Annotated in this window: 103 protein-coding genes and 12 pseudogenes (1 of these 115 only partly in view); 67 read left to right on the forward strand and 48 right to left on the reverse strand. The window is 61.4% G+C overall.

Annotated elements, in window-relative coordinates; all coding sequences use genetic code 11:
- Positions 1-83: 83 nt before the first annotated feature.
- Together RHE_RS22850 and RHE_RS22855 are read right to left on the reverse strand one after the other, a co-directional pair.
- Positions 84-407 (reverse strand): type II toxin-antitoxin system RelE/ParE family toxin, encoded by a 324-nt coding sequence (locus RHE_RS22850; protein WP_011427628.1) that lies wholly within the window; start codon positions 405-407, stop codon positions 84-86.
- Entirely contained in the window at positions 407-688 is a 282-nt protein-coding gene (locus tag RHE_RS22855; RefSeq protein ID WP_011427629.1) for a type II toxin-antitoxin system Phd/YefM family antitoxin, read from the reverse strand. Before RHE_RS22855 ends, RHE_RS22850 begins: the two co-directional genes overlap by 1 nt.
- Before the next feature lie 216 nt (positions 689-904).
- Between RHE_RS22855 and RHE_RS22860 the strand changes: the two genes are divergently transcribed.
- The 16 genes and pseudogenes from RHE_RS22860 (at position 905) to RHE_RS22930 (ending at position 13,522) form a co-directional block, all read left to right on the forward strand.
- On the forward strand, positions 905-1,897 hold the full coding sequence (locus RHE_RS22860) for an LLM class flavin-dependent oxidoreductase (protein WP_011427630.1): 993 nt from the start codon (positions 905-907) through the stop codon (positions 1,895-1,897).
- Positions 1,898-1,921: 24 nt separating this feature from the next.
- Positions 1,922-3,271 carry an LLM class flavin-dependent oxidoreductase gene (locus tag RHE_RS22865; RefSeq protein ID WP_011427631.1) on the forward strand — a complete coding sequence of 450 codons (1,350 nt, stop codon included), beginning with the start codon at positions 1,922-1,924 and terminating at the stop codon, positions 3,269-3,271.
- Between the two features lie 18 nt (positions 3,272-3,289).
- Positions 3,290-4,489 (forward strand): M20 aminoacylase family protein, encoded by a 1,200-nt coding sequence (locus RHE_RS22870; RefSeq protein ID WP_011427632.1) that lies wholly within the window; start codon positions 3,290-3,292, stop codon positions 4,487-4,489.
- Positions 4,486-5,049: a GNAT family N-acetyltransferase gene (locus RHE_RS22875; RefSeq protein WP_041678947.1), complete on the forward strand. Its 564-nt coding sequence runs from the start codon at positions 4,486-4,488 to the stop codon at positions 5,047-5,049. The genes RHE_RS22870 and RHE_RS22875 overlap by 4 nt, the downstream gene beginning before the upstream one ends.
- A 30-nt stretch (positions 5,050-5,079) precedes the next feature.
- Positions 5,080-6,855 (forward strand): amino acid ABC transporter permease/ATP-binding protein, encoded by a 1,776-nt coding sequence (locus RHE_RS34885; protein WP_011427634.1) that lies wholly within the window; start codon positions 5,080-5,082, stop codon positions 6,853-6,855.
- A gap of 90 nt (positions 6,856-6,945) precedes the next feature.
- Positions 6,946-7,890: an ABC transporter substrate-binding protein gene (locus RHE_RS22890; protein WP_011427635.1), complete on the forward strand. Its 945-nt coding sequence runs from the start codon at positions 6,946-6,948 to the stop codon at positions 7,888-7,890.
- Positions 7,891-7,961: 71 nt separating this feature from the next.
- A complete protein-coding gene (locus tag RHE_RS22895; protein ID WP_042119781.1) occupies positions 7,962-8,900 on the forward strand; it encodes an ABC transporter substrate-binding protein in 939 nt (312 codons plus the stop codon).
- A 17-nt stretch (positions 8,901-8,917) separates the two neighbouring features.
- Positions 8,918-9,952, forward strand: a complete 1,035-nt coding sequence (locus tag RHE_RS22900) for an LLM class flavin-dependent oxidoreductase (protein ID WP_011427637.1) — start codon at positions 8,918-8,920, stop codon at positions 9,950-9,952.
- A 67-nt stretch (positions 9,953-10,019) separates the two neighbouring features.
- The gene (locus RHE_RS22905; protein WP_011427638.1) at positions 10,020-10,616 is read left to right on the forward strand and encodes a 2-hydroxychromene-2-carboxylate isomerase; all 597 of its coding nucleotides are present in this window, start codon (positions 10,020-10,022) and stop codon (positions 10,614-10,616) included.
- A gap of 108 nt (positions 10,617-10,724) precedes the next feature.
- Positions 10,725-11,285, forward strand: coding sequence for an FMN reductase (gene msuE, locus RHE_RS22910; protein WP_011427639.1), 561 nt, complete (start codon positions 10,725-10,727; stop codon positions 11,283-11,285).
- Between the two features lie 34 nt (positions 11,286-11,319).
- Positions 11,320-11,508 (forward strand): hypothetical protein, encoded by a 189-nt coding sequence (locus RHE_RS22915; RefSeq protein WP_011427640.1) that lies wholly within the window; start codon positions 11,320-11,322, stop codon positions 11,506-11,508.
- 12 nt (positions 11,509-11,520) lie between these two features.
- On the forward strand, positions 11,521-11,685 hold the full coding sequence (locus RHE_RS33825) for a hypothetical protein (RefSeq protein ID WP_020922764.1): 165 nt from the start codon (positions 11,521-11,523) through the stop codon (positions 11,683-11,685).
- 13 nt (positions 11,686-11,698) lie between these two features.
- Positions 11,699-11,851, forward strand: a complete 153-nt coding sequence (locus RHE_RS33830; protein WP_016736942.1) for a hypothetical protein — start codon at positions 11,699-11,701, stop codon at positions 11,849-11,851.
- Complete coding sequence (locus RHE_RS22920) at positions 11,848-12,429, forward strand: RBBP9/YdeN family alpha/beta hydrolase (protein WP_011427641.1); 582 nt, start codon at positions 11,848-11,850, stop codon at positions 12,427-12,429. Before RHE_RS33830 ends, RHE_RS22920 begins: the two co-directional genes overlap by 4 nt.
- 11 nt (positions 12,430-12,440) lie before the next feature.
- Positions 12,441-12,748 (forward strand): annotated as a pseudogene (locus RHE_RS22925) (hypothetical protein).
- Positions 12,749-12,751: 3 nt separating this feature from the next.
- On the forward strand, positions 12,752-13,522 hold the full coding sequence (locus RHE_RS22930) for a gamma-glutamylcyclotransferase (RefSeq protein WP_041678948.1): 771 nt from the start codon (positions 12,752-12,754) through the stop codon (positions 13,520-13,522).
- 58 nt (positions 13,523-13,580) lie between these two features.
- Here RHE_RS22930 and RHE_RS22935 read toward each other — a convergent pair whose 3' ends face one another.
- The 3 genes from RHE_RS22935 to tauA are packed head-to-tail and all read right to left on the reverse strand — an operon-like array spanning position 13,581 to position 16,292.
- Positions 13,581-14,435, reverse strand: a complete 855-nt coding sequence (locus tag RHE_RS22935) for an ABC transporter permease subunit (protein ID WP_020922767.1) — start codon at positions 14,433-14,435, stop codon at positions 13,581-13,583.
- Positions 14,432-15,220 (reverse strand): taurine ABC transporter ATP-binding protein, encoded by a 789-nt coding sequence (locus tag RHE_RS22940; RefSeq protein WP_011427645.1) that lies wholly within the window; start codon positions 15,218-15,220, stop codon positions 14,432-14,434. Before RHE_RS22940 ends, RHE_RS22935 begins: the two co-directional genes overlap by 4 nt.
- Before the next feature lie 58 nt (positions 15,221-15,278).
- On the reverse strand, positions 15,279-16,292 hold the full coding sequence (gene tauA / locus RHE_RS22945) for a taurine ABC transporter substrate-binding protein (RefSeq protein WP_011427646.1): 1,014 nt from the start codon (positions 16,290-16,292) through the stop codon (positions 15,279-15,281).
- A 201-nt stretch (positions 16,293-16,493) separates the two neighbouring features.
- Between tauA and RHE_RS22950 the strand changes: the two genes are divergently transcribed.
- The 14 genes from RHE_RS22950 to RHE_RS23015 all read left to right on the forward strand — a co-directional run bounded on the left by RHE_RS22950 (position 16,494) and on the right by RHE_RS23015 (position 30,476).
- Positions 16,494-17,864 (forward strand): FAD/NAD(P)-binding protein, encoded by a 1,371-nt coding sequence (locus tag RHE_RS22950; protein ID WP_011427647.1) that lies wholly within the window; start codon positions 16,494-16,496, stop codon positions 17,862-17,864.
- Between the two features lie 145 nt (positions 17,865-18,009).
- Complete coding sequence (locus RHE_RS22955) at positions 18,010-18,705, forward strand: GntR family transcriptional regulator (RefSeq protein ID WP_011427648.1); 696 nt, start codon at positions 18,010-18,012, stop codon at positions 18,703-18,705.
- 272 nt (positions 18,706-18,977) lie between these two features.
- Positions 18,978-19,580 (forward strand): amino acid synthesis family protein, encoded by a 603-nt coding sequence (locus tag RHE_RS22960; RefSeq protein WP_011427649.1) that lies wholly within the window; start codon positions 18,978-18,980, stop codon positions 19,578-19,580.
- A gap of 16 nt (positions 19,581-19,596) precedes the next feature.
- Positions 19,597-20,439 (forward strand): alpha/beta fold hydrolase, encoded by an 843-nt coding sequence (locus tag RHE_RS22965; protein WP_011427650.1) that lies wholly within the window; start codon positions 19,597-19,599, stop codon positions 20,437-20,439.
- Positions 20,436-21,371, forward strand: a complete 936-nt coding sequence (locus RHE_RS22970; protein WP_011427651.1) for a flavin reductase family protein — start codon at positions 20,436-20,438, stop codon at positions 21,369-21,371. Before RHE_RS22965 ends, RHE_RS22970 begins: the two co-directional genes overlap by 4 nt.
- Positions 21,368-22,408 carry an LLM class flavin-dependent oxidoreductase gene (locus RHE_RS22975; RefSeq protein WP_011427652.1) on the forward strand — a complete coding sequence of 347 codons (1,041 nt, stop codon included), beginning with the start codon at positions 21,368-21,370 and terminating at the stop codon, positions 22,406-22,408. Before RHE_RS22970 ends, RHE_RS22975 begins: the two co-directional genes overlap by 4 nt.
- 4 nt (positions 22,409-22,412) lie before the next feature.
- On the forward strand, positions 22,413-23,876 hold the full coding sequence (locus tag RHE_RS22980) for an aldehyde dehydrogenase (protein ID WP_011427653.1): 1,464 nt from the start codon (positions 22,413-22,415) through the stop codon (positions 23,874-23,876).
- A 4-nt stretch (positions 23,877-23,880) separates the two neighbouring features.
- A complete protein-coding gene (locus tag RHE_RS22985; protein WP_011427654.1) occupies positions 23,881-24,204 on the forward strand; it encodes an NIPSNAP family protein in 324 nt (107 codons plus the stop codon).
- A gap of 49 nt (positions 24,205-24,253) precedes the next feature.
- On the forward strand, positions 24,254-25,264 hold the full coding sequence (locus RHE_RS22990; protein ID WP_011427655.1) for an ABC transporter substrate-binding protein: 1,011 nt from the start codon (positions 24,254-24,256) through the stop codon (positions 25,262-25,264).
- 114 nt (positions 25,265-25,378) lie between these two features.
- Positions 25,379-26,251, forward strand: coding sequence for an ABC transporter permease (locus RHE_RS22995; RefSeq protein WP_011427656.1), 873 nt, complete (start codon positions 25,379-25,381; stop codon positions 26,249-26,251).
- Between the two features lies 1 nt (position 26,252).
- Positions 26,253-27,053: an ABC transporter permease gene (locus RHE_RS23000; RefSeq protein WP_011427657.1), complete on the forward strand. Its 801-nt coding sequence runs from the start codon at positions 26,253-26,255 to the stop codon at positions 27,051-27,053.
- The gene (locus RHE_RS23005; RefSeq protein WP_011427658.1) at positions 27,050-28,129 is read left to right on the forward strand and encodes an ABC transporter ATP-binding protein; all 1,080 of its coding nucleotides are present in this window, start codon (positions 27,050-27,052) and stop codon (positions 28,127-28,129) included. The genes RHE_RS23000 and RHE_RS23005 overlap by 4 nt, the downstream gene beginning before the upstream one ends.
- A 10-nt stretch (positions 28,130-28,139) precedes the next feature.
- A complete protein-coding gene (locus tag RHE_RS23010) occupies positions 28,140-29,594 on the forward strand; it encodes an NAD-dependent succinate-semialdehyde dehydrogenase (RefSeq protein WP_011427659.1) in 1,455 nt (484 codons plus the stop codon).
- An 81-nt stretch (positions 29,595-29,675) separates the two neighbouring features.
- Positions 29,676-30,476, forward strand: a complete 801-nt coding sequence (locus RHE_RS23015; protein WP_042119783.1) for a phosphate/phosphite/phosphonate ABC transporter substrate-binding protein — start codon at positions 29,676-29,678, stop codon at positions 30,474-30,476.
- A 52-nt stretch (positions 30,477-30,528) separates the two neighbouring features.
- Here RHE_RS23015 and RHE_RS34500 read toward each other — a convergent pair.
- Positions 30,529-30,699, reverse strand: a pseudogene (locus RHE_RS34500) (Rid family hydrolase); the annotation flags it as partial.
- Between the two features lie 130 nt (positions 30,700-30,829).
- Between RHE_RS34500 and RHE_RS23020 the strand changes: the two are divergent.
- Together RHE_RS23020 and RHE_RS23025 are read left to right on the forward strand one after the other, a co-directional pair.
- Complete coding sequence (locus RHE_RS23020; protein ID WP_011427661.1) at positions 30,830-31,081, forward strand: ribbon-helix-helix domain-containing protein; 252 nt, start codon at positions 30,830-30,832, stop codon at positions 31,079-31,081.
- A 5-nt stretch (positions 31,082-31,086) separates the two neighbouring features.
- Positions 31,087-31,437, forward strand: coding sequence for a type II toxin-antitoxin system RelE/ParE family toxin (locus tag RHE_RS23025; protein ID WP_011427662.1), 351 nt, complete (start codon positions 31,087-31,089; stop codon positions 31,435-31,437).
- A gap of 55 nt (positions 31,438-31,492) precedes the next feature.
- Here RHE_RS23025 and RHE_RS23030 read toward each other — a convergent pair whose 3' ends face one another.
- From RHE_RS23030 to RHE_RS23050, 5 genes are all read right to left on the reverse strand, one after another.
- Entirely contained in the window at positions 31,493-32,470 is a 978-nt protein-coding gene (locus RHE_RS23030) for an ABC transporter ATP-binding protein (protein ID WP_011427663.1), read from the reverse strand.
- 4 nt (positions 32,471-32,474) lie between these two features.
- Entirely contained in the window at positions 32,475-33,302 is an 828-nt protein-coding gene (locus RHE_RS23035) for a carbohydrate ABC transporter permease (protein ID WP_011427664.1), read from the reverse strand.
- The gene (locus RHE_RS23040; RefSeq protein ID WP_011427665.1) at positions 33,299-34,177 is read right to left on the reverse strand and encodes a carbohydrate ABC transporter permease; all 879 of its coding nucleotides are present in this window, start codon (positions 34,175-34,177) and stop codon (positions 33,299-33,301) included. The genes RHE_RS23035 and RHE_RS23040 overlap by 4 nt, the downstream gene beginning before the upstream one ends.
- Before the next feature lie 62 nt (positions 34,178-34,239).
- Positions 34,240-35,520 (reverse strand): ABC transporter substrate-binding protein, encoded by a 1,281-nt coding sequence (locus RHE_RS23045; protein WP_011427666.1) that lies wholly within the window; start codon positions 35,518-35,520, stop codon positions 34,240-34,242.
- 37 nt (positions 35,521-35,557) lie between these two features.
- A complete protein-coding gene (locus tag RHE_RS23050; RefSeq protein WP_011427667.1) occupies positions 35,558-37,879 on the reverse strand; it encodes an alpha-L-rhamnosidase in 2,322 nt (773 codons plus the stop codon).
- Between the two features lie 142 nt (positions 37,880-38,021).
- Between RHE_RS23050 and RHE_RS23055 the strand changes: the two genes are divergently transcribed.
- The gene (locus RHE_RS23055; protein WP_011427668.1) at positions 38,022-39,080 is read left to right on the forward strand and encodes a LacI family DNA-binding transcriptional regulator; all 1,059 of its coding nucleotides are present in this window, start codon (positions 38,022-38,024) and stop codon (positions 39,078-39,080) included.
- Positions 39,081-39,132: 52 nt separating this feature from the next.
- Here RHE_RS23055 and RHE_RS23060 read toward each other — a convergent pair whose 3' ends face one another.
- Positions 39,133-40,044 carry a dihydrodipicolinate synthase family protein gene (locus RHE_RS23060; protein WP_011427669.1) on the reverse strand — a complete coding sequence of 304 codons (912 nt, stop codon included), beginning with the start codon at positions 40,042-40,044 and terminating at the stop codon, positions 39,133-39,135.
- A gap of 130 nt (positions 40,045-40,174) precedes the next feature.
- On the opposite strand from RHE_RS23060, the gene RHE_RS23065 reads away from it, so the two are divergent.
- On the forward strand, positions 40,175-40,879 hold the full coding sequence (locus RHE_RS23065) for a GntR family transcriptional regulator (protein ID WP_011427670.1): 705 nt from the start codon (positions 40,175-40,177) through the stop codon (positions 40,877-40,879).
- Positions 40,880-40,885: 6 nt separating this feature from the next.
- Positions 40,886-41,119: pseudogene (locus RHE_RS32130) on the forward strand (M24 family metallopeptidase); the annotation flags it as partial.
- Between the two features lie 19 nt (positions 41,120-41,138).
- Here RHE_RS32130 and RHE_RS34505 read toward each other — a convergent pair.
- Positions 41,139-41,369: pseudogene (locus RHE_RS34505) on the reverse strand (alpha-L-fucosidase); the annotation flags it as partial.
- 5 nt (positions 41,370-41,374) lie between these two features.
- Between RHE_RS34505 and RHE_RS32140 the strand changes: the two are divergent.
- From RHE_RS32140 to RHE_RS23075, 3 genes and pseudogenes are all read left to right on the forward strand, one after another.
- A pseudogene (locus RHE_RS32140) lies at positions 41,375-41,494 on the forward strand (SDR family oxidoreductase); the annotation flags it as partial.
- Complete coding sequence (araD, locus tag RHE_RS23070; protein WP_011427671.1) at positions 41,485-43,227, forward strand: L-arabinonate dehydratase; 1,743 nt, start codon at positions 41,485-41,487, stop codon at positions 43,225-43,227. The pseudogene RHE_RS32140 and the gene araD, both read left to right, overlap by 10 nt.
- A gap of 10 nt (positions 43,228-43,237) precedes the next feature.
- The gene (locus tag RHE_RS23075) at positions 43,238-43,957 is read left to right on the forward strand and encodes a ribonuclease activity regulator RraA (protein ID WP_011427672.1); all 720 of its coding nucleotides are present in this window, start codon (positions 43,238-43,240) and stop codon (positions 43,955-43,957) included.
- A gap of 94 nt (positions 43,958-44,051) precedes the next feature.
- Here the strand turns inward: RHE_RS23075 and RHE_RS34510 are convergent.
- Positions 44,052-44,358 (reverse strand): annotated as a pseudogene (locus RHE_RS34510) (phospholipid methyltransferase); the annotation flags it as partial.
- Positions 44,359-44,446: 88 nt separating this feature from the next.
- Entirely contained in the window at positions 44,447-44,824 is a 378-nt protein-coding gene (locus RHE_RS23080; RefSeq protein ID WP_042119708.1) for a winged helix-turn-helix transcriptional regulator, read from the reverse strand.
- A gap of 86 nt (positions 44,825-44,910) precedes the next feature.
- Here RHE_RS23080 and RHE_RS23085 point away from each other — a divergent pair, with 86 nt between their 5' ends.
- The 4 genes and pseudogenes from RHE_RS23085 to RHE_RS23100 form a co-directional block, all read left to right on the forward strand.
- Complete coding sequence (locus RHE_RS23085) at positions 44,911-45,531, forward strand: FMN-dependent NADH-azoreductase (protein WP_011427674.1); 621 nt, start codon at positions 44,911-44,913, stop codon at positions 45,529-45,531.
- 39 nt (positions 45,532-45,570) lie between these two features.
- On the forward strand, positions 45,571-46,215 hold the full coding sequence (locus tag RHE_RS23090) for an SDR family oxidoreductase (protein WP_011427675.1): 645 nt from the start codon (positions 45,571-45,573) through the stop codon (positions 46,213-46,215).
- 101 nt (positions 46,216-46,316) lie between these two features.
- Positions 46,317-47,241 (forward strand): annotated as a pseudogene (locus tag RHE_RS23095) (oxidoreductase).
- An 81-nt stretch (positions 47,242-47,322) separates the two neighbouring features.
- Positions 47,323-47,941 (forward strand): annotated as a pseudogene (locus RHE_RS23100) (DsbA family oxidoreductase); the annotation flags it as partial.
- A 69-nt stretch (positions 47,942-48,010) separates the two neighbouring features.
- Here RHE_RS23100 and RHE_RS23105 read toward each other — a convergent pair.
- Entirely contained in the window at positions 48,011-48,904 is an 894-nt protein-coding gene (locus RHE_RS23105) for an NAD(P)/FAD-dependent oxidoreductase (RefSeq protein WP_011427679.1), read from the reverse strand.
- Between the two features lie 208 nt (positions 48,905-49,112).
- On the opposite strand from RHE_RS23105, the gene RHE_RS23110 reads away from it, so the two are divergent.
- Both RHE_RS23110 and RHE_RS23115 read left to right on the forward strand, forming a co-directional pair.
- Positions 49,113-49,757: a TetR/AcrR family transcriptional regulator gene (locus tag RHE_RS23110; protein WP_041678950.1), complete on the forward strand. Its 645-nt coding sequence runs from the start codon at positions 49,113-49,115 to the stop codon at positions 49,755-49,757.
- A 34-nt stretch (positions 49,758-49,791) separates the two neighbouring features.
- Positions 49,792-50,655, forward strand: coding sequence for a class I SAM-dependent methyltransferase (locus tag RHE_RS23115; RefSeq protein WP_011427681.1), 864 nt, complete (start codon positions 49,792-49,794; stop codon positions 50,653-50,655).
- Between the two features lie 480 nt (positions 50,656-51,135).
- On the opposite strand, the gene RHE_RS23120 is transcribed toward RHE_RS23115, so the two are convergent.
- Both RHE_RS23120 and RHE_RS23125 read right to left on the reverse strand, forming a co-directional pair.
- Positions 51,136-54,288, reverse strand: coding sequence for an efflux RND transporter permease subunit (locus RHE_RS23120; protein ID WP_011427682.1), 3,153 nt, complete (start codon positions 54,286-54,288; stop codon positions 51,136-51,138).
- A complete protein-coding gene (locus tag RHE_RS23125) occupies positions 54,288-55,388 on the reverse strand; it encodes an efflux RND transporter periplasmic adaptor subunit (RefSeq protein WP_011427683.1) in 1,101 nt (366 codons plus the stop codon). The genes RHE_RS23120 and RHE_RS23125 overlap by 1 nt, the downstream gene beginning before the upstream one ends.
- A gap of 318 nt (positions 55,389-55,706) precedes the next feature.
- Here RHE_RS23125 and RHE_RS23130 point away from each other — a divergent pair, with 318 nt between their 5' ends.
- The 3 genes from RHE_RS23130 to RHE_RS23140 all read left to right on the forward strand — a co-directional run bounded on the left by RHE_RS23130 (position 55,707) and on the right by RHE_RS23140 (position 59,253).
- Positions 55,707-56,393: a response regulator gene (locus tag RHE_RS23130; protein ID WP_011427684.1), complete on the forward strand. Its 687-nt coding sequence runs from the start codon at positions 55,707-55,709 to the stop codon at positions 56,391-56,393.
- 2 nt (positions 56,394-56,395) lie between these two features.
- Positions 56,396-57,685, forward strand: a complete 1,290-nt coding sequence (locus RHE_RS23135) for a HAMP domain-containing sensor histidine kinase (RefSeq protein WP_020922790.1) — start codon at positions 56,396-56,398, stop codon at positions 57,683-57,685.
- 116 nt (positions 57,686-57,801) lie between these two features.
- Complete coding sequence (locus RHE_RS23140; RefSeq protein ID WP_011427686.1) at positions 57,802-59,253, forward strand: efflux transporter outer membrane subunit; 1,452 nt, start codon at positions 57,802-57,804, stop codon at positions 59,251-59,253.
- Between the two features lie 8 nt (positions 59,254-59,261).
- Here RHE_RS23140 and RHE_RS23145 read toward each other — a convergent pair whose 3' ends face one another.
- The 5 genes from RHE_RS23145 to RHE_RS23165 are packed head-to-tail and all read right to left on the reverse strand — an operon-like array spanning position 59,262 to position 65,171.
- Positions 59,262-60,098, reverse strand: a complete 837-nt coding sequence (locus RHE_RS23145) for an HpcH/HpaI aldolase/citrate lyase family protein (protein WP_011427687.1) — start codon at positions 60,096-60,098, stop codon at positions 59,262-59,264.
- On the reverse strand, positions 60,095-60,547 hold the full coding sequence (locus RHE_RS23150; RefSeq protein ID WP_011427688.1) for a MaoC family dehydratase: 453 nt from the start codon (positions 60,545-60,547) through the stop codon (positions 60,095-60,097). The genes RHE_RS23145 and RHE_RS23150 overlap by 4 nt, the downstream gene beginning before the upstream one ends.
- Entirely contained in the window at positions 60,547-62,412 is a 1,866-nt protein-coding gene (locus tag RHE_RS23155; protein WP_042119712.1) for an acetyl/propionyl/methylcrotonyl-CoA carboxylase subunit alpha, read from the reverse strand. Before RHE_RS23155 ends, RHE_RS23150 begins: the two co-directional genes overlap by 1 nt.
- A gap of 6 nt (positions 62,413-62,418) precedes the next feature.
- Complete coding sequence (locus RHE_RS23160; RefSeq protein ID WP_042119714.1) at positions 62,419-64,029, reverse strand: carboxyl transferase domain-containing protein; 1,611 nt, start codon at positions 64,027-64,029, stop codon at positions 62,419-62,421.
- Complete coding sequence (locus RHE_RS23165) at positions 64,026-65,171, reverse strand: isovaleryl-CoA dehydrogenase (protein ID WP_011427691.1); 1,146 nt, start codon at positions 65,169-65,171, stop codon at positions 64,026-64,028. Before RHE_RS23165 ends, RHE_RS23160 begins: the two co-directional genes overlap by 4 nt.
- A gap of 161 nt (positions 65,172-65,332) precedes the next feature.
- Between RHE_RS23165 and RHE_RS23170 the strand changes: the two genes are divergently transcribed.
- Positions 65,333-65,593 carry a type II toxin-antitoxin system prevent-host-death family antitoxin gene (locus RHE_RS23170; RefSeq protein ID WP_020922794.1) on the forward strand — a complete coding sequence of 87 codons (261 nt, stop codon included), beginning with the start codon at positions 65,333-65,335 and terminating at the stop codon, positions 65,591-65,593.
- Positions 65,583-66,002, forward strand: a complete 420-nt coding sequence (locus tag RHE_RS23175; RefSeq protein WP_042119716.1) for a hypothetical protein — start codon at positions 65,583-65,585, stop codon at positions 66,000-66,002. The genes RHE_RS23170 and RHE_RS23175 overlap by 11 nt, the downstream gene beginning before the upstream one ends.
- On the opposite strand, the gene RHE_RS23180 is transcribed toward RHE_RS23175, so the two are convergent.
- Positions 65,986-67,011, reverse strand: a complete 1,026-nt coding sequence (locus RHE_RS23180; RefSeq protein WP_244425808.1) for an AraC family transcriptional regulator — start codon at positions 67,009-67,011, stop codon at positions 65,986-65,988. The genes RHE_RS23175 and RHE_RS23180 overlap by 17 nt on opposite strands.
- 135 nt (positions 67,012-67,146) lie before the next feature.
- On the opposite strand from RHE_RS23180, the gene RHE_RS23185 reads away from it, so the two are divergent.
- The 7 genes from RHE_RS23185 (at position 67,147) to lpdA (ending at position 75,227) form a co-directional block, all read left to right on the forward strand.
- Positions 67,147-67,914 (forward strand): 3-hydroxyacyl-CoA dehydrogenase, encoded by a 768-nt coding sequence (locus RHE_RS23185; RefSeq protein ID WP_011427694.1) that lies wholly within the window; start codon positions 67,147-67,149, stop codon positions 67,912-67,914.
- Positions 67,915-67,936: 22 nt separating this feature from the next.
- Positions 67,937-69,124 (forward strand): acetyl-CoA C-acyltransferase, encoded by a 1,188-nt coding sequence (locus tag RHE_RS23190; protein WP_011427695.1) that lies wholly within the window; start codon positions 67,937-67,939, stop codon positions 69,122-69,124.
- A gap of 17 nt (positions 69,125-69,141) precedes the next feature.
- Positions 69,142-70,269: an acyl-CoA dehydrogenase family protein gene (locus RHE_RS23195; protein WP_011427696.1), complete on the forward strand. Its 1,128-nt coding sequence runs from the start codon at positions 69,142-69,144 to the stop codon at positions 70,267-70,269.
- Between the two features lie 64 nt (positions 70,270-70,333).
- Positions 70,334-71,566, forward strand: coding sequence for a 3-methyl-2-oxobutanoate dehydrogenase (2-methylpropanoyl-transferring) subunit alpha (locus RHE_RS23200; RefSeq protein WP_011427697.1), 1,233 nt, complete (start codon positions 70,334-70,336; stop codon positions 71,564-71,566).
- A 1-nt stretch (position 71,567) separates the two neighbouring features.
- The gene (locus RHE_RS23205) at positions 71,568-72,581 is read left to right on the forward strand and encodes an alpha-ketoacid dehydrogenase subunit beta (RefSeq protein ID WP_011427698.1); all 1,014 of its coding nucleotides are present in this window, start codon (positions 71,568-71,570) and stop codon (positions 72,579-72,581) included.
- 3 nt (positions 72,582-72,584) lie between these two features.
- Entirely contained in the window at positions 72,585-73,826 is a 1,242-nt protein-coding gene (locus RHE_RS23210) for a dihydrolipoamide acetyltransferase family protein (RefSeq protein WP_011427699.1), read from the forward strand.
- Between the two features lie 3 nt (positions 73,827-73,829).
- The gene (lpdA, locus tag RHE_RS23215) at positions 73,830-75,227 is read left to right on the forward strand and encodes a dihydrolipoyl dehydrogenase (protein WP_011427700.1); all 1,398 of its coding nucleotides are present in this window, start codon (positions 73,830-73,832) and stop codon (positions 75,225-75,227) included.
- An 868-nt stretch (positions 75,228-76,095) separates the two neighbouring features.
- Here lpdA and RHE_RS23220 read toward each other — a convergent pair.
- From RHE_RS23220 to RHE_RS23235, 4 genes are all read right to left on the reverse strand, one after another.
- Positions 76,096-76,857 (reverse strand): slipin family protein, encoded by a 762-nt coding sequence (locus tag RHE_RS23220; protein ID WP_011427702.1) that lies wholly within the window; start codon positions 76,855-76,857, stop codon positions 76,096-76,098.
- Positions 76,858-76,886: 29 nt separating this feature from the next.
- Complete coding sequence (locus RHE_RS23225; RefSeq protein ID WP_042119719.1) at positions 76,887-78,290, reverse strand: NfeD family protein; 1,404 nt, start codon at positions 78,288-78,290, stop codon at positions 76,887-76,889.
- A 177-nt stretch (positions 78,291-78,467) separates the two neighbouring features.
- On the reverse strand, positions 78,468-79,760 hold the full coding sequence (locus RHE_RS23230; protein ID WP_011427704.1) for a mechanosensitive ion channel family protein: 1,293 nt from the start codon (positions 79,758-79,760) through the stop codon (positions 78,468-78,470).
- 71 nt (positions 79,761-79,831) lie between these two features.
- The gene (locus RHE_RS23235; protein WP_042119721.1) at positions 79,832-80,014 is read right to left on the reverse strand and encodes a hypothetical protein; all 183 of its coding nucleotides are present in this window, start codon (positions 80,012-80,014) and stop codon (positions 79,832-79,834) included.
- Positions 80,015-80,220: 206 nt separating this feature from the next.
- On the opposite strand from RHE_RS23235, the gene ugpB reads away from it, so the two are divergent.
- From ugpB to RHE_RS23270, 7 genes are all read left to right on the forward strand, one after another.
- The gene (gene ugpB / locus RHE_RS23240) at positions 80,221-81,543 is read left to right on the forward strand and encodes a sn-glycerol-3-phosphate ABC transporter substrate-binding protein UgpB (protein WP_011427705.1); all 1,323 of its coding nucleotides are present in this window, start codon (positions 80,221-80,223) and stop codon (positions 81,541-81,543) included.
- Between the two features lie 59 nt (positions 81,544-81,602).
- On the forward strand, positions 81,603-82,487 hold the full coding sequence (gene ugpA / locus RHE_RS23245; protein ID WP_011427706.1) for a sn-glycerol-3-phosphate ABC transporter permease UgpA: 885 nt from the start codon (positions 81,603-81,605) through the stop codon (positions 82,485-82,487).
- Positions 82,488-82,499: 12 nt separating this feature from the next.
- Positions 82,500-83,348, forward strand: a complete 849-nt coding sequence (gene ugpE / locus RHE_RS23250; RefSeq protein WP_011427707.1) for a sn-glycerol-3-phosphate ABC transporter permease UgpE — start codon at positions 82,500-82,502, stop codon at positions 83,346-83,348.
- 1 nt (position 83,349) lies between these two features.
- On the forward strand, positions 83,350-84,396 hold the full coding sequence (locus RHE_RS23255) for a sn-glycerol-3-phosphate import ATP-binding protein UgpC (protein WP_011427708.1): 1,047 nt from the start codon (positions 83,350-83,352) through the stop codon (positions 84,394-84,396).
- Between the two features lie 68 nt (positions 84,397-84,464).
- The gene (locus RHE_RS23260) at positions 84,465-85,214 is read left to right on the forward strand and encodes a glycerophosphoryl diester phosphodiesterase (protein ID WP_011427709.1); all 750 of its coding nucleotides are present in this window, start codon (positions 84,465-84,467) and stop codon (positions 85,212-85,214) included.
- Between the two features lie 9 nt (positions 85,215-85,223).
- Complete coding sequence (locus RHE_RS23265) at positions 85,224-86,009, forward strand: DeoR/GlpR family DNA-binding transcription regulator (protein ID WP_011427710.1); 786 nt, start codon at positions 85,224-85,226, stop codon at positions 86,007-86,009.
- Complete coding sequence (locus tag RHE_RS23270) at positions 86,006-86,800, forward strand: HAD-IIB family hydrolase (protein ID WP_011427711.1); 795 nt, start codon at positions 86,006-86,008, stop codon at positions 86,798-86,800. The genes RHE_RS23265 and RHE_RS23270 overlap by 4 nt, the downstream gene beginning before the upstream one ends.
- 141 nt (positions 86,801-86,941) lie before the next feature.
- Here the strand turns inward: RHE_RS23270 and RHE_RS23275 are convergent, their stop codons facing one another.
- The 10 genes and pseudogenes from RHE_RS23275 to RHE_RS35210 all read right to left on the reverse strand — a co-directional run.
- Positions 86,942-87,853 carry an ABC transporter permease gene (locus tag RHE_RS23275; protein WP_042119723.1) on the reverse strand — a complete coding sequence of 304 codons (912 nt, stop codon included), beginning with the start codon at positions 87,851-87,853 and terminating at the stop codon, positions 86,942-86,944.
- Positions 87,850-88,947 (reverse strand): ABC transporter permease, encoded by a 1,098-nt coding sequence (locus tag RHE_RS23280; RefSeq protein WP_011427713.1) that lies wholly within the window; start codon positions 88,945-88,947, stop codon positions 87,850-87,852. Before RHE_RS23280 ends, RHE_RS23275 begins: the two co-directional genes overlap by 4 nt.
- Complete coding sequence (locus tag RHE_RS34890) at positions 88,944-90,464, reverse strand: ABC transporter ATP-binding protein (protein WP_011427714.1); 1,521 nt, start codon at positions 90,462-90,464, stop codon at positions 88,944-88,946. The genes RHE_RS23280 and RHE_RS34890 overlap by 4 nt, the downstream gene beginning before the upstream one ends.
- Positions 90,465-90,467: 3 nt before the next feature.
- Positions 90,468-91,568, reverse strand: coding sequence for a BMP family ABC transporter substrate-binding protein (locus RHE_RS23290; RefSeq protein WP_011427715.1), 1,101 nt, complete (start codon positions 91,566-91,568; stop codon positions 90,468-90,470).
- 20 nt (positions 91,569-91,588) lie between these two features.
- On the reverse strand, positions 91,589-92,968 hold the full coding sequence (locus tag RHE_RS23295; RefSeq protein WP_011427716.1) for an amidohydrolase: 1,380 nt from the start codon (positions 92,966-92,968) through the stop codon (positions 91,589-91,591).
- Between the two features lies 1 nt (position 92,969).
- A complete protein-coding gene (locus RHE_RS23300) occupies positions 92,970-93,629 on the reverse strand; it encodes a glutathione S-transferase family protein (protein ID WP_011427717.1) in 660 nt (219 codons plus the stop codon).
- Positions 93,626-94,474, reverse strand: coding sequence for an aromatic ring-hydroxylating oxygenase subunit alpha (locus RHE_RS23305; protein ID WP_042119725.1), 849 nt, complete (start codon positions 94,472-94,474; stop codon positions 93,626-93,628). Before RHE_RS23305 ends, RHE_RS23300 begins: the two co-directional genes overlap by 4 nt.
- Positions 94,471-95,112 (reverse strand): Rieske 2Fe-2S domain-containing protein, encoded by a 642-nt coding sequence (locus tag RHE_RS23310; protein ID WP_011427719.1) that lies wholly within the window; start codon positions 95,110-95,112, stop codon positions 94,471-94,473. Before RHE_RS23310 ends, RHE_RS23305 begins: the two co-directional genes overlap by 4 nt.
- 119 nt (positions 95,113-95,231) lie before the next feature.
- Positions 95,232-95,525, reverse strand: coding sequence for a hypothetical protein (locus RHE_RS23315; protein WP_011427720.1), 294 nt, complete (start codon positions 95,523-95,525; stop codon positions 95,232-95,234).
- A gap of 86 nt (positions 95,526-95,611) precedes the next feature.
- Positions 95,612-95,725 (reverse strand): annotated as a pseudogene (locus RHE_RS35210) (helix-turn-helix domain-containing protein); the annotation flags it as partial.
- A 514-nt stretch (positions 95,726-96,239) separates the two neighbouring features.
- Here RHE_RS35210 and RHE_RS23320 point away from each other — a divergent pair.
- The 3 genes from RHE_RS23320 to RHE_RS23330 all read left to right on the forward strand — a co-directional run bounded on the left by RHE_RS23320 (position 96,240) and on the right by RHE_RS23330 (position 103,353).
- On the forward strand, positions 96,240-102,188 hold the full coding sequence (locus RHE_RS23320) for an AAA family ATPase (protein WP_042119728.1): 5,949 nt from the start codon (positions 96,240-96,242) through the stop codon (positions 102,186-102,188).
- Between the two features lie 51 nt (positions 102,189-102,239).
- The gene (locus RHE_RS23325; RefSeq protein ID WP_011427722.1) at positions 102,240-102,866 is read left to right on the forward strand and encodes a response regulator transcription factor; all 627 of its coding nucleotides are present in this window, start codon (positions 102,240-102,242) and stop codon (positions 102,864-102,866) included.
- A 271-nt stretch (positions 102,867-103,137) separates the two neighbouring features.
- A complete protein-coding gene (locus RHE_RS23330) occupies positions 103,138-103,353 on the forward strand; it encodes a hypothetical protein (protein ID WP_011427723.1) in 216 nt (71 codons plus the stop codon).
- A 30-nt stretch (positions 103,354-103,383) separates the two neighbouring features.
- Here the strand turns inward: RHE_RS23330 and RHE_RS35215 are convergent.
- From RHE_RS35215 to RHE_RS23365, 9 genes and pseudogenes are all read right to left on the reverse strand, one after another.
- A pseudogene (locus tag RHE_RS35215) lies at positions 103,384-103,562 on the reverse strand (IS30 family transposase); the annotation flags it as partial.
- Between the two features lie 144 nt (positions 103,563-103,706).
- Positions 103,707-104,465, reverse strand: a pseudogene (locus RHE_RS23335) (IS30 family transposase); the annotation flags it as partial.
- Between the two features lie 205 nt (positions 104,466-104,670).
- Positions 104,671-104,738 (reverse strand): annotated as a pseudogene (locus RHE_RS34525) (cytochrome c maturation protein CcmE); the annotation flags it as partial.
- 49 nt (positions 104,739-104,787) lie between these two features.
- Complete coding sequence (locus tag RHE_RS23340; protein WP_011427725.1) at positions 104,788-105,714, reverse strand: ribokinase; 927 nt, start codon at positions 105,712-105,714, stop codon at positions 104,788-104,790.
- A complete protein-coding gene (locus RHE_RS23345; RefSeq protein WP_011427726.1) occupies positions 105,711-106,172 on the reverse strand; it encodes an RbsD/FucU family protein in 462 nt (153 codons plus the stop codon). The genes RHE_RS23340 and RHE_RS23345 overlap by 4 nt, the downstream gene beginning before the upstream one ends.
- 122 nt (positions 106,173-106,294) lie before the next feature.
- Positions 106,295-107,344, reverse strand: coding sequence for a LacI family DNA-binding transcriptional regulator (locus RHE_RS23350; protein WP_042119731.1), 1,050 nt, complete (start codon positions 107,342-107,344; stop codon positions 106,295-106,297).
- Between the two features lie 17 nt (positions 107,345-107,361).
- A complete protein-coding gene (locus tag RHE_RS23355; protein WP_011427728.1) occupies positions 107,362-108,273 on the reverse strand; it encodes a carbohydrate ABC transporter permease in 912 nt (303 codons plus the stop codon).
- A complete protein-coding gene (locus tag RHE_RS23360) occupies positions 108,273-109,391 on the reverse strand; it encodes a carbohydrate ABC transporter permease (protein WP_011427729.1) in 1,119 nt (372 codons plus the stop codon). The genes RHE_RS23355 and RHE_RS23360 overlap by 1 nt, the downstream gene beginning before the upstream one ends.
- A 71-nt stretch (positions 109,392-109,462) precedes the next feature.
- A complete protein-coding gene (locus RHE_RS23365) occupies positions 109,463-111,103 on the reverse strand; it encodes an extracellular solute-binding protein (RefSeq protein WP_011427730.1) in 1,641 nt (546 codons plus the stop codon).
- 337 nt (positions 111,104-111,440) lie between these two features.
- Between RHE_RS23365 and RHE_RS23370 the strand changes: the two genes are divergently transcribed.
- Complete coding sequence (locus tag RHE_RS23370; RefSeq protein ID WP_011427731.1) at positions 111,441-112,508, forward strand: ABC transporter ATP-binding protein; 1,068 nt, start codon at positions 111,441-111,443, stop codon at positions 112,506-112,508.
- An 81-nt stretch (positions 112,509-112,589) separates the two neighbouring features.
- On the opposite strand, the gene RHE_RS23375 is transcribed toward RHE_RS23370, so the two are convergent.
- Positions 112,590-112,995, reverse strand: partial view of a zinc-dependent alcohol dehydrogenase family protein gene (locus RHE_RS23375; protein WP_020922833.1) — the 3' portion only. 578 nt of this gene lie beyond the right edge of the window; 406 of the gene's 984 nt are visible here — the last part of the coding sequence; its start codon lies beyond the right edge, outside the window; the stop codon is at positions 112,590-112,592.

Here is a 112,995-nt window from a genome sequence, read left to right on the forward strand (position 1 = left end):
GTTTTCGACGCTCGTCCGGGCCGTCCGTGCTCGGATGATCGCCTGTGACGATGCCGAATTCGGAGAGGAGGATATGCCGGATGTTAGCGGATGAGCCTTCGTTCCAGGAACGCCTGCATGTCGCGACGCCCGTCCGCCACGCAGTAGACGACGACGTCGGTGCCCATAATACGGTAGATCATGCGCCAAGGCTTGTGGTGCAGTTCGCGGTATTCGGAGATACCGATACTGGCCAGTTCCTTCGGAATATTTCCGCGGGCCGGGAATTCTTCGAGATCGACGCAGGCGCTTTCGATTTCGGTCAGGATGCGCTCCGCCGTCTCGGCGCCGTCGCGGGCGGCAATGAAACGATAAAGATCCTCGACGTCGCGTTCCGCGTCCTCGGCGAGAAGAACACGGTAACGCATCAGGACTGGTTGTCGGCCAGATGTTTGCGGATGCGCGCGAAGGATTCCGATGCAGGGCGCAGCTTGCCTTCCTCGACCTGTCGATTGGTGAGCGCCAGCATCTTCAGGAGCGCCAGCGTCTCCTGCGTTTCTTCATATTGGCCGACATCCTGAAGGATCGCTTTGGCCTCGCCATGCAGGGTAATGACGACAGGCCGCGGATTATCCTTCAGCGTCCGGATGATCTCGGGCGCATGCGCCTTGAGATAGCTGATCGGCTTGACCTGTTCTGACAGCTTCATGCGGCTACTCCATTTTGACCAGAATATAGACCATTGAATGGTCGATTGAAAGATCCTCGCACATCGCGGCCCCATTTCCGGCATCTGAAGTCGCGTTTCAGCTGCGGCTGCTTTTTCTCTTCAATGCCCGCGAAAGAGAATGGCATTTCTTATAATCGCATTTGTCTACTGATTTTATAGATTACATATTGCAACCACCGGGCGGATTATGGCGTCATGACTTACCTCCTCAGCCTTCTCGACAAAAGCCCGATCGAAACCGGCCTATCCGCTGCCGACGCGCTCCGGGCGACCGTAAAGATTGCCACCCGGGCCGAGGAACTCGGTTATCACCGTTTTTGGGTCGCCGAACATCATAACATGTCCAACCTGGCGAGTTCCGCGCCGGAGGCGCTGATAGCCTATCTTCTCGCCAGGACATCGAGGATCCGGGTCGGCTCCGGCGGCGTCATGCTGCAGCACTACAGCGCCTACAAGGTTGCCGAGACCTTCAATCTCCTGGCATCGCTTGCGCCTGGCCGCGTTGATCTCGGCGTCGGTAAGGCGCCGGGCGGCTTTCCGCTGTCGACGCGCGCCTTGCAGCTTGCCGTCGATCCGTCCAGGAAGCCGGATTTTGCGAGCCAGCTTTCCGACCTCAATACCTACCTTGCGGCCGATCCTGGTTACGACGGTGCGCATGCGACGCCTTTCCCGCCGACGGCTCCGGAGCGTTTCTTGCTCGGCGCCAGCGTCGAGAGCGCCGAACTCGCGGCCGAGAAAGGGTGGGAGCTCGTCTTTGCCGGACACCTGAACGGCGATCCAGACAATCTGCGCAAGACCTTCGAAGTCTATGAGCGGGCATCGGGCGGCAAGCGTCCCATCCTGGCGCTCGCTGCCTTCGCTGCCGAAAGCGAGGAATATGCCCGCGAGCGTGTCGGTAAGCTCAGGATCGTCAAGCTGTTCCTGCCGAACGATCAGACCGTCAATGTCGGCAGCGAGGAGCAGGCAGCCGAATTTGCCCGGCAGGCCGGCGTCACCGATTACCGCATCGAGGAGAAGGTGCCGAGCGTGCTGCACGGCACGGCAAAGCAGATCCGCAACGAACTGGACGAGTTCCATCGCCGCTACGGCGTCAAGGAATTCGTGCTCGACACGCCGGCGCTTTCGACCGCTGACCGCCTTGCCTCCATCGAGCTGCTCGCCGCCGAGCGCCTTTCCCTCGTCGCCTGACCCTTTCCAAGGAGGATCGATCCCATGGCTCAGAAACACGTCACGTTCGGCATCATGCTGCAGGGTCCGGGCGGCCATATGAATGCCTGGAAACATCCGAGCGGACCGGCCGATGCCAGCGTCAATTTCGATTTCTTCGTAACGACGGCGCGCAAGGCGGAGGCGGCCGGCATTGCTTTCGCCTTTGTCGCCGACGGGCTTTATATCAACGAGCTATCGATCCCGCATTTCCTCAACCGGTTCGAACCGATCGCCATTCTCTCGGCGCTGGCCGCCTCCACTTCGAAGATCGGCCTCGTCGGCACGGTCTCGACGTCCTACAGCGATCCCTTCACCATTGCCCGCCAGTTTGCCACGATCGATCTCATCAGCGGCGGCAGGGCAGGGTGGAACGCTGTGACCTCGCCACTCGAGGGTTCGGGGCGAAATTACAGCCGTGAACATCCCGAGCACGAGCTGCGCTACGAGATCGCCGAGGACTATATCGACGCGATCAAAGGTCTCTGGGATTCCTGGGACGACGACGCATTCGTGCGCAATCGCGAGACCGGCGTCTTTGTCGACAAGGCGAAGATGCATCGCCTGAACCATAAGGGCCGGTTTTTCCGCATCGAAGGCCCGCTCAATATCGGCCGTTCAAAACAGGGCCAGCCCGTCGTCTTCCAGGCGGGTGCTTCAGATTCCGGCATCAGGCTTGCCGGCAAGCATGCCGACGCCGTCTTCACCAATGGCGGGCCGTTCGAAGAGGCGCGAGGCTTCTATCGTCAGCTCAAGGATAGCGTCATTGCTCACGGGCGGCCAGCGGCGGAAGTCGGCGTTTATCCGGGCATCGGCCCGATCGTCGGCAAAACGGCTGAGGAGGCGGAAGCCAAGTATCAGGCGATCCGCAATCTCGTCACGATCGAGGAGGCGCTCCTCTATCTCGGCCGCTTCTTCGATCATCATGATTTCGGCGTCTACCCGCTCGATGAGCCTTTCCCTGACATTGGCGATATCGGCAGGAACAATTTCCGCGCCACCACCGACCGCATCAAGAGGACGGCGCGCGAGAAGGGGCTGACACTTCGCCAGGTCGCGCTCGATTCCGCGACGCCGCGCACCGCCTTCATCGGCACGGCGGAGCATATTGCCGACGAGATCATCCGCTGGGTTGATCATGGCGCCGCCGATGGCTTCATTCTCGGCTTCCCCGTCATCGCCGAAGGCTTCGAGGACTTCGCCGCGCACGTCCTGCCGATCCTCACCGAGCGCGGCTATTTCGATCCGGTTCTCAAGGGCGAGACGCTGCGCGATCATCTGGGCCTGCCCTTCCGGGAAAGCCGCTACGCGGCCGGCGCCGATCAGGTCGAGCCGGGGAGGGCTGTCGGCGTCTGAGGCGCCGAGCAAACCGCCATGGACACCATCGCTCAGAACACCCGCAGCAACGATCCAATCGAGAAGGGCATCGCTGCCTATCTTGATGAGATCATCGCGCTTCGCCACGATCTGCACCAATATCCCGAGCTGGCCTTTCAGGAGTTGAGGACCAGCAAGCTCGTGGCATCCCGCCTTTCCTCCTGGGGCTATGAGGTGGCGACCGGCATTGCAGGCACCGGCATCGTCGCCACCCTCAGACGCGGCGAAGGCGGGAAACGGATCGGTATCCGCGCCGACATGGACGCGCTGCCGATCGAGGAGGCGAGCGACCTTGCCTATGCCAGCAGCAATCCCGGCGTCATGCATGCCTGCGGCCATGACGGGCACACGTCGATCCTGCTGGCCGCCGCCCGCTATCTCGCCGAAAGCGGCAATTTCAGCGGCACGCTCAGGCTGATCTTCCAGCCCGCCGAGGAAATCGGCGCCGGCGCCCGCAAGATGATCTCAGAAGGGCTGTTCGAACGCTTTCCTGTCGATGCTGTCTTCGGACTGCACAACTGGCCGGGCGTTCCGGCGGGCCAGTTCGGCATCGTCACCGGTCCGGCCATGGCGTCTGTCGACCAGGCGGTCATCAGGATCGTCGGTAAGGGCGGTCACGGCGCTGAACCGCACCGCGCCGTCGATCCGGTGCTGGCTTCGGCTTCCTTCATCACCGCATTGCAGAGCGTCGTCTCCCGCAATGTCGATCCCCAGGATATGGCGGTCGCCACCGTCGGCTCGATCCATGCCGGCTCCGCCTCGAATGTCATCCCCGAGAGCGTGGAGATGAAACTCACCATGCGGGCCTTCAGCGAGGAGGTTCGCCAGTTGCTGCAAGAGCGCATTCCGGCCCTTGCCCGCGCTCAGGCCGAAAGCTTCGGCGCCGAGGCGGATGTGAATTATCGCCTCGGTTTTCCGGCGCTGATCAATCACGCCAAGGAAACGGCATTTGCCCGCGATGTCGCTTACGAAGCACTCGGTCTCGCGGCGATCGAGAAGGACTTCCGTCCACGAACCGCAAGCGAGGATTTCGCTTTCATGCTGCAGGCCAATCCCGGCAGCTACCTCTTCGTCGGAAACGGCGACAGCGCGCCTCTCCACAGCGCCCATTACGATTTCAACGACGCGATCATCGGGCCGGCGGCCCGCTACTGGGTCCGGCTCGCCGAAACCTTCCTCACTGACGACAACGGGTGATGAACGATATGAGCGATACGTTTCTCTACACGACCCCTCTCGATCCCCGCGCCAAGCCGTTGATCGATGAGCTGATCCACGAATATGACAGCCGCTACGGCACCTATTTCAATGCCGAAGGCGCTGCAGCCGAATTGAACCGCTATCCTCCCGAAGCTTTCGCGCCGCCTCACGGCAATTTTCTGCTGCTGATCCGCAATGGCGAAACCATCGGCGGCGGCGCTTTCAAGCATTACGACGATCGCACGGCCGAGTTCAAACGCATCTGGACACGCTCGGACCTGCGCCGCCAGGGCCTTGCCCGCAAGGTGCTGGTGGAGCTGGAAGCTCAGGCGGCCCGCCAAGGTTATACGAGGATTTATCTGACGACCGGTTTCCGCCAGCCCGAGGCCGTCGGCCTCTATCTGAACTATGGTTACACTGCTCTCTTCGACACGTCAGCTGATCCTGAGATCTACAAGAGCCTGCCCTTCGAGAAGGACATCACCCACCTCGTTCCGCCGGCCTTCGGAGCCGAGGCGGCCGAACCGCGCCTGCGCGTGGCCGGCGCAAATCTCTGACAAGACGATAATCATAAAAGGGAAGCAAGAATGGCACTGACGACGGATTTCGCGGGCATTGAGCCTGCCAGCAGAACGGCAGAACCGAAGCAGGACTATTCCCGTTACCGGATCGTGCCGGCGCGCCATCCCGAGCGGCTGGCGGGCACGATATTTGCGGCCGTCGTCATCATCGCCGTGCTCTATTCCACCTTCACCAATCCGCGCTGGGGTTGGGGCGTCTTCGCCGAATGGTTCTTCGCCGAGCCGGTGCTCGTCGGCCTCGGCAGGACGTTGCTTCTGACCGCGCTTGCCGCCATATCCGGTTCCATTCTCGGAACGGCGCTGGCGCTTGCCCGCGTCTCCAAGTCGCCGCTGCTATCGGGGCTTTCCTGGGGCTATATCTGGCTGCTGCGGTCGATCCCGGTGATCGTGCTGCTGTTGATATTGAACAATCTCGGCTATCTCTACGAAACAATCGAGATCGGCATACCCTTCACCGATACGGTCTTTATCGACTATCCCACTGTGCAACTGCTGACGCCTTTTGCCGCCGCTTTCCTTGGCCTCACGCTCAACCAATCGGCTTTCTTCGCCGAGATCGTCCGCGGCGGCATTCTTTCGGTGGATCATGGGCAGCTGGAAGCCGCCGCTGCACTCGGCCTGCCGCGCCGCCGTCAGGCTTTCCGTATTGTGTTGCCGCAGGCCATGCGCTCGATCCTGCCGACTGGCTTCAACGAACTCATCGGCTTGGCGAAGAGCACGTCCATGGTCTACGTGCTGGCGCTGCCGGAACTGTTCTACACTGTGCAGGTGATCTATCGCCGCAATCTCGAAGTCATTCCGCTGCTGATGGTCGCTACCGTCTGGTATCTGATCATCATGACCGTGCTGTCGGTCGCCCAGCACTATATCGAGCGCTATTTCTCCAGAGGCGCCGTACGAAATCCGACGCCGCTGCCTTTCCAGGCATTTTTTGAACGCTTCCGTCGTCCGCTGCCGGTGCTGGATAGCGCGGCCGACAAGGTGCGCAATCTCGGTTTCCATGATGCGACGGCTCTGCGGGCAGGCGGTGCGGTGCGCATCCACGGCATTTCGAAAAGCTTCGGCTCGCTGAAGGTGCTCGACGATGTCGAGCTCAACCTGCCCGCCGGCAGCGTGACCGCCATTCTCGGCCCGTCCGGCTCGGGTAAGTCGACGCTGCTGCGGTCGATCAATCACCTGGAGCGTGTCGACGAGGGCTTCATCTCCGTCGACGGCGATTTCGTCGGCTATAGCAGGAAGGGCGACACGCTCTATGAGCTCAAGGAAAAAGAGATCCTCAAACGCCGCGCCGATATCGGCATGGTCTTCCAGAGCTTCAATCTCTTCCCGCATCTGACCGTGCTCGAAAACCTCATCGAGGCGCCGATCGAGGTTCGTGGTGTCGATCGCGAGGAAGCTGTGCAGCTGGCGCAGGAGCTGCTGGCACGCGTCGGTCTCAGCGACAAGATCAATGCCTATCCGCGCCAGCTCTCCGGTGGCCAACAGCAGCGTGTGGCGATCGCCCGGGCGCTGGCGCTCCGCCCCAAGGTGCTGCTCTTCGACGAGCCGACCTCCGCACTCGATCCGGAACTCGTCGGCGAGGTGCTCGACGTCATCAAGGAGCTCGCCCGCACCGGAACGACGCTCGTCATCGTCACCCATGAAATCGGTTTTGCCCGCGAAGTCGCCGACACCGTCGTCTTCATGGAAAACGGCCGCATTCTGGAGGCCGGTCCGCCGGCCCGGATCTTCACGCAAGCGGAGCATCCGCGAACACGCGAATTCCTCGCCAAGGTTCTCTAGCGCCCGACTGCGCTGGTGAAATGCCGGGCCGCGACGGCTGCTCCGGTCAAGCGACAACAAACACAACCATAGGACGAAATGGAGAAGGGCATGGCATTTACAAATAGAGCAAGGCTTCTCGTAGCGGGAGCCATCGCCATTGGCGCGATCGGTTTCGGTTCCGCTCAGGCGCAGCAGAAGTTCGATCTCAGCCCCGAACAGCCGAACCGGCTGCGGGTGGAAAAGAACGAGAAGCGCATCGCAGAAATCAAGGACTTCAAGTTCGTCGAGAGCGGTGTTTTCACCGTCGGCATCAGTACCAGCGGTAATCTGCCGCTGCACGACTATGCGTCCGACTCCAAAACCGTCATCGGTTATGACGTCGATCTGGCGCAGGCGATCGCCGACAGCCTCGGCCTGAAGCTCAACCTCGTTTCTGTTGCCTGGGCCGATTGGCCGCTGGGGCTGACATCCGGCAAGTTCGATGCGGTGATCTCGAACGTCACGGTGACGGAGGAGCGCAAGGAAAAGTTCGATTTCTCGACCTACCGCAAGGATGAGCTCGGTTTCTACGTCAGTGCCGACAACCCGATCACATCGATCAAGGAGCCGAAGGATATTGCCGGCTTGAAGGTCATCACCGATGCCGGCACCAACCAGGAGAAGATCCTGCTCGAATGGGACCGGGAGAATGTCGCGGCCGGTCTGAAGCCGATCGAGGTGCAATATTACGACGATGATGCGGTGAAGGACCTCGCCGTCCAGTCCGGCAGAGCCGATGCCGTCTTCAGCGTCAACGCCACCCAGGCCTATGCGGCGGGGATCAACGGCAAGACCAAACTTGTCGGCACCGTCAGCGGCGGCTGGCCGATCACGGCCGAGATCGCAGTGACCACACGCAAGGGCAGCGGCCTGGCGGCGCCCGTCACCAATGTCGTCAACGATCTGATCGCCAGCGGCGCCTACAAGAAGATCCTCGACACCTGGAATCTCGGTCCGGAGGCGATCGACAAGGCCCAGACCAACCCGCCCGGCCTGCCGAAGAGCGGTTCGTAATGTTTACGGGACGGACGGCGGTTCAAGCCGGTCCGTTCCTGCCTTTCACTGCAAACGGAGACATATCGAACGTGGCGACTTTTCTTTATATCCGCAGCTTTTTCTTCGCGGCGCTGACGGCAGCCTTGGCTGGCCTCAGTGCAGCCCATGCGGCCGATGATTTCGACCTCAGCCCGCAGCAGCCGGGCAGGCTTCATGCAGCAAGAAACGATGCGGCGATCGCCGCGATTCCCAAGGATTTCAACTTCGTGACGCCAGGTAAGTTTACCATCGCTGTCAGTCCCGGCGGCCCGCCGCTTGCCACTTACGCCACCGATGCCAAGACCGTGGTCGGCGCGGATCCCGATTACGCCTATGCCATCGCCGACAACCTCGGCCTGACGCTGGAGATCGTCCCGGTCGCCTGGATCGACTGGCCGCTCGGCTTAACCTCAGGCAAATATGATGCCGTAATCTCCAATGTCGGGGTGACCGAGCAGCGCAAGGAGAAGTTCGATTTCTCCACCTACCGTCGGGGCCTGCACGGTTTCTTCGTGAAATCTGACAATCCCATCACCTCGATCAAGGAGCCGAAGGATGCGGCGGGCCTGAGGATCATCGTCGGCGCCGGCACCAACCAGGAGCGCATCCTGATCAAGTGGAGCGAAGAGGACGTCGCCGCGGGCCTGAAGCCGATCGAACTGCAATATTATGACGACGAGGCGGCGAGCCTTCTTGCGCTGCGTTCCGGTCGCGCCGATGTCATCGTTCAGCCGCACGCACAGCTCGTTTTCATCGCGGCGCGCGACAAGAACATCAAGCGCGTGGGCACGCTGAGCGCCGGCTGGCCGGATCGATCGGACGTCGCGATCGCCACCCGTAAGGGTAGCGGACTCGCCGATGCGCTGACCATCGCCACCAATGGCCTCATCAAGGACGGCACCTATGCGAGAATACTCGACCATTGGCATCTTTCCGAAGAAGCCTTGCCCGCATCCGAGACCAATCCACCCGGCCTGCCGAAATATTGATCAGCGGAAGACATGAGATGAGCGGCGGCGATATATCGATCAGCCATATCGGCTTCCTCACCCCTGGCAACTATTCCGAAGATGATCCTTTGTCGGGACTGGAGCAGACGCTCCAGCAGTTGCAATATGGCGAAGAGCTGGGTTTCGACAGCGCCTGGGTCCGCCAGCGGCACCTGGAGCCGGGGATCTCGTCCGCCAGCGGCTTTCTGGCGGCGGCCACCCAGCGCACCAGCCGGATCGAGCTCGGAACGGCGGTCATTCCGATCGGCTATGAAAGCCCGTATCGGTTGGCCGAGGACCTTGCCACGGTCGATGTTCTCTCACGCGGACGGCTGAATATTGGCGTCAGCGCCGGCCGGCCGCCGCATGCCGAGCTGATCGGTCCACTCGCCTTCGACGGTGACTCGACGAGCTACGATTTCTCGCATGACCGCGTGCTGCGCTTTGCCGACAATCTGCGCGGCGCCTATCTCGGCGACGACGAGACCTTCATCAAGACGCCCTTCGGCCCACGGCGGCCGCGCCTGCAGCCCTATGCCAACGGGCTGATCGACCGGGTCTGGTATGGCGGCGGGTCGCAGCGCTCGGCCGGCTGGGCCGGCCGCAACGGCTTCAACCTGTTGACGGGCAATGTGATAACCGGGGAGGGGACCGACGATTTCTTCGTCGCCCAATCCAGGCTGATTGAAACCTATCGCGACTCGGGCACGCAGCGCCGCGTCGCGCTCGGCCGCGTCATCGTGCCGTTCGACAGCGCCGATGCGCCAACGCGCCGGCGCTACCGCGATTATGCCGACGGCCGCCATCAGCGGACGCTTTCGCCGCAGGGCGAACGACGTACCTTGTTCGCCCGCGATATCGTCGGCAGATCGGAGGAAATATTGGAGCGGCTTTTCGCCGATCCGATCCTGCCCGAGGTCAGCGAGTTGCGGCTGGAGCTCCCTTACGAGTTCGAGCACGAGGAATATCGCCAAATCCTCCACGACTTCGCCTCCAGAATCGCCCCGGAGCTCGGATGGAAAGCGCAGCCGGGAATTCGGGCCGCTTCCTGATTGGCCGTCGGCAGACGACGGCACGCATTCCCCATCAATCCATCATCTTAGCAGGGAGCATTCGTCAGTGACCAAATCGGTGGAATATTTCTTTTCGATCGGCTCGCCCTGGTCGCACATCGGCTTCGATGCCTTTACCGAACTGGCGGCGAAGAATGACGTCGTCGTCACGCCCTATCTAACGACGGTGGTCGAGGAGAATGGCGGCATCTTCTCGCGCAACCGCCCGGAGATCCGCCGCGCCTACTGGACGCGGGACCTCAAACGCTGGGCGCGCGTGCGTGGCAAGGAATTGCGGCTGGAGCATCGGCCGGAGCTCAGCGATCCGACCCCGGCATCCCTCTTCGTGATCGCTGCCTATCTCGACGGGCAGGATTGGATTGGCGTCGCCCGCGCCTTGCAGCATGCTTTCTGGGGCGAGGCGCGGGATATCGGCAAGGCTGATATACGCGAGGCGATCGTGACAGCAGCAGGTTTCGATGGCGCAGCGCTTCTCCGGCGGCAAGCCGACGATGACGTCCAGAACAAGTGGTCGGCAGACCGCGTGCATGCGCGCGACAGCGGCGTCTTCGGTTTTCCCAGCTATGTCTACGACGGCGAGCTTTATTGGGGCCAGGACAATCTGCCTTTCCTGGAACGTCATCTCCGCGGCGACCGACCGTAAGCTTCAAGACGAATGTTTTTTCAATCGAGCGCCGAAGGAGAGATGCACATTCCTTTAATCCAGTAATTTTATAGACAATATTCGAGGCAACCAGAGAGAGGAAAAACCATGTCAGGTTTCAAACTCGTCGGCATTGCCGGCAGCTTCAACCGCCCATCGAAGACATTGGCGCTCGTCCGGCATGTCGCCGAACGCGCCAGCCTCAGATACGGCTTTTCGAGCAAAACCTATGATCTGCACGATGTCGGTCCGTCGCTGGGCGGCGCGCTGTGGCGCAAGGACCTCGACGAGCAGGCCAAGCGTGTCGTCGACGAGATCGTAAGGGCCGATGTGCTGATTATTGGTTCGCCGACTTACAAGGGATCATACCCCGGCCTTTTCAAGCACCTCATCGATCTGATCGATCCGCAGGAGCTTCGCGCGAAGCCGATCATCATTACAGCGACCGGCGGCGGCGACCGGCATGCCTTGATGGTCGAACATCAGCTTCGGCCGCTGTTCGGTTTCTTCATGGCCCATACGCTGCCGACGGCCGTCTATGCGTCCGACCGTGATTTTGCGGATTACGCGGTTTCATCCGATGCGCTTTCGAACCGCATCGGCGAAGTGGTCGGCGAATTGTCGGCCTTCTTTCCAGAGGCAAGACCGGCAGTAGCGGCGGCCGAATAAGGCGCGTCACGAAATTCGTTCTCAGGAGGCAGCGATGAATGATGCAGGCCCGCAGGGATCAAGCGAACAGATCTGGAGCGTCTTTGAATTTGCTCGTCGATATCGGCTGGCCAAGCGCGAGGAGAACCGCCTGCTTATGCTGTACGGGCCGACTGCATCGCTGCGCGATCTTCTCGCCAATGCGCAACGTCATTCGTTGATTCCCCAACCGACCAGTTCCTGACAGGAGGTTCGCATGAAGCTCGATTTCCGTTTCTGGCTGAAGGTTGCGATCGCCCGCTTCCGGCGCCAGCTGCGAAAGCCTGCAAACGCAGCGGTCACCCGCGACGAGGAGCAGGACCGGTCGGCGCGCGAATACGAACTTCACTATTGGGGCGCGATGCCGGGACTTTGGTATTGAGGAGGGCGGCGGGATGGCGATTGCTGTTGAGACCGGCGACCGTCGGCACGACACCAGAAGAGCAACGGGAAGCCTTATGTCGCAGTTCAGGCATGCGGCCGGGATCTGCACGGTCGCCGGTTCCTTCACCTTCCTCTTCGCCTTGGTGATCGGACTGATCAGATGAGCAAAGTCCTCATTCTCCCCGGATTGTTCGGCTCGGGAGAAGGGCATTGGCAACAGCACTGGCTACAGGATCAGCCGGGTAGCCGTTTTGTCGCTCAGGACGATTGGGATAATCCCAGCCTCGACAGCTGGTTGCCGCGACTGGAAGAAGCGCTTGAAGAGGCTGGCGAAGCCTATCTGGTCGCCCATAGTCTCGGATGCCTGCTCGCCGCTCGGCTGGCCGGGCGAAGCGCTGCCCGGCGCGTGAAGGGAGCATTGCTCGTTGCTCCCTGCGATCTGCCGGCCACGGAAATACTCCATCCCGGGCATATCGCGTTCGGCGGCATGCCGACGGCGCCTCTGCCATTTCCGAGCATCGTCATCGGCAGCATGAACGACGCCTACATGACGGTCGATCGGCTGACCTTGTTTGGCCGACTGTGGAAGGCGGAGACCAGGAATATCGGCCTTGCCGGCCACATCAACATCGCAAGTGGTTTTGGCCGCTGGCGAACCGGCTACCGGCTGCTGGATGCATTGAAGATGCGCACCGGCGATCGAAGGCGCAGCGTTTTCGCACGACCGGCTTTTGCCATGTGAATGGAAGCGGAATGTCCGATATCATCGACGATCTCCTGCGCCTCAGCGAAGATCCGAATGCCGACCCAGGAGCCGGCGCCGGCAAACCATGGAGCGCCTGGTGCAGACGTTGCTTGCCATGGCCGACGCCGAAATCGGGCCTGACGAGGCGCAACATCGCCATTCGATCATGCATTTGACGACGATCATCCGCGACATGACGGGCAGGATCGCCGAGGCCGATGATACGACATTTGCGGCGATCGTCAGGGAGGCCGCGATGCTGATCCGCAGCCTGCAGCGGCGCCAAGCCGATGCGGCCAGATTCACGGTGCATTGAAACGTGACCGATATCGCCGAGCATAGGCAGGTGATAATCCGGCGAAGCGAGGTTCGGATGCTCAGTGCAACTAGTATGGCTCTCACGGGCGAGCTCGTGTCGCTCAGCCTTCGCCCCGAGCTCGATCCCGGCCCCGAGCCGCACCGGACACCGCTGACCGAGTTGGAGGTGGAGATGTTCGCCAGGCGGCTGCTCCAGGAATCCGTCGGCGCGCCGCTCTGGGTCTTCGCCTATGGATCATTGATATGGAAGCCGGACTTCGATGCCGTCGAGTGGCAGCGCGGCGCAGCCAGGGGTTGGCATCGGTCCTTCTGTCTGAAGATGACACGTTGGCGGGGAAGCCGGGCGCAGCCTGGCCTCATGATGGCGCTTGATCGCGGCGGACGCTGCAATGGCATCCTCTTCAGGCTTGCCGATGACGATCGCCTCGGCCAGATTCGACGCTTGATCCGCCGTGAGGTCGGCACGATCGAAGATGCGGCGACAGTTCGCTGGATTCCTGTCGAGACCGCACATGGCTTCGTGCGCGCGCTGGTCTTTTGGGCCGGCCCGAAAGGCGAGCGCGTTTCCCGCAGATTGCCGTTGGAGACGGTGGCGCGCGTGCTTGCCAGGGCCTGCGGACATGTGGGCTCCTGCGCCGAATATCTCTATCTGACGGTGAAGCATCTGGAAGAACGCGGCATTCGCGATCGCAATTTATGGCGCCTCCAGGAGCTCGTCGCAGCCGAACTCCTGTCGATCCATGGCCTGAACGAGGTTGCGCCAAGCCGTTAAGCGCCGTGCGTCCTTTCAGACCCACGGCGCTTTGACGTTTTGAATTGCTTGCATTCCCTCAGAGCTTGCCTTTCCAGGGCACGAGGCAGGTCTCCAGGAAACGGATGGCGGCCGAGAAGGTGAAGGCGCAGGCCGCGATGATGGCGATGCCGACAAAGACAACGTCGGTTGCCAGGAATTGCGACGCCGACATGATCATGAAACCAATCCCGCGCGTCGAGGCGATCAATTCGGCCGCGACCAGCGTGCTCCAGCCGACGCCGAGCGCAATGCGGATGCCGGTAAGGATTTCGGGCAGGGCCGACGGCAGGACGATGTCGATGAAGAGCTGCAGCCGGTTGGCACCCAGCGAACGGGCGGCATTGACGCGCTCGATCGGCAGCGAACGAACGCCGGCCTGGGCTGAAAGGCAGATCGGCGCAAACATCGCCAGCACCAGCAGCGTGATCTTCGACGTCTCGCCAATGCCGAGCCAGATGATCATCAGCGGCAGGTAAGAAAGCGGCGGAAGCGGCCAGTAGAACTCGATCGGCGCATCGAGCACACCTTTGGCCCAGCGGTTCAGGCCCATCAGCAGTCCGAGCGGAATGCCGGCGGTGATGGCGATGAGAGCCGCGACGACGATGCGGAACAGACTTGCAGCGACGTGTTCAGAAAGCGATGCACCGGCGTAACCATCGCGATAGATGACGCCGATCTGCGTCAGCACCTCATCGGGACGCGGCAGGAAAAGGTGCGGGACGATGCCAAGGGCGGCGACGAGCCACCACAGCAGCAGGATTGCCAGGGCGGTGGCAACACTGATGGCCACCGTTGATCTCTCGCCGGCGCCGAAGCCGGCCATTTTCACCAGCTTGACCTGACGATCCTGGACATGGGCCGCAGCCGGCGAGGCCTGTATTACATCGCTCATGCGGCGCTCCTCAAATCTTCGCTGCTGTGGAGAATGGCGCGGATCTCCTCGCGCAGCTCGGCAAATTGCGGCGACGCCTTGATCGATCGTGCATCGCCCGTCTCCGCGAAGCGTCTGATGAAATCGAGATCGAAGCGGGCCACGACGCGCCCTGGCCGAGGCGACATAACCAGGACTTGTGTGCCGAGAAACAGCGCCTCTTCGATCGAATGGGTGATGAAGAAAACCTTCTTCGCCGTCTTGTCCCAGACCGAAACCAGCAGTTCCTGCATCTGCTCGCGGGTCAGACTGTCGAGCGCGCCGAAAGGCTCGTCCATCAGCAGGATATCGGGATTGGTCGCAAGCGCCCGGGCGATGCCGACCCGCTGGCGCATACCGCCCGACAGCTCGTAGGGAAAGGCATTGGCGAATTCGTCGAGACCGACCAGCCGCAGCAGTTCGAGCGCGCGCGTTTGCCGCTCCTTGCGGTTGACGCCGGCAAATTTCAAACCAAGGGCGACATTGTCGGCCACCGATTTCCAGGGCAGCAGCGCATCTTTCTGAAAGACGACGCCGCGATCGGCGCCCGGCCGTTCGACGGCGCGGCCGTCGAGCGTGATCCGGCCATCCGACAACGGAAGGAAACCGGCGATCGCGTTGAGAAGGGTTGATTTGCCGCATCCCGAGGCGCCGAGCGCGACGACGAAACCCCGTTCGGGGATATCGAAGGAAACGCGATCGAGCGCGTGGACGGTCCGCCCGTCCCGGGCTGCGAAGAAAACGCTGGCGTGATCGACTTTAAGCATGGTGCCACTCGCAAGTTTGATGCCGGCGCGACGATGGTCGCGCCGGCATCGGAGAGGATCAGTTGCTGACGCTGGTAAGCGCGTCGGCGGTGACGAAGGCGCCGTAATTCGCCAGCACGTCGGACACCTTGCCCTGTTCCTTCAGGAACGATGCCGTGTCCTTCAGGATCTTGCCGGCGCCCGCCTTTTCGCCGCCACCGAGCCAGGCGTCCGATGCCTGGACCTCAGGAGTGAGCAGCGTCAGGTTCTTCAGAGCCGAGGCCTGCTGCTCGGCCGTTCCGCCGAGAAGCTTGGCGAGCGCCTTGGCGTTGTCGCTGTCGGGACCCCAGGCGGCCTTGTCCGAGGCGAAGGACGCATAGTATTTGGTGACGACTGAGGCAAAACCCTTCAGGAATTCCGGATTGTCGCCGGCAAATTTCGAGGTGGCAACCCAGGCCGAGAATGTCGGCGCGCCCTTGTCCGCCACATCCTTGGAGGTCACCAGAACCTTGCCGTTCTTCTTGAGTTCGGTCAGCGCCGGATCCCAGACGAAACCGCCGTCAATATCGCCGCGGTTATAGCTCGCCACGATCTCAGGCTGGGGGATTGCGAAGACCTGGACGTCCTTCTCGGTCAGGCCAAGCGATTTGATCAGCGCCAAAAGCTGATAGTGGTCCGTGGAGACGGGCGCGGCGGCAAGCTTCTTGCCCTTCAGATCGTTGAGGCTTTCGATGCCCGAGCCGTTGCGGACGACGAGAGCCTCGTCGATGCCCGAGATGGAGGCGAGGTAGAAGGCCTTGACCTCGAGCCCGCGCGATACCGCAGCCGCAAACGGGCTGGAGCCGACATAGCCGACCTGAACGTCGCCCGAGGCGATGGCCGCGAATATCTCGGCGCCGGAATTGAACCTGCGGAAGTCGATGTCATACCCGGTCTTCTTGGCGAATTCGCCGTTGGCGATTGCCACGGAAGACGGCAGGGCGTCGGTTTGATAGCCGACTACGACCTTCTTGTCCGCCGCCTCAGCGGCGATCGCCGTTGCGAGAGTGCCGACGCCGACGGCGATTGCGGCAAGCAAATTTCTGAAATTCATCTTGAGCCCCTTTGTTCGAGGGCCACCCGGCCCATTGATCTCACCTGCAAAAGGGTAATGGTTGATATGGGGCTGGCGGGAGGAATAACAAACTATATTTATAGACTATGAAGATAATTGTTTTCGTGATTCTGCCGGTTGAGCCATCCGCGTGGCGGTGAGTGACAAGAAGCGGCTTTACCGAGGTTCAGGGAGAATGCCTTGACATACGATGTTATCGTCGTCGGTTCCGGTTTTTCAGCGATCGCTGTGACCTGTAATCTCGTCGAACTGCTTCCCGCGTCGGCCAAGATAGCGGTCGTCGGCGACGATGCCGGTTTCGGACGCGGGACGGCATATAGGACGGAGCTCTATCTCCATCGCCTCAACGTGCCGGCCGGCCGCATGAGCCTGCTGCCCCATCACCCTGACGATTTCGTCGACTGGCTGAAGGCCCATGGACGTCCTATGCAGGCCGGCGATTTCGCCTCGCGCAGCGATTACGGCCTTTATGTCAGGGATACGCTTGCGCGGCTGCTTCGAAAGCGGGATGGCCGTTGCCGGGTCGATTTCATCAAGGCCAAAGCAGCCGGGTGCGTGGAGCGTTACACCAGCACGCTCGCCTTTCACCTCGGCAATGGCGACGAGGTCGCCGGGAAGAATGTGGTGCTTTGCCTCGGCGTCGGAAACGCCGACCTTCCGGTCGAACCGACTGGCGTTCCGTCTTCGCTGCGATCGCGGATCGTTGAGAACCCGTGGCGGCTCTCCTGGCTGAGGCGCGTCGCGCCCTCCGATGCGGTCTGTATTCTCGGCTCCGGCCTGACGATGATCGATCAGGTTCTGGCACTTCGCGCCCATGGCCACAGAGGCAGGATCGACGTGCTTTCGCGACGCGGCCTGGCGCCGCTCGGCCATGCGAGGACGCCGCCCGCGCCGCTGCCGATCGACGTTCACACGCTTCCGGCTACGATCAGCGGCCTGTTGAAGATCTTGCGGGAAAAGAGCAGGTCGGTCGCCGACTGGCGGAGCGTGATGGACGGCCTGAGGCCGGCCACGCAGGCTCTCTGGCAGCGGCTTTCGTACGACGAGCGAGCACGGTTCCTGCGGCATGCGCTTCCCTGGTGGAACATCCACCGTCACCGGGTCGCGCCTGACGTGTTCGCAGGGTTCGAGAAACTGGTCTTAGACGGAACCGTTCGCTTCCATGCGGGCTTCCTGAAATCGCTCGAGGCCGAAGATGACAGGCTGGTCGCCGGATACAGGGTCAGAGCCAAGCGCGAGATCGCCGAGATCAGGGCGGACTGGCTGGTCAACTGCACGGGTATGGAGCGCGCCGGCATCAGCCATTCGCCGCTTCTGAAGGAAATGAGCCGGTTTCAGCTTATTGTTCCCGATCCGCTTGGCCTCGGCATCCAGGTGGATGCAGCTTCCGAAGTGACGGCTCCGTCCCGGATCTCGCCGGCGCGGCTGTTTGCCGTCGGCGCCTTGACGGCGGGACAATTCTGGGAGATCACCGCCGTCCCCGACATCCGGGTGCAGGCGAAGGCCGTGGCCGAAGAGATCGTCCGGCCGCGGCCCAATTCTGACGCGTAGGCTGACAAACTTGGATCGGCACGGTGCTGTTGAATTGCCGGTCGCCGACAGCTACAGTATTTGGTAGGCCATAATACGATTCCCGAGTTCGGCTGACGCTAGCAAAGCTTTAGCCTGCGAAGTCAATCCAACACTGAGGTACAGCATGAGCGGTGCTCTGAAGGACGCAGCAATCAGGGTCGAGCGTCCTGCGAAGACCTTGCGGGAACTGGCGCTCGACAAGGTCCGCGAGGCCATCGTCAACGGATACTTCCGGCCCGGAGACCGGCTTGTCGAGCGCGACCTCTGCGCCCAGCTCGGCGTCAGCCGGACGGTGGTGCGCGAGGTTCTGAGGCATCTGGAATCGGAAGGGCTAGTCGCCAATCTGCCGAACAAGGGACCGATCGTCGCCCAGCTGGATATCGAGGAAGCCAAACAGATCTATGAAATCCGCGGTGCGCTCGAAGGCATGGCGGCGCGGCTCTGCGCTGAACGCGGCAGCCCCGAGATCGTCGCCGCGCTCGAGGAATCCCTGAGCGCAATCCGCAACAGCTATCGCGATCAGGATATGGCGGGTGTGCTCGCCAATACTTCTTCCTTCTATCAAACACTGTTCACCATGGTCGACCGGCATGTCGCCTGGGGCGTCGTCAACCTGCTCACCGTTCGCATCAACCATCTGCGCTCGATGACAATCAAGACGGAGCGGCGCGGCATCGAGGGGCCGGCACAGATGTCGAAGATCGTCGACGCTATCCGCCGCGGCGACGGCGAGGGGGCCCAGCGGGCGGCGATGGATCATGTCGCCGCCGCCAGCGCAATTGCCGAAGCGGTGCTGTCCGCCCAGAAGCCTGCGGAATAATTCCTTAAAACTCGTCGTATCGCATTAAACGATCACTGCAGGCCGCCGACAAGGCGCTGTCGCATCGACAATTGTCGATGCCACTGCGCATAGGCAATTACATTCCCGGAACTCTACACTCCGAGCTTGACACCCGTCTTTGCTCGATGTGATGGTATGCCATAATGAATAACATATAAGGCGGTATCCCCAATCTGCGTCCTCACAGAAACCAACTTGACACCTGCATATTATGGTATACCATAATACCTAATAGAGAGATGAGGTGCTCCATGGCCATTCAAATTCGCAAGACGGGACTGCAGATCGAAACGACGCTGATCGAGGGCGGCAAGGCCGCGGCGGTGCCGCTAAAACTGTTTTCCGCTTTCGCGGTCGTGAAGAACCCCTGGGCGGGCCGCGGCTTTGTTGAAGACCTCAAGCCGGAAATCCATGCGGGCGCTCCGCTTCTCGGTGAGTTGCTGACCAAGATGATCATCGATGCGGTCGGTTCCGGCGATGCGGTCGAAGCCTATGGCAAGGCCGCCGTCGTGGGCCTGGATGGTGAGATCGAACATGCCTCCGCGCTCATCCACACGCTGCGTTTCGGCAATTTTTACCGCCATGCCGTCGGCGCCAAGTCCTATCTCGCCTTCTGCAACACCCGCGGTCCTGCCAATGCGCCGATCATGATCCCGCTGATGGATAAGGACGACGAAGGCCGCCGGTCGCACTATCTCACCATCCAGACCTCGATCCCCGACGCGCCTGCCGCTGACGAGATCGTCGTCGCCCTTGGCGCTTCAGTGGGCGGGCGTCCGCATCACCGCATTGGCGACCGCTATCAGGATCTGAAAGATCTTGGGCAGGACGTGGCCAACCCTGCGGGCGTTTGAAGGGGTGGGCGCTGAGATGCTGACAGCCGGATCGATCTCGGGCGCCGCTGCAGCGAAGGGCGCCGGTGACTTGCCGCGAAAGAAGACGCCAGGCGGAACGGCCTATCACGAGGCCGGCAGCGGCGAGCCGCTGGTTCTCATCCATGGCGTCGGCATGCGACTCGAGGCCTGGGCGCCGCAGATCGCGTTCCTGTCGGCCGGCCATCGCGTCATTGCCGTCGACATGCCGGGGCATGGCGAGAGCGCAAAGCTGCCTGCGGGCAGCCGCCTCGAGGAGTTTGTCGCCTGGTTCGGGCGCTTTCTCGACGAAATGGCGATCGACAGGTTGAATGTTGCCGGCCACTCGATGGGTGCGCTGGTATCCGGAGGAGCGGCTGCGACGCTCGGCGAACGGATCAGCCGTGTCGCGTACCTCAACGGTGTCTACAGGCGCGATCCGCAAGCAAAGGCTGCTGTGCTCGCGCGGGCTGCGGCCATTCCGCTGACGGGCGTCGACAAGGAAGGGCCGCTGGCGCGCTGGTTCGGCGATGATGCAGACAGCGTCGTTGCGCGGGAACTGACGCGAGAATGGCTCAGTCGCGTCGATCCGGACGGCTATGCGGTTGCTTATGCCGCTTTTGCCGGCGGAGACGAGACCTATGCCGATCGCTGGAAAGACGTGGCTGGTCCGGCCCTGTTCCTGACGGGGTCCGACGATCCCAACTCGACACCTTTGATGGCAGAGCAGATGGCGGCGCTCGCGCCGAAGGGCTGGGTCCGCATCGTCGAAGGCCATCGTCACATGGTGAACCTGACCGCGCCTGATATCGTCAATTCGCTGCTCGCCGAGTGGCTGTCGTTCGGGGAGGATGAACGATGACAATCCAGACTGTCGATCCAAGAGCATTGCGCGATGCATTCGGAGCTTTTCCGACCGGCGTGACTGTCGTCACCGCCTGCGACGGGGAGGGGCATCCGATCGGCTTCACCGCGAACTCCTTCACATCCGTCTCGCTCAACCCGCCATTGCTGCTCGTCTGCCTTGCCAAGACCTCGCGTAATTTCGCCATCATGACCGGAGCGCCGCATTTTGCCATCAATGTGCTCTCGGAAACGCAGAAGGATGTGTCGAACACTTTTGCGCGGCCGGTCGAAGACCGCTTTGCGGTGGTTGAATGGGCCAAGGGTTCTGCCGGCTGCCCGATCTTCTCGAATGTCGCCGCCTGGTTCGAATGTGCCATGGAAGAGGTCATCGAGGCCGGCGACCATGTCATTCTGATTGGGCGCATCGAGTCCTTCGACAATAGCGGGCGCAACGGTCTCGGCTATGCCCGTGGTGGTTATTTCACGCCGACGCTCGCAAGCAAGGCGGTTTCGGCGGCGGCCGAAGGTAATATCGAACTTGCGGCCGTCGTCGAACGACGCGGCGAGGTTCTGCTGCTGGGCGAGGATGTGCTCTCACTGCCAAGCATCGACGCCCATGACGGCAATCCGACCGAGGCGCTGGAACAATATCTGGAGACGCTCACCGGGCTGAAGATCAGCATCGGCTTCCTCTATTCGGTCTATGAGGGCAAGAGCGATGGCAAGCAGCACATCGTCTATCACGCCGTTGCCGGCGACGGCGAGCCAGCCGGCGGCAGGTTCGTAAAGCCCGACGCCTTGGCTGCGGCAAAATTCAAGACCAGTTCGACCGCCGATATCGTCAATCGCTTTGCGATGGAAAGCTCGATCGGCAATTTCGGTGTCTATTTCGGTGACGAGACCGGCGGCACCATTCATCCCATTCCAGCCAAGGGCGCAAAAGCATGAAGTTCTCCCTCTTCGTCCATATGGAACGCCTCGACGCCAGCCAGAGCCATAAAAGCCTCTACGACGAATTTGTTGCGCTCTGCGAGATCGCCGACAAGGGCGGCATGCATGCGATCTGGACGGGCGAGCATCATGGCATGGATTTCACCATCGCGCCCAACCCGTTCGTCACCATTGCCGATCTCGCGCGCCGCACTTCGCGAGCAAGGCTCGGGACGGGGACGGTGATCGCTCCCTTCTGGCATCCGATCAAGCTCGCCGGCGAAGCGGCCATGACCGACATTATCTGCGACGGAAGGCTCGATATCGGCATTGCCCGCGGCGCCTATTCCTTCGAATACGAGCGCCTGCTGCCGGGTCTCGATGCCTGGGGTGCCGGCCAGCGCATGCGCGAGCTCATCCCGGCGGTCAAGGGCATATGGGCTGGCGACTACGCCCATGACGGCGAGTTTTTCAAATTTCCCGCGACAACCTCGGCGCCGAAGCCGCTGCAGCAGCCGAACCCGCCGATCTGGGTTGCCGCGCGCGACCCGAACTCGCACGAATTTGCCGTCGCCAACGGCTGCAACGTTCAGGTCACGCCGCTCTGGCAGGGCGATGACGAGGTCCAGTCGCTGATGGACCGCTTCAACGATGCCTGCGCCAAGAACCCCGATGTTGAACGGCCGAAGATCATGCTGCTGCGCCACACCTATGTCGGCTCCTCCGAAGACGACGTCGCCCAGGCGGCCCATGAACTCAGCGTCTACTACAACTACTTCTTCGCCTGGTTCAAGAATGAGAAGCCGGTGACCCAGGGCCTGATCGAACGGATTCCGGACGAGCAGATCCGAGCCAACGCCATGCTGTCGGATCAGGTCATGCGCACCAACAATGTCGTGGGAGACGCCGAGACCGTCATCGACCGGCTCAAAGCCTATGAAGCCCTCGGCTATGACGAATATTCCTTCTGGATCGACACCGGCATGAGTTTCGAGCGCAAGAAGGCGTCGCTCGAACGCTTCATCGCCGAGGTCATGCCGGCATTTCAGGAGTAGGACCATGCGGCGTTTCCAGCATTACATCGATGGCGAATTCTCGGATGGCGAAGCTTCCTACCCGAGCATCGATCCGGCGACCGGCGCAGCCTGGGCGGAGATGCCGGAAGCGCGCGAAGGTGATGTCGACCGGGCCGTGAATGCTGCCGAGAAGGCGCTCTACGAGGGTCCCTGGGCGAAGATGACGGCCACGCAGCGAGGCAAGCTGCTCTATAAGCTCGCCGATCTCGTTGCCGCCAACGCGCAGGTGCTCGCCGAGCTCGAGACCCGCGACACCGGCAAGATTATCCGCGAGACATCGGCGCAGATCGCCTATGTCGCGGAATATTACCGCTATTATGCCGGCATATCAGATAAGATCGAAGGCTCCTACCTGCCAATCGACAAGCCTGACATGGATGTCTGGCTTCGCCGCGAGCCGATCGGCGTCGTCGCCATGGTCGTGCCATGGAACAGCCAGCTCTTTCTGTCAGCGGTCAAGATCGGCCCGGCGCTCGCCGCCGGCTGCACGATGGTGGTGAAGGCCTCGGAAGATGGGCCGGCGCCGCTTCTCGAATTTGCGCGTCTCGTGCATGAGGCAGGCTTTCCCGCCGGCGTCGTCAACATCATCACCGGGTTCGGCCCCTCCTGCGGGGCGGCCCTCGGCCGTCACCCGAAGGTCGCCCATGTCGCCTTCACCGGCGGCCCGGAAACCGCCCGGCACGTCGTGCGCAACTCGGCCGAAAACCTCGCTTCCACCTCGCTTGAACTCGGCGGCAAGTCGCCCTTCATCGTCTTTGCCGACGCCGATCTCGAAAGCGCCGCCAACGCCCAGGTCGCCGGCATCTTCGCCGCGACGGGACAGAGCTGCGTCGCCGGCTCGCGGCTGATCGTCGAGCGCAGCGTCAAGGACAGGTTCGTCGCGCTGCTGCGGCAGAAGGCGGCAGCAATCCGGATCGGCGCGCCGCTCGACATGGCGACCGAAGTCGGCCCGCTTGCCACCAAGCGCCAGCAGGACAATATCGGCGTTCTTATCGAGAGATCGATCGAAAGCGGCGCCCGCCTCGTCACCGGGGGACGCAAGATCGACGGCGAAGGCTATTATTTCCCGCCGACGATCCTCGATTGCGACGATGTCGCTTCGCCCTCGCTGATCGAGGAATTCTTCGGGCCGGTCCTCTCCGTCGTCTCCTTCGAGACCGAGGCCGAGGCGCTGAAGCTGGCCAACGATACCCGCTACGGCCTGGCTTCCGGCATTTTCACGCAGAACCTCACCCGTGCGCACCGGCTGATGAAGGCCATCCGCGCCGGGATCGTCTGGGTCAACACCTACCGCGCCGTATCGCCGATCGCGCCCTTCGGCGGCTTCGGCCTGTCGGGCCACGGCAGGGAAGGCGGCATGGCCGCGGCGCTCGATTATACCCGTACCAAGACGATCTGGCTGAGGACCTCCGACGATCCGATCCCCGATCCCTTCGTGATGAGGTGACGCGATGTTTTACGAAGTCCGCACCTATCGGCTGAAGAACGGCACGATCCCGCAATATCTCAAGGTCGTCGAGGAAGAAGGGATCGAAATCCAGAAGAGCCATCTCGGCACGCTGGTCGGCTACTTCTTCTCCGAGATCGGCACGATCAACGAGATCATCCACATCTGGGCCTTTACGAGCCTGGACGACCGCGACGCGAGACGCCAGCGGCTTCTGGCCGATCCGCGATGGCAGGCCTTCCTGCCCAAGATCCGCGACCTGATCGAGGTGGCGGAAAACAAGATTATGAAGCCGGCAAGCTTCTCTCCCCGGAGCGAGGCGCGCTGACGGCATAAGCCATAACCCGTAGGACAAACCAAAACAGGGATAAGGGAACATGAAAACGACATTTGCTTTCGCGGCGGTTGCCGCATTTATGGCGGTCTCCGCGCCGGCGCACGCTGACAGCATGGTCTTCTCGAGCTGGGGCGGAACGACCCAGGATGCGCAGAAGGCGGCGTGGGCGAGCCCCTTCACCGAAAAGACCGGCATCACCGTCGTGCAGGACGGCCCGACCGACTACGGCAAGCTCAAGGCCATGGTCGAGGCCGGCGAAGTCAACTGGGATGTCGTCGACGTCGAAGGCGACTATGCCGCCCAGGCCGGCAAGAACGGCCAGCTCGAGAAGCTCGACTTTTCCGTCATCGACAAGTCGAAGCTCGATCCGCGATTCGTCACCGATTATTCGGTCGGCAGCTTCTATTATTCCTTCGTCATCGGCTGCAATGCCGATGCCGTCAAAGCCTGCCCGAAGACGTGGGCCGACCTGTTCGACACCGCGAAATTCCCCGGCAAGCGCACCTTCTACAAGTGGTCGGCTCCCGGCGTGATCGAAGCGGCGCTGCTTGCCGACGGTGTGCCTGCCGACAAGCTTTATCCGCTCGATCTCGACCGCGCCTTCAAGAAGCTCGATACGATCAAATCCGATATTATCTGGTGGTCGGGCGGCGCCCAGTCGCAGCAGTTGCTGGCCTCCGCCGAAGCGCCTTTCGGCAGCGTCTGGAACGGCCGTATGACGGCGCTTGCGGCGACCGGCATCAAGGTGGAAACCTCCTGGGAGCAGAACATCACCGCCGCCGATGCGCTCGTCGTGCCGAAGGGCGCGCCGAATGCCGAGGCTGCCATGAAGTTCATCGCGCTGGCAACCTCGGCCGAACCGCAGGCTGCCCTTGCAAAGGCTACGGGATATGCGCCCATCAATATTGACTCGGCCAAGCTGATGGACCCGGAGACGGCCAAGACCCTGCCGGACCAGCAGACGGCAAGCCAGGTGAATGCCGATATGAATTATTGGGCAGAGAACCGCGATGCCATCGGCGAGAAGTGGTACGCCTGGCAGGCGAAATAAGTTGAAACTCGAGATGAACAGGCACGGCGAAGATCGCCGTGCCCCACGGCGCCGGTGCCAATCGGTTGCATTCGGCGCGTGCCCCGCGGAAATTGACGGGTGGGAAGGACTGTCATGTCGACGTATAGCGACGCCTCCGGCGCAATCATGCCTCTGCCAAAGATACGCAGGGCAACAGGTTTTGGCGGGGTCGTTCCGGCTCTTGCCTTTGTGGGCATCTTCTTTGTCGCGCCGGTGGCGATACTGCTGCTGCGCAGCGTCCTGGAGCCCGTTCCGGGCCTTGGAAATTATGCCCAGCTGATCGGCTCTGCCACCTATCTCAAGATTTTCGCCAATACTTTCATCGTCTCAGGCTTCGTCACCGCGATTTCGCTGGCGATCGGATTTCCCGTCGCCTGGGCGCTGGCGATCATGCCCGGTCGGCTGAGCTCGGTGATCTTTGCGATTCTGCTGCTGTCGATGTGGACCAACCTGCTGGCCCGCACCTATGCCTGGATGGTGCTGCTGCAACGGACCGGACTCATCAACAAGATGCTGATGGGAATGGGTCTGATCGATCAGCCGCTGGCGCTCGTCAACAATCTGACCGGTGTCACGATCGGCATGACCTACATCATGCTGCCCTTCATCATCCTGCCGCTCTACGGCGTGATCAAGAAGATCGATCCGTCGACGTTGCAGGCGGCCGCCCTTTGCGGCGCCAACCGCTGGCAGTGCCTGACGCGTGTTCTGCTGCCGCTGGCCATGCCCGGCATGGCGGCCGGCGCCCTGATGGTCTTCGTGATGTCGCTCGGCTATTTCGTCACGCCCTCGCTTCTTGGCGGCACCGCCAACATGATGCTGGCAGAACTGATCGCGCAGTTCGTGCAGTCGCTGGTCAACTGGGGAATGGGCGGCGCGGCGGCGCTGGTGCTCCTGGTGGTGACGCTCTCGCTTTATGCTGTGCAGCTGCGTTTCTTCGGCAACCAGAATCCGGGAAGGCGTTGATATGTTGCTCAATTTCGACCGTCTCGGCTGGTGGAAATATGTCCTGCTGGCGATCACGCTTCTGACCGCAGCCTTTCTGCTGCTGCCGATCGTCTTCATCGCGGCCCTGTCCTTCGGCTCCTCGCAATGGCTGATCTTTCCGCCGCCTGGCTGGACGCTTCAATGGTACAGCGAGCTTTTTGCCGATCCGCGTTGGGTGGAATCGGCTTTGACGAGCTTCAAGATCGCGGTCATCGTCACCATCCTGTCGGTGCTGCTCGGGCTGGTGACGTCCTTCGGGCTGGTGCGCGGTTCGTTCATGTTCCGCGATGCGCTGAAAGCGTTGTTCCTGACCCCGATGATCCTGCCGGTCGTGGTTCTCGCGGTTGCCCTCTACGCCTTCTTTCTCAGGATCGGCCTTGGCGGCACCCTGACGGGCTTCGTCATTTCGCACCTCGTGCTGGCGCTGCCCTTCTCGATCCTCTCCATATCCAGTGCGCTGGAGGGCTTCGACAAGTCGATCGAGGATGCGGCCGTGCTGTGCGGCGCCTCGCCTTTGGAAGCGAAGATCAGGGTCACGCTTCCGGCGATCAGCCATGGGCTGTTTTCGGCCGCTGTCTTTTCGTTCCTGACCTCCTGGGACGAGGTGGTGGTGGCGATCTTCATGTCCAGCCCGACCCTGCAGACGCTGCCGGTAAAGGTGTGGGCGACGCTGCGGCAGGACCTGACGCCCGTTGTCGCTGCAGCATCGACCCTTCTCATCCTGTTGACGATCATCTTGATGGCGCTGGTTGCCGTCGTGCGTAAGGTACTGAAACAATGAGCGAACCATTCCTTCAGATCCGCGGAATACGTAAGGAATACGGCCCTGTGGTTGCCGTGCACGACGTCAATCTCGATGTCCGGCGCGGTGAATTCCTGACTTTCCTCGGCCCTTCCGGATCCGGCAAGAGCACGACGCTCTACATCCTGGCCGGCTTTGAAAACCCGACCAAAGGCGACATCACCCTCGAGGGCAGGACGCTGCTCGTCACGCCGTCGCACAAGCGCAATATCGGCATGGTGTTCCAGCGCTACACCCTGTTTCCGCATCTGACGGTGGGTGAAAACATCGCCTTTCCGCTGAAGGTCCGACGCAAGGCGAAGGCCGAGATCGACAGCAAGGTGAAGGAGATGCTGCGCCTCGTCCGGCTCGAAGGCTTCGAGGATCGCAAGCCGGCGCAGATGTCAGGCGGTCAGCAGCAGCGTGTCGCTCTTGCCAGAGCCCTTGCCTATGATCCGCCGGTGCTTCTGATGGACGAGCCGCTGTCGGCGCTCGACAAGAAGCTGCGCGAGGAAATCCAGCATGAAATCCGCCGCATCCACCAGCAGACCGAAGTGACGATCCTTTACGTCACGCACGACCAGGAAGAGGCGCTGCGGCTCTCCGACCGCATTGCCGTCTTTTCCAAGGGCGTCATCGATCAGATCGGAACAGGTCCGGAGCTCTACGCCAATCCCAAGACCCGTTTCGTTGCCGAATTCATCGGCGACAGCGACTTCATTTCATGCGACTTGGTGTCGTCCTCCGATGGACAAGCCACCATTGCGCTCGGCGGCGGAACCATCTTCAATCAGATTCCGGTGCATGGAAAAGGGGCGTCCGGCGCAAGGGCGGCGCTGATGCTGAGGCCGGAGCGCATCCGGCTGTCGCGCGCGAGAGCCGCAGGCGCAGGTCTTGCCGCGACCGTCAGCGACATTACCTTTCTCGGCAACAACATCCACGTCTCCACAGAGACGGCGACAGGCGAGGCGCTTTCCGTTCGCTTGCCGTTCGGTCATGAGGCTATTGCCGGTCTCAACCGTGGAGATATAGTCCATCTCGATTTCGATCCCGGCGCCGCTCACGTATTCTGTTGAAAGTTGTCCCATGAAACTCAATGATCCCTCGTTGTTCCGTCAGGCATGCCCCATCGCTGATCGCTGGATCGAAGCGGAAGGTCGCGCGTCGGCCATGGTCCGCAATCCGGCGACAGGGGAGGTGCTGGGTTCGGTCCCTGATTTCGGTGCGGCGGAAACGGAAGAAGCCATCGCCGCCGCAGTCGTTGCTCAGAAGCTTTGGGCGAAGAAGACCGCCGGTGAGCGCGCAACCGTGCTCAAGACATGGCACCGCCTGATGATCGAAAACCGCGACGATTTGGCGATGATCCTGACGCTAGAACAGGGAAAACCGCTTGCTGAAGCCAAGGGGGAAATCACCTATGGTGCGAGCTTCATCGAATGGTTCGCCGAGGAGGCACGACGCATCAACGGCGAGATCGTACCGGGACATCAGCCGGACAAGCGGATCCTCGTGCTGCGCCAGCCGGCCGGCGTGGTGGCGGCGATCACGCCCTGGAATTTTCCGAATGCGATGATCACCCGCAAGATCGGCCCCGCGCTTGCCGCCGGCTGCGCCGTCGTTCTCAAGCCGGCGCTGCAGACGCCGTTCTCCGCCATCGCGATCGCCGTCCTCGCTGAGCGCGCCGGCCTGCCGGCGGGGCTCCTCAACATTGTCACAGGTGACGCAGCCGCAATCGGCGGGGCGCTGACCGCCAGCCGCGACGTCCGGGTCCTGACCTTCACCGGCTCCACCCGGACGGGCGAGCTGCTTTATCGGCAATGTGCGCCGACGATCAAGAAGCTCGGCCTCGAGCTCGGCGGCAATGCACCCTTCATCGTGTTCGACGACGCCGATCTCGACGCGGCTGTCGAAGGCGCCATCATCGCCAAGTTCCGCAACAACGGTCAGACCTGCGTCTGCGCCAACCGGCTTTATGTCCAGGACGGCGTCTACGAGGCATTTGCAGCCAAGCTCGCGGAGGCCGTTTCAAAGTTGAAGGTCGGCAACGGTCTGGAGCGTGACGTCGTGCTTGGCCCGCTCATCGACGACAATGCGGTTGCCAAGGTCGAAAGCCATATTCAGGATGCCGTGGCAAAGGGTGCCGGGATCGTAACGGGAGGCAAGCGCCACGCGCTTGGCGGCCATTTCTTCGAGCCGACCATTCTGCGTGACGTTGCCGCCGGCATGCAGGTGGCGCGTGAAGAAACGTTTGGACCTCTTGCGCCGCTTTTCCGGTTCCGCGACGAGCAGGACGTCATCGAGCAGGCAAATGACACCGAGTTCGGCCTTGCCTCCTATTTTTACGCGCGCGATCTATCGCGGGTCTTCCGCGTGGCCGAAGCGCTCGAATATGGAATGGTCGGGGTCAACACCGGTCTTGTCTCCACCGCGGAGGCGCCATTCGGCGGCGTCAAGATGTCGGGTCTCGGCCGCGAAGGCTCCAGGCACGGATTGGACGAATATACCGAGCTCAAATATGTATGCCTGGGCGGCATTGCCTGATCCTCAACATATGCGTTCCAGCGCCACCCGCCTTTCAGGCGAGACGCTGTAGCGCTTATGCAGGGGCAATCAAAGATCGGCATGCCTCTCGTCAGCATTGCCATGTACCTGACATCCCGGCCGCTCGCCGAGGCGACGGCCGAACTCTGGTCGTTTCTCCGGCGCTACCTCCTGCATGCCGGCCTCATGGGGTTGCCTGAAACGCTCGACCAGTCGGTTGCATATGACGAAGCCTGGCTGAGGCCGGATCTGCTTCTGTCGCAGACATGCGGCTATCCTTTTGCCACGAGCCTGCGCGGCCGGGTGCGGCTGGTGGCCACGCCCGTCTATAGCCATCCCGACTGCGATGGGCCGCTGATGCGCAGCTTCATCATCGTTCGGAAGAATTCGTCCCTTCGCGTGCTGGAGGATCTGCGCGGCACGACAGCTGCGATCAACAGCCATAACAGCAAATCCGGGCGCAATCTCTTTCGCGCCGCCGTCGCTCCGCTTGCGCGCAACGGCCGCTTGTTTGAGCGGATCATCGAAACAGGCAGCCACGGCGGCAGCATTGCCGCCGTTATCGAGGGCAGGGCGGAAAGCGCGGCCATCGATTGTATCACTCTCGAGAATATCCGCCGCTTCGATTCCGCCAAGGTCGAGGGCATCCGGATCATCGCCGAAACGCCCAAGGCGCCCGGTCTGCCGTTCATCTCATCAGGCGGCGCATCGAGCCAAACAATCCTCCTCCTCCGAGGAGCGTTGCATGCGGCCATCAGAGAGCCGTCCTTGGCGGCCACGCGCGCCACGCTCGGACTCGTTGATATCGCGCTGCTCTCCGAAGCGGATTACGAGCCGCTCATCTCATTTGCCGGCGATGCATTGTCGCAGCTGAGAGCTTGAGCCGTTCTGATGCGTAACAGTCCGGCGAATGGCCTCTGGTCTGGCGCGAGCCCCCGACCGCTGCGATAATGCTGATTTCCACGGCTAATTCCGGAGCCGCAAGTCTTGCTTCGACTGCGGGACGCGCTGGCGTACGGCCCGATGGCACCCAGGCGTCCCAGACCGCATTCATCTCTCCGAAGCGGGACATATCTGCAAGCCAAGTCGTCGCGCTGAGGATACGTGGTCTTGGTGCCAGGGCCGCCGCTGCGCCCCGACCCCATTCTGAGGATCGGGTGTTTGAGGGCAAGCGTGATCAATATTGACAATATGTGCTACGCCACCCATCATAAGACGAAACGAAAGGGTTGCCGGTGGCATCGGGTAGCATTCATGTGAAGGTCAGTGGGCAGTTGCAGGATCATATCCAGCAGCAGGTTGGCGATGACGGCCTTTATGAGAACGCCAGCGAGTATATTCGCGCGCTCATTCGCCGCGACTTGCAGACCCGTAATGAAGCCTGGGACATGCTGCAAAGAGAGATCGCGCCCGCGATGCGGGCCGAAGACAGCGAATTCGTCGCGGTTACGGCCGAAGACGTCATCCGCCGTAACAAGCGTCGATAAGCCTGATGGTGGCCTATCGATTTTATCCGCGCGCTGACGACGCGCAGGACAAGCTTTGGCGCGACACGGTTGAGGCGTGGGGTGAGAAGCAGGCGGATGCCTATATTCTCGGACTGCACGCCTATTTGCAGCGGCTGTGCGAGGATCGGTCGATCTGGCGACAGCTTCCGCAACGTCTGGCGGTTCCGGCAGACATCAAGCGTTCAGCCTATTTCGGTCGTTGCGAACATCATTATGTGTTCTTTCGCGAGCTTAAGAACGGCGATCTTGGTGTCATGAGCATGCTTCACGAGCGGATGAATCTGCCGGTCCGGCTCAAGGAGGATCTGGCGGCTCTCTCAAACGAACAACCGTGAGGAGCGGCATCTTCGGTCGGTGGGATTGCTCCTCGAGGAGGGGCTTTAACCGGACTCAGAACCGGTGTTCCGCTCCCTCCACCGGATCTGCCCAGACCGCCATGCCAGGCGCAAAAGGCGTTTCGCCTTCGGCGCGCACGACCATTTCGCCGAGGTCGGTGACATCGAGATAAAGGATCGCATCGGCGCCGAGCCGTTCCACATGGCGGATTCTGCCTTGCCACTGGCCCGGCCCTTCCGAAAGCCTGATATGTTCTGGACGGATGCCGTATGTCGTGCAGTTCATTCGCCGTGCCGTCTCGCCGCTATAGAGGTTCATCTTCGGGCTGCCAATGAAGCCGGCGACGAAGGGCGTGGCGGGATTGCGGTAGAGCTCCATCGGGCTGCCGATCTGCTCGACGGCGCCACCGTTCAAAACGACGATCTTGTCGGCCATCGTCATCGCCTCGACCTGGTCGTGGGTGACATAGATCATCGTCGAGTTCAGACGGGCATGGAGTTCCGAGATCTCCAGGCGCATCTGCGCCCTCAGCGAGGCATCGAGATTGGAGAGCGGCTCGTCGAACAGGAAGACCTTGGGATCGCGCACGATGGCGCGCCCGATGGCGACGCGCTGCCTCTGGCCGCCGGAAAGCGCTTTCGGTTTTCTCTGAAGCAGATGCGTGAGCTGCAGCGTTTCGGCCGCCGCCGCAACCTTTTCGGCGATCTCGGTCTTCGGGCGGCGGGCGAGCGAAAGCCCGAAGCCGATATTCTCGGCAACCGTCATATGCGGGTAGAGCGCGTAGCTCTGGAACACCATGGCGATGCCCCGCTCGGAAGGTTCGGCATAGGTCACGTCCTTGCCGCCGATGGTCAGCCTACCCGAGGTCGTCTCTTCCAGACCAGCGATGATGCGCAGCAGCGTCGACTTCCCGCATCCCGACGGGCCGACGAAGACGACGAATTCGCCGGAGGCAACCTCAAGATCGACTCCTTTGATGACTTCGAGTGCGCCGAAGCTCTTGCGAACCTGTTTGAGAGTGAGCTCAGCCATTCTGCTACCCTTTGACTCCGCCTGATGTCATGCCTGCGACGATCTGGCGATTGAAGAAGATGAAGACGATCAGCGGCGGGATCGTCACGAGGAGGATGTTCATGAAGAGCAGATTGTACTGGCTCGAATACATGCTCTGGAAATTGTAAAGCGTCAGCTGCACCGTCACGTTCTCCTTGCCCGGCAGGTAGTAGAGCGGATTGGTGAAGTCGTTGAAGATCGCGATCGACTGGACGACGATATTGGTCACGGTCACCGGCTTCAGCAGCGGCAGGACCACCCGGAAGAAGATCTGCCTGGGCTTGGCGCCGTCGATCAGCGCCGCCTCGTCGAGGTCGCGCGGGATGGTCGAGATAAACGACCGATAGAGCAGGACCGAAAAGGAGAGATTATAGGCGACCTGGATCAGGATCATTCCGGTCATGGTCTTGAAGAGGCCGATGTCCTGCAAAAGGCCGATGGTGGGAACAACGGCCGGCGGCATCATCAGGCCCATGAACAGCGCAGCGAAAGCCACGCGGTTCCACGCCGTCTTACGGCGCTGCATCACATATCCGACCATCGCCGACAGCAGGATCAGGATCGCGACGGAAACGACCGTGATCAGCGTCGAATTGAAATAGGCAAGCACGAGCTGATAGTCGCGCGCCTTGAAGACGGCGACGAGATTGTCCCAGAACAGCCAATGCTCAGGAAGTTCGAAATCGAGCCGGGAAGCCTCCGATTTGGATTTCACCGCCTGCAGGGCGACGAAAACGAAAGGCATGACGAAGACGACGGCCGCGACGGCAAGGGCTATCGCGCCCGTCAGATAGGGGCGGACGCTTCTCATTCCTCGACCTCGCGCCGGTTGAACCACAGGGTGAAGGGCAGGATGATTACGGCAATCAGCGCGAACAGAATGACGTTTCCGGCCGTCGACAGCCCATAAAAACCAGCCTGGTACTGTTTGTAGATGACCGAGGCGATCACATCGGAGGAGAAACCGGGTCCGCCCCGGGTCATGGCCCAGATCAGGTCGAAAGAACGGAGCCCGCCGATCAGCGACAAGGTCACCACGATGACGGTGGCGGGACGCACGAGCGGCAGGGTGATCCGAAAGAATTGCTGGAGCCGCGTGGCGCCGTCGATCCTCGCCGCCTCGTAATAATCGGGGCTGATCGCAGCAAGACCGGCGATGAAAATCAGGGTGGCGAGGCCGACACCCTTCCAGACATCGACCAGGGCCACCGAAAAAAGCGCGAGCGCCGGATTGGTCAGCCATCCCGGCCCAGGCATTCCAAGCGTCTCGAGCGTAACATTGATGATGCCCTTGGTCGGATGCATCATCACCGTGAAGGTGATGCCGATGCCGATGGTCGAGACCAGCACGGGAAAGAAGACCAGCGTGCGCAGGAAGCCCCGGGCGAAGATATTGCTGGTCAGCAGCACGGCGAGCAGCAGGCCGCAGACCGTCTTTAAGCCGGATGTCGTCACGGCATAGATCAGGGTGTTGACCAGCCCCTTGACCAAGAATGGCTCGGAAAAGAACTGCTGGAAATTTTCAAGCCCGATAAATTGCGCCGTCGAGAGATCCCAACGCGTCAGGCTGTACCAGAGAGACGATATGGTCGGAAAAAGGAACAGCACGCCATAAATGATGGCGGCGGGAATGAAAAACCACAGCGGGTAGGGCGATTTGCGCGGGTGCGGGCGTGTCTCGGTCATGACTACCTCTTCAGGGGAAACCTCGCCCCGTCAGGAGCGAGGTTAGCTGGCCCGAACGACCGCTACCAGTTGGGCAGGCCGAGCTGCTTGGCCTGTTTGCGCACATCCTCGTCATAGAGCTTCGCTGCCTCGGCGGGCTGGCGGATGCCGGAACCGACTTCGACGGTGATCTGCTCGAGAGCCGGGCCCTTCACCGGTGATACGAATTCCAATGCCGGGGTCGTCTTTCCCTTGGCCTCGAAATAGGGGAGCATGTCCTTTACGGCAGGCGGCACGTCGGCAGGCAGATCGCAGCCGTCGATCAGCGGAGGCCCCTGCACGGTGTTGGTTTCCACCATGATCTTGCAGCCTTCGACGCTTCCGGCGAAATCCACGAATTTCTTCGCTTCCTCAGCGTGCTGGCTGGTCAGCGGAATATAGAGGGCGGGCGGCATCCAGACGGTCAGGCCGTTCGTCTGCGCATCGTCGCTCGGCTGCGCGAAGAAACCGACATCTGCAAGGTTCTCGGGATAATTCTGCTTTATCGCGCCGATGGCGAAGCTCAGCATCGGATAATGCGCCGCTTCGCCGGTCGCCACCATTCTGAGGCCGTCGTCATAGCTTGCCGCGCCGAAATCCTCGTTCATCAGGCCGGCGTCGTGAACATCCTTCAGCCGTTCGAAGCCTTTTGTGGCGGCGGGCGTCTCCGCATATTTCGCCTTGTTGGCGGTATAGTCGGCGGCGAAGTTCGGCACGACGGCATGCAGATTGTAATAGTCGGCCAGAACGAACAGCTGCGATGTCCAGGTATCGCGATAGGTCTGCGCCACGGCGACCTTGCCCGAAGTCTTGACCTTGGCATTGTTGGCCATGAAATCCGCCCACGTCTTCGGAACGGTGAGGCCGAGGTCCTGATAGATCTTCCTGTTGTAGAGGATGCCACCCGCCATCGCCGTGCCGAAGGGAACGCCGTAGAGCTTGCCATCGGCACGGACGACCGACTTGAAGCCTTCATCCACCTTCACCTGCGACTCGAGACCGCTCAGATCGACAAGTGTCTGCGCCGGCTTCAGCGCCTGTAAGAGAGAGCCAGAATTATAGAGGAACACATCGGACATCTCCCCCGTCGCCAGGCGCGTCTTGATGATGTTGTCACCCTCGCCGCCGCCTGCCCGCGGCTCGATTTCGATCGTCACGTCGGGCACCTTGGCCTGGTAGGCCGCAACGAGTGCTTCGGCTGCCGCGACCGTGTCGGGGTTGTTGTCGATCAGGAAAGACAGCGTGCTTTCTGCATGCGACGGGCTGGCCTTGAAGGCCAGAAGCGCGGATGCGCCGGCAAGAATGAGCTTTATCCGATGTGTCATGACGTTCCTCCTCTGAACGGTGTGACCTATATGCTCCTCAGTAATCGGGTAGCGAAAAGACCAGCCGATGCGTGCCCGGGGGAAGAACCGCCTCCTCGATGACAGGCTCCCCGTTGAGTGACACATTCCGGTGCCGCCGGCCGGGCCGGAAGCGGCCGACGCAACCCTCCGGAAGCGTCAGCGCATAGGTGACTTCGCTGCCGGTGCAGTGCCAGCCGGCCTCGATGCGCCCCTGGCTGATATCGTGATAGGCCGAAACCGGTGAAAGCGACGGGATTGGCGCCGGGTCGATGATCACTTCGGCAAAGCCGGGTGCGGCCGGGCTCGGCGAAATGCCGGCGACACATTCGAACAGCCACTGGCAGACCGCCCCGTAGGCATAGTGGTTATAGCTGTTCATGTCGGGTTCGTAGATGGTGCCGTCGGGCGCCATGGAATCCCAGCGCTCCCAGATCGTCGTTGCCCCCTTCGAGACCTGGTAGAGCCAGCCCGGCACATCCTCCTGCAGGAAGACTTTTTCGGCGAGGTCGTCCATTCCGAGTTTCGTCAGGGCCGGCAAAAGGGCCGGCGTGCCGATGAAACCGGTGCCGATCTTGTAGTCGGCATCGATGACCACCTGCCTGAAATGTCGCCGGGCGGCCGCATGATGCTCACCCGGTATCAGGTCATACAGGAAGGCCAGCGCATAGGATGTCTGATCGTTATGGGCGAGCCGCCCGGCCGGCGTGATGAACTCGTTGGCGAAAGCCAACCTGATCTTGTCAGCGCGGCCTTTCATCTGTTCTTCCAGCGCTTGTTCGCCGAGTACGCCTGCGATCTTCGCGAGAAGATCCGTCGAGATGAAGTGGTAGAGGGTGGCTGCACAATCGTCGGCAATCGTCGGGCGCGGCTTTCTGTTATCACCGACGGGCTGCAGCCAGTCGCCGAAGGTGAAGCCGCGGGCGCCCCACTGCGAGGGTGGATGGACGATCGGCCCGTTTGAGATGGACCAGACGAAATCGACCCAGCGCACCATCGAGCCCAGGCACTCCGAAAGTACGGACCGGTCGCCGTAATGGGTGTAGAGGACCCAGGGGATCACGACAATCGCATCACCCCAACCGGTCGAGCCGGCATAGCCCGGGAAATTGCCGGGGTGCAGACGCGTCGGGTCGGGCGAGAAATGCGAGACGGCGCCGTCCTCGCGCTGGTCGGCCATCACATCGCGCAGATATTTCTTGAGGAAGGACTGGCTGTCGCTCAGCCAGCAGGCCGTCCCGGCAAACACTTGGGCATCACCCGTCCAGCCAAGCCGTTCGTCGCGTTGCGGGCAATCTGTAGGCACTTCGATGAAATTGGCGCGCTGCGACCAGATGGTATTCTCAACCAGGCGATTGACGAGAGGATTGCCCGAGGTGAAGCCGCCGGCCGGTTCCGGCACCGAGGAGATCGGGATCGAGGCGATTTCAAGAATCTCCGCATCGCCGTTGATCGTCACCCTGGCATAACGGAAGCCGTGAAAGGTGAAATGGGGCGCATAGGTCTCGTCGCCGTCTCCGCTGAGCGTATAGAGGGTATGCGCGGCAGCCGCGCGATAGTTGCGATTGTCGAAATGGCGATCGGGACCGAGCACTTCCGAATGCTCGACCCGCACTTCGGTGCCGGCGACGCCATGAACCGTATATCTGACGTAACCCCCGACATTCTGGCCGAAATCATAGATGGTCCTGCCTTCATGATCGGTCCAGCTTCCGATAGGGGCGAGCGGCTGCAGTTCCCGCACCGCTGCCGTCTCATGCGCGACGAGCAGTCCTTTGTCGAACGGCAATCGCTCCGTACCGTGCGTTTCCGCGGCAGTTTCCAGACGTGCGTCGTAAATCTCGCCGAAATAAATCCCCGACTTCAGGATCGGCAGAGGACCGCTTTGCCAAGTTGTATCGGTGGAAAGCAGGGGACCGCTGGTGCCCACCAAATCCGCAATGGCGCCGATCCTGTCGCCCCAGCAGTTAGGAATAGCCTTGGCGCCCCACATGATGGGCGAGCGGTACCATCCGTCGGCGAGCCAGATTTCTATCCGGTTGGGACCGGGTCTCAGCAGTTTCGAGATGTCGTAACGCTGATAGGCAATGCGGGCGTCGTAATTCGTCCAGCCGGGCGTCAGCACATCGTTCCCGACGCGGGTGCCGTTGATGAAGCAGCGATAGAGGCCGAGCGCCGAGATGAAGAGTTCGATCGGAAGGCCGGTGCCGTCATGATCGAAGGTCTTGGAGACGAAGCTTGCGGCCGTTCCCTGGCCGCGGTCCGACAGCGGTGCGATCATCTCTCCGGACCAGGCGCGCGAAACGAGATTGCCGTCGATGGCTGCCGGCTGAAAGTTCATCAAGTTCTCCCGACGAGTTGTAGAACGTTCTCCATATAACGTTCTACATTTTTTTCGGAAGCGCAATAGAAATTTCGTCGCCAGTCTGCCATGGTGGTTCTGCGAGCGATTGTGACGGCCCGCAGAGTAGCCCAGAGATTTCATGTCGATCGAAGAGAAGAAAAGACTAAAACGAAATGATCGCGTGACGATCCGGACAGTGGCAACGCATGCAGGCGTATCGGTTGCCGCGGTCTCGAAGGTGATGCGAAACGCCTACGGCGTCAGTGAAGCGTTACGGGCGAGAGTGACCGACGCTATTGAAGTGCTTGGATATCGTCCCTCACGCGCGGCGCGCGGATTGCGGGGCCGCAGTTTCACCATCGGCGTGCTTTTGATCGACATCCGCAATCCCTTCCTTCCGGAGGTGATTGCCGGCGTGAATGGCGTGCTGGCGCCTTCGCATTACCAAGCGATGATCGGCGTCAGCGATGCGCGCGTGCAATTGGAGACGTCGCTGATCGAGTCGATGATCGACTATAAGATGGACGGCCTGATCCTGGTTGCGCCGCGCCTGCCCTCTGACATCATCGCAAAATTCGCGGCTCAGATACCGATCGTCGCGGTCGGTTATCACGATGCGGGCGCCACGGCCTTCGATACGGTCAATGCCGACGACCAGCGCGGAGCCGAGCTTGCGGTGGAAGCGTTGCTTGCCTGCGGCTATCGCGACATCGAAATGCTGAGCCTCGGCGAGCGTGAGGGGCACCAGGTCTCCGTCGTCCGTCAGCGTGAGATCGGCTTCCGCCGGGCGATTCAGCGTGCCGGATTGGGGTCGTCTGCGCCGATCACGAAAATTCCGATTGCCCCGCCAAAGCGGGAGGAAACGATGCGAAAGTTCCTGTCGAGGAAGAACAGGCCGCGCGCCGTGTTCTGCTGGAGCGATCTCGACGCCATCACCCTTCTGAGCCTGGCGATGGAAATGGGTGTGCGTGTGCCCGAGGACCTTGCCGTCGTCGGATATGACAATTCGTCGACCGCCGCGCTCGGCCTCGTCAATCTCGCAAGCATCGATCAGTCGGGCAGGGAGCTCGGTCAGGTTGCCACCCGGACGCTGATTTCGAGAATAGAGGGCCGCACCGGTGCCGAGCATATTTTCCAAATGCCGTCGCTGGTCAGCCGCAACAGCCTGACCCGATCCGGCAAGGCTCCGGTTGCCTAGGGCGAGGGTTGGAAAGGCCGGCAGCCCATGTGCGCTTGCCGGCCTCGCAGTCTCAGGCGGCCTTGCCGAATTTCGAGGGACGCGTGGCGGCAGCCTTCTCGACCATGGCGGTGACTTCGGTGCGCCGTGCCCCCGAAAGCGGCAGGCGCGGCATGCGGACGCGTTCGGAGCCACGGCCCATGATCTGCTCGGCGAGCTTGATGGATTGCACGAGGTCATGCTCGGCATCGAGATGCAGAAGCGGCATGAACCAGCGGTAGATCCTGCGGGCCTCTTCCCAGTCGCCGCGTTCGGCCGCAGCAACGAGCTGCACGGATTCCTCAGGGAAGGCGCTGGTCAGGCCGGAGACCCAGCCCTTGGCGCCGAGCATGAGGCCCTCGAGCGCGACGTCGTCGAGGCCGGCAAAGATATCGAAACGGTCGCCGAAGGCGTTGATGAGATCGGTGAAGCGGCGCGGATCTGGCGCACTTTCCTTGACCGCCTTGATATTCGGCACGTCGGCAAGCACCTTCAGCACGTCGACGCCGATGTTGACGCGGTAGGCGGGCGGGTTGTTGTACAGCATGATCGGCAGCGAGGTCGCCTCAGCGACAGTGCGGAAATGCGCGATCAGTTCTTCCGGCTTCGGCACATAGACCATGGCCGGCAGCAGCATCAGGCCATCGGCGCCGAGTTTTTCGGCGTCGCGAGCATAGGCGACCGCACGGCGCGTGTCGAATTCGGAGACGCCCGTCACGACGGGAACGCGACCGTTGACGACCTCGACGGCGGCTTTGAGGATTGTGCGCTTCTCATCGGGGTCGAGCGAATTGTTTTCGCCGCATGTGCCCATGACGATTAGTCCGTTGACGCCGTCATTGACGAGCGCGTCCTGAACGCGCTGGGTCGAAGGCAGATCCACGGAAAGATCTTCGTTGAATTGCGTCGTTACGGCGGGAAATACGCCCTTCCATCCTGTCGTCATCGATTGCACCCCGTTGAAGTCAGCCGTGTTATATACAAACTGTCGACAAGACTCAACCGGCTTTGTGAGAGCCGTTGCGGAAACTGGCCGAAACACAATAGAAGGCTTTTCGAACGAAAGGGCGGGATACATGCAGAACGACGCGGAAAATGTGCGAGTGCGCGGCTCGGGCACGCAGAGTGTCTATGTGACGCTGCGCCGGGAAATCCTGTCTATGGCGCTGGAACCCGGCAGCCCGCTCGATGAGGTCCGGCTGTCGGAGCGTTTCGGGATGTCGAGGACGCCCATTCGCGAGGCGCTATTGCGGCTTGCCGCCGATGGCTTGGTCACAACCTTGCCGAACCGAAACACGATCGTTGCGCCGATCGATTTCGCAAGCCTGCCCACCTATTTCGAAGCGCTGACGCTGATGTACCGGGTGACGACGCGCGGGGCGGCCCAACGGCGAAACGACGCGATCATGGAGACCATCCGCCGGCACCAGAAGGACTTCGCCGGCGCGGTTGCCAAGCGCGACGCCTATGCGATGATCGAGGCGAACCGCGAATTCCACGTGGCGATCGCCGAGCTTGCCGGCAACTCCTATTATACGACCTTCTTTGCCAAGCTGCTCGACGAGGGCCGGCGCATCCTTCGCCTTTATTACTCTGCCTTCGATGACCGCCTGCCGCGCCAATATGTCGACGAACACGAGGAAATCATCGCCGCGATCGAGGCCGGTGACGCCGAGCAGGCCGACCGGCTGGCAATAGCCCACGCCGGCCAGATCGTCCGTCAGATCCAGGACTACCTCGCCCGCGACCTTGACCGGCCGGTGGCGATCGGCCTGTCCTGAGGGAGGCCGGGCTTGCCGCATGGCGCCGGCCACGGACTCGGGCTGGAAATCCATGAAAAGCCAATATTGTTCGCGGCACTGACACGCCGCTTGCCGCCGGCATGTGTTTTTCCAATGAACCGATGATCGTCTTCCCCCGATAAATTCGGGATCCGCCTGGAGAACCCTATCTACATGACCGCGGACGCTCCGCGCTGGTTCACCGACCCGGCGGCCGGACCGACCGAGCCGTTCTCCTGAGCGGGCGCCGTCCGCCCGCTCAGGCAGCTGCACCTCGTTTTTGAATGCCGACAGCGCTTCCGGACTTGAGCTTGACCTCGATGACCGGAACGGTGACCTTGGCGCGGCGCACCGGCAGGACGAAGGTCAGTTCATCCTCGGCGACGGGGAATTGAGTGTTCGCCCAAAGGTATTGGCCGAAGGGCACAGCCAGGGTGACCTCGCTGGCGTCATGCAGGAATTGCGCATATTCGATCTTGCCCGCCAGCGCAACCAGGCCGCCGGGGCAGGCTTGAGGAATTGACGGGCGCCTGTATCTTTCTGGCCTCAGACGCTTCGAGGTACATCAATGGTCAAAGACTTTATGAAGACGGAGGCGTATCGGCATGTCCTTGAAAATCAGTAAGACACCGGGGGAACTCCGCTCAGCCCGCTGGTTCGCATCCGAAGACCTGCGCGGCTTCGGCCATCGCTCGCGCCTGATGCAGATGGGTTATGACGCCGGCGACTGGGCCGGCAAGCCGTTGATCGGCATCCTGTCCACCTGGTCCGACCTCAACCCTTGCCACGCCCATTTCAAGCATCGCGTTGAAGACGTGAAGCGTGGAGTGCTGCAGGCGGGCGGCTTTCCGGTGGAAATGCCGGCGCTGGCGCTGTCGGAAAACTTCATGAAACCGACCACCATGCTCTACCGCAACCTCCTGGCGATGGAGACCGAAGAGCAGATCCGCGCCCATCCCGTCGATGGCGTGGTGCTGATGGGCGGATGCGACAAGACCACGCCAGGCCTCATCATGGGAGCGCTCAGCGCCGGCGTGCCGATGATCTACCTGCCGGCGGGGCCGATGCTGCGCGGCAATTATGCCGGCCAACATCTCGGTTCCGGTTCGGACGCCTGGAAATATTGGGACGAGCGGCGCGCGGGTACGATATCGGACAAGGAATGGATCGGCATCGAGGCCGGCATTGCGCGCTCCTACGGCCATTGCATGACGATGGGAACCGCCTCGACCATGACCGCAATCGCCGATGCGATGGGGCTGACACTGACGGGCGCCTCATCCATTCCCGCGCCTGACGCCAACCACATCCGTATGTCGGCGCAAACAGGTCGTCGGATCGTCGAGATGGTCTGGGAAGACCTGACGCCGGATCGTATCGTCACCCCGGCAGCCGTCCGCAATGCCGCGACGGTCGCGATGGCGACCGGCTGTTCGACGAATGCGGTCATTCATCTCCTGGCCATGGCGCGTAGGGCAGGGGTGGCGTTGACGCTCGACGATCTCGATGCGCTGGGCCGAACCACGCCCGTCATCGCCAATATCCGCCCTTCCGGAAAGATCTATCTGATGGAGGATTTCTACTATGCCGGCGGTCTTCTGGCGCTGATGTCGCAGATCCGCGAGCGGCTCGATCTGGACGCCTTGACGGTTTCGGGGGAAGCGCTGGGCGCGGCGCTGGCCGATGCAAAGATCTATAATGACGACGTGATCCGGCCGCTTTCCAACCCGATCTATCCGGAGGGCTCGCTTGCCGTGCTCAAGGGCAATCTGGCGCCCGACGGCGCGGTGATCAAGCCGGCGGCCTGCGACCCGCGCTTCCATGTGCATCAAGGGCCGGCGCTGGTCTTCGACAGCTATCCCGACATGAAGGCGGCCGTCGAGGACGAGACACTCGATGTGACGCCGGATCACGTAATGGTGCTTCGCAATGCCGGGCCGCTCGGCGGTCCCGGCATGCCGGAATGGGGCATGCTGCCGATGCCCAAGGCGCTGCTGAAGCAAGGGCATCGCGACATGCTGCGGCTGTCGGACGCGCGCATGAGCGGCACCAGCTATGGCGCCTGTGTTCTGCATGTGGCGCCCGAAGCCCATGTCGGCGGCCCCCTCGCCTTGCTGCGCAATGGCGATATCGTCAGGATCGACATTCCCAACCGCCGCCTTGACATGCTGGTCGACGAGGTCGAGCTGATCCAGCGCCGCGCCGCATGGATGAAGCCGGCGGATCGCTTCGGCCGCGGTTATGGCTGGATGTACGCTTCCCATGTCAGCCAGGCCGACAAGGGCTGCGATTTCGATTATCTGCTGCCGGAATTCGGTCCGGCAGCGGGAGAACCGGACATTTTCTAGGAGGACATGTATGACGACACTTTCGGACAGTACGCGCGACAAACTCATGCGGGTCAGCGTCGCCACGATCAGCACGGCGCTCTTCAAGCGCGGCCTGCGCAACCAGACCATCCAGGATGTGCAGCCGGTCGCTCACAAAGGCCGCAATATGGTCGGTCCGGCCTATACCCTCCGCTACATTCCGGCGCGCGAAGACCTGAACAAGCTCGAGGTTTTCCGCAATCCGGAACACCCGCAGCGCGCCTGTGTCGAAACCTGCCCCCCGGGCGCCGTGCTGGTGATGGACAGCCGCAAGAATCCGCGCGCCGCTTCCGCCGGCTCGATCCTCGTCACCCGGCTGATGGTGCGCGGCGTGGCGGGTGTCGTCACCGATGGCGGTTTCCGCGACAGCCCCGAAATAGCGGGGTTGGCCATCCCTGCCTATCACAACCGCCCCTCGGCGCCGACGAACCTGACGCTGCACCAGGCGCTCGACATCAATGTGCCGATCGGTTGCGGCGACGTGGCGGTCTGGCCCGGCGATATCATGGTCGGCGACGACGAAGCGGTGATCGTCATTCCGGCCGAACTCGCCGACGAGATCGCCGAGGAGGCCGTGGAAATGACCGCCTATGAGGATTTCGTCACCGAGCGCGTGCAGGCCGGCCAATCGATCATCGGTCTCTATCCGGCGACGCAGCCGCGCAATCTTGAGGAATTCGCCGCCTGGCGCGCCAAACACGGCCGTTGACCGGCGCTCGAGCTCGCGAATCTGGCCGCCATGCAGGGCGCGCCGCACACGGGGAAGGCGATCCCGATTTCCTCCAGCAAGGCGCCGGCGAGTTTTAGTAGCCTCGTCTCCTTATCTTGTAGACTGCGGCTGGAGGTAGATTGACAACGTGCGGCCGATACGCGGGCTTTCAGTCCCAATCGGTCAGGAATAGGACGTGGCACCGGGCACTCTCGACTGTAAGTGAATTGATAAAACGCGGCGCCATGTCGCAGATAAAAGAACGCGCCGCCGAGAATCTTGATCACCTTGCGGGGCGGCATAGAAAGAAGCGGCAGGCCACTGATGACAGCACCAATGGATCCGTGGTTGGCGATCTTTGCGGCGTCTGTCGGCCCATTTAGATGAGCGGAATCGATTTCGTTGAATTGAATGATATTTTTATCTGCAAGGTTCAGCGAATCTTTCACATTGACTGAAAATCACCGACTGCTGACATCGAAACGCACCTCAACAAGCATCATACCGACCGCGAGCGTGTTGAATGTTCTTCCGATTGCTATCCGCCCACATGACGAGAGCCATGACTGGCGCAAGAAGTGTTCGCCCCACGTCCGTCAACTCATAGTCCACGCGCGGCGGAATAGTGGGAAATAAGGTCCGCTTCACCAACCCGTCGCGTTCTAACCCGCGCAAGTTAATGGTCAGCATCCGTTGTGAAATCCCGTCGATCCGACGCCGCAATTCATTGAACCGAACAGGTCCGTCCTTGAGGGTTGCGATGATGTACAGGGTCCATTTGTCGCCGACGAGATCGAGGATTTCCCGAACCATCTTGCAGTCGTCACCCTGGCTGGGGGTAGGAAAATCGATGTCACTAAGTGTCATGAAAGTGCCTTCTTGCGGCATAGCGGTCGGTCACCTTAATAGTGTTGGTAACAAGAGTGTACCACCCTGTTCACATCGGAGCAATCATGACCAACATCCTCATCGTCACATCGAGCCCTCGTGGCCCGGAAGGTCTATCCACCCGGTTTGCGACCGAGATCGCCGAAGGCCTGAAGACTGCGCTGGGCGGCACCCTTTCAAGGCGTGATCTGGCAGCCAACCCACCGCCGCATATCGCGCAAGCCTATATTGGCGGCCGCGTCGTTGGGCCCGAGACCCGCACCCCCGAACAGGCCAAGGCGGTCGGCCTTGCCCAGGAGCTGGTCGACGAGGTGACGGCGGCTGACGTGATCGTCCTGGGTTCGGGCATGATCAATTTCGGCCCGTCGTCGCAGCTGAAGGCCTGGTTCGATCATATCACCTGGCCGGGCGTGACCTTCGGTTACAGCGCAGCCGGCAAGCCGCAGGGATTGCTGACCGGCAAGAAGGTGTATCTGGTCACTGCCTCAGGCGGGGTCTTCTCCGAAGGTGACTGGGCCGCCTTCGATTTCCAGACCGGCTATCTGCGCCACCTCCTCAGCTTCATTGGCCTGACAGACATCCAAATTATCCGCGTGGAAGGCACCGTCTTCGGTCCCGAGGCGGCCAAGGCTGCCATAGCAGCCACCGAAGCCCAGGTTCGCGCGGTGTTGGAAAAGGCCGCCTGAAAACGGCGCCCTCCAAGCCTTAAGACAAAGGAAAATGCTATGAAGATCGCTCTCTTTGGCGGGACCGGGCCAACCGGCAAGCACATTATCGAAGAGGCGCTGCGGCGAGGATACGCGCTGTCTGTCTACACGCGTGACGCCACAAAACTTTCGGCCGTCGATGGCAAGATCGACGTCATCGTCGGCGACCTGAGCAATCGCGAGGCGATCAGGGCATGCATCGCGGGCGCAGACGCGGTGATCAGCGCGCTTGGGCCAAACAGCCTGAAATCCCGCGACAAACGGCCGATCATGCCCGGCGTCGGCGCAATCATCTCGGCTATGGAAGAGCTGAACGTTCGCCGCCTCATCCAGATCTCGACGGCTGCCCATCGTGATCCGAAGGACGGATTCGACTTCAAGTCGCAGGCATTCGTTCTGTTGTTCAAGCTGATCGTTCATAACGCCTATGATGACATCAAGGCGACGGCCGAACTGGTGAGCAAATCGCACCTCGATTGGACACTGGTTCGGATTCCCAACCTGAAGGATGGTCCCGCGACAGGCCGGGTGGACGCAGGCTGGTACGGCAAGTCGAAGCTCGGAATGAAGCTGTCACGCGGGAACCTTGCGAAATTCCTGGTCGATCAGGTGACAGCCACAGAGTTCGTGCGCGCCGCACCGGGGATAGCCGACGGAAACTGATGGAACATTCGACCCGGCGTGACGCCCCGAAAGGTTGCATGCGGTTCGGCAGCATTCAGCAGCGCCAGACATAAACGCTCTTTACGAGGCAAGAGACATCCATGACACCCAAGGGATTTACGACGGCGGATGTGCCGGACCAGTCAGGCAAGTGCTTTATCGTCACCGGCGCCAATACGGGAATAGGCTTCGAAGTGGCGAGTGCGCTTGCGGCGCGGCGCGCAAGAGTGCTGCTCGCCTGCCGCGACGAGGCCAAGGCGAAAGCGGCGATGAACCTTATTCGTCAGAAGACCTCTGGTGCCGATCTCGCCTTCCTGCCGCTTGACCTGGCGGATCTGGAAAGTGTGCGGCGGGCGGCTGAACTGGCTGCCAGGGAGCCGCGTATCGACGTGCTGATCAACAATGCCGGCGTAGGGGCCGGCGCTGAAGCTTACGGCGCAGGATTTCGAACAGACATTCGGAGTTAATCACCTCGGTTGCTTTGCTTTCACCGCGCTCATGCTGCCCAAGCTCGCGGAGACGCCGGGATCGCGGATCGTCGTCACGAGCAGTGGACAACACAAGGGCGCGAAAATCGAATGGGACGATCTTAACGCTCAAAAGAGCTACAAATGGCTTCCGCGTTATGCCGCCAGCAAGCTCGCGAATCTTCTCTTCGTATTTGAACTGGATCGGCGGCTGAGGGCGGCTGGAGCGCCGGTAACGGCGGTCGCATGCCATCCAGGGCTCGTCGGATCGAACCTCGCCCGCGGCAGTTGGTGGGGCAACATGGCAATGACCATGATCGGCTTGCTGTTCGCCAACCCGGCTATGGGCGCCTGGGGTGCGCTGCACGCAGCGACCTGGAAAATAAAGCCTGGCGGCTACTACGGACCAACGGGATTGTCCGGGTTGCGAGGTCCGTCCGGTGAGAGTGTTATCTCCGAGGAGGCAAGGGATCCGCTGCTGGCCGAACGACTGTGGGATGTGTCTGTGACAATGACCGGGATTGATCCTGGCTTGCCTCCCGTCAATCGACGGGCCTGACGGACAGACGAAAGGTCCCGAACCCGCCTTCAAGCGGCTCACCCCCGGAATGTTCGGCTCAATGACCAGAAGGATCGCATCATGCTGCAAATCGAGCTTTATACCGAGATCACCTGCCCCTGGTGCATCATCGGACACCACCGTCTGGACAAAGTTCTGGCGGAACGCTTCCCTGAGCTGGAGGTGGATATCCGCCAGCATCCGGTCCTCCTGCTTCCCGATGGGCCGGCGGAGGGCCTGTACATTCCTGACCTGCTCCTCAAGCGCTACGGCGTGACGGATCCGAAGGCATCGTTCGCCCGGCCCGAGGCGGAAGCGCGCGCGTCCGGCCTCGATCTCGACCTGAGCCGGCAGCCCTGGACTTACAGGACGCAGGCAGCGCATGGTCTCATCCTTGCGGCGCAAGCACGTGGAACACAACATCAGCTCGCGGTCGCGATCACCCATACGCATTTCTTGGAAGCAAAGAACATCTCCGACCCCGACGTCCTCGCGGATGTCGCCGCGGCCTACGGCCTCGAGCGCGAAGAGGCCCGTGCAATCGCACTCGATCCAGAGCAGCACCGACGTGTGGAGCAGGAAGCTGTCCGATCGATGGCGGCCGGGGTACTCAGTTCCGTACTTCGTCTTCGGCCGACGCATCGCAATCAACGGCGGACGCAGCGAAGACGAGATTGCAGCCGCTATCCGTGAGGCCGCTGATGTCAATCTGTCTGCCCAACAAAGCTTACGCAATTTCCGCTCGATCGTTCGCCATCCCCATGCTTCATCAAACCAGCATCGACTGCTGGGCGGAGATACCCGCCGTCGCGCCCTGCGATATTGCCGTGGTGACGGAGGCCATCGCTGGGTTTGCAAGATCGCCGGCGGCGTAGATGCCGGGCATGCTGGTTTCGCGACGCTCATCGACCTTGAGCGCGATGCCGAAGGGCGTATTGACCGTGGCGAGGCCCAGTGATTCGTGCAGGCTTGCGGACGGCTTGTTGCGTGGATGCGCGAACAGGATATCGACCCCGGCATTGCGGCCGCTCTCGAGATTAACGGTGGTGATATGCCCCCGGTGATTGGTGATTTCGACGATCCGGCCGTCGATGACAGGTATGTTGCGGCGCGCCAAATCGGCCTGGATATCGGGTGCAATGTCGTGACCATTTGCGAAGACCGTCAACGTGTCGGTCCAATCGTGGTACAGCCTGACATAATTGTGCGACTGCGGGCCGGACCAGACGAGGCCCCAATGCTGGTCGGCGACTTCAAAGCCGTCGCAATAGGGGCAGGGCACGATGGACGTGCCCCAGCTTTCGGCAAAGCCCGGAACATCAGGCATTTGATCGGCAACGCCGTAGCTCAGGATCAGGCGGCGCGCCCCAAGGCTTTCGCCATCGCCAGTAAGGACGGAGAACTTGTCGATGGCGCCGGAGATGCTGTCGGCTCGGGCATTGACCAGCTTGACCGTGGAATAACGCGTCAGTTGCTGCCGCGCCTCAGCCAGGATGTCCAGCGGTGGCTTGTGATCGTGGCCGAGCAGGCCATGCGAGTGGCCAGCGAAGCGATTGCGCGGCAGGCCGGTATCGAGAACGGTGACCTTGCGGCGGGTACGGCCGAGCTGCAGGGCGGCGGCGAGACCGGCAAAACTGCCGCCGATGATGATGACGTCATCCATGGTGATAAGCTCCGTGCTGTGGATGGAGGAGGATTGAGCTGGGGCTGGCGCGAAATTTTGTCCAGCGATCGCATTCGATATCGCCGGGCGGCCGGGGGATATTTGATTTAGAGGACAGGTTGAAATCCCCCCCGTTGGCTTGCATATTTTGGATACTGCATGTTATCGTAATTCAATAATAACGATACTGTCAAGGATCTTAATTGTCGTGAACGAACAAAGCCAGGGTCGACGCGGCCGGCCCACCAACCAGGCGCTTGGCCAAACGATACTCGACGCAGCGTACGAGCTCTTTGTGGAACTGGGTTTTCAAGCGACGACATTGGACAAGGTTGCCCAGCGCGCGAAGATATCCAAGCTCAGCATCTATCGGCACTTCGAGAACAAGGAGGCGCTGTTCAGCGCTGCCATGGCGGCCCGCTGCCATCAGTTTGCACCACAGGCCCTTTTTGAAGGCGTCGACGGTTCGGCCGAAGATCAGCTCATGACGGTGGGATCGTCCCTGCTTCGCACGCTGTTGAACCCGGACGTCCGCAGTGTCGAAGCCATGGTCATGGCCGACAAGACGAATCAAAAGTCGATAAGCAAGCTTCATTACGAAGCCGGCCCGGCCTATGTCATCGCCCAAATCGAGGCCCTGTTGCGTCAGTTGCACGCGAAGGCGATGCTGAACGTGCCCGATCCTCTCCAGTCCGCCCGCTTGTTTGGCGCGCTTTTCAAAGGATCCGATCTCCTCATTATTGCGCGCTTCGATGAGGCGAGAGCAGAGGACGACAACGAAATCGAATCCTATTGCCGGTCGGCCGTCGCCATGTTCATCGCTGCGCACGGTGGCGACAACGCGGGCGGATAGCCTGGCAAAGAACGGATCAGAAAGAGGACATGAGATGGCAGAGAAAAATATTTATCAGGTCGCCGACTGGAATGGCCAAAGCGGGGAGCGCTGGGTCGCTTACCAGGCCCGGCTCGATGCCATGCTGGCGGTGTTCGGCCAGGCCGCGATCGAAGCCGCCGCGCCCGCCATGGGCGAACGCGTGCTGGACGTCGGCTGCGGCGCGGGGGCGTCTAGTCTGGATCTGGCCGTCCGCGTCGGCCCGGGGGGCCATGTGCTGGGCGTGGACATATCCGAACCGCTGATCGGCAGAGCGCGCGCGCTAGCGCCGCAGGATACGCCGGCCCTGTTCCAGGTGGCCGACGCCAGCAGCATCGAGTTGCCCGAGGGCGCGTTCGACATCCTGTTCTCGCGCTTCGGAGTGATGTTCTTCGACGATCCTACGGCGGCGTTCGCTCATATGCGCCGTGCGCTCAAGCCGGGCGGGCGGGTCGCTTTCGTCTGCTGGCGCGGCATGGCCGAGAACGATTGGGTCTGCCTGCCGATGGGCGCGATCAAGGGCATCGTCCCGCCGACCGCGCCGCCCGATCCCGAAGCGCCCGGCCCATTCTCGTTCGGCGACCGGGGGCGGGTGGCGCGCATCCTGACGGCGGCCGGCTTCGCCGATATCACTATCGAGCCCTTCGATGCTTCTATCCCGTTGGGCGAGGGCGGGACGCGGGACGCGGCGATCGACGACGCGCTGGAGATGACACTCGAGGTCGGCCCGCTGTCGCGCGCGCTCGCTGATCAGCCCGACGACGTCCGCGCCCGCGCCTCGGTCGCGGTTCGTGCCGCCTTCGCGGACCGCCCCGGCGAGCGGTCGGTGATGATCGACGGCGCGGCGTGGATCGTCACGACGCGCAATCCGGCAAGCTGACAGGGATTAACAGGGGGGAGACGCCCCGTCTCGATGGCTCGGCGTCGGCCGTGGCGATCGACCCCGCACCGCTTACGGCCGGAACGCAGAGGAGGTAGGGCGGCGGGCTTTTCTCCCAGGTCGCACCGCTGCCATTGATTTAGATCGCGCTCATCGGCGACTACCTCTGGAACGAAACTAACCGCCCCCTCGCCAGAGCTATGGGAAGAGAGAAATTTCCATGAGCCCCTGCAACCCCAATCACGACGAGTTTGCGATCATGTCCGGTCAGCGCGGCGAATAACGCCTTTATCGGCAATCATCGCAGAGCACCTCGCAACATCTGGCAGGACGCGCAGGCGGCACAACGCCGCCTGCTGGGGGATACGTCCCGCGGCCTCGTTCCATTGGGGGAGGAACGCGACCGAAGAGGTTTGCCACGCATGCCAAGTGTCAGTCGGCGCGCGGGACTGTATGGCGGATAATTTGCGGCATCGCGCGTCATCTCTGACCTTGTCCTCGCCTCGATTGCTCGGGATGGAAGGCGATAGCCGCGTGATCGTTGGAGGCCTGTGGCTCCTCGTCATCGGTCTTATCGTGCGGGTCGGACCAGTGCACGAGACGTTTCAGCCACTCGTGCAGGTCGTCGACGAAGGTGAAAATGACCGGGATCACGATAAGGCTGAGCAGCGTCGACATGATCACGCCGCCGATCACCACGATTGCCATCGGCTGTCGAAAGCTTGAATCGCCACCCGTCAGGCTGAGAGCCGCCGGAAGCATACCGAATGCCATGGCAATGGTGGTCATGACGATCGGCCGAGCGCGTTTGTGGCAGGCATCCACCAGGGCGTCAAACCGCGACATGCCCTGGTGGCGCGACATGATCGCATATTCGATGAGAAGGATAGAGTTCTTCGTCACCACGCCCATCAGCATGAGCAGGCCGATGACGGCCGGCATGGAGAAGCTGGTTCCAGTCACGACGAGCGGTACCAATGCCCCGCCAAGGGAGAGCGGCAGAGCCATCAGCAGAGTAAGCGGCTGAAGGAAGTCGTGGAAGAGCACGACGAGAACCGCATAGATGCAGAACACGCCGATCGCCATTGCGAGCGCGAAGCTTTGGAAGAGTTCCGAGCTGCGCTGAAGCTCGCCCTGTTCAACAAGCGTGACGCCCGGCGGCAGATGCCGAAGTGCCGACAGCGCCTGTGCCTCGCGGTTGACGTCGCCGAGGATGCGGCCGTTGAGTTCGACGGACACCGTTACATTGCGCATGCGGTCGATTCGATCGATTTCGGAGGGGCTGCCGCCGATCCTCACATCGGCGATCGATCCGAGATCGACATTGCCGTGCGTTCCCGCCACGCGCATGTTCTTGATGTCGTCCAGATTGGTGCGCGTCTCGGGCGAGAAGCGGACGACGATGGGAATCTGCCGCTGAGGCAAGTTGAGCTTCGGCAGATCGGAGGAATATTCCCCGTTCGTCGCCACGCGCACCGCCTCGGCGACGGCGCTCGACGTGACTCCGAGTGCGGCGCTGCGCGCAAAGTCGGGTGTGATCTGGATCTCGGGCGCCTGCCGGGCCGCCGTCGACGTCACCGCGCCGATGCCCTTCAGTGAGCGGAGCTGTTCCTCGAGCGCCGTGCTGGCGCTGTCGAGGACATTTGCGTCGTCGCCTGCCAGTGTGATCTCGAGTTTCGTGCCATTGCCGCCGCCGCCGACCTCGACGCGCACGCCAGGGAGGACGGAGAGCGCCTGTCGGATGTCGCTTTCGATTTCCGATTGCTTGCGGCCGCGCTCGTCGACGGGCGGCAGCACGGCAACGAGCGTCGCCGATCCGACATCGCTCGTGGTGCTGGCATCGGGGCCGCCGCCCGAGGAGGTTGAACCGACGGCGGAAAAGACATGCGTGACGTCAGGAAGCTTGCCGACAATATCCGCGGCCCGCCTTGCCGTTGCATCCGTCTGCTCGATGGTGGCGCCCGGCTGCATGGTCAGCGTGATCTGGGTTCGTGCGTCGTCGGACGCGGGCAGGAAGCCCGATTTCAGCAGGGGGATGGTCGCAAGCGAGAGCGCCACGACGACGGCGGTGACGGCCACGGTCGTCTTCCGGCGGTTCATGGCGGCCTTCACGATTGCTATATAGGCACGCATGATCCGGCCATCCTTCTCTTCCGTCGGATGGGCCTTCATGAAATAGGCGGCCATCATCGGCGTCAGCAGGCGCGCGACCACGAGCGAGGCGAGCACCGCAACGGCGGCGGTAATGCCGAACTGGCGGAAAATAAGGCCCGGTATGCCCCTCATGAAGGCCGTCGGCAGGAAGACCGAGACCAGCGTGAAGGTGGTTGCGATGACGGCTAGCCCAATCTCGTTGGCTGCTTCGAGGGCGGCATCGATCGGCCGTTTGCCCATCTGCAGGTGGCGGGCGATGTTCTCGATCTCGACGATTGCATCGTCGACAAGGATGCCGACCACCAGCGACAATGCAAGCAGCGTGACGATATTCAGGCTGAAGCCGGCGAAATACATGATGAGGAAGGTCGGTATGACAGACAGAGGCAGCGCCACGGCCGACAGGATCGTCGCTCGCCAGTCCCGCAGGAAAAGCCAGACGACGATGATCGCCAGGATCGCACCTTCGTAGAGCATGTGCATCGAACCATCGTAATTGCCGATGATCGGTCCGATCGTGCTGTAAGCCTCGTCAATCTGCACGTTGGAATGCTTGGCTGCGAACTGTTTGACCGCCTGGTCGACGGCGGCAGCAACACCGCTGTCGGAAAAGCCGTTCGAGCGCTTGATCTCGACCGCGATCACCGGCTTGCCGTCGAGATAGGCCATCGAAGAGCGTTCAGCGAAGCTGTCGGTGACGGATGCGACGTCGTCGAGGCGAACCTGCTGGCCGTTCGCCAGGGGGATTTTCAGCCCCTTCAGCGCTTCGACCGACGGCAGGGCGCCAAGCGTGCGCAAGGTCTGGCGGGTGCCGCCGATCTCACCGAGGCCGCCTGACGTATCCGTCTGCACCGCTTTCAGCTGCGATGATACGGTGGCCGCGGTGACGCCGAGCGACGCCATCGTTCCGGCATCGAGATCCACATGGACCTCGCGGTCGATGCCGCCGATGCGGTTCACTTGCCCGACGCCGGGCACCGACAGCAGCGCCTTGGTCAGATCATTGTCGACGAACCAGGAAAGTTCGGTCTCGTTGAGAGCGGTCGAGCGGACGGCATAGGTGACCAAAGCGGAGCTCTGTACCGTGACCTTGCTGACGCTCGGTGTTTCCATCTGCGCCGGCAGGTCACCCTTGACGCTGTCGACGGCATTGCGAACTTCGTTCAGGGCCGTTTCGCTGTCTTTTTCCAGCTTGAAGGACACCTTGATCGACACGGTGCCGTCGGTGATCGTCGTCGTGATGTGGTCGAGATAGCTGAGTGCGGCGAGACTATCCTCGATCTTGCGGGCGACCTCGGTTTCGAGCTGCGCCGGTGCCGCACCTTCGAGCGTGGCGGTGACATTGATCGTGGGAAGGTCCATATCGGGGAAGTTCTGGATCGGCAGCTGCTTGAAGGCCAGGAGGCCACCAACGGTCAGCATCAAAAACAGCAATATCGCCGGTACGGGATTGCGGATCGACCAAGCTGAGAAGTTCATCAGTTTTTCTCCGCAATCTTCACGAGGTCATTGTCAGAGAGGAACGCGCCGCCCGAGGTCACTACCTTCGACGAGCGGTCGATGCCGGAAACGATTTCCACCTCGCCGTTGTTGCGGCGGCCTGTTTCCACCCTGACCCTTTGCACCCGCTGATCGACGCCTGAAGTGAAGAGGTAGCTGATCCCGTCCCGGAACACGATCGCCGTCTCGGGTACGGTCAGCGCCGAAGAGGTCTGCAGTTCGATGTTGCCGGTGACATAGAGACCTGTGCGCGGACGGACATCCGCGGGAAGCGCGACATAGACGATTGCGCGGCTGGTATCGGTGCTCACCGCAGGTCCAACAAGTCGCACCTTGCCGTCGATGACCTGGCCCTCCGGACCGCTGATCTTGACCCTCATGCCCTCCGAAATGCGCGGGAGATAACGGGCTGAAACTTCGGCCTGCCATTCCACACGCTGCTGGCGCACCATGCGAAATAACTCCGTGCCCGCGGAGACGACTGCGCCGAGATCGGCGGACCGCGAGGTTATCAGGCCGTCATCAACGGCGGTGACAGTGGTCTGCGCAAGCTTGATCTTTTCGCTGCCGAGTGCGGCCTCTTCGGATGCAAGGCTTGCCGTCGCCGTCTGCTCGTCGGCCAGGTATTCGACGATCTTTTCGTCGGAAAGCGCGCCGGAAGAACGCAGCTGCCGTGCCCGGTCAGCATTGGCCTTGGCCTTCGAAAGACTTGCCTTGGCGTTCTCGACGGCCGCCTCCTGCTTGCGAAGATCGGCCATCACGCTTTCCTGGGAGAGCCGAACGAGCGTCTGTCCCTTCGTGACCACGGAGCCGACGTCGGCCAGGACATCGGTTATCCGCAGGCCGCTCGTTTCGGAGGCGATGACCGCTTCCTGCCAGGGTTTCAGCCACCCACTCGCCGGAACGGTCTCGGGCCAGTCCCGTTGCGCCGGCGTCGTCAGAGAGACGGTGAGAGCCGTTGCCGTGGGTTGTTCCGCCATGGCAAAACGCACGGGGGAGACAAGAGCTGCCGCAACAAATGCAGCGGCAAGTATTTTGGAGGGTCTTCTCAACAAAGCATTCCTTGTGGTCAAAGGCATCTGTGGCCTTTGCGATCCGCGCGAAGAGGACGAAGGACTGCCCCTCATGTCGAGGCGATCCGTCCTGGTCCGCATCCATGTCATGGCAGGATAAGTAACGGGGCGAACGTTAAGCGCGGTCAAGTTCGTGTTAAGTTAGGTAAAACTTGGCCGGTCGAGCGTGTCTGTGCTGTATGGCTTGCCCGGATTCGAGCATGATGCCGAAAAGTGTAAGCGGTTTTCGGACGACATCATGCTCTAACTCTTAAATGTAGAACAGGATGCAGATTTTAGGCCGAGCCGGCCTAAATCATCCTGTTCTAATGACGGACAACGCAAATGAACAAGGTTCTCCTCATCGACGACGATGCCGAGCTGACGACGCTTCTGCAGGAATATCTGGTGGAGGAAGGATATGATGTCGCAACGGATACGGATGGTCGCGCCGCCATCGCCGCGGCTGCCGGCAATACGGTCGATATCATCGTGCTCGACATCATGATGCCGCGGATGAACGGCATCGAGGTCCTGCAGCGGATCAGGAAGCTGAGCCAGGTGCCCGTCCTGATGCTGACCGCAAGGGGCGACGACGTGGACAGGATATCGGGCCTCAATCTCGGCGCCGACGACTACGTGCCGAAACCATGCTCGCCCGGCGAACTGGCGGCAAGGCTGCGGGCGATCCTGCGCCGTGCGGGTCAGCCGGCGGCGGGCGCATCGACCGACACGATCACGGCGGGACAGCTCGTAATCCACTCCGGCAGCAGAAGCGCCGAATGGCGCGGTGAGGCTTTGGAACTGACCGGCACCGAATTCGGCCTGCTCGAAGTTCTCGCCCGCAGCGCCGGCCAGTTGGTATCGAAGCAGGATATTTCGAAGCGGGCATTCGGAAAACCGCTCACGCCGTTCGATCGCCGTATCGACGTCCACATCAGCAGCGTTCGCCAGAAACTCGGGCTGCGGGAGGACGGGCAATCCTGGATCCAGTCCGTCCGCGGTCAGGGTTATCAACTGCTGTTGGATTGACCATGCCCCGGCTTTTCTGGAAATTCTTCAGGATTATTTGGCTGACGCTGGCGGCAAGCCTTGCTGCCATTATCCTCATCGTCAAACTCCTTCAGGCGGTTCCCTTCGCAAGCGAGCTGGAACATGAGCGGCGGACGCTGGTGCTGAACCTGACTGCAAACATTCTGGCCGAGGACGGCGAAGCCGCCGCGGCGCGCTTCGTGAGCACAAGCGAGAAGACACAGCCGCTCGGCCTGACCCTGTCGAAGCATGACGACGCCGACGCCTGCGGCGAGAACAACACGGTCATCACCCGTTCCGTGCCGAAGGATGGGGTCTGCTATTGGCTTTCCGTATCGGCTCCGGCCGGTTCCACCTTCGACAGCCTTGGCCCATTTCTACCGTGGCTCACCATCCTGGTCGCCAGCACGATCGCGGCTGGCGCACTGGCGCGATACCTCATTCGTCCCGTCGTGCATCTGCGCGATGGCTTGAGCGCGCTTGCCCATGGCCGCTTCGACTTCCGCATCGGCGACAAGATGGCCGGGCGAAAGGATGAAGTCACCGCACTTGCCTATGATTTCGATGCGAGCGCCGCCCGGCTTCAGGAGCTCCAGGATGCGCAACAGAGGCTGTTCCATGACGTCTCCCACGAACTGCGCTCGCCTTTGTCCCGCCTGCAGGCGGCTGTTGGCGTGCTTCGACAAAGCCCGGCTAAACTCGGCGTCATGCTGGACCGTATGGACCGGGAGGTCGAACGGCTCGATACGTTGGTGGGGGAGGTTCTGACCCTTGCGAGGTTGACGGCGGGATCCGGCCGGCCGCTGAAGACACAGACCCTCGACATCATCGAGCTCCTCAACGAAATTCTCGGCGACGCGGCATTCGAAGCCCATGCGCGCGAGGTGGAGATCACGACGAGCGTTGACGGCATCTTTCGGGCCGAGGTGGAAGGGGAACTGATCTATAGGGCGCTCGAAAACGTCGTCCGCAACGCCGTGAAATATACGGCCGAGCATTCGCGCGTAACGGTCGCCTGCGAGACGATGGCCGATCGCCTCAGGATCTGCGTCACCGATCAGGGGCCAGGCGTCGGGCGGGATGAGCTCGAACGGATTTTCCAGCCGTTTTCCCGCGGCAAGGATGCCATGCCGCGCGGCGGATATGGTCTCGGCCTTGCTATCGCCAGGCAGGCGATCGAGCGTCACGGCGGGCGTGTGCATGCCTCGCTACCGGAAGCCGGCGGCCTGGCGATCACGCTCGAGCTTCCGAGGCGGCCGATGCCTTATGGTGCGACCGGCGCTGAAAGCTGATCCTTATCGTGCCGCTAGCACGCATACGGATTTTACCCAACTTTACAGTTTCTTAACCGCCATTAACGCTGGTCTGGCTAAGCCTGACGGACGATCCCGGTTCAGAAGGCTTGCCCGTGAGTACGTCGCTTCGCACAAGAATTTCATCCCTCCGCTACGCCGCATCCGCACTGACACTTCTTCTGGCAGGTTGCGTCAGCGGTCCGGATCACGTCCCCCCGCAAATGCCGCTTCCCGCGAATTTCGAAGAGGGGGGCAAGAAGAGCAACGGTCATGTCGTGACGGCAGAGTGGTGGACGGCCTATCGCGACAAGCCGCTCGACGGTCTGGTGACCCATGGCCTTCGCGAGAACCTCGATGTGCTGCAGGCGCTCGAAAACATCAATTCGGCCTCCGCCAACGTCACGATCGCGGGCGCCGGCGGTCTGCCGAGCCTGACCGTCGGTGCGTCGCACACACTGTCCGGCGAGAAGGGCCGGCTGCGCACGACGGTCGGCACCACGAACACATCAGGCGGCGAAGCCAGCCTGTCCTGGCTGCTCGACTTTTTCGGCCAGTATCGTCGTTCCAGGGAAAGTGCAATCGCCTCGCTCGGGGCCGCGTATGCGACGGCCGACAATGCCAAGCTCACCTTCCTCAAGGACCTTGTCGAGAGCTATATCGACGCCCGCTATTATCAGGAGCGCATCGCGCTTTCGCAAGCGAATCTGAAATCCCGCCAGCAGACGTATGAACTCACGCAGCTGCAGTTGAGGGCTGGTGCTGCCTCCCGCCCTGACGTCGTTCAGGCCGAGGGCCTCGTGAAGTCGACGAAGTCGGAAATTCCCGGCCTTCAGCAGAGCTTCACGGAATCGGCCCATCACATCGCCACGCTCATCGGAATGCCGGCATCCTCGCTGATGGGTGAGCTGCAGAAGCGTGCGGGCCAGCCGGTCTTTCGCGGCGATCTTCGCGCCGGTATTCCGGCCGACCTCATCCGGAACCGTCCCGATATTCGCATGGCCGAACGCGAACTGGCGGCCGCCGTTGCCGATATCGGCGCGGCCGAAGCCCAGCTCTATCCGTCAATCACCTTGTCCGGCTCGATCTCGCCGAGCTGGGTCAAATCGTCTGGCGCCAGCGGCGGAAGTCTGACCAGCTGGTCGTTCGGGCCATCGCTCAACCTGCCGATCTTCGATGGCGGCACGTTGCGCGCCAATGTCGAGATCGAAAAATCCGACGCCAAAGCTCAATATCTCGCCTGGAAAGCGGCGGTGCTGAACGGCGTCGAAGAAGTCGAAAACGCGCTGACGGCCGTTCGTCGCGACACGCAGACGCTGGAGCCGCTGCGCCGGCAGGTGCAGACGGCGCAGGAATCGCTCGCGCTTTCGACCACCAGCTACAAGGATGGCGCCTCGTCGCTGCTCGATATCCTGGACGCGCAGCGTTCGGTCTCCGATGCTCAGGCAAGCCTTGCCGCCACGGTGCAGCAGGTTGCCAAGGACTATGTGGATCTTTACGTCGCCATCGGCGCCGGCTATCTGGAACCGCAGCATGTCGCCGCCAAACCGACCACAAAGTCGGGCTAATCTGCACTCTAACGTCCGGCACTCGCCAAAATGCGGTGCGCGAGCTTCAGATGCGGCAGGTCGAGCATGCGGCCGTCGAGCTGGATGACGCCGGCGTCGGGACTGGCGGCAAAGGCTGCGGTGACCTTCTCCGCCCAGGCGATTTCGAAGGCATCCGGCGTGAAGGCGTGATTGATCGTTTCCACCTGGCTCGGATGGATGGCCATCATGCCGGAGAAGCCGTCGCGCCGGGCGCGGCCGACATAGGCCCGCAGACCATTGAGATCACGAAAATCGGGATAGACGGTATCGATCGCCGGAACGGCCGCGGCGTGGGCTGCAAATAGCGTGAGCGAGCGAGCAAGCTCGTAAGGCGGCGTATAGCGGCCATCCGTCCTGCGCGCGGTCGTAGCTCCAATCGCGGCCGGCAGATCCTCAGCGCCCCAGGTCAGGCCGCAGAGATTATCCGAGACCTCGCGGTAGCTGCCGATTTCGAAGATCGCCGATGGCGTTTCGGTTGCGATCGGCAGGATGAGAATGGTAGCGGCGAGGGCGCTTGCAAGCTTCAGCACGGAAGCGGCGCCCTCGGCCTTCGGCAGCATGAGCCCGAAAGGCTGAAGGCCGCTTAGAGCGGCAAGGTCGCCTTCGAATTCCGGCGAGGCGAGAGGATTGATGCGGATGAGAAGCTTGGTCTCGCCGGGACGGCGCTGCACGAATTCATGTACGCTGTCGCGGGCCTTTGGTTTGTTCGGCGGCGCAACCGAATCCTCCAGATCCAGGATGACGGCATCGGCGCCCGAGGCGAGCGCTTTTGCGAAACGTTCCGGCCGATCGCCGGGCACGAAGAGCAGCGAGCGCAGCCTCATGACGGTTTCCTCTTCAGCATCGCCGTGCGCAGGCACTGGCAGACGACCTCGTCGCGCTGGTTCAAGGTGACATGCCGGAAGGTGACGAGGCCGGCATCGGGGCGGGAGTTCGAGCGGCGCAACTCCGTCACCTCGGTTTCGACCCGCAGCGTATCGCCGATGAAGACCGGTTTCGGCATCGTCACCTTGTCATAACCGAGATTGGTGACGAGCGTGCCGAGCGTCGTGTCGCCGACCGAAAGGCCGACGGTGAGCGCAAAGGTGAAGGTGCCGTTGACGACGATCCGGCCGAATTCGGTGCCGGCGGCATAATCGGCATCGAGATGCAGCGGCTGCGGATTGTGGGAAAGCGTGGTGAACAACAGGTTGTCGGTCTCGGTGACCGTGCGGCGGATCTCATGAGCGATGCGGTCGCCGACCGCCCATTCGTCGAAATAGCGGCCGGCCATCACTCCTGCTCCTTGATGACGGTGACGACCAGCTGGTTTTCCGAAACACGGACGCTGGAGGAAACCTGCAATTTCCCGACGATGCCGTCGAAGGGCGCGCGCAGCGCATGTTCCATTTTCATCGCTTCCACAGTCAGCAGACGGTCGCCCTTGGTGACACGGTCGCCTTCGGCGACATCCACCGAGATGACGAGGCCTGGCATCGGCGAGAGGATCGCGCCATCGCCCGCGCCGTGATTTGCCTCGATTTCGCCCGCATGGGGAAGGCCGATCGGCCAGGCATTGCCCGCGTCGAAAAGCACTGTCGCCTCGTCCATCTCGACGGCATTTGCTTCGAGATCGGCGCGCGCGCGTCCCCAATGAAGGTGACCGTCGATGCGCAGGCGCACGCGGCTGTCGCCTGGCCCAGCGATGCGGAAGCCGGTCAGCGCGGACCAGGGATCGCCATGTGCAGCCTTCGAAAGTGCCGTGGCCGCCCTGTCGATGACGCTTTCATCGGGCTCCCTTGTTACAAGGCTTTCGCCGTGTCGGTCGAGGAAGCCGGTGTCGATCCGTGCGGCGCGAAAATCCGGCTCGATGGCGATGCGGGCGAGAAGGCCGGCATTGGATCTGACCGGCCAGACCTCGATCTCGGCGCAGGCGACTGCGAGCTTCGAAAGCGCTGTCTCGCGGTTCGGCCCATGCGCGATGATCTTGGCGATCATCGGATCGTAAAAAGCGGTGATCTCATCGCCCTCAACGACGCCGCTGTCGACGCGGACGGTTCTGGGGAGTTTGAGATGTTCGAGCCGGCCAATCGAGGGCAGGTAGCCGGCGCCAGGATTTTCGGCATAGAGCCGGGCTTCGAAGGCCCAGCCGCTCATGACGATCTCATCCTGGCTTTTCGGCAGCGGCTCGCCGCTCGCGACCTTCAGCTGCCAGAGCACCAGATCCTCGCCGGTGATTGCTTCAGTGACCGGATGCTCCACTTGCAGGCGCGTGTTCATCTCCATGAACCAGATACGATCGGGATGCAGGCCTTGGGAAGCGTCGGCGATGAATTCGATGGTGCCGGCGCCGACATAGTTCACCGCTTTTGCCGCCCTCACCGCCGCATCGCAGATCGCAGCGCGGGTAACGGCATCGAGCCCTGGGGCAGGGGCTTCCTCCATGACTTTCTGATGGCGGCGCTGCAGCGAGCAGTCGCGCTCGAAGAGGTGGACGCAGTTGCCATGCTGGTCGGCGAAAACCTGCACCTCGATGTGGCGCGGATTGGCGATATATCGTTCGATCAAAACGCGATCGTCGCCGAAGGAGGCCGCTGCCTCACGGCGGCAGGAGACGAGAAGCTCGCTGAAATCCTCACGCCGGTCGACACGGCGCATGCCCTTGCCGCCGCCGCCGGCAACCGCCTTGATGAGCACGGGATAACCGGTGGCATCGGCCTCGGCCGCCAGCCTTGCTTCGCTCTGGTCCGGCCCGAGATAGCCGGGGGTCACCGGCACGCCGGCTGCCTGCATCAGTTCCTTCGCGGCGTCTTTAAGCCCCATCGCCCGGATGGCAGCCGGCGGCGCGCCGACCCAGAGAATGCCGGCCTTCTCGACCGCTTCGGCAAATTCGGCATTCTCCGAAAGAAAACCGTAGCCCGGATGGATTGCGGCCGCGCCGGTTTTGCGGGCTGCTTCGAGGATGCGTGCCTCAGACAGATAGCTTTCGCGGGCCGGCGGCGGCCCGATGGCGACCGCTTCGTCCGCCTCCCGCACGAAGGGCAGGCCGGCGTCGGCCTCGGAGTAGACGGCGATCGTGCGGATGCCGGCAGCCTTTGCCGTGCGGATGATGCGGCGGGCGATTTCGCCCCGGTTGGCGATGAGCAGGCTTTCCATCATGCCGCCTCACATCCGGAACACGCCGAAGCGCGGCCCTTTCGGGATCGGCGCATTCAGGCAGGCGGAGAAAGCAAGGCCGAGCACGTCCCGCGTCCGACTGGGATCGATGATGCCGTCGTCCCAGAGGCGGGCGGTGGCATAATAGGGATTGCCTTCGGCCTCGTAGCTGGCGCGGATCGGCGCCTTGAAAGCCTCCTCTTCTTTGACAGGCCAATTCTCTCCGCGCGCCTCCAGCGCGTCGCGGCGGATGGTGGCGAGCACGGAAGCCGCCTGTTCGCCGCCCATGACGCTGATGCGGCTGTTCGGCCAGGTGAAGAGGAAACGCGGGCGATAGGCGCGGCCGCACATGCCGTAATTGCCCGCGCCGAAACTGCCGCCGATGATGACGGTGACCTTCGGCACGGTCGCCGTCGCGACCGCCGTCACCAGCTTTGCCCCGTCCTTGGCGATGCCGCCGGCCTCATAGCGGCCGCCGACCATGAAACCGGAGATATTCTGCAGGAACAGCAACGGCACGCGGCGCTGACAGGCGAGCTCGATGAAATGCGCACCCTTCAGCGCGCTTTCGGAAAAGAGCACGCCATTATTGGCGATGACGGCGACCGGCATGCCCCAGATGCGGGCGAAGCCGCAGATCAGCGTGGAGCCGTAGAGCGGCTTGAACTCATGCAGTTCCGAGCCGTCGACGATCCTGCCGATCACCTCGCGCACGTCATAGGGCGAGCGCACGTCATCGGGGATGAGGCCAAGGAGATCGTCCGCATCGAGTTTCGGCGGCCGCGGAGGCTGGATGTCGATATCGACAGATTTGACGCTGTTGAGGCTGGCGACGATGTCGCGCATGAGGAGGAGCGCATGTTCGTCATTCTCGGCGACATGATCGACAACGCCGGAGCGGCGGCCATGGGTCTCGGCGCCGCCGAGCTCTTCGGCCGAGATGATCTCGCCGGTGGCGGCTTTGACCAGTGGCGGACCTGCGAGGAAGATCGTGCCCTGATTGCGCACGATCACCGTCTCGTCGGACATGGCCGGCACGTAGGCGCCACCGGCCGTGCAGCTTCCCATGACGCAGGCGATCTGCGCAATGCCTTCGGCCGACATCTGCGCCTGATTGTAGAAGATCGCGCCGAAATGGTCGCGGTCGGGAAAGACCTCGGCCTGATGCGGAAGATTGGCGCCGCCGCTATCCACCAGATAGAGGCAGGGCAGCCGGTTCTGCAGGGCGATTTCCTGCGCCCTGAGATGTTTCTTGACCGTCATCGGGAAATAGGCGCCGCCCTTTACGGTCGCGTCATTGGCGACGATCATCACCTCGCGGCCGCAAACGCGGCCGATGCCCGATATGATACCGGCGCCCGGCGCCTCGTTGCCATACATGCCGTTGGCCGCCAGCGTGCCGATCTCCAGGAAGGGGCTGCCGGCATCGAGCAGGAGCTGAATGCGGTCGCGCGGCAGGAGCTTGCCCTTGCCGGTATGGCGCTCGCGCGCCGTCGGCGATCCGCCCTCACGCGCTTTCGCAGAACGCTCGTAGAGTTCGTCGATAAGCGCTCGGTTCTTGGCGGTATTGGCTTTGAAGCTTTCGCTGTCGCGATCGATCGCAGTCGAAATCATCGTCATGATGCGATGAGCTCCCGCCCGATCAGATAGCGGCGGATCTCGTTGGTGCCGGCCCCGATATCGTAGAGCTTGGCGTCGCGCAAAAAGCGCTCGACCGGCCATTCCTTGGTATAGCCGGCGCCGCCAAGCGCCTGGATCGCCTCCAGCGACACCTTCACGGCGTTCTCGCTGGCAAAGAGGATCGCGGCGGCCGCATCGGTGCGGGTCGTGCGGCCGGCGTCGCAGGCGCGGGCGACAGAATAGACATAGGCGCGCGCCGAATTCAGCGCCACATACATGTCGGCAATCTTGGCCTGCATCAGCTGGAAATCGCCGATCGGTTTGCCGAACTGCTTGCGATCGCGCACATAGGGCAGCACGACATCAAGGCAGGCCTGCATGATGCCGAGCGGGCCGCCGGCAAGCACGGCGCGCTCGTAATCGAGGCCGGACATTAGGATCTTCACGCCCTCTCCCTCCCTGCCCATCAGCGCCTCGGCCGGCACCTCGCAATCCTGGAAGACCAGTTCGGCCGTATCGCTGCCGCGCATGCCGAGCTTGGAGAGCTTCTTGGAGACGCTGAAGCCGGGCAGGGCTTTTTCGATGATGAAGGCGGAGATGCCTTTCGGACCGGCTGCGGGATCGCTCTTGGCATAGACGACGAGTACGTCGGCATGCGGGGCATTGGTGATCCAGAACTTCGCGCCGTTCAGAATATAGCGGTCGCCTCTCTTCTCAGCACGCAACCGCATGGAGACGACATCCGAACCAGAGCCCACCTCCGACATGGCAAGCGAGCCGACATGCTCGCCCGAGATCAGCTTGGGCAGATGACGGCGCTTCTGCTCCGCCGATCCCCAGCGGCGGATTTGATTGACGCAGAGATTGGAATGGGCGCCGTAGCTGAGGCCAACGGAAGCCGAGGCGCGCGAGACCTCCTCCATGGCGACGACGTGCTCGAGATAGCCGAGACCCGCACCGCCGAATTCCTCCTCGACAGTGATGCCATGCAGGCCGAGTGCGCCCATCTGGGGCCAGAGCTGGCGCGGAAACGTGTTGCTTTCGTCGATTTCGGCTGCCAGCGGAGCTATACGATCGGCTGCAAACCGCGCCGTCGTGTCGCGGATCGCGTCCGCAGTTTCGCCAAGCGAAAAGTCAAACATGGCACTCCTCCCGCTGAAATATGTAGCGCGGGTTGCGGCAGGTTCAAAGTGCTGTTGATTTCGATGCAGGTGAGGCCGTCCAGATCGAAGTCATGCACATGCCATTTCTTGAAAAGATGGGAGATATGGAATATATGGAAATAAAGAACGGAGATGATCCCATGCGACAATTCACGACAGGCGATCTCAACAAGCAGGTCGGCGATGTCACCGATGCTGCGAGCCGGGAACCGGTCGTTCTCACCCGTCATAACAAGCCGCGTTTTGTGCTCATGAGCTATGAGCACTTCGAGCGGATGCGCAGCGGCATGGACCCGCGTCGTGCCCATCACATCTCGGAGATGCCGGACGAACATGCCGAGTTGTTCGGCGAGGCGATCGAGCGGCTGGCGAGGGGTGAAGGCTACGACGATGAGCCATGAGTTTCGCCCCGGGGAAGTGATATCCTATCCCTATCTCTGGGCATGGCAGCAGCAGCGTGGCGAAACCGAAGGGCGCAAACAGCGGCCAGTTTGTGTCGTGGTCGCGATCCGCAGTGTGGCCGATGGAAATACGCACCTCGTGCTTCTGGCGATCACCACACAGCCACCGCAGGCGGGAAGGGTTGCCTTGGAAATTCCCGATATCGAGCGCCGGCGTGCCGGTCTCGGTGATCTCAAGCAGAGCTGGATCATCATAGACGAATATAATTATGATGTTGTCGAGCAGTCCTGGTACATCGAGCCTTATCAGAAGGCTCTTGGCCGCTTCAGCAAATCCTTCATGATGAAGATTGCCGCCATGTTCGTGAAAGCGCGAAGCCAATCGGATCGCGTCAAGCGGTTCGACTGACATAGATCTGGCCTTCCGCCTCCTCCCGCCGGAAAGCCTCTGGGCTCTTGCCCATCCACTTCCGGAAGGCGCGGAAGAAGGCGCTGGGTTCGGAATAACCCAGCTGCACGGCGATCTCGCCGATCGTCTTCGATGAGTTCAGCAGAAGCTCGACCGCCAGATCGCGGCGGATGTCATCCTTGATGGCGGCATAGCTTTGCCCCTCGTCGTGCAGGCGGTGGCGGAGCGTCGAGGGCGGCATGCGCATGTCGGCGGCAAGTGCTGCAAAACTCGTCCAGGCATTGGGCGTGGCCTGGTTCAAGCGCCGGCGGACGGCGGCGGCGATGCCGGCATCGTAACGGTAGCGCACCAGAATATTGGCGGGGGCGCCGCGCAGGAACTGTTTCAGCGCCTGCTCGCTGCGGGAGATCGGCAGGTCGAGCATGGCGCGGTCGAAGCCGAGGCGGCTGATTGGTTGGGAGAAGCGTACGGGCGCGCCGAAGAACAGTCGGTAGTCGGCCCCTTGCTTGGGTTCGGTGCAGCGGAAATCGACGAGGCGGATCGGAATGCGCCGGCCGACTAGCCAGCAGATGATGCCGTGCAAGATGATCCAATAGGTTCGATAGGCAAAGGCCGAACGCGGGCCGCCGGCATCCCTGAGCTCGATCTCGGCAAGGCCGTCGGCGATGACTAGCTGCCCCCTGGGATCGTCGAGAACGACATCGAGGAAGCGGAGCGCCCGGCGCAGCGCGTGACCGAGCGTCGGCGCGTGCAGCACGCAATGGCAAAGCAGCGTGAAGCTGCCGCTGCGCATCGGGCGCGCGCCCATGCCGAAGAATTCGTCGTCCAGTTCGGCAGCAATTGCCAGCCACAGCGCACCGTAAGTCTCGGCCGAAACCGGCTGGTCGACGGTCGTTGGCAGGCCGACACGGGCGAGGATCGGCTTCGTCGGCTTGCCGAGCCGCCGCAGGCTGTCGAGCGCCTCCTCCACGAAACCCGGCGCGATCATGCGTCGCTCGATCTCAGCCATCCAATCCTCGCTATGGTAAAACTGGCCGAAATTATGGAGCAGTTCTGTCATCGCTTGCAATAGGTGGAGCGAATAGAATCCCTGCTGCCGGTTGCGCCTGGAGGAGGGCGCGTGCCGGCAGGGAGGACCGGATTCATGCTGATCCCAGGAGCAAGTTTCATCGTCACCGGCGGCGGCTCCGGCTTGGGTGCGGCGACGGCGCGCATGCTCCTCGAGTCCGGTGGGCGCGTGACGATCGCCGATCTCAATGTTGAGGCGGGCGAGAATATCGCTCGAGAATTCGGCAGCGATGCCCGCTTCGTCAAGGCCGATGTGACCGATGGCGAGGCTGGAGCAGCAGTGGTCGCAGCGGCTGTCGAAGCCTTCGGCACCCTGCGCGGTCTGGTCAATTGCGCTGGCGTGGCGCCGGCCGAAAAGGTGATCGGCCGTGACGGGCCGCACCGCCTGGAGAGTTTTGCACGCACGATCGGCATCAATCTGATTGGCACCTTCAACATGATCCGGCTCGCCGCCGCCGCGATTCAGACTGGGGAACCGGATGCGGAAGGCGAACGCGGCGTGATCGTCAATACCGCCTCCGTCGCAGCCTTCGACGGTCAGATCGGCCAGGCGGCCTATGCCGCCTCCAAGGGCGGAGTGGCGGCGATGACCCTGCCAATCGCCCGCGAGCTCGCCCGTCACGGCATCCGTGTCGCATCGATCGCGCCCGGTATTTTCGAGACGCCGATGATGGCTGGCATGCCGGCCGAAGTTCAGGCAGCACTCGGCCAGAGCGTGCCCTTTCCGCCGCGGCTCGGCCGGCCGGCGGAATTTGCCGGGCTGGTGCGCCATATCTTTGAAAACAATATGCTGAACGGCGAGGTCATCCGCCTCGACGGCGCATTGCGGATGGGCGCGCGCTGAGCGTCCGCCCCAAGGAGGAAAGATGGCCCTGCAGGATCCTATCGTCATCGTCGGCGCGGCGCGCACGCCGATCGGCAGTTTCCAGGGAGAGCTGAAGGAGGCGACGGCGCCGGAGCTCGGAGCAACGGCGATCCGCGCTGCACTGGAGCGCAGCCGTGTCCCGGCCGAGGCGGTCGAGGAGGTTGTCTTCGGCTGCGTGCTGCCGGCGGGCCTTGGCCAGGCGCCGGCACGTCAGGCGGCGATTAGTGCCGGTCTACCCTTCGCGACGGGGAGCACCACTGTCAACAAAATGTGCGGCTCGGGCATGAAAGCGGTCATGATGGCGCATGACCTGATCGCCGCCGGCAACGCCTCGGTGGCGGTTGCAGGCGGCATGGAAAGCATGACCAACGCGCCCTATCTCCTTGATAGGGCCCGCGGCGGCTACAGGCTCGGCCATGGGCGTGTCGTGGATCATATGTTCCTCGACGGGCTGGAGGATGCTTATGACAAGGGGCGCTTGATGGGCAGCTTCGCGGAGGATTGCGCGGAGGCGTATCAGTTCACGCGCGAGGCGCAGGATAATTACGCCATCGCCTCCCTGACGCGGGCGCAGAAGGCGATCGCCGACGGCTGTTTCGAAAGCGAGATCGTGGCGGTCACGGTCAAATCGGGCAAAGCCGAGCAGGTGGCAAGCCGCGACGAGCAGCCAGGCAAGGCCAAGATCGACAAGATTCCGACGTTGAAGCCCGCCTTCCGCGACGGGGGCACCGTGACTGCAGCCAATTCGAGCTCGATCTCCGACGGTGCGGCAGCCCTGGTGCTGATGCGCCGCTCCGAGGCGGAGCATCGCGGCCTTGTCCCGCTCGCCACCGTCCTCGGCCATGCCACTCATTCGCAAGCGCCCAATCTTTTCGCCACCGCGCCGATCGGCGCGCTGCAGAAGCTTTCCGACCGGACGGGCCTGGCCCTCTCGGATGTCGACCTCTTCGAAATCAACGAGGCTTTCGCCGTTGTCGCCATGGCGGCGATGCGCGATCTCGATCTGCCGCATGAAAAGGTGAACGTGCACGGCGGCGCCTGTGCCCTCGGCCATCCGATCGGCGCATCGGGCGGCCGGATTCTGGTGACGCTGCTTTCAGCATTGGAGCGCTACGATCTGAAGCGCGGCATGGCGGCACTTTGTATCGGCGGCGGCGAGGCGACGGCCGTCGCCATCGAGCGGCACTAGCGGGAAGGAGAAGCCATATGATCCTTTCCGAACTCCAACAGCAGATCTCGGATGTCGCCCGCGACTTTGCCCGCGACCGGCTGGCGCCGGGGGCGGCCAGGCGCGACCGCGAGCATCTCTTCCCGCGTGATGAGCTGAAGGAGATGGGCGAACTCGGGCTGCTCGGCATGCTGGTGCCGGAGGCCTATGGCGGCTCGGATACGGGCGTCGTCGCCTATGCCGCGGCACTCGAGGAGATTGCCGCGGGCGACGGACCCTGTTCGACGATCATGAGTGTGCACAGCTCCGTCGGTTGTGTGCCGATCCTCAAATTCGGCACCGAGGAGCAGCGGCAACGTTTCTTGCCGAAGCTTGCGACCGGCGAGTGGATCGGCGGCTTCGCGCTCACCGAGCCACAAGCCGGTTCCGATGCCTCGAATCTGAAGACCCGGGCCCGGCGTGACGGCGACTACTATGTGATCGACGGCGCCAAACAGTTCATCACTTCGGGAAAGAACGGCAATGTCATCATCGTCTTCGCCATCACCGATCCCGACGCCGGCAAGAAGGGCATCACCGCCTTCATCGTGCCGACGGACACACCCGGCTACGAGGTGATCCGCGTCGAGGAAAAGCTGGGACTGCATTCGACCGACACGTGCCAGATTGCCTTCAACGCAATGCGCATTCCTGCGGATTTGAGGCTGGGTGCAGAGGGCGAAGGCTATCGCATCGCGCTCGCCAATCTCGAGGGCGGGCGGATCGGCATTGCCGCTCAAGCCGTCGGCATGGCGCGGGCCGCTTTCGAGGCGTCGCGTGACTATGCCAGGGAGCGCACCGCCTTCGGCAAGCCGATTTTCGAGCACCAGGCCGTCGCCTTCCGCCTTGCCGATATGGCCGTTCGAATTGAGGCGGCGCGACAGCTCGTCTTTCACGCCGCGTCTCTTCGGGAGGCGGGGCTGCCCTGCCTCTCTGAAGCGTCGATGGCGAAGCTCTTTGCCTCGGAGATGGCCGAACGGGTCTGCTCCGACGCGATCCAGATCCACGGCGGCTACGGCTACATGGCCGATTATCCGGTCGAGCGCATCTACCGCGATGTGCGCATCTGCCAGATCTACGAGGGAACGAGCGACGTCCAGCGCATGGTGATCGCCCGCAATCTATAGGAATGACATCCGGTCCTGCTTCCGGGGAGAGGGGCGGGGCCGGCAAAGGGAGGAAAATAAAAACATGGTGGATTCCGCTCATTTGAGCCTGCATGTCCCCGAACCCGCCGTCCGCCCGGGCGGCCAGCCCGATTTTTCCAACGTCAAGATCGCCAAGGCGGGTTCCGTGCCGCGGCCGGAGGTCGATGTCGCATCCGAGGATATCCGCGATCTCGCCTATTCGATCATCCGTGTCTTGAACCGTGATGGGGAGGCGGTCGGACCCTGGGCCGGGTCGCTCAACGATGAGGAACTGCTGACCGGGCTTCGCAATATGATGAAGCTGCGTGCTTTCGATGCCCGCATGCTGATGGCGCAGCGCCAGGGCAAGACCTCTTTCTACATGCAGCATCTCGGCGAAGAGGCCGTCAGTTGCGCCTTCCGCAAGGCGCTTGCCAAGGGAGACATGAATTTCCCGACCTATCGCCAGGCGGGCCTCTTGATCGCCGACGATTATCCGATGGTCGAGATGATGAACCAGATCTACTCGAACGAAAGCGATCCCCTGCACGGCCGGCAGCTGCCGATCATGTATTCCTCCAAGGAACACGGCTTCTTCACCATCTCGGGCAATCTCGCTACCCAATATGTGCAGGCCGTCGGCTGGGCGATGGCCTCGGCGATCAAGAATGACAGCCGCATTGCCGCGGCCTGGATCGGCGACGGCTCGACGGCGGAATCGGATTTCCACTCGGCGCTCGTCTTCGCCTCGACCTACAAGGCGCCCGTAATCCTCAATATCGTCAACAATCAGTGGGCGATCTCCACCTTCCAAGGAATTGCCCGCGGCGGCTCCGGCACCTTTGCCGCCCGAGGCCTCGGCTTCGGCATTCCGGCGCTCAGGGTCGATGGAAACGATTATCTCGCCGTCCATGCCGTCGCCCGCTGGGCGGCTGAACGCGCCCGGCGCAATCTCGGGCCGACGCTGATCGAACATGTCACTTACCGCGTCGGCGCACATTCGACCTCAGACGATCCGAGCGCCTATCGGCCGAAGACGGAATCGGAAGCCTGGCCGCTCGGCGATCCCGTGTTGCGGCTGAAGAAACATCTGATCGTCAAGGGCGTCTGGTCGGAGGAGCGGCATGTGCAGGCGGAAGCCGAAATCATGGACGAGGTGATCGAGGCGCAGCGCCAGGCCGAGGCGCATGGCACGCTGCATGCCGGTGGCAGGCCTTCGGTGCGCGACATTTTCGAGGGAGTCTATGCCGAGATGCCGGCGCATATCCGTCGCCAGCGGCAGAAGGCGGGGTACTGACATGGCCAGGATGACGATGATCGAGGCCGTGCGCAGCGCCATGGACGTCTCGATGGCGCGTGACGACAATGTCGTGGTTTTCGGCGAGGATGTCGGCTATTTCGGCGGCGTCTTCCGCTGTACCCAGGGCCTGCAAGCAAAATTTGGCAGGACGCGCTGCTTCGATACGCCGATCAGCGAATCCGGAATCGTCGGCACGGCGATCGGCATGGCGGCCTATGGGCTGAAGCCATGCGTCGAAATCCAGTTCGCCGATTACATGTATCCGGCCTATGACCAGCTGACGCAGGAGGCGGCGCGCATCCGCTATCGCTCGAACGGCGATTTCACCTGCCCGATCGTTGTGCGCATGCCCACAGGCGGCGGCATCTTCGGCGGCCAGACGCACAGCCAGAGCCCGGAAGCGCTTTTTACCCATGTCTGCGGGCTGAAAGTGATAGTGCCGTCCAATCCCTATGACGCCAAGGGCCTGCTGATCGCGGCGATCGAGGATCCCGATCCGGTCATGTTCCTGGAGCCGAAGCGGCTCTATAACGGTCCCTTCGACGGTCATCATGAGCGGCCGGTGACGCCCTGGTCGAAACACGATCTCGGCGAGGTGCCCGACGGCCATTACACCATCCCGATCGGCAAGGCCGAGGTGCGGCGCGAGGGCTCGGCGGTGACCGTCATCGCCTATGGCACCATGGTGCATGTGGCGCTTGCCGCGGCCGAGGACACCGGCATCGATGCCGAGGTGATTGATTTGAGAAGCCTGCTGCCGCTCGATCTCGATACAATCGTCAGATCGGTCGCCAAGACCGGGCGCTGCGTCGTGGTTCATGAGGCGACCCTGACGTCGGGCTTCGGCGCCGAGGTCGTGTCGCTGGTCCAGGAACATTGCTTCTATCATCTCGAAGCGCCTGTTGTGCGCGTCGCCGGCTGGGACACGCCCTATCCGCATGCGCAGGAATGGGACTATTTCCCCGGCCCCGGCCGGGTCGGGCGGGCGCTGGCCGAAGTCATGGAGGCCTGAGCCATGGGCGAATTCATCATCAAGATGCCCGATGTCGGGGAAGGGGTGGCCGAGGCCGAATTGGTGGAATGGCACGTGAAGACGGGAGATCCCGTCCGCGAGGACATGGTGATCGCCGCCGTGATGACCGACAAGGCGACCGTGGAAATTCCCTCTCCGGTCAACGGCACCGTCATCTGGCTCGCCGGCGAGGTCGGGGACCGCATCGCGGTCAAGGCGCCGCTGGTGCGGATCGAGACGGGAGGTGCCGGCGAGGCACAACCGATGCGGATCTCGCAGGCGCCGACCGCCGAAGTGGTCAAAGCGGAAATCGCGAGACCCGCCCCGACCGCGCCGGTCTCCGCAGCGCCGGCTGCTGCCGCGCCGCCCGTCGAAAAACCGCTTGCTGCCCCTTCCGTTCGGCTCTTTGCCAGGGAAAGCGGTGTCGATCTCAGGCAGGTGCAGGGGAGCGGGCCGGCCGGACGTATCCTGCGCGAAGACGTCGAGCAATTCCTGGTGCAAGGCGCCGCTCCTGTCCTCGTCAAGGGCGGATCCGTCAAGAAGACCGCGACCGAGGAGGTCAAGCTCACCGGACTGCGCCGCCGCATCGCCGAAAAGATGGTGCTTTCCACCTCGCGCATTCCCCACATTACCTATGTGGAGGAAGTCGACGTGACGGCGCTGGAGGAGCTGCGCGCCACCATGAACGGCGACCGCAGGGAAGGACATCCGAAGCTGACGGTTCTCCCCTTTCTGTTGCGGGCGCTGGTCAAGGCCATCTCCGAGCAGCCGGAGGTCAACGCCACTTTCGACGACGATGCCGGCATCATCACCCGCCACAGCGCCGTCCATATCGGCATCGCCACGCAGACGCCGGCCGGTCTGACCGTGCCTGTCGTCCGGCATGCGGAGGCGCGCGGCATCTGGGATTGTGCCTCCGAGGTGGTCCGGCTGGCGGAAGCGGCGCGCTCAGGCACGGCGACGCGTGACGAGCTTTCCGGTTCCACCATCACCATCAGTTCGCTGGGCCCACTCGGCGGCATTGTCTCGACGCCCGTCATCAATCATCCCGAAGTGGCGATCATCGGCGTCAACAAGATTGCCACACGGCCGATCTGGGACGGCACCCAATTCGTGCCGCGCAAGATGATGAACCTCTCCTCCAGTTTCGATCATCGCATCATCGACGGCTGGGATGCGGCGACCTTCGTCCAGCGCATCCGCACGCTCCTCGAAACGCCGGCGCTCATTTTCATCGAAGGCTGAGCCATGAAAGAAATTGTCTGCAAGCTCCTCGTCATCGGCGCCGGCCCGGGCGGTTATGTCTGCGCCATCCGCGCCGGACAGCTCGGCATCGATACCGTCATCGTCGAAGCCGGCAAGCCGGGCGGCACCTGCCTCACGGTCGGCTGCATTCCCTCCAAGGCACTGATCCACGCAGCCGAGGAATTCGACGCCACGCAAAAAATGCTGGCCGGCAAGAACCCGATGGGCGTCCGCGTCGAAGGCGCCTCGATCGATCTCGCAAAGACAATCGCCTGGAAGGACGGCATTGTCGGCCGGCTGACGGCTGGCGTCTCCGGGCTGTTGCAGAAGGCGCGGGTGAAGATCGTTCACGGCCGCGCCCACTTCCGTGACGGCAAGACGGTGGAGGTGGAGACCGAAACCGGTCAGCAGATCATCCGCGCCGAGACGGTGGTGATCGCCACCGGATCCGATCCGGTGGAGCTCGCCAATCTGCCTTTCGGCGGCCGCGTCATTTCCTCGACCGAGGCACTGTCGCTGACGGAACTGCCGAAAAAGCTCGTGGTGGTCGGCGGCGGTTATATCGGGCTGGAACTCGGGATAGCGTTTTCGAAGATGGGCTCGGAGGTGAGCGTCGTCGAGGCGACGCCGCAGGTGCTGCCGCTCTATGATGCAGAGTTGGTGCGTCCCGTCATGCGCAAGCTGAGCGAGAGCGGCATCCGATTGCTGGCGGGTGCGAAGGCGATGGCTCTTGCCGATAATGGCGAGGCATTGATCGTTGAAACGTCGGATGGCCGGCGTGAGACACTGCCGGCGGATCGCGTCCTTGTCACTGTCGGCCGCCGCCCCCGAACGGCAGGTTCCGGTCTCGAGGAACTCGACCTCGATCGCGCCGGCCCCTATCTGAGGATCGACGATCAATGCCGCACCTCGATGCGCGGCATTTATGCGATCGGCGATGTGACCGGCGAGCCGATGCTGGCGCATCGGGCGATGGCGCAAGGGGAGATGGTGGCAGAAATCGTTGCAGGCAGGAAGCGGGGCTGGGACAAAAGATGCATTCCCGCCATCTGCTTTACCGATCCTGAGATCGTCACCGTCGGCCTGTCGCCGGTGGAGGCGCGCGCGCAAGGATATGAGATCCGCACCGCCCAGTTTCCATTCAGCGCCAATGGGCGGGCGATGACGATGCTATCTGAGGAGGGCTTCGTGCGCGTCGTCGCCCGCGCCGACACCAATCTGGTCCTCGGCCTGCAGGCCGTGGGGGTAGGGGTCTCAGAACTTTCGGCGGCTTTTGCACTGGCCATCGAGATGGGTGCGCGCCTGGAAGACATCGCCGGCACCATCCACGCGCATCCGACCCGCAGTGAGGCCGTCATGGAGGCGGCGCTGAAGGCTTTGGGAAACGCTTTGCACATCTGATCCGGGCTCCAACGCTTCTTCGGCTGCCGGCTCATTCCGCTAGATCCATTATTTGAGACGAAACCTACAGCTACGACACCAATCATAACCTGCTGTCGCGCAGCCGCATCGGCACTTATATCTGTCCGGCGGCAACGGCGCTGCGTCCGCTACTCCGAAAACGATCCGGTTAATAAGTCGGATCCGAACGGGCACGCGGGCATCGGCCACAACGGTGGACCAGCATTGGATCCCCTTGATAGCATAGATGGCGATACAGACGATGATGGGAAACCAGATTTCCTAGATCCACATCCATACTTCGACGATCGCGAAATTCTACACGTTGCCGTACTGCAAGATATAGGACCCGGAGCAGCACTTGGGCTCGCTCCTGGCCTCGCTGCATCACAATATGAGCAAACTCAAAACGGTGACGGTCTGCTTCCAACACAGCGAAGCGCGGTCGAACGCATCGACAACCGAATCGAAGAGGCTTTAAATGAAGCTCATTTCGATGCGGTTCGAAGAGAGCGAATGGGCCAGGTCGTTGCTATGAATCCCAAAACGGGAAAGCCCTAGATCATATCAAAGAAGTATCAGAGAACCTGGGCGGGCAGATCAAAGATAGTCGGCGCTTCGCCCGAAGGGGTGTTCGCACGCAACTTTTCTCGCTCGGGAACGCTTGTCGTTGATGGTCAGCGGTGGAATTTAATCAAACATGGCTCGGGCTTGCGGTTCGTTAGAGAGGAGCCCGTTCCGCCTGAAACCCACTTGAAAATCGCCGCGCCCAAAGCAAACCGTGGCCGACTATTTCTCTTGGGCGTGGCCTGATTTGGCTCCGACGTTGAAATCCAAGCCTGGATCAATCAACGCCAGTGTCGTTCAATCACTTCGGGTTAATGGCCATCAGATTGCCCAACTCCATCGGGAAGGGAAATAAAATCGTCGAAGTCTTCTCGCTGGCGATGACGTTCAACGTGCTCAAGTACCGAAGTTGCATCGCCTCAGGCTGCTTGGCCAGAATTTCGGCCGCTTCCAGTAGCTTCGCTGCAGCTTGCTGTTCGCCTTCGGCATTGATGACCTTTGCGCGGCGTTCGCGTTCGGCTTCTGCTTGGCGAGCAATCGCACGTATCATCGACTCGTTGATATCCACATGTTTGATCTCGACAGTGGCCACCTTAATTCCCCAAGCATCCGTCTGAGCGTCGAGGATTTCCTGAATATCGGAGTTGAGCCTGTCGCGTTCTGCCAGCATTTCATCGAGGTCGTGCTTGCCGAGCACGGAGCGCAAGGTCGTCTGGGCAAGCTGGCTTGTTGCCATCATGAAATCCTCGACCTGTATTGTCGACTTCTCGGGGTCAATGACCCTGAAGTAGATCACCGCGCTGACACGAACCGAGACATTGTCATGCGAGATGACGTCCTGGCTAGGGACATCGAGTACGCGCGTGCGCAGGTCGACTCGGATCATCTGCTGGACATAGGGGATGAGCAGGAACAAGCCGGGTCCCTTGACCCCGGTAAAGCGGCCAAGTGTGAACACCACGCCGCGTTCATATTCCCTCAGGATCTTTACCGCGGATGCGAGGATGGCGACCGCAATGACAATGGCCACCAAATAGAAGGCAAGATCTGCAAACATATCCATGACTCCTCCTCCTGCGTCCTTGAGCGCCGCTAGGTGTTCTTAGGACGGCTGGCGACCTCGAGCGCCAGCCCATTGCGGCCGGTCACCCTGACAGGGTCACCAGCAACAAGGGGTTCGGCGGAAACTGCCTTCCAGCGTTCGCCATGCGCAATGACGTACCCCGTCAGCCCCGTCCAACTCTCAACTCTGCCGGAAATGCCAATCATCTCCTCTGCACCGGTGGTGACTTGGCGCAAGCGCGAGGTGAATGCCAGGCGAGCAACGACAAGGCTAAAGGCAAGCGTCGCAACTGCAATTGCGCCCAGTAGCGGGCGCGACACTTCCAGGCCGGGTATATCGGTATCAAACAAAATTGTTGCCCCGAGGATGACGGCTATCCCGCCGCCAATGCCGAAAGCGCCGAAGCTTGGCGAATGCGCCTCAGCCACAGTCAATCCCACGCCGAGGAAAATAAGCCCAAGGCCGGCGAAACTCACCGGCAGCAATGCCAGGGCATAGAGACCAAGGAGGAGGCAGATGCCGCCGATCGTGCCAGGAAGCATTGTCCCAGGTGCGAGAAATTCGAAGATCAGGCCGTAGATACCGACCATCATCAGGATGATTGCGATGTTCGGATCGGTAATGACGGAAAGCAGGCGCGTGCGCCAGTCAGGCTCGAATTCCTGCACGGCCAAACCGGCGGTATCGAGCCGGAGGTCCGTTTGACCGACCCGCACCATCCGCCCTTGTGCCTTTGCAAGGAGATCGTTGATATCAACTGCCGTGAAGTCGATGACATGTTCGCGCACCGCCGCAGTCGATGAAAGGCTCGCTGCTTCGCGGACAGCACGCTCTGCCCACTCGGCGTTGCGATTGCGCAATTCCGCAAGCCCACGAATGTAAGCGACTGCGTCGTTAACGGCTTTTGCTTCGTGAGCATTGCCTGGAGCTTCTGCCTGCTTGCCACTCGGTTCGCTCGGCTTCTTTTCGGGTTCCTCGTCACCGCCGAAAGGCTTGACGCCGAGTGCGATCGGTGTCGCGGCGCCGAGATTGGTGCCGGGCGCCATTGCCGCGATGTGGCTTGCGTAGAGAATATAGGTGCCGGCGCTGGCAGCCCGTGCCCCGCTTGGCGCGACGAAACTCGCGACAGGCACCGGCGAGGCAAGGATCGCGCGGATGATTTCCCGCATGGAGGTGTCAAGGCCGCCTGGTGTATCCATTTGCAGGACGATCAGGACCGCTTCACGTTCGCCAGCACGCTGAATGCCTCGTATCACGTAGTCAGCGATAGCAGGCCCAATGGCGCCATTCACCTTGAGGACGACAGAAACGCGGTCGGACGCCGACGGTACGCCGAAGACCCAGGCTGAAAGCAGCAAAAACAACAACATGAAGATTGGCGGTTGCCATCGCCAACACCTCAATCCCCGCGTGCCAATCGGCGGAACGTACATAATATTTAATGTATGTCGGAAATCACAAAGAAAAAGATAGAGGCGTCAAGGGGTCATGTTCAAGCCGTTTGACGCGCCGTAAAGGCTAAGTTGGGATACGAGCCGTGTGGCCTTTGTTTTTTGAAGGTCGCCGGCGGCCAGCGACGCGCATTCCGATCTGATATTGGGAGCAGCAAATCAGTCCGGTTGTTTGATCTCTATAGGGCTTTTCATGATGATTTCATGATGCGGAAACGGGATAGAGATGCCAGCTTTCTTGAAGGCGTCCCACAGCGCCATCAGGACTTGCCCACGAACATTTGTAAGACCGTTCGCTGGATCCGAGATCCAGAAGCGAAGCCGAAAGTCGAGCGACGAAGCGCCGAAAGCAGTCAACCAGCAGACGGGTGGCTTATAATGATTTGCGACGCGGGGCACCGTCGACGCTGTCGCAATGGCGATCTTAACGACTTGATGCGGATCGCTGTTATAGGACGTCCCGAAGTCAACGTCGATCCGGACATAATCACTGGAGAACGACCAGTTGACGACCTGCTGCGATATGAAGTCCTCATTTGGAATGAGGTACTCCTTGCCATCGCGAGTGATGACGGAAACAAACCGCGAGCGCAGGTCACGGATCGACCCGAACGTGTCGCCAAGTGTGATCGTGTCACCCGGCTTGATCGACTTGTCGATCAAGATGATTATGCCGGATATGAAGTTCGATACGACTTTTTGAAGGCCGAAGCCTATTCCGACGCCGACTGCGCCTGAGAAAATGGTCAGCGCCGTCAGGTCGACCCCGGTCGCCGATAGAGCGATGGCTCCAGCGATTATGATCAGGCTGATCTTGATGAATTTGCTGATCAACACCTTGATGGAAGGCGACAAGTCGGCCGACCGCTGAACCCAATGGGAAAGCATATTGCCAAAAAGGATGGCCAACCAGATCAAGGCGATCGCCAGCACGAGGGCTTTGAGCACAAGCAGAAGCGAGAGTCTCACCGTACCCAAAGTAACTGCGAGCCCGTCAAGGGCAGATAGAACCGGGCCGTCAAGACCGACTGCATAAAGAGCGATGTAGCTCCAGCTGCCGATAGCGACGGCGCGTGACAGGGTTGGGTTGCGGATGATTTTGGTCAGGACGGAGATGACGAACCATGCAGCTGCCAACGTCAGAGCCGTGGACACAAGCCAGCGTTGTGAGGGCCATGCGCTCTTGCTCAGCAAGACATTGGCGAGCCACAACCAACCTACGAGGAAAAGCCACATCATCCGGCGCATAGGAGCAATGATGACCCGAAGCAGGTCTGGATTACCCTTGATCTGGCGCGCCTTTGCCTCCATCACAGGCTCTGTGCGTGACGCAAGTAAGGACGCAAAACCCAAGCCCGCCACGATGATCGCAAGCTGAAAGAACGTCCATTCGTTCAGAATGAATGTCGTTAGCCACTGCTCGGCGATCTCGGTCATCTGCCTGATATTCATGATGATGATCCGATGAATGTCAGCTAGAAAAAGCTAGCGCATGAGTTTAGTTCATTTGGAAGAAACTAGCATCAGCATTCCATTTCGTCGCGCGAAAACAGGTCGATGAAACGCTGCTCGCGGGTATCGACCTCGCTCTTGCGCAGCCATGTGCGCCCTCTTTCGCTGAGCTTCAGGCCGAGGATGGATGGTGCTGCGACAAAGTCTTCTTTCTCGCTAAAATATTTTCGCGGCAAATGACACAAGACGTTCATTTGAACACTGTATCAAGCATCCGAGCGGCTCATGGCGAAATCCGCGCGAGTCAATCACGCTTTGGAATCAGGAGGCCCGTTCGGCCTTCGGTTTGCGAGCGCTTCAAATGTTCATTTGAACATTCCGTTTTGCAAAGTGAAACTCGGCTGCTACCATCCACGCGTCTGGAGCGGGAGGCTGCGGACCGAGAGAAGTGGGAGAGATTATGAACAAGATCGCTTTTTTCCTGTCGGCAGGATTGACCAGCCTGTCCTTGTCCGTTCCGGCGATAGCCGCCACGAAGATCCAATGGTGGCACGCAATGGGTGGCGAGAACGGCGCGAAGCTGGAGCAAATTGCCAAGGGCTTCAACGCGTCTCAGTCCGACTATGAAATCGTGCCGGTTTACAAGGGCACCTACGACGAGACGCTGACGGGCGCCATCGCTGCGTTCCGCGCCAACCAGCAGCCGGCCATCGTGCAGGTCTATGAAGTCGGCACCGGCACCATGATGGCAGCACAGGGCGCGGTCTATCCGGTGTATCAGTTGATGAAGGACCAAGGCGAGCCCTGGGACCAGAACAAGTTCATTGCGCCGGTGGTCGGCTACTACTCCGACACCAGCGGCAACGTGTTGTCGCTGCCCTTCAATTCGTCGACGCCGATCATGTATTACAATAAGGATGTCTTCAAGAAAGCCGGGCTCGATCCTGAGACGCCGCCGAAGACATGGGCCGATGTGGAGGCCTTCTCGCGCACGATCATCAAGTCGGGCGCCGCCAAATGCGGCTTCACCAGCGCCTGGATCTCCTGGATTCAGACGGAAAATCTCAACGCCTTGCACGACAAACCCTATTCCACCAAGGCCAACGGTTTCGGCGGCCTGGATGCGGAATTCACCTTCAACAACGATCTGACGATTCGCCATTGGGGGAACCTGAAGAAGTGGCAGGACGAAGGGCTCTTCAAATTCGGCGGACCGGTCGGCGGCGATAACGCGCCTCCAATGTTCTATTCGCAGGAATGCGCGATGTACATGAACTCGTCCGCAGGCCGGGCGGGCGTCATCAACAATGCCAAAGCCTTCAAGGTGGGTTTTGCGCCGCTTCCCTATTATGACGACGTCATCAAGCAGCCGCTCAACTCGATCATCGGCGGCGCCACACTCTGGACGCTGAAGGGGCGCCCGGAAGAGGAATATAAGGGTGTGGCAAAATTCTACACCTATCTGCAGAAGCCGGAAGTTCAGGCCGACTGGCATCAGTTCTCAGGGTATCTGCCGATCACCGAGGCTGCCTACAAGCTGAGCCAGGAGCAGGGATATTACGAAAAGAACCCCGGTGCAGATGTCGGCATCAAGCAGCTGACGCGTGTCACGCCGACCGAAAATTCCAAGGGCATCCGCTTCGGCAATTACGTCCAGGTCCGCGGCATCATCGATGACGAATTCGCGGCATTGCTCGGCGGCAAGAAGACCGCGAAGGAAGCGGTTGATTCCGTCGTCGCGCGCGGCAACGAACAGCTTCGCGATTTCGAATCCGCCAACTAAGGGCTCGGGGCAGGGGCCGCCTGGCCGGACCCTGCCTCTCCATCATTCTGTGAGGGCCCATGCAAACGAAACGAACCGTCTTTCCCAATAGGATCTTGCCTTATCTGCTTATTGCTCCCCAACTTCTGATAACCGTCGTCTTCTTTCTTTGGCCGGCCGCAACCGCCTTCTGGCAGTCGTTCCTCCGCCAGGATGCCTTCGGTTTCAAAACGAACTTCGTCTGGTTTCAGAATTATCGCCGGCTGTTTGCCGACCCGCTCTATATGGACGCCTTTGGCCATACCATGGTCTTCGCCGTCTCGGTGACGATCTTGTCGACGACGATCGCGCTCACTCTGGCGGCCGCGGCCATGCGGGTGCTGCGGACGTCCCGCATCTATTCGACCTTGCTGATCTGGCCTTACGCCGTCGCGCCTGCGATCGCCGGCATACTCTGGTGGTTCATGTTCAATCCCTCGATCGGCATCGTCGCCTATATGCTTCGCAGCATGGGGATCAGCTGGAATCATCTGATCAACCCGGATAATGCGATGGTCCTGATCGTGATCGCCGCTACCTGGAAACAAATTTCCTATAACTTTCTGTTTTTCCTGGCCGCGCTGCAATCCGTGCCGCGCTCGCTTCAGGAAGCCGGCGCCATCGATGGCGCCGGCCCGGTGAAGCGTTTTTGGACGATCGTGTTTCCGCTGATCTCGCCGACAACCTTCTATCTGGTCGTCATCAACATCGTTTACGCCATGTTCGATACTTTCGGCATCGTTCATGCGACGACGCAGGGCGGACCGGCGCGCGCCACCGAAATTCTCGTCTACAAGGTTTATTTTGACGGTTTCATCGGGCTCAACCTGGGCTCCTCGGCAGCGCAGTCGGTCATACTCATGATCATCGTTGTTGCCCTGACCGCGATCCAGTTCCGCTTCATCGAACGCCGCGTGCAATATTGAGGAGCGTCAAAGGTGGTCGAAAATCGTCCTTTCCTGAATTTCCTGGCTCACATCGTCCTTATCCTCGGCGTCACGATCGTGATCTTCCCGGTCTATATCGCCTTTATCGCATCGAGCCACGGCCCCAACGACTTTCTGTCCGGTCTCGTGCCGCTGGCGCCGGGACCGCACCTCATCGAGAACTATTCGACCATGCTGTCATCGGGGATGACGAGTTCCGGCGCGCCGCCGATCGGGCCGATGCTGCTCAATTCATTTATCATGGCCGTTGGCGTTGCGGTTGGAAAGATTGCCATTTCCATTCTTTCCGCCTTCGCCATCGTCTATTTCCGATTTCCCTTTCGCACGCTCGCCTTCTGGATGATCTTCATCACCCTGATGCTGCCGGTCGAGGTGCGCATCGTGCCGACCTACAAGGTGGTCGCCGACCTCGGAATGCTGAACAATTACGGCGGGCTCATTATTCCGCTGATCGCGTCGGCGACGGCCACCTTCCTGTTTCGACAGTTTTTCCTCACTGTGCCCGACGAGCTGATGGAGGCTGCGCGCGTCGACGGGGCGGGGCCGATGAAATTCTTCCGCGATATCCTGTTGCCGTTGTCGGTGACCAATATCGCGGCCTTGTTCATTATTCTGTTCGTGCTCGGCTGGAACCAGTATCTGTGGCCGCTCATCGTTACGACCGACCAGAGCCTCTACACCGTCGTCATGGGTATCCAGCGCATGGCCGCGGTCGCAGACGCCGAGCCGCGCTGGAACCTCGTCATGGCGGCGGTCATTCTGGCCGCCTTGCCGCCCGTCCTCGTCATCGTCGCCATGCAACGCCTTTTCGTCAAAGGCCTGGTCGAAACGGAGAAATGAAATGGCCCCGATCAATATCGTCGACGTCAAGAAAAACTATGGGTCGGTTCCTGCCGTCAAAGGCATCAACCTGGCTGTTGCGGACGGCGAGTTCATCGTGCTCGTCGGTCCGTCCGGCTGCGGCAAGTCGACCTTGCTGCGTATGATCGCCGGATTGGAGTCGATCACCGGCGGCCGGGTCGAGATCGGTGGTCGCAACGTCAACAAGGCGGAGCCGGCCGAGCGCGATATCGCCATGGTCTTCCAGAATTATGCGCTTTATCCGCATATGACGGTGCGCGGAAACCTCGAATATGGATTGAAGAACCGCGGTACGGCGCGGGCGGAAATCGATCGCCGCGTCAAGGAAGCGGCCGACATCCTCGAAATCGGTCCGATGCTGGATCGCAAGCCGCGCGAATTGTCGGGGGGACAGCGCCAGCGCGTTGCGATGGGACGAGCCATCGTCCGCGAGCCGGCGGCGTTTCTTTTCGACGAGCCCCTGTCCAACCTCGATGCCAAGTTGCGCGTGCAGATGCGTGTTGAAATCCGAAGGCTGCAACGCCGCCTGAAGACCACCAGCATCTACGTCACCCATGATCAGCTCGAGGCCATGACCCTTGCCGACAGGCTCGTCGTCATGAATGGCGGGCTGGTTGAACAAGTGGGCACGCCGGTCGAGGTCTATGATCGCCCGGCAAGTTTGTTCGTTGCCGGTTTCATCGGCTCCCCGCCGATGAACCTCGTGCCGATTGAGGTGTTCCATGCGACCGAGTCGGGGGGAACTCTCGCTTTGCCAGAAGGAACGGATATGGTCGGGCTTCGGCCGGACGCATTGCTGCTTGAAAAGCCTGCCGAGCCTTCTATTCGCCTGAACGCGATCGTCGAATTGCTCGAGCCGATCGGCGGCGAAAGCCACCTGCATGTCAGATTGGGCGAGGGCCAGCAGACGATCGTCCTGACCGTTCAAGGGCGGCCGGACTTTGCCGAGTCCGCCAGGATCGATGTCTTTGCCCGCATCGATCAGATGCACCCCTTCAACAGCAGGACCGGCAGACGCACGGACTGAGATGCGGCCATGGGCCAAGGCCATCCAGCAAGTCCAATGCCGCGAGAAACGACGAAAGAGATGAGTCAATGAAGGAATCAGAGCGAAGATCCGGACCCTCCCGCAGCGAGGTTCAGGCACATCGAGGCGCATCTGCCATCGCGCCGGAAAACACGATCGCCGCTTTCCGGGCGGCCGCCGAGCAGGGGGCCGAATGGGTCGAGCTCGATGTCGCGCTTCTGGGTGACGGAACTGCCGTCGTCATCCATGACGTGTCGGTCGACCGTTGCTCCTCATCGACGGGCAATCTCGGCGATTTCACCGCAGCCGATCTCGAGACGATCGATGCAGGCGCCTGGTTCGATCCTCGCTTCAGGGGCGAACCCTTGCCGACCCTTGCCGCGGCCGTGTCCGCCTTGGGGGAACTGGGTCTGAATGCCAATGTCGAGATCAAGCAGCACCCGCATCACAAATCGCTCGACCAGCTGGTGAAAACCGTTGACGAACATCTTCGGGCACGCGCGCCGCAGACCGAGATCATGATATCGAGCTTTGACGCCGCTGCACTCAAGCGCATGCATGAACTCAACCAGGGCTACGAGCTCGCGATGCTGTGGAGCAAGGTGCCGGATGACTGGAGAGAGGTGCTCCAATCAATTCCGGCAACGACGGTCCATCTTGGGTACAAGTCGCTGAGCATCGGGTTCCTTGAAGAGGCGGTGCGCCACGGCATCAAGGTGCGCGCCTGGACCTCCAACGATCCCAGACAGCTCGCATCGTTTTGGCATGCCGGATTGACCGGTGTGATAACAGACGACCCGAGTGCCTATCTCTCGTAAGGAACAGTGATGGGGAGCCGAGTCATATCGAGCCGACAACGCGAAATACTGGCGCTGATCGAAACGGAAGGCGTCCAGTATATCGACGAACTTGCGCGCCGGTACGACCTGACGACCCAGACGATCCGGCGCGATATCAACGCCCTTTGCGACCTCGGTCATGCCCGTCGCTTTCACGGCGGCGTCGATTTGCCGGTCGAGGGCAGCAATATCTCGCTCAACGCCCGCGCCCAGCTCAACCGGCGCGCCAAACGACAGATCGCCAGACGGGTCGCCGCCGATATCGGCCCGGATGCGACGGTTTTCCTCGGGATCGGCAGCACGGTTCAGTTCGTGGCCGAGGCTTTGCGCGATCATCAGGGGCTGCGGGTCATCACCAACAATATGCACGTCGCGCTGATGCTCTGCGAATCTCCCAGTGTCGAAGTCCATTTGACCGGCGGGCTGCTGCGTCATGACGACCGTGACGTCGTGGGTACTGACGTGATCAAGTTCGTCGAGAAATTCTATGCAACCTATGCCGTCGTCGGCGCCGGCGCACTGAACCCGCTGATCGGGCTGATGGACTTCAGCTATGCCGAAGCGCAGATCACCAATGCGCTGCTGGAAAATTCGAAGACGCGCCTTTTGGCGGCCGATGTCAGCAAGTGGACGCGTCACGCCAGCGTGCGCGTTGCGCCCTTCAACAAGATCACCCGTTTTTACACCGACCGGCTGCCGGCCGACGCCTCCGCCGCCAGTATGCTCGCCGAAAGCAGCATGGAGGTGGTGACCTGCGGCGAGGAGACGATATGACGTTCGTAAACCTGGCGCCGTCCGCGGCGGAGTTGCAGCACGTGCGTTATCTCTTCACCGATATCGATGATACGCTGACGACCGAGGGGAAACTGCTGCCGCAGACCTATAATGCTCTTTGGGACCTCAGCCGGGTCGGCATTGCCGTCGTTCCGGTCACGGGTGGTTCAGCCGGGTGGTGCGAACACATCGTCCGTGCCTGGCCGGTCGCCGCCGTCATCGGCGAGAGTGGCGCTTATTCCGTTACGCGCCGCCACGGCGAGGTTGTCTTCGATTATTGGGAAGACGGCGCGCTGCAGGGCGAGCGTCAACGTCGGCATCTCCAGGCGATGCAACATCTGATCGCGCAAAAAGGCGGCACGTTCAAGATTGCCCATGATCAGGTGTTCCGCCTGGCTGACGTGGCGATCGACATCCAGGGGCATAATGCGCATGCTGTCGAGGAATTGGCTGCCGAAATTAGGGCAATGGGCGGGACCGTCGCCATCAGTTCCATCCACATCAACACCTGGATCGGCGACTATGACAAACGCGCCATGAGCGAGCGCCTGCTGACCAGCATGTTCGGGGTCCATCCTGACGAATTGCCATCCGCCACCGCATTCGTCGGCGATTCTCGAAATGATGCGCCTATGTTCGGTTTCATCCCGAATTCTTTCGGCGTCAGCAATATCGTTCCTGTTCTTCCGCATTTGCAGCATGTGCCGAAATGGATCTCCGCCCAGCCTGCCGGACTTGGCTTCGCCGACATTGCCAGGACGATCCTGGATGCCATGGGCACCAGTCAATGAGGCGCTAGCAGCCTGCAAGCAAGCTGCGCAAGCTGAGTAGGCCATGCGCCGGTCTCGGATGCTCGAAAGCCGAACCGCCATCGTAATGGCGGACGAAGATTCGAAATCCCGGTTATTACATTGCGCGCCGGAGCATCATCGCTATCGCTCGAACGGCTCGCCGAGCGAGGCGATGCCGTTGAGCTTGAGCAGGCGGCGATCCGCAGAAATGATGCCGAGCACGATGATCGTCACCAGATAGGGCAGGCATGCCAATAGCTGCGAGGGGACGTCGAGCCCGGTCGCCTGGGCGGCAAGTCCCATCAGCGATACGGCGCCAAACAGGCACGCCCCGAGAAAGATGCGGCCGGTCAGCCAGGTTCCGAACACGACGAGCGCAATCGCAATCCAGCCGCGACCGGCAATCATCCCATCTGCCCAGAGCGGCGTGTAGATCGTCGCCGCATAGGCGCCCGCGAAGCCTGCCAACATGCCGCCGAATGCGACCGCGGCGAAGCGGATCGCGATGACCGGGTAGCCGATGGCATGCGCCGCTTTCGGGTTTTCCCCTACGGCCCGGATGATTAAACCGACCTTGCTATAGGCAAACATCGCCCAGATCGCGATGGTTGCGGCCAACGAAAGCCAGACGACGATATCCTGGACAAACAGGCCGCCGATGACGGGAATCTCGGAAAGGCCGGGAATGGCGATCTTCGGCAGAGCCCTGACCGTCAGGCTCTCATAGCTCTTGCCGAACAGCGCCGACAGGCCTTGCCCTAGAATCCCGATGGCAAGCCCCGTCGCAACCTGGTTTGCGTTAAAGCCGAGTACGATGACCGCAAAGATCAGCGACAGGAGGGCGGCGCCGAGGCCGCCGGCGATGAAAGCCAGAAAATGGCCGCCGCCGTGGTAGACGATGATGAAGGCGATCACGGCGCCGAATGCCATCAGTCCCTCGACGCCTAGATTGAGAACCCCGGCGCGTTCGGCGACCAGCTCCCCGAGCGCGGCCAGGAGAAAGGGGGTCGCAGCCGCCAGCATTCCGGCGAGGATGAACTCGATGGCGTTCACGTCGCGCTCCTCGTTGCCGCCGGACGCCAGGCAAGGCGGTAGCGCGAGAAGGCGATGGCGACCAAATAGCCGAGAAGCAGACTGCCCTGGAAAACCCTGACGGCGGCAACCGGGAGATTGGCCGAAACCATGGCGTTGTCACCGCCGATATAGAGCGCCGCCATGACAATGGCTGAGATGATGATGCCGATCGGATGAAGGCCGCCGAGATAGGCGACGATGATTGCCGCATAGCCGTATCCGGTGGAGATCGAGCGCTGCAATTGACCAAGGGGGCCGGCGACCTCGGCCGCGCCGGCAAGACCGGCTGCGGCTCCGCCGATCAGCAGGGAAAGCCAGATTGCCCGGCTTTCCGTGAATCCTGCGTAGCTCGCCGCCCGCGGTGCCAATCCGCCGACCTGCAATTTGTAGCCGATGAAGCTCTTCTGCATGAAGACCCAGGCGGCAATCGACAGGAGGAGGGCGAGAATGAGCGAGACATTGACGCGCGTTCCCTCGATCAGGATCGGCACCATCGCGTCATACTGGAACATGACGGATTGCGGGAAGTTGAAGCCGTTCGGATCCTTCCACGGGCCGAGCAGCAGATAATTGAGGAGCTGCACGGCAACGAAGCTCAGCATCAGTGAAACGAGGATCTCATTGGCGTTGAGCCTGACGCGCCAGAAGGCGGTGAGTGACGCCCAGAATGCCCCGCCTATCGTGCCGAGCAGCAGCATTGCCGGCCAGATCCATTGGCCGGTTGCCGCGGGCCACCAGATCGGAATGGCGGAGGCGAAGAGCGCACCGAGCACGAATTGTCCTTCAGCCCCGATATTGAACATCTTGGCGCGGAACCCAATTGCAAGCCCCTGCGCGATGAGGAGCAATGGCCCCGTCTTCAAGAGAACCTCGGAGAACGACGCCCACGAGACGAAGGGCTCGATCAGCATCGCATAGACGACTGCAGCCGGATCGCGGCCCATGACGACGTAAAGTCCGAGATTGAGAATGACGGTGACGATGAGAGCTATGGGCGGTGCCAAAAGGGTGGCGGCAAGCGATGCCCGCTCCCGGCGCACCAGCGTGGGCAGGACGAGGAAGGTTCTGCTCATGCGGGCTCTTTCTCGCGATGCGGCTGGGCTCCGATCATGTAACGGCCGATCTCTTCGGGCCTGGTGTCGCGCGTGACCAGCGGCGGGCTCAGCGTGCCGTGGTGCAGGACCTGGATGAAGTCGCAGAGTTCGAACAATTCCTCGAGCTCCTCGGAAATGATCATGATCGCCATGCCTTCGTTGCGAAGGCTGATGAGCCGCTTTCGGATTGCCGCGGCCGCCCCGATATCGACGCCCCAGGTCGGCTGCGCCAAGAGGAGAAGCTTTGGCGCCAGCATGATTTCTCGCCCGACGATGAATTTCTGCAGGTTGCCGCCGGAAAGCGACCCCGCCTCCGCCTCGGGGCCGGGGGTTCGCACGTCGTAGTCGCGGATGCATTCACTGGTAAAGCACTTCGCCCGCGTCTTGTCGAGCAGGCCATGCCTGACAAGGTCGAGCGGATGGGCGGTCAGCAGGCTATTGAGAGCAAGCGACATTTCGGGAACTGCGCCGCGGCCGAGCCGGTCCTCGGGCACGAAGGCGAAGCCGAGCCGGCGGCGGGCGGCGGCATCCAGCGTGCCGACATCTCGGCCCATCATGAAGATCTGGTCGCGCTGATCCCGCGGCAGGACGGTCTCGCCTGAAATGAGCGTTGCGAGCTCGCTTTGGCCGTTCCCCGAAATCCCAGCAATGCCGAGAATTTCGCCGGCGCGCACCGCCAGACTGACGTTGGAGAGCGGCACGGCAAAAGGATCCACCCGGTAGTCGAGGCCGATCAGTTCCAGGCGCTTTTCGCCCTCGGCCAAAGGCAGAGCAGGCATGGGTTCGGGCATGTCGCGTCCGATCATCATGCGCGCAAGTTCGTGGGCGTCATGCTCGCGCGGATCGACATGACCGGTCACGCGACCGCCGCGCAGGATCGTCGCGCAATCGCAGAGCGATTGGATCTCTTCGAGCTTGTGGGAGATGAAAAGGATGGATACTCCACCGTCGCGCAGCCGGCGCAATGTTTCGAAGAGTTTTTCCACCGCCTGCGGTGGCAGTACCGACGTCGGCTCGTCGAGGATCAGCAGTTTCGGATCGGTCATCAGGCAGCGAATAATTTCCACGCGCTGCCTTTCGCCGACGGAAAGCGAATGCACATGGGCGAAAGGATCGACCTCGAGACTGAACTCGCGCCCGAGCTTGCGAACGCGCTCGGCAAGCTCGCTCTTCTTGCCGGACACGATCAGGCGGATATTCTCGACGACGGTCAGACCCTCGAACAGCGAGAAGTGCTGGAAGACCATGCCGATGCCGGCGCGCCTTGCCTCTGCGGGAGAGGCAAGGCTGAGGGGCTGCCCTTTCCAGGCGACCGTGCCGCTGTCGGGCTGCTCGACGCCATAGATCAGCTTCATCAGCGTCGATTTGCCAGCCCCGTTTTCACCGAGGATGGCATGAATCGAGCCAGGTGCGAGGTCGAGGTCAATCGCCTGATTGGCTTGGACCTGACCATAGCTCTTGGAAATGCCGCGCAGCGACAGAAGCGGGCTCAGCATGGCTTACTTCGGCAAGGGCGTCGTCACGCCCTTGACGTGCCAGTCCATCGCGACGATCTGGGCGTCCGTCAGCGTCGCGCCTGTAGCCGCCCCTTCACTGCCGTCGGCCTTGGTGATTGGGCCTGTAAACGGCGAGAAGCTGCCATCGGCAATCTTGGCCTCGATTTCCTTGATCTTGGTCATCGTATCGGCCGGGATCGCCGGGTTCCAATCGACGACCTGGACAACCTTGTCGGCAACACCGAGGAAGGCATTGGCGCCCTTGAAGGTGCCGGCAAGATGGGCGTCGACCGATGCCTTGAAGAAGGGTGACCAGTCGGTGGCGATGCAGCCCAGATAAGTCTTCTCGGCATATTTCTTCATCGATGAGTTGAGGTTGAAGGCATAAACGCCGGCTTCCTCGCAGGCCGAGATGACCGAGGGCGTATCCTGCGCATTCGAGAAGATCACGTCACAGCCCTGCGAGATCAGCGCCTTGGCGGCTTCCTGCTCCTTGGCTGGATCGAACCAGGAGTTGACCCAGACGACAGACACTTCGATATCCGGCTTCACGGCCTGCGCTCCAAGGGTGAAGGCGTTGATGGAGGTGATCAGCTCGGGAATGGCAAACGCCGACACCGAGCCGAGCTTGCCGGTCTTGGAAACGGCCGCCGCCGCCATGCCGAGCAGGTAGGTTCCCTGGAAATATTTGGCGGCGAAGGGCGAGAAGTTTGGTGCGACCTGGAAGCCTGAAGCATGCAGGACGGTCACCTTCGGATTTCGGCGGGCGATCTGCAGCGCGCCATTTTGATAGCCGAAGGAGCCGGCGATCAGGAAATGATTTCCGTCGGCGACGGTCTTGTTCATGATGCGGTCGGCGTCCGGACCTTCGGCTATGTTTTCAATGACCGTGACCTTCACCTTGTCACCATAGGCGGCCTTGATCGGGTCGATACCGGCGGCAAGCGCATGACCCCAGCCGACGTCGCCGATAGGCGAGGGAACAACGAGTGCGATGCCGAGCGGTTCGTCGGCGGCAAGCGCCGAGCGGCCGGCAAAGGCCGTGGCGAGACCGGCAGCCGCCGCGCTCTTCATCAGTGTTCTGCGGGTGAGATTGTTGGACATGTCAGTTCCCTCTTTTGGCTCTAAAATTCGACTGTCTCGAGAGCCGCTTCCGCGGCGGCGAAAAGCTGAGCCTCGTCGAGGCCGGTAAACTCGCCGGCCTGCCAGACAATGCGCCCGTTGATCATTGTCAGGTCAGTCGGCATGCCGATCCCGACCTTGGTAATCAGGCTCAATGGGTCGTGACGGGTTCCGACATAATCCATCCGCCTGGTATCGATCGCGAAGAGGTCGGCGGCCATGCCGGGAGCAAGCCGGCCGATATCGCTACGGCCAAGAAGGCTTGCACCGCCCGTCGTCGCGTAGCTCAGAAAATCGACGGGCGCTGGAACCGGATGGGCCCGTGTCGAAGCCGCCAGGCACTGCAGCATATAAGCAGAATGGATGCAGTGCATGAGGTTGGAATTGTCGTTCGAGGCTGCGCCATCGCAACCGAGGCCGATACGGAGGCCGAAAGCCGCCATCGCGGGAACGTCCGTCACTTCGGCGCCCACCAGATAGACTGGCTCGGGGCAATGGGAGACACCCGTGCCGCTTGCCGCCATCTTGCGCAGTTCGTCGTGTGTCAGCTCCCAGCAGTGAGCATAAAAGCTGTCAGGTCCGGCGAAGCCGAGTTCGGCACAATAGTCGACCGTACGCATTCCATGCCGCGCTTGGATGACCGAACTTTCGCCTTCGCCGACATGCGTGTGCAGCCGGACGCCGCGATCACGGGCGAGCGCGACGGACTCGACGAAGGTTTCGCGGTAGCAATTAACTGGCTGGCAGGGAGCAACGACCACCTGCCGCATGCTGAAGGCGCTCGCATCGTGATAGGTGTCGATCAGCCGGGCGCAATCGGCGATGAACTCGTCCGTCGTTTCCAGCATGGCGTCCGGGATCGTCGAGCCCTCGGTCTTCGGCAGCGTATTGCCGCCGCGTCCCGCATGGAAACGCATGCCAAGAAGTTCAGCGGCCTCGAACTGGCGATCGATCAGACGCTTTCCTGCGTGCCGGGGAAAGCAATATTGATGGTCGAAAGCTGTGGTGCAGCCATGCTTGATCATCTCGGCCATGGCCGTGACCGACGAATGATAGAAGCAATCCTCGTTCAGCCGTGAGAAGATCGGATAGATCCGGTCGAGCCATTCGATGACCGATAGCTTCGTCCAGTCGAGATCGGCCCGATTGCGTACAAAGCATTGGAAGAAGTGGTGATGGGTGTTGACGAGACCCGGATAGACAAACCAGCCGGATGCATCCTGGATGATCGTATCGGCAGGCAGAGGCTCCTGCGACAGGTTCGTACCGATCGCCCGGACCGCCGGACCATCGGTCAGTAGATCCGCATTCCGGTGCACTGCTGGCCCGTTGCCTTCGTCGACGATAATGGCCGCACAGTTCTTGAGGAGATAGCCGGTCATTTCACTTCTCCTCGTTGCCGGGATGAGGATCGGGCCTCAACTCGTGCAGCCGGTGGATGCCGGGCATTTCGATGAAACCTCCAAGGCTGCGGATGGCGCGCAGCCAGAGGCGGATGTTCGGATAGGGATCGAGCGAGATTCCGCCATCCGGAGCCAGCGCCACATAGGGAAAGCAGGCGATGTCGGCGATCGTTGCGCGGTCGGACGCCAGGAACCGCATATCGCGGAGCCGCTGCTCGAAAAGGCCGCCTTCCAGTTCGCGTAGCGCTGCGGTCCCTTGTGCCTGCAGCGCCTCGATATTGCCTGGGCGCAGAAGCATCTGATGCAACCGTGCGCCGCCGAGATTTGTCGTCAGCCGATGCGAAAAAGAGAGCCATTGTTGCAAGCGCGCTGTCTCCTGCGGCGCATTCGTGCCCAGCCATTCGGGCCCGCTCCGGGCGGCGAGAAAGGCGAGCATGGCCGAAGATTCGGTCAGCACCAGATCGCCATCCACGAGGATCGGGATCGAGCCCGCCGGATTGAGCGCCAATAGCTCAGGACCGCGATGTTCTAAGCCGGGATGGAAGTCAACCGGCCGGATGTCCAGCTTGACATCGAGGATCGCAGCCATCAGGCGGATCTTGTAACAGCTCGGCGAGAGGATGTAGTCGTAGAGCTTCATTGTGCGACCAGCTGCGCGCCATAGAGATAGTTGTGGCGCTTGAGCCAGCGCCGGTAAGCGATCGATGTGAGGTCCGCCCTTGTCGGAATTTCCATGCCGGGATCGAGCGGCAGTAGGGCAGGGATCTGGTTTTCGAGGATCGAACGATCCTGCAGGAAAATCATCTGCTGAAAGTGGATGAGGTCTGTCATCGGCGTCACGTCGTCAAAGAGCGCCATCCACGGCCACACGTCACAAAGGTCTTCGGCAAGCGGCTGGACGAACAGGGTAATGACATCCCATTCCTCCGGACGCGGAGGGCAGGTCTTGTAAAGCACCGAGCAGGTCGGGGCCGGCACGCGATACATGTATTCGGTGGTTATTCCGCCGGTTGCCGACTTTGCAGCCTGCGGCTGGTAGAACTTCACCTGCGTTGCCCAGACTTCATCCTCCTCCTCGCGGATCTCGACTTTATAATCTTCGACTTCGGTATGCGGCTCGGCGCCGAGTATATCGGTATGGACGAAGGGAAAATGCGCGATGTCGAGGAAATTCTCGACTGCTCGCAGGGGGGAGCAGCGTACCCGCACGACGCCGACATCGACGAAACGGCGGCCAGGCTGATCCGCTTCGGGAATGGCAAACAGCTCCTTAGCGGGGGTACCGAGAGAAGACCAGACATGACCATAGCGGACGCGGACGGGCAGGGCGCGTCCATCGCCCGATGTGACCCGCGCCGCGCCGTCAGACGTGCGTATCACCTCGATGGGCTCGCCCATCAAAGCGGTCTTGCTTCCTGCCTCGGTGAGGCCGCTGAAGAGGCTGACCGGGTACCATTCGTCGATCATCGCGCCGGCTCCTTTCATGCCATGTCCTTCTGGCGTGTTTCCGCCCGGCGGCGCACCGCTTCGGCGATGCGAGACGCTGTAATCCGATCTGCGACGCTGCGCCCCTGTTCGACCAGGAGGTGAATGAGCGTGCAGCCGATCTGCTCCGCCGGCAGCAACCGGACCCAGGGACAATCAGCGACTCGGATCAACCCATCCGCATCAGCTTTTTCGCCGGCGGCTGCTTCGATCGCCGCTACGTCGGCATCCAGTGTCAGCGAACGTATTGGCGCAAGATTATCGAGGCGTGGCGGCGGCATTGCCGGTTCGCCGACCGCTATCCAGACGATCCCATCTGATTCCGCAACTTGCTGAACAGCCACGCGAATCGTCTCCGGCGGTACGAGATCGGGATGAGCCGGGATGCGAATGCATCCTCCCGCCGGCGAATAGCTCCAGCCGTGATAGATACAGGAGAGCGCCTCGCCTCGCACGAAGCCATGGGACAGTCGCATTCCGCGATGCGGACAACGGTCCGACGAGGCCGATGCGCGCCCAGACTGGCTACGCCAGAGAGCGATCGCTCCTAGCGGGGTCCAGGCCGGTATAACGGTGGCCGGCGGCAGATCGGCAGAAAGGGCGACAGGCGTCCAGGAGCCGGCCGTATCGGAAGGCATGACGTTATTTCCTCAATCTTACCAGTGGGCTGGCGCCGCGAGTTAAGTGTCGGTGCAATCCCCGTTTCTGACGCTTGCATAAAAAATTCGCATTGGCAACAATGATCAAATTAAGGGCATCAAGTCGGATGGCGTTCGGACTTCGGTGTAGAGATGGGATCTACAATCCTGCGCTGAATCTCGTCGACCCAGACATCGATCGGCCCCAGCGAACACCCCATTTCCAGCATGTCGATCAGCTCGACGGGCCCTGCGACCTCGAGTTCGATCCGCTCGGCGCCGGCGTGCAAAAAATCCTGGGAAAGGCCGAGCTTGTCGGCATGGCGGCGAATCCACGGGACGAATGAGGCGGAATTGACGTCGCCAAGGATCGTGATCCGTTCGCGTAGCTCGTTCGGCCCTGATCGTGTCATGGAATTCTCTCGGTCGACCTGCGATGACAGCATAGCGCTTCGTCGTCTTTGTGAAAGGGGCCATAAGCGGGAGTTCCTGGATAGTTCGAGCGATCACGGCTGAGGGTGCGTGCAATCTCTGCCTGGCTGATCTTCTTGGCATGCATCTGCGCTATCACTCGGCGTTCGTCCAAACTCAATTGCACGAAAGAGCGGGCCATTCCTGTATCGCCCGTGGCGCGATCCGATAGCCTCCAATGGGATCCGGGCGCATTTAATGCTAGCGACTGGGTATCGGCACGGAGAAGGGCGACCGACATCCGGCATAATTGGTCCGGTTTAGGAAACCGGGCGAAAGGGCTAAACAAGTATACTTCGGCATAATAGCGAGGGTGTTCCAGGCAGAGTTAATGTTGCAACGGCCCTAAAACAAACGCCCTCCCATCACGGGCCGACTTGCCGCGCCGGCGTTTTGCTTGACCGCAAGACCTTCACCCCTGCCGGCGCGGCGCCTCTTATAGCATGAAACGCATTGCCGCAGCTTTGCTCTTAGCGGAACTGCCTTAAACAACATGCACTGGGACGTGAGTCGGGAAGATCAGCAGAGATGCGACCGCCACAATAATCCTAAGCATAGGCTCGTTGACATGAGAGGAAAGTCGGTGAAGCTTGATTGGATCTGCGATGCCTGCACCCCCGATGGTATGCGGGCGGCATCGAAGCGAGCGGTGTGCCATGGACGACACGGTCAAAGATGCGCAGAAGACCAGGAGGAACATGTTCGGACGGAAGCGCGCTCTCGCTTCCATCGGCCAGCAGACATCGACTGACCTTCGGTACCACGAGCCACAATCCTCCTGGACTGACGGCGATCGCATCTTTACTCGGGAGCTGATCAGGAGCGGCAACGGCGCATCAAAAGCCGTTCTGACGGTGCGGCTTGCAGCCGAACATCCCAGTCGAACCAGCCTCGACAGACTGGCCCACGAATATCACCTGAAAGACGAACTCGACCGGGAGTGGGCAGCCAAACCGCTGGATTTCACAACGGAAAATGGTCGTATCGTGCTCGTGCTCGAAGATTGCGGCGGCGTGCCCCTCCCGCAGCTGATGGGAAGGCACAGCCATGGCATGGCCGACGAACTCACTGTCTTTTTGCGTCTTGCCAAGGGCATTGCGGCGGCCGTCGGCAAGGCTCACGGATGCGGCCTCATTCACAGGGACATCAAGCCGGCGAATATACTGGCGGACGAGGCGGAAGGGCGGGTCCGTCTCACGGGCTTCGGAGTGGCGTCGCATCTTTCTCGTGAGCGCCAGGCCGCCGAGCCCCCTGAGGTCATTGCTGGCAGCCTCGCATACATGGCGCCCGAACAGACCGGCCGCATGAACCGATCGGTGGACTCGCGTAGTGACCTCTACGCCGTCGGCATCACGCTCTACGAAATGATCACCGGCCAGTTGCCGTTCACTGCTTCGGATCCGATGGAATGGGTGCACTGCCACGTTGCCAGGCGACCGGTGCCGCCGTCCGACCGTGTGAAAGAGCTACCAGGCGTTATCTCGGCAATCGTGATGAAGCTGCTCGCCAAGAACGCAGAGGAACGCTACCAGACGGCCGCCGGGCTAGAGGCGGATCTGCGACGTGCCCTCGTCCAGAGCGAGAAGAATGGGCGGATCGCAGAATTTCCGCTCGGGACACGCGATGTGCCGGACAGACTGGTGATTCCCGAGCGGCCCTACGGTCGCGAACGCGAGATCGCCGCGCTAACCTCCGCATTCGACCGTGTCGTCGCGGGCGCTGGGCCGACGCTGGTGCTAGTTTCGGGTCATGCCGGCGTGGGCAAATCCATGGTCGTGAATGAGCTCCACCGCGCGCTCGTGCCGCCGCGTGGGCTGTTTGCCTCCGGCAAATTCGACCAGAACCAGCGTCACATTCCTTATGCCAGCGTAGCGCAGGCCCTGCAAGGCCTCGTCAGAGTGCTGCTGGGCAAGAGTGAAGCGGAACTCGCGCCCTGGCGCGCTGCTTTAACCGAGGAACTGGGCGCGAGCGGTCGGCTGCTGGTAACGCTTATTCCGGAACTTGAATCTGTCATCGGCCGGTTTCCGGCGGTGGCGGATCTGCCGCCTCAGGACGCCAAACGCCGCTTCCAATTGAACATCAGGCGCCTTCTGCGAGTGTTTGCCACAGCAGAACATCCGCTCACGCTGTTTCTAGACGATCTCCAATGGTTGGACGCAGCAACGCTCGATCTGCTTGAAGATTTGTGCACCCAGCAGGATATGCGTCACCTGCTGCTCATTGGCGCCTATCGCGACAACGAAGTATCGCCCACCCATCCGCTGATCCGCCGGCTGATAGCGATCCGGGAGGCCGGTGGCCAAGTGCATGAAATCGTGCTGACGCCGCTTAGGCTGGAAGATCTGACCCGGATGCTGGCTGACGCACTTCATTGCGGAAGCAACCGTGTCCAGCCGCTTGCGCGACTAGTGCACAAGAAGAGCGGAGGCAATCCCTTCTTCGCGCTCCAGTTCCTGAGCGCGCTGCCGGACGAAGGCCTGCTCGAATTCAATGGCGAACAGACGCACTGGGATTGGGATCTCGATCGCATAGGAGCCAAAGGCTATACCGATAACGTCGTGGATCTTATGCTAAGCAAGCTGCGGCGCCTGCCCGATACCACGCAGGCTGCCCTGAACATGCTAGCGTGTCTCGGCAATCATGCCGCGGTTGATACTCTGGCTCTGATCAGGAGCGAAAATCACGACGCGGTTCATGCAGACTTTTTGGCCGCGGCGCGGGCCGGACTCGTGCTGCTTGAAGAGGGGTCATCATACCGCTTCCTGCATGATCGTGTTCAGGAGGCCGCGTATGGGCTGATCCCTGAAGATGAGCGGGCGGCAGCGCATCTTTCCATCGGCCGCCTCCTGCTGATGCATACGCCGCCGCAGGCGCTCGAGGAGAATATTTTCGAGATTGTCGGCCAACTCAACTGCGGCGGCGCGCTCATCGCGCCCGGTGAAGAGCGCGAGCGTCTCGCGGACTTGAACCTGCTTGCCACGCGCCGCGCTAGGGCGTCGGCTGCATACGACTCCGCGCTGGCCTATGCCGGCACGGGTGCGGCTTACTTGCCGGACGATGCCTGGGAGCGCCGATACGAACTCGCTTTTGGCCTCGAACTCCACAGGGCCGAATGCGAATTCTTGACCGGAGCACCGGCGGAGGCGCAGGCCCGCCTCGCAGAATTGGCAAGCCGAGCCACCAGCCTCGCCGATCTGGCCCGCGTCACGCGCCTGCGCGTCGACCTTTTCATGAGCCTGGGTCGGAGCGATCAGGCTATCATATTCGGCCTCGACTATCTGCACCGGGTCGGCATTTCGTGGTCGTCCCACCCGACCAGGAGCCAGGTCCGCCAGGAATACGCACGGCTTTGGCGACAACTCGGGGGCCGCCCTATCGAAGCGCTGCTTAACTCGCCCCCAATGGCGGACCCTGTCGCGCTCGCGACCATGGACGTTCTGACTTCACTTGTTACTCCGGCCCTGTTTACCAACGAGAATCTGCGCTGCCTCGTTATCGGGAGAATGGGCAACCTCAGCCTCAAGCACGGCAACAGCGACACATCGCCTTACGCCTTCACTGCTGTGGGCACGGTGCTCGGGCCCTATTTTGGCAACTATGAAGCCGGTTTTCGGTTCGGCCTGCTCGGACTGGACCTGACGGAACAGCCTGGAATGGAACGCCTGAAGGCACGGGTCTACCTCGCCTTCGGCAACCTTGCAAAATCATCGTCGCGTCATGTCCGCACCGGCCGTGCGCTTGCGCAGCGCGTATTCGAAACGGCACAGCAGGTCGGCGATCTCACCTACGCCGTCTTAAGCCGGAATAACCTTGTGACTTACCTTCTGGCCGCTGGCGAGCCCCTCTCGCAGGTTCAGCGCGATGCGGAAGCCGGCCTGGATTTCGCGCGTCAGGCCGGCTTCGGAGTCGCCGTCGGTTTCATCAGCGGGCAGCTCCAACTCATCCGAACGCTTCGCGGGCTGACGCCAATCTTCGGATGCTTCAACGATGAAGGGTTCGACGAGCAGCAATTCGAACTTAAGACCGACGGCAAGCCGGGCAGTTGCTTGTATTGGATCCGCAAGCTACAGGCATGCGTATTTGCCGGCGATACCCTCACAGCACTTTCGGCAGCGGCGAAAGCAGAAAGCCTCCTCTGGATGACGCCCGCTATTTTCGAGCGGGCGGAATATCACTTCTACACCGGCCTTTCATTGGCCTCTGCTTTGCAGGGATCGACTACTGAAACAGCTCTTTATGGCAAGGCCATACGCGCTCACCGCCGGAAGCTCGACACTTGGGCCGCGCACTGCCCGGAGAATTTCGCAAGCCGCGCAAAATTGCTTGGCGCAGAGATCGCCCGCTTGGGAAGCCGTGAGTTGCATGCCGAGCGCCTCTATGAACAGGCGATCCAGTTGGCGCATGAGCACGCGCTCCCACACGATGAAGCGATCGCGTATGAACGCGCTTCCGCCTTTTACCGGGCGCGCGGCTTCGATCAGATTGCTCGCCTCTATCTTCAAAACGCCCGTCGCTGTTATCTCAGTTGGGGAGCCGACGGCAAGGTGCGGCAGCTCGAAGAAGCCTATCCCCAACTGCGGGATGGACAATTGGCACCGGCTGCAACAAGCACGATCGAAGCGCCGATCGAGCATCTCGACCTCGCCACCGTCATCAAGGTGTCGCAAGCAGTTTCCAGCGAAATCGTCGTCGAGAAGCTGATCGATACGGTGCTGCGAATGGCCGTCGAGCAGGCGGGAGCCGAACGTGGCCTTCTGATCCTGTCGCGTGGCGGCGAACCGCGGATTGCCGCTGAGGCGACGATCCGCGGCGAAGCGATCCTCATAGAGTTGCGTAATGAGGCCATCACCGGCGTGATGCCGGAATCAGTTCTCAATTACGTCCTGCGTATGCGGGAAATCGTCAGCCTCGACAATGTGTCGGCTGAAAACGCCTTTGCGGCCGATCCCTATATCCGCCATCGCGCAGCCAGATCCATTCTCTGTTTGCCGCTGATCAATCACGCGAAGCTGATCGGTGCGCTGTATCTGGAAAACACTCTGGCGGGCCGGGTCTTCGCGCCGGGGCGCATTCCGGTGTTGAAGCTGATCGCCTCGCAAGCCGCCAGCACGCTCGAAATCACTGGACTTTACCGCGACTTGGCAGAACGTGAAGCGCGAATAGGCCGGCTTGTCGAAGCGAACATCATCGGAATTTTTATCCGAGATATCGGAGGTCGGATTATCGAGGCCAACGAGGCGTTCCTGCAAATGGTGGGCTACAGCCGTGACGAACTCTTGGCGGGTCAGTTGCTCGATAAAGAGCTGACACCGCCGGAGTGGCGCGAGCGTGACGCCAAAGCCGAGGCCGAGCTGAGAGTGACCGGCAGCGTCCGCCCCTTTGAAAAGGTGTACCAGCGAAAGGATGGCGGTCACGTACCCGTGATGATCGGTGAGGCAAGTTTCGAGGGGGCCGGGAGCCAGGCGGTGGCCTTCGTGCTCGACCTGTCCGAGAGCAAGCGAGCAGAGGAGAGGCTGCGAGCAAGCGAAACTCGTTTTCGGACCTTCGTCGACCATGCCACCGATGCCTTTTTTCTCCATACCGACGATCTGACCGTCATAGACGTCAACCGCCAAGCCTGTGAAAGCCTCGGTTACAGCCGGGAAGAATTGATTGGTATGCACCCGCGCGACTTTGACGGAGCTATCGACGAAAAGTCGCTAGCGACATTGGTGGATCGCGTCGACGCAGGACAGCCAATGACTTTCGAAACGCTCCACCGACGTAAGGACGGAACAACGTTTCCGGTCGAGGTTCGCGTCGGTAAATTCCGACAGGAAGAGCAATGGTTTCGTCTTTCGCTGGCGCGTGACATCACCGACCGCAGGCAAGCCGAGGATGCTATTCAGCTTGCGCGAGCAGAACTTGCCCATGTAAGCAGGCTGACCACTATGGGAGAACTTGTAGCCTCCATCGCCCACGAGGTCAGACAGCCGCTCACCGGGCTAGTCAGCAGCGGCAATGCCTGCCTTCGCTATCTCGACGCGGATCCCCGTGACATCGTCTCCGCCCGTCGCGCCATCGAGCGCATGATCAGCGACGCTTTTCGAGCCTCCGAGGTCATCGACCGGATTCGGGCAATGGCGAAGAAATCACCCGAACGCAGGGACCGGCTGAATATCAACGATATCGTGTCCGAGACGATTGCGCTGGTGTCCACGGACCTCGAGCGCAGTGCGGTGTCGCTTCGTACAAACCTCTCCGACGGCTTGCCCCCGATCGTAGGGGACCAAGTGCAAATCCAGCAGGTGATCCTGAACCTTATCATGAACGCCAACGACGCGATGGCGGCGACGCCAAAAGGAGCGCGCGAACTCGTCGTAAGCACTGAAAAGGCAGCACCCAATGCCGTTTTGGTGGCAGTCCGCGATAGAGGCCCTATCCTCGACCTGGCGAAGATCGGCGATATATTCGAGGCGTTCTTCAGTACCAAACCTAAGGGTATGGGCATGGGTCTGACGATCAGTCGCTCGATCATAGAGGCTCACAAAGGCCGACTCTGGGCCATGCCAAACGCGCCCCACGGTGCCATTTTTCAGTTTACATTACCAACCGAGGAGAAATAATGGATCCATGTCCGGGGCGCCGCCTGACCGGCGCAAAACTTGGGGACATGGATGAAGGAGATTGTCTACATCATTGATGATGACGCATCTGTCCGCGAAGGCCTCGGCGATCTCCTGCGCTCGGTTGGACTTGAGGTACTGACATTCGCTTCCAGCCAGGAGTTTTTGGATAGCAAGCGCCCTGAGGTTCCGGGCTGCATCATTCTCGATGTAAGGCTGCCGGGGCGGAGCGGCCTGGAATTTCAGAGCATGCTCACTTCCCTTGGAATTGAGCTTCCAGTCATTTTTATCAGTGCCCACAGCGACATTCCGATCTCTGTACGGGCGATGAAAGCCGGCGCTATCGAATTTCTGACGAAGCCGCTGCGCGAGCAGGAATTGCTCGATGCCGCCTATGCCGGAATCGAGCGCGATTGCGCTCGGAGGCAGGAAGTCGCGCTCATTGCCGAGCTTCGGTCCCGCTATGATTCCTTGACGCCGCGCGAGCGCGAGATCATGAACCTGGTGGTCGCGGGCAGCGTCAACAAGCAAATCGCCGCTCATGTGGGCCTGAGCGAGGTGACCGTCAAGGTTCATCGCGGCCACGTCATGCAGAAGATGCAGGCGAGATCTCTCGTTGACCTGGTCCGGATGGCGGACAGCCTCGGATTGACGACGAAGCCGGCGTGGGTCAGGTAGGCTCCCGTGTCTAGACCAAAGTATCGGGCGCCTGCCACGGGTGGATAATCGGGGCGCCAATTCGGCTGGTCCCTTATCTCATTCGGCAATACGTTCCGAAGGCCGTCGGCTCTATCCTCTTACCAGCTGAAAACACCTGCAGAGACAGGACGGACGTTATCGCGTCCCGGTGCAAGAATCTGCGTCGGGTCCGCGCATCCCTACCATTGGACGGACGTTCATCGATGTTGACGCAACGCGAGTACTGAAAGACCGAGGAAAGGTATCATCCATGCAAAACCAGAGATACGCCCTGCAGAAGAACCTCAACATCTACTGGACGGTAATCGATACAGTTTCGGATCGGAAAGCTCTCGTCGACGGCTTCGTTATGGACATGCTTACCGCCGATGAGGCGGAAGAAATGGTCAACATGCTGAACCGTGCGGAATCCCATGGCATCCTTGCGCCTGCCCAGAGGGAGCACCGCGATTGGAGACAACAGTAACTGTTCGATCGCCATCTAGGCGACCGCTATAGAGTTGAGCCGGTCGCAGATGTCCTCCATCTCGCCATCGGTGATCGACAGGGGTCCACCTCTCTCGAAAGCCATTTGCGAACCCGGCCATTGGTGTTCTCGACCGTGCCTTTCTGTCAGGGCGACTGTGAGTCACAGAATCAAGTCTGCGTTTCGATGCCAGCCTGCAGATAGGGCCATTCGCTGAACTCAGTGCCTCGGTCGAAGGTGATTGGGCGTCGAGCAGCGTGGGTCGGGGTTGGAGCACCTCGATCAACCTGTCCACGATCGGCTTCGACTTGTTTTTTCTGGCATGTCGCACTTGGAAATAGAATGTACTCCTGCAGATAGGGCCATTCGCTGAACTCAGTGCCTCGGTGGAAGGTGATTGAGCGTCGAGCAGCGTGGGGCAGGGGTTGGAGCACCTCGATCAACCCGTCCATGATCGGCTTCGACTGCCGGTCATTGTTGCGCAGGAAGACAGCAAAACGGCTGACCCGCTCGACCAATGAGGTCACGTTGGCCTTGCCGAACTTCTTGCGAAACTGAATGAGATCGCACTCCCAGTGGCCGAACTGCTTGCGCTCGGCGACAGTATCGGGACAATGAAGGATGTTGAGTTCCGGGCTGAAGCGGCGACCGTGACGCCGGCGGGCATGCCGCGATCTGCGTCTCGCACGCCGCTCCGGCAGGTGCGGCCACAGTTTGATGGCCTGACCGTCTGCGGAATAGGCGAACTTGTAGATCGTCTCATAACTGACGCAGATCGGATGGCGCTCCAGCCGCATGCGGCCGGCGATCTGCTGTGGCGACCAGCCATGGATGATCCGTTCGATCACCGATTGGCGCACATGGGAGAACCGGGCGAGCTTGCGCAGCTTGGCTCTGCGCTCACGGGCCATCTCGTTGGCGGTGACGCAATAGTAGCCGCTCAGATCCGGCATCTGCGGGTCTTCAAAAGCATTCCGCTTGAGCTCGCGGAAAATCGTCGAGCGATGCCGGCCGAGCTTCTCGGCAATGACGGTGGCGCTGAGGCCCGCTGCTCGCCAGCCAGCGATCCTGCGACGTTCATCCATGTCGATCTGCGAGTAGGTGCGTTTCATCAGTCATTCCTTGCGAGTGATAACCCATTGGTATCTATCGCAAGTCGCACTTCATCCTTGAACCCACCCGGCTACACAGGCGTGTGGCGTAATCAACATTATGGAACGGCGGCCCTTGCCAGCCGCACGAAGGCGGCGTTCGCTCCGCTGCGCGCAGCGCAACAGCGGCGGGTGCCACCGACTGGCTGAAGGCGAACATCACCTATAACATGGCCGCCAGGATGAAACTCATTTCACCAGCGATCACCCCAAGGCCTTCTGCTTGCGCGTCATCTCGAATCTTCTGCAGCTGTCATGTGAGGCTCCTGCCCCGAAGCGATCATCAGGAGCCCAGCAAGGCGCTGATCTCGGCGCGAGAAGGCATGGCGGGAGCCGTGCCCGGCCGTGTTACCGCGATCGCGGCGGTCGCGCAGCCGAAACGGACGGCCTCGATTGGCGCCCGGCCTTCGGAAATCGCCGTCGCGAACCCACCGAGAAAGGCGTCCCCGGCACCGGTTGTGTCGATGACATTTCCGGCCGAAAATGCGGGGACGAATTCGCTCTGCCCGGCGGCGTGATAGAGTGCGCCGCGGGCGCCGAGCGTGATGACCGCTGCTTTCGCGCCCCGATCGACCAGCGTGCGCGCCGCTGCGCGTGCCTGCTCGTCGGTTCCGATCGCATGACCCACCAACTCCGCCGCTTCGACTTCATTGGGAACGATGAAATCGCACAAGCCATAGATGCTGTTCGGGATGGCGCTGGCCGGGGCCGGGTTGAAGATTGTCGTTGCCCCAGCCCTCTTGGCTATCGACAGGCCGTGCAAGGCCGCTTCCAGCGGCTGTTCGAGCTGTGTCATGAAAAGAGCCGCGCTTTCGATCGCCGCCCGGTTCACTTCGACATCTTCGATGCCGATCAGCCCCGCGGCGCCAGGCACCACGATGATGGCGTTGTCGCCGCTCACCTCGTCGACGAAGATGAAGGCGGCACCCGTGGAAACGCCTTCCATCTGCATCACATTGGCTTTAACGCCCGCCTCCGCATAGGCCCCAAGGGCCATCGCGCCGAACGCGTCGTTGCCCACCCGTGAAATGAAAGTCACCTTGCCGCCTGCCTTTGCCGCGGCAATCGCCTGGTTGGAGCCCTTGCCTCCCGGCCCGAGGGTGAAACCCGATCCCATCAGCGTCTCGGCAATATGGGGCAGGCGCTTTGCCTTATAGGCGGTGTCGGCGGCAAAAATGCCTAAAATGACGATCCCGCTTTTTTCGCTCATCTCACAGCCTCTTCCGCAGGAATGACGCCCTTGGTCAGAAGGAAGCATCCATAGAACCGCAATTCCCCGGTCGCGATCACGCAATAGGCCTTTTTGGCGATGTCGTAGAACGCCATGCGTTCGACGGGATACATCGGCGATGGCTTGCCTTCGGCGCGGTCGACGATCGCCTGCACTTCCTGCTGAATCGGCGGAATTTCATCCGGCTTGCCGATCACTTCCATGCGGCCAACCGAAGGCTGGATCGGCGTGTCCAGAGGTAGGACCGAAAGGACCGCGTCGATCGCCTGCGGCGCGGGAATGTTTTCCATGGTCAGCAGTCTGCCCAGGCGCGTCTGGCGGGCTATCGAGTCCGATGGAAAGTTCATGTCGGAGATGACGAGATAATCGCCATGTCCCATATTGCAAAGTGCCTGAAGAATGTCGCCGTTGAGTTCGGCCCGAATTCCCTTGAGCATTGATTTTCCATCCTTTCTTTAGCCGGAGCGCCGGCCGTGCTTCAATTTCCGTGTCTGGCGATTTCCGCCTTGGAGAACCGCGACCCTTTCGGACGCACAAATGACGCTCTCACTCTTTGGATCTATGCATCGGGCCTTCCGAGAATCGATTCCGATTTTCGGGCCGGTGCGCCAGGTTGCGGGCACGGGCCGCTCGAACCACGCACGATCAGCGATCCGTCCACCATTTCGTCCCCCTTGCCCGGCGGTTCCTCCAGGAGAAGGCTGACCGCGCGCCGCGCCAGCATGTCAGCCGGCTGGCGTATCGTTGTCAGCCGCGGCACCACCAGATTGGCAAGCGAAATGTCGTCGAAGCCTGTGACGGACAGTTTTCGCGGCACATCGATCTTGAGGTCGCGGGCGGCACGCAAGGCGCCGATCGCCTGCTGGTCGCTGGCGGCAGCGATCGCCGTCGGCCGGTCCTGCGGCGGGCGTGAAAGCAGCTCGCGGGCAATTTTTTCGCCAGATTCGTAGTCGAATCTGCCATGGGCGATTTCCAGTTCGACAGGCTCGCCGGTTTTGGCGAAGCCGTCCATGTGGCTGACGAAGGCCTCCTTGCGCATGCGCCCTGCTTCGGTGTCGGTCGGCCCGGCAATATAGGCGATGCGCCGGTGCCCCAGCCCATAGAGATGATCGGCAATCAGCGTGGCCGCCTGCGCATGATTGGTCGATACCAGGGGAAAGGTGCCGAAGCGCCGGTCCAGCGATATGACCGGCACCGAGGCTGGCAGATCGAGACCTGAACCGTCGCTCGAAGCCACCACGATGATGCCGCGCACCGACCGGTCGAGAAAAGCCGAAACATGGCTCTGCTCCGCGTCGCTGTCATTATGCGAGCTTGCCAGCATCAGGCTGTGACCGCATTCGAGCGCCGCACGCTCGACGCTTGCCGCAAGCTGCGCAAAAAAAGGATTGGTGATGTCGGGAACGACGAGGCCGATGACGTCGGTTCTGCTGGTGCGCAAGGCTCGTGCAGTCACGTTCGGCCGGTAACCGAGCGCCGAAATGGCATCGTTGACCCTTTCACGCAGCATGGGTTTGACCGCGGCTTCGCCCGACAGAACGCGCGAAACGGTGCCCACGGAGACGCCCGCATATTCGGCGACATCCTTTACTGTGGGCATCTTTGACATGTTCAAACGTTCCGCGGCTATTTTACCGCTCCTGCGGTCATCCCGGCGATGATGTGCTTTTCCAACACGACGCCGACGATGACCAGCGGAAGGATACCGGCGGTGGAAAGGGCGGCCATCGACCACCAGTTGATGCCCTGGCTCCCTGTCTGACTGGCAATCATCACCGGCAGCGTGTTGGTATTGGTGGAGGTCAGCAGTGCGGCAAAGAAATATTCATTCCAGCACAGGATCAGCGCCAAAAGGAAGGCCGCCACCATGCCCGGCAGAACGAGCGGCACAATGATCCGGGCAAACGCGCCCCAGACCGACAGGCCATCGACGAGGGCCGCCTCCTCGAGCTCCACCGGGATGGTGGCGAACTGGTCGCGCATGATCCAGACGACAATCGGCAGAACCATCAGCGTATAAACGGCGATCATGCCGGCATAGGTGTCGAGCAGCGCCAGTTCCTTGTAGAGAACCAGGAATGGCAGGGCGAGGACGACGGGCGGCATGATGAGCTGCGACAGGAAGAAAAAGGAAATGTCGGAATTGCGCATATGGCCGAACTTGTAGGAGAAGCGGCTGAGGCCGTAGGCGGCCAGCGATCCGAGCACAACGGCAAGAGCGGACGCCGTGACGGAGATGATGACGCTGTTCCAGAGCCGGCGCATGAACTCGTCGCGCACGGTCGATATCTGGGGAATCGTATCGGGAGAGAGCCCGAGCGAGCGCCAGCCGAGCCAGCTGGGCGCAAAGTTGAACCAGGGGATCAAATTGCCGCGCATGACATCTGCGGCCGTCTTGAACGAGGTCGAAACCGTCCAGAACAGCGGAAAGATGCAGACACAAGCCCAGATGGCGAGCAGGCCGTAGACGGCCAAACGCATGGCCCACCAGCGAATCCGCTGGCCCCGCCCGTATTTTTCGAAATCGATGCGAACCATCAGAGCCTTCCTGTCATCCGCTTGACGATGCGGTCGAAGATCTTCATCAGCCCCGTCATGCCGACGACGATGATCACCAGATAGACGAGCGCGAGCAGGGTTCCGTATCCGACATTCGAACGGTCGCGATATTCGCGATAGATGAAACTGGTGACGGAATCCGTCGCTCCTCCGGGACCTCCCGATGTCACGGTGATGATGATGTCGGCGAGCTTGAGCTTGAAGATGATGCGGATCATCACTGCCGTGACCGACACAGGCAGCATGAGCGGGAAAATCACCTGCCAGAAGCGCTGCCATTTGGTGGCGCCGTCGACTTCGGCCGCCTCCAGCACCTCCCTCGACAAGGCCTGCAATCCGGCGAGCAGCATGATCATCATGAATGGAATGAAGGTCCAGGCGTCCATGATCATGATCGAAAGGCGTGCCGTCAGCGGATCGCCGAAAAAGGAAGGGTTTTCCCAGCCGAGCCAGCGGGCAAGGCGTGCGATCGGGCCGAACCGGGTCTCCAGCATCGACTTGCCCACCATCCAGCTCACCGCGACCGGCGACAGCATCAAGGGCACGAGGAAAGTGACGCGCCAGAACTTCCGGGCAATGATTTCCTGGTTGAGGAGCAGCGCCAGGCCGAAAGCGATCGCATATTCGACAGCAATCGCAAGGCAATAAAGGATCATGTTGAGCAAGGCGTTGGCATAGAACGGATCGGCGATCATCCGGCGCACATTGTCGAGCCCGTTGAAGCGCCGACCGACAGAAGATGCGAGGTTCCAATCGGAAAAGCCGATCCAGAGCGCAAAGAGCAGCGGGAAGACCACCATCGATACGACGAAAAGCGCCGCCGGCAGAACAAAGAGCGCCTTTTTGCCGGCCTCGCCGTATATGACGACGCGGGTGACGCAAAGAACCGCGGCCCAGATGAAATAGGCGTAAAGAACCGGCCGCCAGTTGGCAAAGCCCCAATCGGTCCAGCCAAGTTCGTGGACAGCCTGCAACACAAAGGATGCCATGAACCATAGCGCGCTCAGCCATAGAGCCGCGCGGCCCCAGAAACGACGGCTCGCGGAAATGGAGCCGGCTTCGACCGTGTGGAGCAGGTCGCCTTCGACTGTCGACATTGATATTCCTCGCCGGACAAGATGGGCGCCGGCGGAGCCTTTGAGTCCGCCAGCGCGTTTATGTCAATCGATCAGAGCCCGAGGCTCGCCCGATAGAGTTTCAGCTGGCTATCGCGGCCGATCTGGTCTGTGATCTTTTCCCAGGCGGCGGCAATCGCATCCGCGGTTTCCTGTGCCGACTTGTATTGTCCGGCAAAGCCCTTCGCCAATTCGTCCTCCGCAACGGAGTAGTATTGGAAGATGCCGGGGATGCGCGGCTCGATCGCTGCGTTCGGGTGGTTGTAGCTGTCGGCGTTCGAGCCCAGATAATCCTCGATATAGGCGCGGTCGTAACCTGCCTTTTCCCATTCGTCATAGTTGAAGTGGGACTGACGATAGGGCTGGAAGCCGGATGGATAGGCCGACGTCCACAGGGAAAGATCCTTGCCGCCGAGATGGGCTGCGGCAGACCAGGCCGCCTTGCGTTTTTTCTCGTCGCTGGAGACCCGCTTGGTGACGTAAATGCCCCAGCCGAGATAGGCCATGTTGGGCGCTTCGTTATACTTGTCTTCCCATTGACCGGACTTGCGGTTGTAGACGCGGTTGGAGCCGCGGTTGATGCCGAAGCCGACCACGTCGCCGACGACCGAAGTGTCCGAGGTCCGTGCGCTGGAGCCGACGTCGCCCCACCACATCAGCATGGCGCCGGTGCCTGCGAGGAACTGCGAGAAGGCGGTGGTGCCGGGATCCGCATTGATCTGATCGGCCGGATAGGCCTTTGCGGCGATCAGATCCAGTACGTCTTGGATCGCCTGGACCCAGGCGGGGTTGTTGACCAGCGGCTTCATGTTTTCGGGGTCGAACAGCCACGCCGGGTCACCGGGATATTTCGCATAGGCCGTCGCACGGTTTTCGATGAAATAGAAGCCGAAGCCGCCCCAACCCTTGAGCGGATCGAGATAGCCATAGGCCGGCTGACCGGTCAACGGATCGGTTTTGCCGATCAGCGCCTTGGACGCTGCGTTGACGTCCTGCCAGGTCTTCGGCGGCTCGGCCATGCCGCTGATCGAGCCTTCGCCGAAGTAGTCCTTGCGATAGGCGAAGGTGTGGCAGTCGCCGTCGATCGTCACGCGATAGGTCTTGCCGTCCCAGGTGCCGACCGGGGGCTTGAGGTAGCTCACCAGGTCGTCGGCTTCGACCTGCTTTGCAGCCCAATCAGGCATCTCGTCGAGAAGCCCGCGTCCGGCGGTGTCGCCTTCGAAAGGCGCGCCCATTTCAAGGATGTCGAAATCGACAGTGCCGGTTGCGATCGACTGCTGAAGACGGGCGTTGTAATCGGCCTGGGCAAGGTCGATCCAGTTGATCTTGGCGCCGGTATAGGCTTCCCACGGCTTCAGGAAGCCGCGGAACAGGAAGTTGTGGAGGTTCTGGTTGTTGAGCCCCATGAAGGTCAGCTCGACACCGGCGAACTCGCCTTGCTTGACATTGGCCTTGGTCGGACCGAGGCAGAGCTCACCGACCTTCTGCCAGTCTGCGTCCGTCGGCGAGCCCTTGCCGACGCCGGGAATCTGCAGGATCTGGGCGCGCAGATCATCGGCGGCGAATGCGGTGCCGGCAATTCCGCCCATCGCGCCGGACAGGCCGAGCAGAGCCGCCGCACTTGCCGTTCCGCGCAAAACGTCGCGGCGACTTGCCTGACGGCGCATCAATGCATCGTAAATTTCGATTTTCATGTCTTCCTCCTCCACGTTTGGTGCGCTGCCGCCAGCCAGTGTTCCGGATGGGCTCCGGCCCGAATTTGGGACTGGTCTCGTGCAGAACTATCTGGTAAACAAGAAAATGAAACGTTTCATAATTCTTGTTCGAAACCGCTCCTCTCGGTCTCGTCATTGAGCATTAGACGGGAAGCGGAAAAAGTCAATAAAAAATGAAACGTTTCATGGAGGAGGTTCGAAGGTATTTCAGGTCTGGCAGAGCGCGCTTTCGCTGGGCCTCATACTCTGGATACTGTCGAGAGATTCATCCCCTGGAATCTGTGCCGGGGGTGACCGGAAAGCGAGTGGGAGGCATATGGCTGAGGTCAATATTTCAGAGGCGCGGAAGGCCTATGGCGCCTTAAATATCCTGCATGGGGTCGATATAGACATTCGCGACGGCGAGTTCGTGGTGCTCGTCGGTCCGTCCGGTTGCGGCAAGTCGACCTTGCTGCGCATGGTCGCAGGGCTCGAAAGCATTACCGGCGGCACCATCTCGATCGGAGGAAAGATCGTCAACAATCTGCCCCCAAAGGATCGCGATATCGCGATGGTCTTCCAAAGTTATGCGCTCTATCCGCACAAGACCGTTGCCGAGAACATGGTCTTTGCGCTGCGCCTGCAGAAGCAGCCGGCCGATGTCATCAAGCAGCGTCTGCAGGCGGCGGCTGAAACACTCGACCTGGTGCCCTATCTTGACCGCTATCCGCGCCAGCTTTCCGGCGGCCAGCGGCAGCGCGTGGCGATGGGACGAGCCATTGTCAGGTCACCGCAGGTCTTCCTGTTCGACGAGCCCCTGTCGAACCTTGACGCCAAGCTGCGCGTGCAGATGCGCAAGGAGATCAAGGAACTCCACCAAAGACTGAGAACCACGACGATCTACGTCACCCATGATCAGGTCGAAGCGATGACCATGGCCGACAAGATCGTCGTCATGCAGGGCGGCAGGATCGAGCAGACCGGAACGCCCCTGGAGCTTTACGACCGTCCGCGCAATACGTTCGTGGCCACCTTCATCGGCTCGCCGTCGATGAATCTGCTGAACGGTCGCTACAAGGCCGATGGTGCGTCGTTCGTGACCGAGACAGGCGACGAGATTGCGCTCGGTTTCACACCGGAGGCGTCTGACGGACAGTCTGTGCTTCTCGGCGTACGCCCCGAACATCTGTCGCTCAGCCCGGGCGGCTTGGAAACGATCGTCAACGTCACCGAGCCCACCGGCCACGAGACGATGGTCTTCCTGCGCTACGGCTCCGGCGAGCTTGTCGCGGTGCTGTCCGAACGTCACGATTTCGAGCCGGGTCAGGTCGTGACGATAGCCCCTCGGCCGGGCAAGCTCCATCTGTTCGATGCGGAGTCAGGTCAGACGCTGCGGCGAGATTGAGGCCATGGATGTCCCGGCAATCTGCATTCGCCGGGTGAGGAGCCGCGATGATCGCCCATTCGCACGAAGGCGGTTTGCGTTTTACGGTGTCAGCACCGCTGCCCCGCTCAACCGGCCGGCACGCAGATCGTCGAGCGCCCGGTTGGCGTCGCTAAGCGGATAGACGGTCGTGTGGGTCCTGACGCCTGCCTGACGGGCGACGGGAAAGAATTCCTCCGCGTCGCCACGCGTGAGGTTTGCGACCGAGACGACGCTTCGCTCGCCCCAGATCAAGGCATAGGGCATCGCCGGAACGTCGCTCATATGGATGCCTCCGCAGACGACCCTGCCGCCCTTGCGCACGACTTTCAAGGCCGCCGGCACGAGCGCTCCGACCGGAGCGAAGATGATGGCCGCATCCAGCATGACCGGCGGGCTTTCATCGGAGCTTCCCGCCCAGACAGCGCCGAGGCTGAGGGCAAAACGGCGCGCCGCAACATCGCCTGCT

This window comes from Rhizobium etli CFN 42 (genome assembly GCF_000092045.1).
GTDB lineage: Bacteria > Pseudomonadota > Alphaproteobacteria > Rhizobiales > Rhizobiaceae > Rhizobium > Rhizobium etli.

What these genes read in the sequence shown, in the direction of transcription:
- RHE_RS22850 (WP_011427628.1), bottom strand. Translation starts at nt 407, where the DNA reads ATGCGTTACCGTGTTCTTCTCGCCGAGGACGCGGAACGCGACGTCGAG.
- RHE_RS22855 (WP_011427629.1), bottom strand. Translation starts at nt 688, where the DNA reads ATGAAGCTGTCAGAACAGGTCAAGCCGATCAGCTATCTCAAGGCGCAT.
- RHE_RS22860 (WP_011427630.1), top strand. Translation starts at nt 905, where the DNA reads ATGACTTACCTCCTCAGCCTTCTCGACAAAAGCCCGATCGAAACCGGC.
- RHE_RS22865 (WP_011427631.1), top strand. Translation starts at nt 1,922, where the DNA reads ATGGCTCAGAAACACGTCACGTTCGGCATCATGCTGCAGGGTCCGGGC.
- RHE_RS22870 (WP_011427632.1), top strand. Translation starts at nt 3,290, where the DNA reads ATGGACACCATCGCTCAGAACACCCGCAGCAACGATCCAATCGAGAAG.
- RHE_RS34885 (WP_011427634.1), top strand. Translation starts at nt 5,080, where the DNA reads ATGGCACTGACGACGGATTTCGCGGGCATTGAGCCTGCCAGCAGAACG.
- RHE_RS22890 (WP_011427635.1), top strand. Translation starts at nt 6,946, where the DNA reads ATGGCATTTACAAATAGAGCAAGGCTTCTCGTAGCGGGAGCCATCGCC.
- RHE_RS22900 (WP_011427637.1), top strand. Translation starts at nt 8,918, where the DNA reads ATGAGCGGCGGCGATATATCGATCAGCCATATCGGCTTCCTCACCCCT.
- msuE (WP_011427639.1), top strand. Translation starts at nt 10,725, where the DNA reads ATGTCAGGTTTCAAACTCGTCGGCATTGCCGGCAGCTTCAACCGCCCA.
- RHE_RS22915 (WP_011427640.1), top strand. Translation starts at nt 11,320, where the DNA reads ATGAATGATGCAGGCCCGCAGGGATCAAGCGAACAGATCTGGAGCGTC.
- RHE_RS33825 (WP_020922764.1), top strand. Translation starts at nt 11,521, where the DNA reads ATGAAGCTCGATTTCCGTTTCTGGCTGAAGGTTGCGATCGCCCGCTTC.
- RHE_RS33830 (WP_016736942.1), top strand. Translation starts at nt 11,699, where the DNA reads ATGGCGATTGCTGTTGAGACCGGCGACCGTCGGCACGACACCAGAAGA.
- RHE_RS22920 (WP_011427641.1), top strand. Translation starts at nt 11,848, where the DNA reads ATGAGCAAAGTCCTCATTCTCCCCGGATTGTTCGGCTCGGGAGAAGGG.
- RHE_RS22935 (WP_020922767.1), bottom strand. Translation starts at nt 14,435, where the DNA reads ATGAGCGATGTAATACAGGCCTCGCCGGCTGCGGCCCATGTCCAGGAT.
- RHE_RS22940 (WP_011427645.1), bottom strand. Translation starts at nt 15,220, where the DNA reads ATGCTTAAAGTCGATCACGCCAGCGTTTTCTTCGCAGCCCGGGACGGG.
- tauA (WP_011427646.1), bottom strand. Translation starts at nt 16,292, where the DNA reads ATGAATTTCAGAAATTTGCTTGCCGCAATCGCCGTCGGCGTCGGCACT.
- RHE_RS22955 (WP_011427648.1), top strand. Translation starts at nt 18,010, where the DNA reads ATGAGCGGTGCTCTGAAGGACGCAGCAATCAGGGTCGAGCGTCCTGCG.
- RHE_RS22960 (WP_011427649.1), top strand. Translation starts at nt 18,978, where the DNA reads ATGGCCATTCAAATTCGCAAGACGGGACTGCAGATCGAAACGACGCTG.
- RHE_RS22965 (WP_011427650.1), top strand. Translation starts at nt 19,597, where the DNA reads ATGCTGACAGCCGGATCGATCTCGGGCGCCGCTGCAGCGAAGGGCGCC.
- RHE_RS22970 (WP_011427651.1), top strand. Translation starts at nt 20,436, where the DNA reads ATGACAATCCAGACTGTCGATCCAAGAGCATTGCGCGATGCATTCGGA.
- RHE_RS22975 (WP_011427652.1), top strand. Translation starts at nt 21,368, where the DNA reads ATGAAGTTCTCCCTCTTCGTCCATATGGAACGCCTCGACGCCAGCCAG.
- RHE_RS22980 (WP_011427653.1), top strand. Translation starts at nt 22,413, where the DNA reads ATGCGGCGTTTCCAGCATTACATCGATGGCGAATTCTCGGATGGCGAA.
- RHE_RS22985 (WP_011427654.1), top strand. Translation starts at nt 23,881, where the DNA reads ATGTTTTACGAAGTCCGCACCTATCGGCTGAAGAACGGCACGATCCCG.
- RHE_RS22990 (WP_011427655.1), top strand. Translation starts at nt 24,254, where the DNA reads ATGAAAACGACATTTGCTTTCGCGGCGGTTGCCGCATTTATGGCGGTC.
- RHE_RS22995 (WP_011427656.1), top strand. Translation starts at nt 25,379, where the DNA reads ATGTCGACGTATAGCGACGCCTCCGGCGCAATCATGCCTCTGCCAAAG.
- RHE_RS23000 (WP_011427657.1), top strand. Translation starts at nt 26,253, where the DNA reads ATGTTGCTCAATTTCGACCGTCTCGGCTGGTGGAAATATGTCCTGCTG.
- RHE_RS23005 (WP_011427658.1), top strand. Translation starts at nt 27,050, where the DNA reads ATGAGCGAACCATTCCTTCAGATCCGCGGAATACGTAAGGAATACGGC.
- RHE_RS23010 (WP_011427659.1), top strand. Translation starts at nt 28,140, where the DNA reads ATGAAACTCAATGATCCCTCGTTGTTCCGTCAGGCATGCCCCATCGCT.
- RHE_RS23015 (WP_042119783.1), top strand. Translation starts at nt 29,676, where the DNA reads ATGCCTCTCGTCAGCATTGCCATGTACCTGACATCCCGGCCGCTCGCC.
- RHE_RS23025 (WP_011427662.1), top strand. Translation starts at nt 31,087, where the DNA reads ATGGTGGCCTATCGATTTTATCCGCGCGCTGACGACGCGCAGGACAAG.
- RHE_RS23030 (WP_011427663.1), bottom strand. Translation starts at nt 32,470, where the DNA reads ATGGCTGAGCTCACTCTCAAACAGGTTCGCAAGAGCTTCGGCGCACTC.
- RHE_RS23035 (WP_011427664.1), bottom strand. Translation starts at nt 33,302, where the DNA reads ATGAGAAGCGTCCGCCCCTATCTGACGGGCGCGATAGCCCTTGCCGTC.
- RHE_RS23040 (WP_011427665.1), bottom strand. Translation starts at nt 34,177, where the DNA reads ATGACCGAGACACGCCCGCACCCGCGCAAATCGCCCTACCCGCTGTGG.
- RHE_RS23045 (WP_011427666.1), bottom strand. Translation starts at nt 35,520, where the DNA reads ATGACACATCGGATAAAGCTCATTCTTGCCGGCGCATCCGCGCTTCTG.
- RHE_RS23050 (WP_011427667.1), bottom strand. Translation starts at nt 37,879, where the DNA reads ATGAACTTTCAGCCGGCAGCCATCGACGGCAATCTCGTTTCGCGCGCC.
- RHE_RS23055 (WP_011427668.1), top strand. Translation starts at nt 38,022, where the DNA reads ATGTCGATCGAAGAGAAGAAAAGACTAAAACGAAATGATCGCGTGACG.
- RHE_RS23060 (WP_011427669.1), bottom strand. Translation starts at nt 40,044, where the DNA reads ATGACGACAGGATGGAAGGGCGTATTTCCCGCCGTAACGACGCAATTC.
- RHE_RS23065 (WP_011427670.1), top strand. Translation starts at nt 40,175, where the DNA reads ATGCAGAACGACGCGGAAAATGTGCGAGTGCGCGGCTCGGGCACGCAG.
- araD (WP_011427671.1), top strand. Translation starts at nt 41,485, where the DNA reads ATGTCCTTGAAAATCAGTAAGACACCGGGGGAACTCCGCTCAGCCCGC.
- RHE_RS23075 (WP_011427672.1), top strand. Translation starts at nt 43,238, where the DNA reads ATGACGACACTTTCGGACAGTACGCGCGACAAACTCATGCGGGTCAGC.
- RHE_RS23080 (WP_042119708.1), bottom strand. Translation starts at nt 44,824, where the DNA reads ATGACACTTAGTGACATCGATTTTCCTACCCCCAGCCAGGGTGACGAC.
- RHE_RS23085 (WP_011427674.1), top strand. Translation starts at nt 44,911, where the DNA reads ATGACCAACATCCTCATCGTCACATCGAGCCCTCGTGGCCCGGAAGGT.
- RHE_RS23090 (WP_011427675.1), top strand. Translation starts at nt 45,571, where the DNA reads ATGAAGATCGCTCTCTTTGGCGGGACCGGGCCAACCGGCAAGCACATT.
- RHE_RS23105 (WP_011427679.1), bottom strand. Translation starts at nt 48,904, where the DNA reads ATGGATGACGTCATCATCATCGGCGGCAGTTTTGCCGGTCTCGCCGCC.
- RHE_RS23115 (WP_011427681.1), top strand. Translation starts at nt 49,792, where the DNA reads ATGGCAGAGAAAAATATTTATCAGGTCGCCGACTGGAATGGCCAAAGC.
- RHE_RS23120 (WP_011427682.1), bottom strand. Translation starts at nt 54,288, where the DNA reads ATGAACTTCTCAGCTTGGTCGATCCGCAATCCCGTACCGGCGATATTG.
- RHE_RS23125 (WP_011427683.1), bottom strand. Translation starts at nt 55,388, where the DNA reads ATGCCTTTGACCACAAGGAATGCTTTGTTGAGAAGACCCTCCAAAATA.
- RHE_RS23130 (WP_011427684.1), top strand. Translation starts at nt 55,707, where the DNA reads ATGAACAAGGTTCTCCTCATCGACGACGATGCCGAGCTGACGACGCTT.
- RHE_RS23135 (WP_020922790.1), top strand. Translation starts at nt 56,396, where the DNA reads ATGCCCCGGCTTTTCTGGAAATTCTTCAGGATTATTTGGCTGACGCTG.
- RHE_RS23145 (WP_011427687.1), bottom strand. Translation starts at nt 60,098, where the DNA reads ATGAGGCTGCGCTCGCTGCTCTTCGTGCCCGGCGATCGGCCGGAACGT.
- RHE_RS23150 (WP_011427688.1), bottom strand. Translation starts at nt 60,547, where the DNA reads ATGGCCGGCCGCTATTTCGACGAATGGGCGGTCGGCGACCGCATCGCT.
- RHE_RS23155 (WP_042119712.1), bottom strand. Translation starts at nt 62,412, where the DNA reads ATGATGGAAAGCCTGCTCATCGCCAACCGGGGCGAAATCGCCCGCCGC.
- RHE_RS23160 (WP_042119714.1), bottom strand. Translation starts at nt 64,029, where the DNA reads ATGACGATGATTTCGACTGCGATCGATCGCGACAGCGAAAGCTTCAAA.
- RHE_RS23165 (WP_011427691.1), bottom strand. Translation starts at nt 65,171, where the DNA reads ATGTTTGACTTTTCGCTTGGCGAAACTGCGGACGCGATCCGCGACACG.
- RHE_RS23170 (WP_020922794.1), top strand. Translation starts at nt 65,333, where the DNA reads ATGCGACAATTCACGACAGGCGATCTCAACAAGCAGGTCGGCGATGTC.
- RHE_RS23175 (WP_042119716.1), top strand. Translation starts at nt 65,583, where the DNA reads ATGAGCCATGAGTTTCGCCCCGGGGAAGTGATATCCTATCCCTATCTC.
- RHE_RS23180 (WP_244425808.1), bottom strand. Translation starts at nt 67,011, where the DNA reads ATGGCTGAGATCGAGCGACGCATGATCGCGCCGGGTTTCGTGGAGGAG.
- RHE_RS23185 (WP_011427694.1), top strand. Translation starts at nt 67,147, where the DNA reads ATGCTGATCCCAGGAGCAAGTTTCATCGTCACCGGCGGCGGCTCCGGC.
- RHE_RS23190 (WP_011427695.1), top strand. Translation starts at nt 67,937, where the DNA reads ATGGCCCTGCAGGATCCTATCGTCATCGTCGGCGCGGCGCGCACGCCG.
- RHE_RS23195 (WP_011427696.1), top strand. Translation starts at nt 69,142, where the DNA reads ATGATCCTTTCCGAACTCCAACAGCAGATCTCGGATGTCGCCCGCGAC.
- RHE_RS23200 (WP_011427697.1), top strand. Translation starts at nt 70,334, where the DNA reads ATGGTGGATTCCGCTCATTTGAGCCTGCATGTCCCCGAACCCGCCGTC.
- RHE_RS23205 (WP_011427698.1), top strand. Translation starts at nt 71,568, where the DNA reads ATGGCCAGGATGACGATGATCGAGGCCGTGCGCAGCGCCATGGACGTC.
- RHE_RS23210 (WP_011427699.1), top strand. Translation starts at nt 72,585, where the DNA reads ATGGGCGAATTCATCATCAAGATGCCCGATGTCGGGGAAGGGGTGGCC.
- lpdA (WP_011427700.1), top strand. Translation starts at nt 73,830, where the DNA reads ATGAAAGAAATTGTCTGCAAGCTCCTCGTCATCGGCGCCGGCCCGGGC.
- RHE_RS23220 (WP_011427702.1), bottom strand. Translation starts at nt 76,857, where the DNA reads ATGGATATGTTTGCAGATCTTGCCTTCTATTTGGTGGCCATTGTCATT.
- RHE_RS23225 (WP_042119719.1), bottom strand. Translation starts at nt 78,290, where the DNA reads ATGTACGTTCCGCCGATTGGCACGCGGGGATTGAGGTGTTGGCGATGG.
- RHE_RS23230 (WP_011427704.1), bottom strand. Translation starts at nt 79,760, where the DNA reads ATGAATATCAGGCAGATGACCGAGATCGCCGAGCAGTGGCTAACGACA.
- RHE_RS23235 (WP_042119721.1), bottom strand. Translation starts at nt 80,014, where the DNA reads ATGAACGTCTTGTGTCATTTGCCGCGAAAATATTTTAGCGAGAAAGAA.
- ugpB (WP_011427705.1), top strand. Translation starts at nt 80,221, where the DNA reads ATGAACAAGATCGCTTTTTTCCTGTCGGCAGGATTGACCAGCCTGTCC.
- ugpA (WP_011427706.1), top strand. Translation starts at nt 81,603, where the DNA reads ATGCAAACGAAACGAACCGTCTTTCCCAATAGGATCTTGCCTTATCTG.
- RHE_RS23255 (WP_011427708.1), top strand. Translation starts at nt 83,350, where the DNA reads ATGGCCCCGATCAATATCGTCGACGTCAAGAAAAACTATGGGTCGGTT.
- RHE_RS23260 (WP_011427709.1), top strand. Translation starts at nt 84,465, where the DNA reads ATGAAGGAATCAGAGCGAAGATCCGGACCCTCCCGCAGCGAGGTTCAG.
- RHE_RS23265 (WP_011427710.1), top strand. Translation starts at nt 85,224, where the DNA reads ATGGGGAGCCGAGTCATATCGAGCCGACAACGCGAAATACTGGCGCTG.
- RHE_RS23270 (WP_011427711.1), top strand. Translation starts at nt 86,006, where the DNA reads ATGACGTTCGTAAACCTGGCGCCGTCCGCGGCGGAGTTGCAGCACGTG.
- RHE_RS23280 (WP_011427713.1), bottom strand. Translation starts at nt 88,947, where the DNA reads ATGAGCAGAACCTTCCTCGTCCTGCCCACGCTGGTGCGCCGGGAGCGG.
- RHE_RS34890 (WP_011427714.1), bottom strand. Translation starts at nt 90,464, where the DNA reads ATGCTGAGCCCGCTTCTGTCGCTGCGCGGCATTTCCAAGAGCTATGGT.
- RHE_RS23290 (WP_011427715.1), bottom strand. Translation starts at nt 91,568, where the DNA reads ATGTCCAACAATCTCACCCGCAGAACACTGATGAAGAGCGCGGCGGCT.
- RHE_RS23295 (WP_011427716.1), bottom strand. Translation starts at nt 92,968, where the DNA reads ATGACCGGCTATCTCCTCAAGAACTGTGCGGCCATTATCGTCGACGAA.
- RHE_RS23300 (WP_011427717.1), bottom strand. Translation starts at nt 93,629, where the DNA reads ATGAAGCTCTACGACTACATCCTCTCGCCGAGCTGTTACAAGATCCGC.
- RHE_RS23305 (WP_042119725.1), bottom strand. Translation starts at nt 94,474, where the DNA reads ATGAAAGGAGCCGGCGCGATGATCGACGAATGGTACCCGGTCAGCCTC.
- RHE_RS23310 (WP_011427719.1), bottom strand. Translation starts at nt 95,112, where the DNA reads ATGCCTTCCGATACGGCCGGCTCCTGGACGCCTGTCGCCCTTTCTGCC.
- RHE_RS23315 (WP_011427720.1), bottom strand. Translation starts at nt 95,525, where the DNA reads ATGACACGATCAGGGCCGAACGAGCTACGCGAACGGATCACGATCCTT.
- RHE_RS23320 (WP_042119728.1), top strand. Translation starts at nt 96,240, where the DNA reads ATGGACGACACGGTCAAAGATGCGCAGAAGACCAGGAGGAACATGTTC.
- RHE_RS23325 (WP_011427722.1), top strand. Translation starts at nt 102,240, where the DNA reads ATGAAGGAGATTGTCTACATCATTGATGATGACGCATCTGTCCGCGAA.
- RHE_RS23330 (WP_011427723.1), top strand. Translation starts at nt 103,138, where the DNA reads ATGCAAAACCAGAGATACGCCCTGCAGAAGAACCTCAACATCTACTGG.
- RHE_RS23340 (WP_011427725.1), bottom strand. Translation starts at nt 105,714, where the DNA reads ATGAGCGAAAAAAGCGGGATCGTCATTTTAGGCATTTTTGCCGCCGAC.
- RHE_RS23345 (WP_011427726.1), bottom strand. Translation starts at nt 106,172, where the DNA reads ATGCTCAAGGGAATTCGGGCCGAACTCAACGGCGACATTCTTCAGGCA.
- RHE_RS23350 (WP_042119731.1), bottom strand. Translation starts at nt 107,344, where the DNA reads ATGTCAAAGATGCCCACAGTAAAGGATGTCGCCGAATATGCGGGCGTC.
- RHE_RS23355 (WP_011427728.1), bottom strand. Translation starts at nt 108,273, where the DNA reads ATGGTTCGCATCGATTTCGAAAAATACGGGCGGGGCCAGCGGATTCGC.
- RHE_RS23360 (WP_011427729.1), bottom strand. Translation starts at nt 109,391, where the DNA reads ATGTCGACAGTCGAAGGCGACCTGCTCCACACGGTCGAAGCCGGCTCC.
- RHE_RS23365 (WP_011427730.1), bottom strand. Translation starts at nt 111,103, where the DNA reads ATGAAAATCGAAATTTACGATGCATTGATGCGCCGTCAGGCAAGTCGC.
- RHE_RS23370 (WP_011427731.1), top strand. Translation starts at nt 111,441, where the DNA reads ATGGCTGAGGTCAATATTTCAGAGGCGCGGAAGGCCTATGGCGCCTTA.